96 protein-coding genes, 1 tRNA gene, 1 other RNA gene and 2 pseudogenes are annotated in these 107,100 nt (G+C 45.5%); 74 read left to right on the top strand and 26 right to left on the bottom strand.

Features of this window, described 5'->3' with window-relative positions:
- A pseudogene (locus tag ICN21_RS03425) lies at positions 1-203 on the bottom strand (IS3 family transposase); the annotation flags it as partial.
- A gap of 170 nt (positions 204-373) precedes the next feature.
- Between ICN21_RS03425 and ICN21_RS03420 the strand changes: the two are divergent.
- Positions 374-736 carry a hypothetical protein gene (locus ICN21_RS03420; RefSeq protein ID WP_216176716.1) on the top strand — a complete coding sequence of 121 codons (363 nt, stop codon included), beginning with the start codon at positions 374-376 and terminating at the stop codon, positions 734-736.
- Between the two features lie 46 nt (positions 737-782).
- Positions 783-1,256: a hypothetical protein gene (locus ICN21_RS03415; RefSeq protein WP_216176714.1), complete on the top strand. Its 474-nt coding sequence runs from the start codon at positions 783-785 to the stop codon at positions 1,254-1,256.
- Here the strand turns inward: ICN21_RS03415 and ICN21_RS03410 are convergent.
- Positions 1,234-1,536: a HigA family addiction module antitoxin gene (locus ICN21_RS03410; protein WP_215294997.1), complete on the bottom strand. Its 303-nt coding sequence runs from the start codon at positions 1,534-1,536 to the stop codon at positions 1,234-1,236. The two genes, ICN21_RS03415 and ICN21_RS03410, sit on opposite strands and share 23 nt — an antisense overlap.
- A 4-nt stretch (positions 1,537-1,540) precedes the next feature.
- Complete coding sequence (locus tag ICN21_RS03405; protein WP_215294995.1) at positions 1,541-1,816, bottom strand: type II toxin-antitoxin system RelE/ParE family toxin; 276 nt, start codon at positions 1,814-1,816, stop codon at positions 1,541-1,543.
- A gap of 278 nt (positions 1,817-2,094) precedes the next feature.
- Between ICN21_RS03405 and ICN21_RS03400 the strand changes: the two genes are divergently transcribed.
- The 3 genes from ICN21_RS03400 to ICN21_RS03390 are packed head-to-tail and all read left to right on the top strand — an operon-like array spanning position 2,095 to position 4,593.
- Positions 2,095-3,084, top strand: coding sequence for a sulfurtransferase (locus ICN21_RS03400; RefSeq protein WP_216176712.1), 990 nt, complete (start codon positions 2,095-2,097; stop codon positions 3,082-3,084).
- An 18-nt stretch (positions 3,085-3,102) separates the two neighbouring features.
- Positions 3,103-3,591 (top strand): heme-binding protein, encoded by a 489-nt coding sequence (locus ICN21_RS03395; RefSeq protein ID WP_215294991.1) that lies wholly within the window; start codon positions 3,103-3,105, stop codon positions 3,589-3,591.
- Positions 3,592-3,600: 9 nt separating this feature from the next.
- Complete coding sequence (locus tag ICN21_RS03390) at positions 3,601-4,593, top strand: tripartite tricarboxylate transporter substrate binding protein (protein WP_216176710.1); 993 nt, start codon at positions 3,601-3,603, stop codon at positions 4,591-4,593.
- A gap of 13 nt (positions 4,594-4,606) precedes the next feature.
- Here the strand turns inward: ICN21_RS03390 and ICN21_RS03385 are convergent, their stop codons facing one another.
- Positions 4,607-5,587 carry a tripartite tricarboxylate transporter substrate binding protein gene (locus ICN21_RS03385; RefSeq protein WP_216176708.1) on the bottom strand — a complete coding sequence of 327 codons (981 nt, stop codon included), beginning with the start codon at positions 5,585-5,587 and terminating at the stop codon, positions 4,607-4,609.
- The gene (locus ICN21_RS03380) at positions 5,571-6,878 is read right to left on the bottom strand and encodes a Rieske 2Fe-2S domain-containing protein (protein ID WP_216176706.1); all 1,308 of its coding nucleotides are present in this window, start codon (positions 6,876-6,878) and stop codon (positions 5,571-5,573) included. Before ICN21_RS03380 ends, ICN21_RS03385 begins: the two co-directional genes overlap by 17 nt.
- A gap of 42 nt (positions 6,879-6,920) precedes the next feature.
- Here ICN21_RS03380 and ICN21_RS03375 point away from each other — a divergent pair, with 42 nt between their 5' ends.
- Positions 6,921-7,079: a hypothetical protein gene (locus ICN21_RS03375; protein WP_216176705.1), complete on the top strand. Its 159-nt coding sequence runs from the start codon at positions 6,921-6,923 to the stop codon at positions 7,077-7,079.
- Positions 7,080-7,104: 25 nt separating this feature from the next.
- Here ICN21_RS03375 and ICN21_RS03370 read toward each other — a convergent pair whose 3' ends face one another.
- Complete coding sequence (locus tag ICN21_RS03370) at positions 7,105-8,085, bottom strand: tripartite tricarboxylate transporter substrate binding protein (RefSeq protein WP_216176703.1); 981 nt, start codon at positions 8,083-8,085, stop codon at positions 7,105-7,107.
- A 127-nt stretch (positions 8,086-8,212) separates the two neighbouring features.
- Between ICN21_RS03370 and ICN21_RS03365 the strand changes: the two genes are divergently transcribed.
- Entirely contained in the window at positions 8,213-9,046 is an 834-nt protein-coding gene (locus tag ICN21_RS03365; protein WP_215294979.1) for a TauD/TfdA family dioxygenase, read from the top strand.
- A 38-nt stretch (positions 9,047-9,084) separates the two neighbouring features.
- On the opposite strand, the gene ICN21_RS03360 is transcribed toward ICN21_RS03365, so the two are convergent.
- Positions 9,085-10,053: a YafY family protein gene (locus tag ICN21_RS03360; RefSeq protein ID WP_216176701.1), complete on the bottom strand. Its 969-nt coding sequence runs from the start codon at positions 10,051-10,053 to the stop codon at positions 9,085-9,087.
- Between the two features lie 147 nt (positions 10,054-10,200).
- On the opposite strand from ICN21_RS03360, the gene ICN21_RS03355 reads away from it, so the two are divergent.
- From ICN21_RS03355 to htpG, 3 genes are all read left to right on the top strand, one after another.
- Positions 10,201-10,386, top strand: coding sequence for a hypothetical protein (locus tag ICN21_RS03355; RefSeq protein WP_216176700.1), 186 nt, complete (start codon positions 10,201-10,203; stop codon positions 10,384-10,386).
- Positions 10,383-10,724, top strand: a complete 342-nt coding sequence (locus ICN21_RS03350; RefSeq protein ID WP_216176699.1) for a hypothetical protein — start codon at positions 10,383-10,385, stop codon at positions 10,722-10,724. Before ICN21_RS03355 ends, ICN21_RS03350 begins: the two co-directional genes overlap by 4 nt.
- Positions 10,725-10,900: 176 nt before the next feature.
- Entirely contained in the window at positions 10,901-12,802 is a 1,902-nt protein-coding gene (gene htpG / locus ICN21_RS03345; RefSeq protein WP_216176698.1) for a molecular chaperone HtpG, read from the top strand.
- 51 nt (positions 12,803-12,853) lie between these two features.
- Here the strand turns inward: htpG and ICN21_RS03340 are convergent, their stop codons facing one another.
- From ICN21_RS03340 to ICN21_RS03325, 4 genes are read right to left on the bottom strand one after another with little or no spacing between them, the layout of a single operon-like run.
- The gene (locus ICN21_RS03340; protein ID WP_216176697.1) at positions 12,854-13,291 is read right to left on the bottom strand and encodes an HAD domain-containing protein; all 438 of its coding nucleotides are present in this window, start codon (positions 13,289-13,291) and stop codon (positions 12,854-12,856) included.
- The gene (locus ICN21_RS03335; protein WP_216176696.1) at positions 13,291-13,491 is read right to left on the bottom strand and encodes a hypothetical protein; all 201 of its coding nucleotides are present in this window, start codon (positions 13,489-13,491) and stop codon (positions 13,291-13,293) included. The genes ICN21_RS03340 and ICN21_RS03335 overlap by 1 nt, the downstream gene beginning before the upstream one ends.
- Positions 13,488-13,808, bottom strand: coding sequence for a hypothetical protein (locus ICN21_RS03330; protein WP_216176695.1), 321 nt, complete (start codon positions 13,806-13,808; stop codon positions 13,488-13,490). The genes ICN21_RS03335 and ICN21_RS03330 overlap by 4 nt, the downstream gene beginning before the upstream one ends.
- Positions 13,809-13,848: 40 nt before the next feature.
- Positions 13,849-14,163, bottom strand: coding sequence for a hypothetical protein (locus ICN21_RS03325; RefSeq protein WP_216176693.1), 315 nt, complete (start codon positions 14,161-14,163; stop codon positions 13,849-13,851).
- Between the two features lie 137 nt (positions 14,164-14,300).
- On the opposite strand from ICN21_RS03325, the gene ICN21_RS03320 reads away from it, so the two are divergent.
- The gene (locus tag ICN21_RS03320) at positions 14,301-14,588 is read left to right on the top strand and encodes a hypothetical protein (RefSeq protein ID WP_216176691.1); all 288 of its coding nucleotides are present in this window, start codon (positions 14,301-14,303) and stop codon (positions 14,586-14,588) included.
- 19 nt (positions 14,589-14,607) lie between these two features.
- The gene (locus ICN21_RS03315) at positions 14,608-16,515 is read left to right on the top strand and encodes a DUF3857 domain-containing transglutaminase family protein (protein WP_216176689.1); all 1,908 of its coding nucleotides are present in this window, start codon (positions 14,608-14,610) and stop codon (positions 16,513-16,515) included.
- A 198-nt stretch (positions 16,516-16,713) separates the two neighbouring features.
- Here ICN21_RS03315 and ICN21_RS03310 read toward each other — a convergent pair whose 3' ends face one another.
- Together ICN21_RS03310 and ICN21_RS03305 are read right to left on the bottom strand one after the other, a co-directional pair.
- Complete coding sequence (locus tag ICN21_RS03310) at positions 16,714-17,637, bottom strand: RES family NAD+ phosphorylase (RefSeq protein ID WP_216176687.1); 924 nt, start codon at positions 17,635-17,637, stop codon at positions 16,714-16,716.
- Between the two features lie 47 nt (positions 17,638-17,684).
- Positions 17,685-18,095, bottom strand: a complete 411-nt coding sequence (locus tag ICN21_RS03305) for a hypothetical protein (protein WP_216176685.1) — start codon at positions 18,093-18,095, stop codon at positions 17,685-17,687.
- Between the two features lie 493 nt (positions 18,096-18,588).
- Here ICN21_RS03305 and ICN21_RS03300 point away from each other — a divergent pair, with 493 nt between their 5' ends.
- From ICN21_RS03300 to ICN21_RS03280, 5 genes are read left to right on the top strand one after another with little or no spacing between them, the layout of a single operon-like run.
- Entirely contained in the window at positions 18,589-20,049 is a 1,461-nt protein-coding gene (locus ICN21_RS03300) for an ATP-binding protein (RefSeq protein WP_216176683.1), read from the top strand.
- Positions 20,046-22,781 (top strand): Z1 domain-containing protein, encoded by a 2,736-nt coding sequence (locus ICN21_RS03295; RefSeq protein ID WP_216176681.1) that lies wholly within the window; start codon positions 20,046-20,048, stop codon positions 22,779-22,781. Before ICN21_RS03300 ends, ICN21_RS03295 begins: the two co-directional genes overlap by 4 nt.
- Positions 22,771-23,724 (top strand): PD-(D/E)XK motif protein, encoded by a 954-nt coding sequence (locus ICN21_RS03290; protein WP_216176679.1) that lies wholly within the window; start codon positions 22,771-22,773, stop codon positions 23,722-23,724. The genes ICN21_RS03295 and ICN21_RS03290 overlap by 11 nt, the downstream gene beginning before the upstream one ends.
- A 10-nt stretch (positions 23,725-23,734) precedes the next feature.
- The gene (locus ICN21_RS03285) at positions 23,735-25,843 is read left to right on the top strand and encodes an AIPR family protein (RefSeq protein ID WP_216176677.1); all 2,109 of its coding nucleotides are present in this window, start codon (positions 23,735-23,737) and stop codon (positions 25,841-25,843) included.
- A 4-nt stretch (positions 25,844-25,847) separates the two neighbouring features.
- The gene (locus tag ICN21_RS03280) at positions 25,848-27,173 is read left to right on the top strand and encodes an ATP-binding protein (RefSeq protein ID WP_216176675.1); all 1,326 of its coding nucleotides are present in this window, start codon (positions 25,848-25,850) and stop codon (positions 27,171-27,173) included.
- Between the two features lie 5 nt (positions 27,174-27,178).
- Here the strand turns inward: ICN21_RS03280 and ICN21_RS03275 are convergent, their stop codons facing one another.
- Positions 27,179-28,717, bottom strand: coding sequence for a DNA cytosine methyltransferase (locus ICN21_RS03275; protein ID WP_216176673.1), 1,539 nt, complete (start codon positions 28,715-28,717; stop codon positions 27,179-27,181).
- Positions 28,718-29,280: 563 nt separating this feature from the next.
- Here ICN21_RS03275 and ICN21_RS03270 point away from each other — a divergent pair.
- The 3 genes from ICN21_RS03270 (at position 29,281) to ICN21_RS03260 (ending at position 31,267) form a co-directional block, all read left to right on the top strand.
- Positions 29,281-29,562 carry a BrnT family toxin gene (locus tag ICN21_RS03270; RefSeq protein ID WP_216176671.1) on the top strand — a complete coding sequence of 94 codons (282 nt, stop codon included), beginning with the start codon at positions 29,281-29,283 and terminating at the stop codon, positions 29,560-29,562.
- Positions 29,531-29,842, top strand: a complete 312-nt coding sequence (locus tag ICN21_RS03265; protein WP_216176670.1) for a BrnA antitoxin family protein — start codon at positions 29,531-29,533, stop codon at positions 29,840-29,842. Before ICN21_RS03270 ends, ICN21_RS03265 begins: the two co-directional genes overlap by 32 nt.
- 291 nt (positions 29,843-30,133) lie before the next feature.
- Positions 30,134-31,267: a linear amide C-N hydrolase gene (locus ICN21_RS03260; RefSeq protein ID WP_216176668.1), complete on the top strand. Its 1,134-nt coding sequence runs from the start codon at positions 30,134-30,136 to the stop codon at positions 31,265-31,267.
- Positions 31,268-31,312: 45 nt separating this feature from the next.
- On the opposite strand, the gene ffs is transcribed toward ICN21_RS03260, so the two are convergent.
- Positions 31,313-31,411: signal recognition particle sRNA small type (gene ffs, locus ICN21_RS03255), an RNA gene on the bottom strand.
- A gap of 32 nt (positions 31,412-31,443) precedes the next feature.
- On the opposite strand from ffs, the gene dnaX reads away from it, so the two are divergent.
- The 17 genes and pseudogenes from dnaX to rlmD all read left to right on the top strand — a co-directional run bounded on the left by dnaX (position 31,444) and on the right by rlmD (position 48,851).
- Positions 31,444-33,159 carry a DNA polymerase III subunit gamma/tau gene (gene dnaX / locus ICN21_RS03250; protein ID WP_216176666.1) on the top strand — a complete coding sequence of 572 codons (1,716 nt, stop codon included), beginning with the start codon at positions 31,444-31,446 and terminating at the stop codon, positions 33,157-33,159.
- A gap of 82 nt (positions 33,160-33,241) precedes the next feature.
- Entirely contained in the window at positions 33,242-33,565 is a 324-nt protein-coding gene (locus ICN21_RS03245; protein WP_216176663.1) for a YbaB/EbfC family nucleoid-associated protein, read from the top strand.
- Positions 33,566-33,601: 36 nt separating this feature from the next.
- On the top strand, positions 33,602-34,216 hold the full coding sequence (gene recR, locus ICN21_RS03240) for a recombination mediator RecR (RefSeq protein WP_216176662.1): 615 nt from the start codon (positions 33,602-33,604) through the stop codon (positions 34,214-34,216).
- 90 nt (positions 34,217-34,306) lie between these two features.
- Positions 34,307-34,525, top strand: coding sequence for a ParD-like family protein (locus ICN21_RS03235; protein WP_215294968.1), 219 nt, complete (start codon positions 34,307-34,309; stop codon positions 34,523-34,525).
- A complete protein-coding gene (locus tag ICN21_RS03230) occupies positions 34,522-34,794 on the top strand; it encodes a type II toxin-antitoxin system RelE/ParE family toxin (RefSeq protein ID WP_215294966.1) in 273 nt (90 codons plus the stop codon). The genes ICN21_RS03235 and ICN21_RS03230 overlap by 4 nt, the downstream gene beginning before the upstream one ends.
- Before the next feature lie 161 nt (positions 34,795-34,955).
- Positions 34,956-35,222 carry a type II toxin-antitoxin system RelB/DinJ family antitoxin gene (locus ICN21_RS03225; protein ID WP_216176660.1) on the top strand — a complete coding sequence of 89 codons (267 nt, stop codon included), beginning with the start codon at positions 34,956-34,958 and terminating at the stop codon, positions 35,220-35,222.
- Positions 35,209-35,493 carry a type II toxin-antitoxin system YafQ family toxin gene (locus ICN21_RS03220; RefSeq protein WP_216176658.1) on the top strand — a complete coding sequence of 95 codons (285 nt, stop codon included), beginning with the start codon at positions 35,209-35,211 and terminating at the stop codon, positions 35,491-35,493. The genes ICN21_RS03225 and ICN21_RS03220 overlap by 14 nt, the downstream gene beginning before the upstream one ends.
- Before the next feature lie 117 nt (positions 35,494-35,610).
- Positions 35,611-36,594 carry a DUF6282 family protein gene (locus ICN21_RS03215; protein WP_216176656.1) on the top strand — a complete coding sequence of 328 codons (984 nt, stop codon included), beginning with the start codon at positions 35,611-35,613 and terminating at the stop codon, positions 36,592-36,594.
- 186 nt (positions 36,595-36,780) lie between these two features.
- Entirely contained in the window at positions 36,781-38,196 is a 1,416-nt protein-coding gene (locus tag ICN21_RS03210) for a carbohydrate porin (RefSeq protein ID WP_216176654.1), read from the top strand.
- Positions 38,197-38,382: 186 nt separating this feature from the next.
- Entirely contained in the window at positions 38,383-39,951 is a 1,569-nt protein-coding gene (locus tag ICN21_RS03205; protein WP_216176652.1) for a TolC family protein, read from the top strand.
- Between the two features lie 9 nt (positions 39,952-39,960).
- Complete coding sequence (locus ICN21_RS03200) at positions 39,961-41,232, top strand: efflux RND transporter periplasmic adaptor subunit (RefSeq protein WP_215294960.1); 1,272 nt, start codon at positions 39,961-39,963, stop codon at positions 41,230-41,232.
- Positions 41,233-44,310 carry a CusA/CzcA family heavy metal efflux RND transporter gene (locus ICN21_RS03195; protein WP_216176650.1) on the top strand — a complete coding sequence of 1,026 codons (3,078 nt, stop codon included), beginning with the start codon at positions 41,233-41,235 and terminating at the stop codon, positions 44,308-44,310.
- A gap of 41 nt (positions 44,311-44,351) precedes the next feature.
- Positions 44,352-45,140 (top strand): 5'/3'-nucleotidase SurE, encoded by a 789-nt coding sequence (gene surE, locus ICN21_RS03190; protein WP_216176648.1) that lies wholly within the window; start codon positions 44,352-44,354, stop codon positions 45,138-45,140.
- A gap of 29 nt (positions 45,141-45,169) precedes the next feature.
- Positions 45,170-45,793 (top strand): annotated as a pseudogene (locus ICN21_RS03185) (protein-L-isoaspartate(D-aspartate) O-methyltransferase); the annotation flags it as partial.
- A complete protein-coding gene (locus ICN21_RS03180) occupies positions 45,790-46,575 on the top strand; it encodes a peptidoglycan DD-metalloendopeptidase family protein (protein ID WP_216176644.1) in 786 nt (261 codons plus the stop codon). The pseudogene ICN21_RS03185 and the gene ICN21_RS03180, both read left to right, overlap by 4 nt.
- Before the next feature lie 25 nt (positions 46,576-46,600).
- Positions 46,601-47,422 (top strand): 3'-5' exonuclease, encoded by an 822-nt coding sequence (locus ICN21_RS03175; protein WP_216176642.1) that lies wholly within the window; start codon positions 46,601-46,603, stop codon positions 47,420-47,422.
- Positions 47,415-48,851 (top strand): 23S rRNA (uracil(1939)-C(5))-methyltransferase RlmD, encoded by a 1,437-nt coding sequence (gene rlmD / locus ICN21_RS03170; protein ID WP_216176640.1) that lies wholly within the window; start codon positions 47,415-47,417, stop codon positions 48,849-48,851. Before ICN21_RS03175 ends, rlmD begins: the two co-directional genes overlap by 8 nt.
- Positions 48,852-49,172: 321 nt before the next feature.
- Here the strand turns inward: rlmD and ICN21_RS03165 are convergent, their stop codons facing one another.
- On the bottom strand, positions 49,173-49,874 hold the full coding sequence (locus ICN21_RS03165; protein WP_215294945.1) for a Bax inhibitor-1 family protein: 702 nt from the start codon (positions 49,872-49,874) through the stop codon (positions 49,173-49,175).
- Positions 49,875-50,157: 283 nt separating this feature from the next.
- Here ICN21_RS03165 and ndk point away from each other — a divergent pair, with 283 nt between their 5' ends.
- The 15 genes from ndk to ICN21_RS03090 all read left to right on the top strand — a co-directional run bounded on the left by ndk (position 50,158) and on the right by ICN21_RS03090 (position 67,259).
- The gene (gene ndk / locus ICN21_RS03160; protein ID WP_215294943.1) at positions 50,158-50,583 is read left to right on the top strand and encodes a nucleoside-diphosphate kinase; all 426 of its coding nucleotides are present in this window, start codon (positions 50,158-50,160) and stop codon (positions 50,581-50,583) included.
- 75 nt (positions 50,584-50,658) lie between these two features.
- Positions 50,659-51,834 (top strand): 23S rRNA (adenine(2503)-C(2))-methyltransferase RlmN, encoded by a 1,176-nt coding sequence (gene rlmN, locus ICN21_RS03155; RefSeq protein WP_370624040.1) that lies wholly within the window; start codon positions 50,659-50,661, stop codon positions 51,832-51,834.
- Between the two features lie 13 nt (positions 51,835-51,847).
- On the top strand, positions 51,848-53,125 hold the full coding sequence (gene ispG / locus ICN21_RS03150) for a flavodoxin-dependent (E)-4-hydroxy-3-methylbut-2-enyl-diphosphate synthase (RefSeq protein ID WP_216176637.1): 1,278 nt from the start codon (positions 51,848-51,850) through the stop codon (positions 53,123-53,125).
- Between the two features lie 29 nt (positions 53,126-53,154).
- Complete coding sequence (gene hisS / locus ICN21_RS03145) at positions 53,155-54,495, top strand: histidine--tRNA ligase (RefSeq protein ID WP_216176635.1); 1,341 nt, start codon at positions 53,155-53,157, stop codon at positions 54,493-54,495.
- A 72-nt stretch (positions 54,496-54,567) separates the two neighbouring features.
- The gene (locus tag ICN21_RS03140; RefSeq protein ID WP_216176633.1) at positions 54,568-55,227 is read left to right on the top strand and encodes a tetratricopeptide repeat protein; all 660 of its coding nucleotides are present in this window, start codon (positions 54,568-54,570) and stop codon (positions 55,225-55,227) included.
- Positions 55,227-56,393 carry an outer membrane protein assembly factor BamB gene (gene bamB / locus ICN21_RS03135; RefSeq protein WP_255534181.1) on the top strand — a complete coding sequence of 389 codons (1,167 nt, stop codon included), beginning with the start codon at positions 55,227-55,229 and terminating at the stop codon, positions 56,391-56,393. The genes ICN21_RS03140 and bamB overlap by 1 nt, the downstream gene beginning before the upstream one ends.
- Entirely contained in the window at positions 56,390-57,754 is a 1,365-nt protein-coding gene (der, locus tag ICN21_RS03130) for a ribosome biogenesis GTPase Der (protein ID WP_216176631.1), read from the top strand. The genes bamB and der overlap by 4 nt, the downstream gene beginning before the upstream one ends.
- A gap of 168 nt (positions 57,755-57,922) precedes the next feature.
- Positions 57,923-58,174, top strand: coding sequence for an RNA chaperone Hfq (gene hfq, locus ICN21_RS03125; RefSeq protein ID WP_215294932.1), 252 nt, complete (start codon positions 57,923-57,925; stop codon positions 58,172-58,174).
- Positions 58,167-59,408, top strand: a complete 1,242-nt coding sequence (gene hflX / locus ICN21_RS03120; protein ID WP_255534188.1) for a GTPase HflX — start codon at positions 58,167-58,169, stop codon at positions 59,406-59,408. The genes hfq and hflX overlap by 8 nt, the downstream gene beginning before the upstream one ends.
- Entirely contained in the window at positions 59,398-60,897 is a 1,500-nt protein-coding gene (gene hflK / locus ICN21_RS03115) for an FtsH protease activity modulator HflK (protein ID WP_216176629.1), read from the top strand. The genes hflX and hflK overlap by 11 nt, the downstream gene beginning before the upstream one ends.
- Positions 60,897-61,766: a protease modulator HflC gene (gene hflC, locus ICN21_RS03110; RefSeq protein WP_215294929.1), complete on the top strand. Its 870-nt coding sequence runs from the start codon at positions 60,897-60,899 to the stop codon at positions 61,764-61,766. Before hflK ends, hflC begins: the two co-directional genes overlap by 1 nt.
- Before the next feature lie 20 nt (positions 61,767-61,786).
- Positions 61,787-62,947, top strand: coding sequence for an ATP phosphoribosyltransferase regulatory subunit (locus tag ICN21_RS03105; protein ID WP_216176627.1), 1,161 nt, complete (start codon positions 61,787-61,789; stop codon positions 62,945-62,947).
- A 72-nt stretch (positions 62,948-63,019) separates the two neighbouring features.
- Positions 63,020-64,360 (top strand): adenylosuccinate synthase, encoded by a 1,341-nt coding sequence (locus ICN21_RS03100; RefSeq protein ID WP_215294925.1) that lies wholly within the window; start codon positions 63,020-63,022, stop codon positions 64,358-64,360.
- Positions 64,361-64,461: 101 nt separating this feature from the next.
- Entirely contained in the window at positions 64,462-66,678 is a 2,217-nt protein-coding gene (locus ICN21_RS03095) for a malate synthase G (RefSeq protein WP_216176625.1), read from the top strand.
- A gap of 77 nt (positions 66,679-66,755) precedes the next feature.
- Positions 66,756-67,259, top strand: a complete 504-nt coding sequence (locus ICN21_RS03090) for a hypothetical protein (RefSeq protein WP_216176623.1) — start codon at positions 66,756-66,758, stop codon at positions 67,257-67,259.
- Here the strand turns inward: ICN21_RS03090 and ICN21_RS03085 are convergent.
- Positions 67,246-67,761: a hypothetical protein gene (locus ICN21_RS03085; RefSeq protein ID WP_216176621.1), complete on the bottom strand. Its 516-nt coding sequence runs from the start codon at positions 67,759-67,761 to the stop codon at positions 67,246-67,248. The genes ICN21_RS03090 and ICN21_RS03085 overlap by 14 nt on opposite strands.
- Positions 67,762-67,840: 79 nt before the next feature.
- On the opposite strand from ICN21_RS03085, the gene ICN21_RS03080 reads away from it, so the two are divergent.
- The 3 genes from ICN21_RS03080 to ICN21_RS03070 are packed head-to-tail and all read left to right on the top strand — an operon-like array spanning position 67,841 to position 70,335.
- Positions 67,841-69,079, top strand: a complete 1,239-nt coding sequence (locus ICN21_RS03080; protein WP_216176619.1) for an MFS transporter — start codon at positions 67,841-67,843, stop codon at positions 69,077-69,079.
- A 36-nt stretch (positions 69,080-69,115) separates the two neighbouring features.
- Positions 69,116-69,799 (top strand): dienelactone hydrolase family protein, encoded by a 684-nt coding sequence (locus ICN21_RS03075; RefSeq protein WP_216176617.1) that lies wholly within the window; start codon positions 69,116-69,118, stop codon positions 69,797-69,799.
- Positions 69,800-69,837: 38 nt separating this feature from the next.
- The gene (locus ICN21_RS03070; protein WP_216176615.1) at positions 69,838-70,335 is read left to right on the top strand and encodes a hypothetical protein; all 498 of its coding nucleotides are present in this window, start codon (positions 69,838-69,840) and stop codon (positions 70,333-70,335) included.
- Positions 70,336-70,397: 62 nt separating this feature from the next.
- Here the strand turns inward: ICN21_RS03070 and ICN21_RS03065 are convergent.
- Positions 70,398-70,484, bottom strand: a tRNA-Leu gene (locus ICN21_RS03065).
- 157 nt (positions 70,485-70,641) lie between these two features.
- On the opposite strand from ICN21_RS03065, the gene rnr reads away from it, so the two are divergent.
- From rnr to ICN21_RS03050, 3 genes are read left to right on the top strand one after another with little or no spacing between them, the layout of a single operon-like run.
- The gene (gene rnr / locus ICN21_RS03060) at positions 70,642-73,026 is read left to right on the top strand and encodes a ribonuclease R (RefSeq protein ID WP_216176614.1); all 2,385 of its coding nucleotides are present in this window, start codon (positions 70,642-70,644) and stop codon (positions 73,024-73,026) included.
- A gap of 26 nt (positions 73,027-73,052) precedes the next feature.
- Complete coding sequence (gene rlmB / locus ICN21_RS03055; protein WP_216176613.1) at positions 73,053-73,820, top strand: 23S rRNA (guanosine(2251)-2'-O)-methyltransferase RlmB; 768 nt, start codon at positions 73,053-73,055, stop codon at positions 73,818-73,820.
- A 28-nt stretch (positions 73,821-73,848) separates the two neighbouring features.
- Positions 73,849-74,034 (top strand): DUF2892 domain-containing protein, encoded by a 186-nt coding sequence (locus ICN21_RS03050; protein ID WP_215294914.1) that lies wholly within the window; start codon positions 73,849-73,851, stop codon positions 74,032-74,034.
- A gap of 31 nt (positions 74,035-74,065) precedes the next feature.
- Here ICN21_RS03050 and tal read toward each other — a convergent pair whose 3' ends face one another.
- Positions 74,066-75,043 (bottom strand): transaldolase, encoded by a 978-nt coding sequence (gene tal, locus ICN21_RS03045; RefSeq protein ID WP_216176612.1) that lies wholly within the window; start codon positions 75,041-75,043, stop codon positions 74,066-74,068.
- A 105-nt stretch (positions 75,044-75,148) separates the two neighbouring features.
- Here tal and rpiA point away from each other — a divergent pair, with 105 nt between their 5' ends.
- Positions 75,149-75,859: a ribose-5-phosphate isomerase RpiA gene (gene rpiA / locus ICN21_RS03040; protein WP_216176611.1), complete on the top strand. Its 711-nt coding sequence runs from the start codon at positions 75,149-75,151 to the stop codon at positions 75,857-75,859.
- Between the two features lie 258 nt (positions 75,860-76,117).
- Here rpiA and ICN21_RS03035 read toward each other — a convergent pair whose 3' ends face one another.
- Together ICN21_RS03035 and argA are read right to left on the bottom strand one after the other, a co-directional pair.
- Positions 76,118-76,390, bottom strand: coding sequence for an oxidative damage protection protein (locus ICN21_RS03035; protein ID WP_215318190.1), 273 nt, complete (start codon positions 76,388-76,390; stop codon positions 76,118-76,120).
- Positions 76,391-76,422: 32 nt separating this feature from the next.
- On the bottom strand, positions 76,423-77,787 hold the full coding sequence (gene argA, locus ICN21_RS03030) for an amino-acid N-acetyltransferase (RefSeq protein ID WP_216176610.1): 1,365 nt from the start codon (positions 77,785-77,787) through the stop codon (positions 76,423-76,425).
- Positions 77,788-77,852: 65 nt separating this feature from the next.
- Between argA and hrpA the strand changes: the two genes are divergently transcribed.
- The 12 genes from hrpA (at position 77,853) to ICN21_RS02970 (ending at position 93,603) form a co-directional block, all read left to right on the top strand.
- On the top strand, positions 77,853-81,854 hold the full coding sequence (hrpA, locus tag ICN21_RS03025) for an ATP-dependent RNA helicase HrpA (RefSeq protein WP_216176750.1): 4,002 nt from the start codon (positions 77,853-77,855) through the stop codon (positions 81,852-81,854).
- Between the two features lie 146 nt (positions 81,855-82,000).
- A complete protein-coding gene (locus tag ICN21_RS03020) occupies positions 82,001-82,945 on the top strand; it encodes a cytochrome D1 domain-containing protein (protein WP_255534187.1) in 945 nt (314 codons plus the stop codon).
- Positions 82,946-82,958: 13 nt separating this feature from the next.
- Positions 82,959-83,759: a polysaccharide deacetylase family protein gene (locus tag ICN21_RS03015; RefSeq protein ID WP_216176606.1), complete on the top strand. Its 801-nt coding sequence runs from the start codon at positions 82,959-82,961 to the stop codon at positions 83,757-83,759.
- 3 nt (positions 83,760-83,762) lie between these two features.
- Positions 83,763-84,734 (top strand): sterol desaturase family protein, encoded by a 972-nt coding sequence (locus ICN21_RS03010; protein WP_216176604.1) that lies wholly within the window; start codon positions 83,763-83,765, stop codon positions 84,732-84,734.
- Between the two features lie 29 nt (positions 84,735-84,763).
- Positions 84,764-85,633 carry an EI24 domain-containing protein gene (locus tag ICN21_RS03005; protein WP_216176602.1) on the top strand — a complete coding sequence of 290 codons (870 nt, stop codon included), beginning with the start codon at positions 84,764-84,766 and terminating at the stop codon, positions 85,631-85,633.
- Positions 85,626-86,483, top strand: coding sequence for a molybdopterin-binding protein (locus tag ICN21_RS03000; RefSeq protein WP_216176600.1), 858 nt, complete (start codon positions 85,626-85,628; stop codon positions 86,481-86,483). Before ICN21_RS03005 ends, ICN21_RS03000 begins: the two co-directional genes overlap by 8 nt.
- Positions 86,484-86,688: 205 nt before the next feature.
- Complete coding sequence (gene glnA / locus ICN21_RS02995; RefSeq protein WP_215294896.1) at positions 86,689-88,104, top strand: type I glutamate--ammonia ligase; 1,416 nt, start codon at positions 86,689-86,691, stop codon at positions 88,102-88,104.
- Between the two features lie 26 nt (positions 88,105-88,130).
- Entirely contained in the window at positions 88,131-89,252 is a 1,122-nt protein-coding gene (glnL, locus tag ICN21_RS02990; protein ID WP_370624045.1) for a nitrogen regulation protein NR(II), read from the top strand.
- The gene (gene ntrC / locus ICN21_RS02985; protein ID WP_216176598.1) at positions 89,249-90,700 is read left to right on the top strand and encodes a nitrogen regulation protein NR(I); all 1,452 of its coding nucleotides are present in this window, start codon (positions 89,249-89,251) and stop codon (positions 90,698-90,700) included. Before glnL ends, ntrC begins: the two co-directional genes overlap by 4 nt.
- On the top strand, positions 90,693-91,541 hold the full coding sequence (gene xth, locus ICN21_RS02980; RefSeq protein ID WP_216176597.1) for an exodeoxyribonuclease III: 849 nt from the start codon (positions 90,693-90,695) through the stop codon (positions 91,539-91,541). Before ntrC ends, xth begins: the two co-directional genes overlap by 8 nt.
- Positions 91,542-91,587: 46 nt before the next feature.
- Positions 91,588-92,220, top strand: coding sequence for a glutathione S-transferase (locus ICN21_RS02975; protein ID WP_216176596.1), 633 nt, complete (start codon positions 91,588-91,590; stop codon positions 92,218-92,220).
- A 75-nt stretch (positions 92,221-92,295) separates the two neighbouring features.
- A complete protein-coding gene (locus ICN21_RS02970; RefSeq protein ID WP_216176595.1) occupies positions 92,296-93,603 on the top strand; it encodes an alpha/beta fold hydrolase in 1,308 nt (435 codons plus the stop codon).
- 76 nt (positions 93,604-93,679) lie between these two features.
- On the opposite strand, the gene ICN21_RS02965 is transcribed toward ICN21_RS02970, so the two are convergent.
- From ICN21_RS02965 to ICN21_RS02950, 4 genes are read right to left on the bottom strand one after another with little or no spacing between them, the layout of a single operon-like run.
- Positions 93,680-95,806, bottom strand: coding sequence for a M3 family metallopeptidase (locus ICN21_RS02965; RefSeq protein WP_216176594.1), 2,127 nt, complete (start codon positions 95,804-95,806; stop codon positions 93,680-93,682).
- Positions 95,807-95,824: 18 nt separating this feature from the next.
- Positions 95,825-96,679: a bifunctional methylenetetrahydrofolate dehydrogenase/methenyltetrahydrofolate cyclohydrolase FolD gene (folD, locus tag ICN21_RS02960; protein WP_215294884.1), complete on the bottom strand. Its 855-nt coding sequence runs from the start codon at positions 96,677-96,679 to the stop codon at positions 95,825-95,827.
- Between the two features lie 32 nt (positions 96,680-96,711).
- Complete coding sequence (locus tag ICN21_RS02955) at positions 96,712-97,359, bottom strand: response regulator transcription factor (protein WP_215294883.1); 648 nt, start codon at positions 97,357-97,359, stop codon at positions 96,712-96,714.
- A 36-nt stretch (positions 97,360-97,395) separates the two neighbouring features.
- Positions 97,396-99,912, bottom strand: coding sequence for a PAS domain-containing sensor histidine kinase (locus ICN21_RS02950; protein WP_216176593.1), 2,517 nt, complete (start codon positions 99,910-99,912; stop codon positions 97,396-97,398).
- A gap of 223 nt (positions 99,913-100,135) precedes the next feature.
- On the opposite strand from ICN21_RS02950, the gene aceE reads away from it, so the two are divergent.
- From aceE to lpdA, 3 genes are read left to right on the top strand one after another with little or no spacing between them, the layout of a single operon-like run.
- Positions 100,136-102,832, top strand: coding sequence for a pyruvate dehydrogenase (acetyl-transferring), homodimeric type (gene aceE / locus ICN21_RS02945; protein ID WP_216176592.1), 2,697 nt, complete (start codon positions 100,136-100,138; stop codon positions 102,830-102,832).
- A 14-nt stretch (positions 102,833-102,846) separates the two neighbouring features.
- On the top strand, positions 102,847-104,472 hold the full coding sequence (gene aceF, locus ICN21_RS02940) for a dihydrolipoyllysine-residue acetyltransferase (protein WP_216176591.1): 1,626 nt from the start codon (positions 102,847-102,849) through the stop codon (positions 104,470-104,472).
- Positions 104,473-104,481: 9 nt separating this feature from the next.
- Complete coding sequence (lpdA, locus tag ICN21_RS02935; RefSeq protein ID WP_216176589.1) at positions 104,482-106,266, top strand: dihydrolipoyl dehydrogenase; 1,785 nt, start codon at positions 104,482-104,484, stop codon at positions 106,264-106,266.
- Between the two features lie 79 nt (positions 106,267-106,345).
- Here the strand turns inward: lpdA and ICN21_RS02930 are convergent, their stop codons facing one another.
- Positions 106,346-106,900: a phasin family protein gene (locus ICN21_RS02930; protein WP_215318125.1), complete on the bottom strand. Its 555-nt coding sequence runs from the start codon at positions 106,898-106,900 to the stop codon at positions 106,346-106,348.
- Positions 106,901-107,100 lie beyond the last annotated feature (200 nt).

Genomic DNA, 107,100 nt, shown 5'->3' with positions numbered 1-107,100 from the left:
TGGAGAACTTGGACTTTGAACTCTGGGGAATGGCGTTGGTAGCTGGGATTAAGACCACTATGGCCATGTGCTTGATAGGCTAAAGCCCATTTGCGGACATCTGAGTGACTAATCTCAAATAAGTGACTTACCCGCTTAAGACCACCTGACTTTAGAAACTCTTTAACTACCTTTAGCTTGAACTGCTTGCTGTACTTGCTCATAAAACAAAACCCCCTTGGTTGGACATAGCGTCCAACTTTTGGGGGTCAGTTCAATTTGGTGGGTTTTTTATTGGGCAAATGGATCAAAAAGAGATCACAAGCTCATTATTTGAACCTCCCAATCTTGATAATTGAGTAGTAGAGATTAATCAATTGATATTGGAGGTCTTATGCGTGATTACACATACTTAAATGGTGCCCGTTTTACTATCAATAACTTATTTCGTAGCCTGCGGTTTGATATAGATCGCCTCGATATGAGTTGGGTGGATGGCGAGAAACCAGAGTTCTGTAGGGGCTTGCGGGTAGTTGATAACGATGCCGGCAATACTGTCACAGTTGATGGTGAAGATGCAGACAATCTGATCTTTAGCCTAACCTATATTTTTAGCAAAGAAGATGCTCATGAGGCATTTAGAAATGCTACCGACGCTTATCTTACGGTCGCGCTAGAAACGAAAGAGTTCTTGGTGTCAAACCAAAAGAAGAACCCTGAGGGAAAGCCTGAGGTATCGGAGGCAGTGCTTCATTAAGCGAACCAAGTTTGGCATTGGTCTAATCGCTTAAAGGGAAGAGCTTATGTCTGAATATGATGATGGTAACAATGACTCCGGTGGTAGTGGTGGCTCGATCATTGGCACCATCATTTCGATATTGATATTGGCTGCCATCTGGCCGTATCTCATGGCAATCGTTGGTCTTTATATTGCTTACCTAGCGGCAATAGCCATCTTGGAGTGGATGGCGCAAAACCCACTATCAGTTGTTTTTATTTTATTGGGGATATTTTGCATCTACGCAATCTTTCATTACCGACTCATCCCCAAGACTTGGAGATGGATGATTGCGCTGTTAAAGCCCAAGGCAGTTGAAGTTCATTTATCGCAATATGCAGTCAATTCTGAGTTGCCAGATTTAGCAAGTAGGAAATTTATTCCCTCAACAAATCTATATTGCTACTGGTGCACTAAGAAGCTCGGTATTCAAGCTTGGGAGAAAAATGGCAAATACTACTGTGATGAGTGCAAAGCTAGGCAGCTAACAAATGCTTGAATAAGGTAATTTTGGGCAATACTTTTTTCAACTTAAGCTCTGCCTGCCACAAATCATATTTAGACTGCATCTCAATCCAGAGTTGTGGGCCATTACCTAAGAAAGCGCCAATGCGTAAAGCAAGCTCAGGAGTGATCGAGCTTTTTTCCGCCAAAACAGCATGAAGGGTCTGCCTAGAGATGCCAAGATGCTTTGCAAACTCTGTGACGGATATGCCAAGAGTTGGAAAGACATCCTCTCTTAAGATGGCGCCAGGGTGGGTAGGTAATCTTTTTCGCATGATATTAGTGATAGTTTTCTAGGTTAAGTCGATAAGCATTCTCATCGCGCCATTCAAAGGTGAGACACCAGGGGCCATTTATATGAATGCTATAGCGTTTTGGAACTCCTTCTAAGCCATGAAAATTAAAACCCGGCACCTTGAGATCATCTAGCGATTTAGCGGAGTCAATGGCGTCTAAACGTCGAATGATTCTGTTTGCTAATGCTTTCTGAATCTTGATGCTTTTTCCGTCTTCAAATAACTCTTTTAAACCTTTGTGTATAAACGATTCAATCATCCATCTATTTTAAAGATTTAAAGCAAAGTGTAAAGCAAAGCCTTACACTTGTAAAGGCTTAATAAGTAACTAATATCATCCAATTACGTGAATATGTGAATTACCGCGCCGATAGAGCCGTAAAAATTACCGCTTCGCACTTTCGCCTCGCACTTTTATTGTGCCTAGATTTCATCTGAATGTGAGTGTCCAACACTAGCAACATATAAATAGATGGCACTATTCTAGAAATTGATGTCTTGGTGTATTGTTAACCCCATTAACCCAAAGGAATTCCTGTGAAGACAATCTTAGCAATCGTATTAGCATCTATTTTTTCCCTGGCTTTTGCTCAGCAAAAAATAGCCATCATCCAAACCGATCAGATGCAGCAGGCAGTTGCGCGCGGTGCGATCATTTGGGATGTGCGTGATGAAAAGAGTTATTTAGAGGGCCACATCCCAGGCGCAATCAATATTGGTGAAGTCGGTGGCACACTTCGCGATCCAAATAAGGAAGACTACATTCCTACAGAACAAATCCAGAGGCTCTTTAACAGTGCCGGATTGGATGTGAATAAAGATGTTGTAGTTTATGGTGCGCGGGGCAATCCCTATGCCTATTTTGGTTTGTACACTATTAATTACTTTGGTGGAAAAAATGCGCAGATTTATCACGATGGCATTGATGGTTGGAAGCAAGCGGGTTTACCAATGCAAAAAGAGCGCCAAGCCTTACCACCGGTATCCGTCGCACTAGTAGCTCAGCCTCAGTTATTAGTTAGCAATGAGGAGATGCTCAAGATTGCTCAATCAAAGTCAGTACAAATTATTGATGCTAGAACTCCCGATGAATTTTCGGGCAAAGATGTCAGAGCCATTCGCGGTGGTCATATTCCCAATTCCATCAACATTCCTTTTGAGGATAACTGGCAAGATCCGGCAACCGCGATTAAGTTAGGTAAAAAACAGGTTGCTGATAACTCCGGTATGGCGCTGAAAAATCAAACAGATCTTAAAAAACTCTATGCCAATCTCGATCCTGATAAAGAGACGGTCGTGTATTGCCAAAGCGGGGTGCGCGCCGCTGAAACGGCAGTGGTATTAAAGACTTTGGGCTTTAAGAAGGTTAAGGTATACGACTCAGCTTGGCTAGGTTGGGGTAATAACCTCAAAGCACCTGTAGCGGATGAAACCTTCTTAAATGTGGGCGCTCTCAATGCCAAGATGGCTGCAATGCAAAATAAAATTACCCAGCTAGAAGAAGCTTTGAAAAATAAAAGTAATTAGTGAACCGGAGCAAAAACCATGGCTGAAAAGCTCATAGCAAATCATTCAAGTCTTACTTTAGCTGATGCTGACCGGATCATTGATGAGGCTCTAAGATTGCGTTCACAACATCAACTTTTGCCATTGGCAGTGGTGGTATTAGATTCTGGTGGGCATGTAGTCTCTTTTAAAAGAGAAGATGGTTGTGGCATCTTGCGTCACGATATTGCCATTGGTAAAGCTTGGGCATCTCTTGGGATGGGAATGCCAACTAGAACTATCCGAGATAGATTATCTGATCGGCCTAGCTTTCAAGCGGCTTTATCAGCTGCATCTGATGGCAGATTTATTCCTACCCCAGGCGGTGTGTTGATTGTGAATCAAGACAGAGTAGCAATTGGCGCTGTTGGAATTAGTGGTGATGCATCAGATAAAGATGAATACTGCGCTATTGAGTCCATTAAATCGGCTGGCTTTATTGCGGAGCCGCCGATGCCAGCAGAAAATTGGAATGACGGAAAACTATAAGAGATCGTAATGAAAGTGATGCAATCGCTACTATGGGTGTTGGTATCTTATTTGGCTGTCTCAGCGAGCTTTGCTCAGACCGCAGGCCCATCTGCTGCATACCCCGTTAAACCAATTCGTTTAGTAGTGCCGTTTCCTGCAGGTGGTCCTACCGATCAATTTGCAAGACAGTACGCACAGGCTTTGTCGACTCAATTGGGAAAAACTGTAGTTGTCGATAATAAAAGCGGGGCCAGTGGCGCAATTGGAAGTTTAGAAGTGAAAAACAGCGCCCCAGATGGATATACCTTGTTATTTGGAACTGCTTCCACTCATGTGCTGTACAGCTTAATTAATCCAAAGCCTCAGTATGATTCCATCAAAGACTTTACAGAAATTGCCGTGGTTGGGGATGCGCCTATTGTGTTTGCAGTAAGCCCAACAACCAAAGGGGGCTTGAAAGAGTTCATTGAATATGCACGTATCAACCCAGGCAAGTTGCAATATGGGTCAGCAGGAGAGGGAACGTATTTGCATATTGTCGGAGAGCGCTTGAAGTATGAATTAGGTGGGCTAGATATTCAGCACATTCCTTTTAGAGGAAGCGCGCAAGCAATCCCTGCTTTGATTGGCAATCAAGTCAATATGACGGTTGACACATTGGGTTCATTAATTCAACAACATCGTGCTGAAAAGTTAAGAATTGTTGCAATTGCGGCCTCCAAGCGATCTCCTTTGATTCCTGATGTGCCGACCGTAAATGAGGTAACGGGCTTAAAAGATTTTCAAGCGGCTTTATGGAATATTGTCTCAGCACCTGAGGGTCTGTCGCCTCAAGTGACTAATACCTTGATATTGGCGACAACTAAGGCTCTCAAAAACCCAGAGTTATTAGAAAAATTAAACTCAATATCCATTCAGCCCATTACCAATCTCACGGGCGTTGCCGCTACTGGATTTATTGCCAAAGAACTCGTTAGTTTGCGACCAGTATTGCAGTCGGCTGGACTTAAAAAAGAATAATCCCGCCTGCAGATTATTTTTCTAAAGTAATACCACCCTTTTTAATAATCGCAGTCCACTTCTTAATATCAGATGCCATCAAATTATTGAGATCTTCTGGTGGACCAATCATCGGTTCTGCCCCAAGCTCTGAAAACTTCGCACGCACTGTGGGGTCAGACAAGGCTTGGTTCACATCCTTATTGAGCTTATCCACAATAGATTTTGGGGTGTTTTTGGGTGCAATGAGCGCAAACCAAGCAGCAGATTCATAGCCTTTGAGGCCCGCTTCAGCGGCGGTAGGCACATCGGGAATAGCGGCTAAGCGTTTATTAGAGGCAACCGCTAGTGCTTTGACGTTGCCACTATTAATTTGTCCAACGACATTGGGAAATAACTGAAAACTCGTTGGAACGCGACCAGCTACCAGATCGGTCACCATATTGGCGGTAACACGATAGGGCACATGCAACATTTTGGCGCCAACAAGTTGTTCGTAGTAGGCGCCGGCTAAGTGCTGAGAGCTACCGTTACCAACAGAACCATAACCTACGTCAGGATTTTTTCGTACATAGTCATTTAACTGACCAAGAGTATTGATATTGAGGGTTGAGCTCACCACAATCACATTTGGCAACACTGCAAACACAGCGATGCCTTGAATCTCTTTTTCAGGGTCGTAACCCAGATCTGGATTTAAGATTTTATTAATCGCCAGGGGGCCAGAGGTGCTAATTCCAATCGTATAGCCGTCTGGTTCGGCTCGCACCAGCGCTGCAGTTCCAACATTACCGCCTGCTGCCGGGCGATTATCAAATACAAAACGGGTGCCAGTATTGTTACTCACCTTATCTAGTAATACACGAGTTACCACATCACTAGCACTGCCAGCAGAAAAAGGCACGATTACTGTCACGGGTTTATTGGGATAATTTTGGGCAAAGCTACTTGTGCTGAAGAAGCAGGTAATCAGACTAAAAAAAAGTGCAGTAAAAATATTAGTGCTTGGCATCATGAACCTTTCCCGTGGTGGAGTCAAAGCGCTCTTGCATTACTTCTTCTAAGGACAAACTGGCTTTCGTATGTGCTCCACCGCCGCGTAGACAATATTCATCAGGCAGGTGAGGAGACTTCGGTTTCTTACCATTGGCATAAGCCTTCGCATCTTCTAATAAGATTTTTCTAAAACGAATGATGCCAACATCAGTAGGTGATAGATTTTCTTTGGTGCGGTCAACAATATAGCCCTGACTTTCTTGAGCCATCTGGTCTTGCTCAGCAATTCCTGAAATTCCGGTAAATGTAATTGTTTTTTGCTCTTCACGACTCATCAGATATTGATTGCTGCGGTTGCGCAGAGGGACATAGCCTGGGCCTAGTTTTGCAAATTGCCCATAACCACCTTGGATATATTTTTTGCGTTCTTCATCAGGAATGGGATGTTCTGGATGCCAAGCATAGACATACATCCAACAATGATGATCATCGATGGGCGTCCAAGAGTAACCATAGTAGGTTTCATTAGGCATTGCTGAAGGTGTAATGGAATGGGTTGGCAACATGTATTGAGTAAGGCGCCAATAGTGGTCTCCTGGATCAGCATTTCTAGCGCCACCAATCAGAAAGCCCACGGCATGTTCAATGATCTTAAAACGGGGGGCTGGGTCATTGCGCAACCAGCGGATGCGTTTCTCATCAGCAGCAATATTCGTAGTGTCGTCTTTAAGAAATGCTGGGGCTGGCATATGTAAAAACGAGAAATGCGCAGTATCTAATGCGCCCTCCATCGAATGCACCCAATTGCACTCGATTAAGCGTTTAGTGACATAGCGTTGATTAGGGGGAACAAGGCCAACTTCAAGTTGAGGAACGTCTTTGGGTTGTAGGTCTGAAGGACCCATATAAGCCCAAACCATGTCAGCAAACTCTTGCGTGGGATACGCTTTAATTTTGATCTTCCCATGATAGGCAGCATCTTTAGGGACATTGGGCATATCAATACAGTTACCGTGAATGTCGTATTTCCAGCCATGATAAATACAGCGAATGCCACACTCTTCATTTCTACCAAAGAAAAGGTCTGCGCCACGATGGGCGCAAAACGGTTCGATTAAACCGGTTTTGCCATTGGTATCCCGAAATAGTAATAGGTCTTCACCCATGACCTTGACGCGAATAGGAGGGCAATCTGGCGCTGCTACTTCTTCTGAAAGAGCTACCGGATGCCAATGGCAGCGTAAATAATTACCCATCGGCGTATTGGGTTCACTAGTGACCAGAAATGCGTTATCTTGCGCGGAAAGCATATACCCTCATCTTCGGCTTATGGTTCAAAGCTTATCGTTCGAATGATCTTAATACAAAAAATTAGTTTTGATGCCTTTGTGCTGCAGAGTAAAGCAAAACATACCTTGATTCATGCGATGCCGATTGTTGTATGCTTGGTAATCCAAGAGGGCGGAAATACAAAATCAAATGACTTAGCTAGAAGAAGCTTTGAAAAATAAAAGCAACTCATCTGAACCTAGCTTATTAATCAATCTGCGCCTTTGAGGTTCTGACAACTTCTCCCCATTTCTGAATATCTTTTTTGACGATTAAGGCAAATTCGTTGGGTTGCGTGATGAAAGGATCGGCACCCTGAGAATTAAATTTCTCAATGACTTCAGGATTTCGAAGTACTTCTGCTACATCTTGGTTGATTTTGCGAATGATATTGGGCGGCGTTTTTGCCGGGGCAAATAAGCCAAACCAGGGAGTAACATCAAAATCTTTAAAACCCGATTCTGCAATAGTTGGAATGGTGGGAAAGTTTTTGGATCGCACACCACTAGTCACTGCAACTGCTTGCAGGGTTCCGGACTTAATTGATCCTGCAACTGAGGGCAGGCTAGTAAATACGATATCAATTTGTCCACCCATCAAATCTTGCATGGCAGGAGCAGCGCCTTTATAAGGAATGTGCTCCATCTTAATTCCAGCAGTGGTATTGAACATCACTCCCAGTAAATGATTGACTGATCCATTACCGGCAGAGCCAAAAGTGAAGATCTTTGTTTTGCCCATCTCCGCTAATTCTTTGGCTGATTTAAAAGGTGCGTTGGGTTTGCTGGTGAGGACAAAAGGTAAAACTGCAAGTGTGGCGACGGGGGTGAAGTCCCGTTCCACATTGAACGGTAAATTTTTATAAAGGGCGCCATTAATAGCGTGAGAACCTGCGTAACTCATGAGCAAGGTATAGCCATCTGCAGGTGCGAGGGCCACAAACTCCATTCCTACATTACCGCCAGCGCCTGGGCGATTTTCAACCACTACCGATTGCTGCCACTTTTCACCTAATTTCTGAGCCACAATTCTTGCTAAGGCATCTGAAGCGCCGCCAGGTGTTTGCGGAACCAAAATCTTCACGGGCTTGCTAGGGAACTCATCTGCCCGCAACTCTGAGATAGGTCCACCAATAAAAAGGAAAGGTAGCACAGAGAAAATGACCTTTTTTAGTATTCCTAATCTCATGTAGTATTTCCTTTAGCAGGTGCTTAACTGGTTGATTTGAATCAGTATACTCAAAGTAATTGAGAAATAAAGAATGGGGAAATCATTCCTTTATTCGAATTCTATGCAGTGATGATGGAGTCCCTAAATGGCTAATATAACGATCAAAAAAATTTCTGGTGCTTTAGGTGCAGAGATTAGCGGCATCGATTTGAAGCAGAAACTTTCTTCAGAAGAAATTCATTCGATTAAACAAGCTTTCTTAGATCACCAAGTAATTTTTTTACGTAATCAAGATATTGACGCAAAACATTTTCTCAATTTTGCTCGCTTAATAGGTAAGCCCATTAAGTATCCTTTTGTAAAAGGGCTCAATGAATTCCCCATGATTATTGAAGTGAAAAAATTAAAACATGAGAAAGTCAATTTTGGCGGAATTTGGCACTCGGACACTACCTATCTCAAGGTTCCCCCCAAGGCTTCCATGCTGCTATCTCAAAAAATACCGCCTTACGGAGGCGACACTATGTTTGCCAATCAGTATTTGGCTTATGAGTCCTTATCTAGCACGATGAAACAATTGCTCGATGGTCTGATTGGTATTAGCAGTTCAGCTAAGGCAGATGTTTCTAAAACGCGGGAAGATCGCATCAAGAATGATGGCAGCGCAAAAGCGAATGAAGTGCTACTAGCCGAGCATCCTATTGTCAGAACTCACCCGGAAACTGGTAAGAAATCCCTATTTATTAATATTGCTCATACTATTGGCATCAAAGGGATGAGCCCAGAAGAAAGTCAACCTTTACTGAACTTTCTCTTTGAGCGCCAAATCAAACCTGAATTTACCTGTCGGTTTTCTTGGACTAAAAATGCCATTGCACTTTGGGATAACCGCTGCGTATTGCACAACCCAATTAACGACTATCACGGCTTTGAAAGGTTAATGCTCAGAATTACCTTGCAAGGTGACCAGCCGGCCTAAGTGATCTTGCCCCGGCAATGATTGCTGTGTGTTCACGGTTAGTAATTTTTAAGCGTCTTTTCAAGTTCGGCTTTCACTTTATTTTTAAGACTTACCGGTCCAATGACTTCAACTCCAGAGCCGTGTTTGAGAATATCCATTACAAGCTCAGGATCTTGGTTAAAGTCAAACTCCAGGTTGTAGTAACCCTCTTTATCAAAAGAGCCCACTTGCTGCCCGTGCCAGTTCTCACCAGAGACCCACCTAGCGTGCTCTGGGGTAAAGCGTAGTTTGGCCCTTTGAGTTGCCTTACCAGAGAAGATGCCATAACTCTGTGCAAAATGTTCTTGGCAATCTTTATCAGAAATCTCTTGTGCCTTGGTATTGGTCGGTACTGCGCTACGGATACCATCAACCGCAAAACTGCGTAAGCCCTCGCGCAGATGGCAATAGGCATCGAGATACCAATTCTCGCGATAGAAAATCAGTCGTTGTGGAGAAATCTCACGCTCGGTTTCCTCGTTCTTGCCTTTAGCGTAGTACTTGATGTTCAAACGATTGCGCTTAAGAAGGGCGCCACCAATTTCAGAGAAGTTATCCATGGAGTTCTTGCGAGAGCCCATGCCCAGTACCTTAATACGCTTACGCAATTCTTTAGTAGTCGCTTCACTTTGTCCCAAGATGCCATCAATGATGGCCGAGAGTGGTTCAATGTGCGGACCAATCAGACCACTTTGATCGAGCGAGGAGAGTAGGTGCTGCATGAGTACGAGTGCAGTGGCTTCTTTTTCAGAAAACCACAGACCGGTTAATTCAATCTTGTTAACGTCGGTGCCATCTTTGAACTTATAGCCCCCTAAAAAGCGGTCGTATTCAATATCGGCTTTTGAGCGTGAGCGCAAAAACTCCAAGTCTCGTTTGAAGGTGGCCTTTGAAATCTCAAGCTCACTCATGAAGTCTTCAATGGGCACACATTTACGGTGCTGAAGCATGTATTTAATGCGATGCAACCGCTCCATATTGCTCATAAGACCCCCTTTGGTGGCTAAAAAAGCCAAAAAATGAATATTTATTGTTTTTAGAACTTTAGTGAGTTTAAGGCTCATTTAATGAGCTAGCAAGTATTTAATCTACCCATCAGCAGTCAAACAGCAAGTAACTAGGCGGAGGCCAAAATGATCAAATTTATCGGTGTTTTCTTCATGTTTATCAGCGTTCTTGGGCTACAACACGGTTTTGCAATGAACTTGGTGCTGTGGTTCTTACTCGGTCTATTCTTAGTGTTTAGTCAAGGCATCTTTAGCCACATCATGTTTGCCGAGCGTGAAAAGATCAGGGCACAATATCGGAGAAGAAGATGACAGTAAACATCCCAACACTTAATTGCACCGTGGGTGACCTAGCGATTACCGTGAACTGCAATGTGCCAGAGAACCTAGGCAATATCGTGCGCGTTAAATCTGCCATTGGGATGAAGGAGTGGGGCGCCCATAATGAGTTGCTGTTTAGTTGGGAAGTTGAGGTTGCTACTGACCATGGATGGCTGCTCTATGAATTTAATGGATACCCCGTATCCGCCAAGAATGGACCTGCACCGGATCATTGTCTGCGCAGAATTACGCCGCCCCAAGGCTATCTGATGGAAGAGTTTGCAGATTCAGAGCAGTTGCAACTAAGCTTTCATGAGCTTGATTTGTAGCCATCAAAAGCAAGGCCTAAAAAATGGCATCGATTGCCTAAATTTTGAGCTAGAAAGTATTGCCATCAGCCCAAGAGCGGGGTTTTCCATGGGCACAGACCTTGAATATGGCCCTTGAAATTAGCAAAATCACCCCCAAATAAGTATCAGTTCGTATTTTTTAAGGGATGCTAATAATGACTGTTGCTACTAAAGAAACCTTAGGATTTCAGGCGGAAGTAAAGCAACTTCTGCAGTTGATGATCCACTCCTTATATTCCAATAAGGAAATTTTCCTGCGCGAGCTTATATCGAACGCCTCCGATGCTGCCGATAAATTGCGCTTTGAAGGCATTGCTCACCCTGATTGGTATGGCGATGATCCAGAGCTCAAGATCAAAGTGGAATTTGATAAGACTGCCAGAACCCTCACCATTACCGATAATGGTATTGGCATGAGTCGCGATGAGGTGATTAGTAACCTGGGCACGATTGCCCGCTCTGGTACAAAAGAATTCTTTTCCAAGCTCTCCGGGGATCAGCAAAAAGATGCCGCCTTAATTGGTCAGTTTGGTGTGGGCTTTTATTCGGCCTTTATCGTTGCCGACCGCATCACGGTTGATACCCGTCGTGCAGGATTGCCTGCTGCTGATGGCGTGCGTTGGGAATCGGATGGTTCTGGTGAATTTACGATTGAGCAAATTGATCTGCCACAACGCGGCACCAAAATTACCTTGCATTTGCGCGAAGGCGAAGATGATTTCCTCAATAGTTATCAGCTCAAGTCCATTATTCGCAAGTATTCAGACCATATCTCTTTGCCGATTCAAATGCGCAAAGAAGAGTGGGATGAGGATAAAAAAGAGCAAGTCATCAAAGATGAGCTTGAAAATATTAACCAATCTTCCGCACTTTGGGCTCGTAATAAGTCAGACATTACTGAAGAGCAGTACAACGAGTTTTATAAGCATCTCTCACATGATTATGAGAATCCGCTGTGCTATTCCTTAAATCGCGTAGAAGGTAGAAGTGAATTTACCCAACTGCTTTTTGTACCAGCTCGTGCACCATTTGATTTATGGGATCGCAATAAGCGCGGCGGCATTAAGCTGTATGTCAAACGCATCTTCATTATGGATGACGCTGAAAAGCTCATGCCGATGTATCTGCGTTTTGTCACGGGTGTGATTGATTCGGTTGATTTGCCGCTAAACGTTTCTCGTGAAATCTTGCAAGAGTCTCGTGACATTAAAGTCATTCGTGAAAGTGCTACCAAGCGAGTACTGAGCATGCTCGAAGAATTGGCTAATAGCGACGATGAGGCTAAGAAAGAGAAATATCGCACTTTCTGGACCCAGTTTGGTCAAGTACTCAAAGAAGGGGTCGGCGAAGATCAAGCAAACCAAGAGCGTATTCTCAAGTTACTGCGCTTTGCAAGCACCCAGACGGATTCTGCTGAGCAGACCGTATCCCTAGCGGAGTACATCTCTCGCATGAAAGAAGGCCAAGATAAGATTTACTTTGTCACTGGCGAGACATTTAATGCTGCCAAAAATAGTCCGCACTTAGAGATCTTCCGCAAAAAAGGCGTTGAAGTGCTCGTGTTATCGGACCGTGTCGATGAGTGGATGCTTTCTTTCATCACTGAGTTTGATGGCAAGCAGTTGGCATCTGTTGCCAAGGGCGGCCTCGATTTAGGAAGCCTGAGTGATGAAAAAGAAAAGAAAGAGCATGAGCAGACTGAGAAGCAGTTCAAAGACTTAGTTGAGCGCATGAAAAAAGTCTTGGAGGAAAAGGTTAAGGATGTGCGTGTGACCTTCCGCTTAACAGACTCCCCAGCGTGTTTGATTGCCGATGAAAATGAGCTCTCTGGTAACTTGCTACGCATGCTCAAAGCAGCAGGACAAAATGCCCCGGATATGAAGCCCATATTGGAGATTAATCCAGAGCATCCATTGCTAGCAAAACTCAAAGGTGATGATCAGCATTTTGATGATTGGACCAATCTCTTGTTTGACCAGGCCTTATTGGCTGAAGGCGGCCAACTCAATGATCCGGCCAGTTTTGTCAAGCGCATGAATCAACTGCTCTTGCATTAAATCAGATAATACCCCCTTCAAGTATGAAGGGGGTATTTTTCTAGTGGCTAACTAGTTCAGTAGCCAGCTAGATAACTGCGCTAGTTCTTTAGGACCAATGCCCGTATTGGGATTACAGCGAATGAGCTCTTGGCAATTGCTCGGAAATTCCCAATAGGAGTCATCTAGTGCGCGCCATTGCACTACAACATCATTGGAGTAAGCGTGAGCCGTGATCTCCTGATAGCGTGCATGTTTACCAATGACTGCAGGGCCGGTGACATCTATGACTCTTTGCGCTAGAAAGTGAGGCAACTTGGCTTTAAGACTAGCTAGTGAATGGGTAAAGCGCCAGCTCGAGGAAATCACAATGGAGACTGCTGATGAGGTAGTGGCATTTTCAATTACGCTCTCTAGTAGGTGTGCCCTACAAAATAAAGCATTGTCTATAGGAGTGCTGGGATGCAAGACTCCATCAAAATCGAGATAGACAATTTTGACAACGCTCATTACAGCTCTTCTTCCACTTCTTTTTCTAGAACTAGAAAGTTGCGCTGAATCGCATTCCAATCGCTATCTCTTGCCCACAGCTTTTGAATGCCTACAAAGCGAAAGCCCTCAGCACCTTTTTCATTTAAAACTTCTTGAACCGAGTCGCAATCCGTTTCTACCGGCTCCATTTTGACAAGCTCGTATTCGAAGGTTTTCATTGTCTGACCCCTGCAGGTGAGTAGCCAATGCGATTGCCATTGTTATCAAAAACATTGGTCACGCCAGTAGGTGATTGGGTTTGATAGCCAATGCGATTGCCACTGTTGTCATAAACCCCATTAGTCGAGTTGTAGTTTAGGGGGCTGTTTTGATAATTGAGCGGACTATTGTTGTAGTTGAGCGGTGAGTTGTTGTAGTTCAGCGGGCTGTTGTTGTAGTTCAGAGGCGAGTTATCCCAACTCGTGACTTGGCCAATACAGGCATTGGCAATCAGAAAGCCTGTGCAAAATCCCAATAGTTTTTTAACGTATTTCATCGTTTTCTCCTGTCAGTGATTAATGGATGAGCACTTCATATCACCAGCCCTTCACGCTAGGTGCAACCGGTGCTTGGCGTGGGGTATTGATGGTGGTGTTCGGCGCTGCATAAATCGGGGTAGTCGCCGTGCCTTGATAGGCGCCAGCTGGGCTATAAAAATTAGTCTGCCCGTGATCGACTTGATACGACTGAACATTCTGACCAGTCGCGTTATAGACATTGGTAACACCGCTGGGGGATGTTTGGCTATAACCCAGATAGTTTCCCGTTGGACCATAAATGGCCTGAGCACAGGCGCCGCGCACCAATAAAACGGCCTGAGCAATTAAAAAGAGGGTGATGAGGTATTTCATGGCTATCTCCAAATGTTCTAAAAAAAGAGTTCATGGGACAAGAATAAAAACCCTCAAGCTCACCTAATGAGCTCATGGCGTATCAAAATGAAATCACTCAATCAAAAGCCAAAAACACTAACCCTATAAAGAGCCTCATGCTAAGTACCCTTGTATTGATTACCTTCATGCCGCTCCAGGTGTCACCTAGTAGTCATACCCACGTGCCACTCTCCAAACCATTAGCGGTAGCTGCCTTTGTGGATAGCGCCAAGATTTTAGGCTTGCCTAAATTCAAGCTCAGAGATGCCAAAGGCAATTTGTACTCACCCTACAAAGCCATGCTACAAGAACCCTATGCAATTGTTCATCAGCACGCTGGTGTGCCGATGGTCAGCGAAGTGACGATGCGCAAGGCCTATATCAATTCGTATGTGCGACGTTAAATAGGAAGAAAATAGTGAAATGAAATTTGCACTGCAATCAATTAGTAGCCTTGGCGCAATCCTACTGGGATTTCTATTGCTCGCAAACGTCACTATTACCAGCGCGGGTAAGGGAGAGCTCGAGTCCTTGTCTACAACGGTAAAAGCAGTCATCACAGAAACGATTCAGGCCGATGGTACGGTAGTCGAAATTGATGAGCTCACGACCCTCGTGAAATCCCAACTGATGGTTGATACCGAGTCACAAGCTGACTTGGCTTATAACTCCACGCTTTCTAAGCTAGAGGTGCTCGAGGCCTACACCATCACTCCAAAAGGTGAGAAGATTCCAGTTGCTGCCAATGCCATTAGAACTGTGGAGGATGACAATAGCTCGGGCGCGGCGATGTTCTCCGATCAAAAGCATAAAATCATCATCTTTCCAAAGGTGACCCCGGGATCTCAAACCTATTACAAAACTAAACTGACGACCTTCAAGCCTTTATTGCCCGGGTATTTTTATACAAGGCTGCACTTTTCACCTAATCTAGAGATCCAGTCTCATGAGTACCACCTCCATTACCCAGAAGATCTAAAGCTCTATACCGATACCCAAGGGGTTAAACAAACACGTGATGAAGTCAAAGATGGCATGCGCCATGTGAGTTATGCCTATCAAAATCTGCAGATTAAGAAAAAAGAGCAGTACCAAGTCGCGATCAGTGACTATTCGCCATACATCCACATCTCCACCTTCCCCAGTCAAGAAGCGTTTGCTAAAGCCTATGAGGAGCGCATTAAAGATAAATTTATCGTAACCCCTGAAATTCAAAGGCAGGCTGATGAGATTACCCAAGGACTTGAGAAAAAAGTCGCCAGTGATAAAACACTCGATCTAAAAAAAGAGCAAGCCCGTGCGATTTATAACTGGGTCTCTAGAAACATTCGCTATGTCGCTATTTATCTTGGTGATGGTGGCATCGTGCCACATGATGCCAATAGCATTCTGAGAAACCGCTATGGTGACTGCAAAGACCACAATGCACTACTCATTACTTTGTTAGCAGCTAAAGGAATTGAAGCGAGTAGTGCGCTGATTAATTCAGGCAATGCTTTTGTGGTGCCTAAGTACCCTGTGATTGGCCCTTTTAATCATATGATTACCTATATTCCGGCTTGGAATTTGTATTTAGATTCGACAGCCGAGATGGCGCCATTTGGAGTGCTGCCTGGTGATGAATTGGATAAGCCAGTACTCCTAACCAAGTTAGCCAAATTGGCACGCACGCCAAAACCTAAGAAAGAAGAAAATCGCATGGCTACCGGTATTAGCATGCAAGTAGCAAAAGATGGACGTATTACCGGCAAGACCCATACGACCTATATTGGCACTGCTGAGATTAATGCGCGCTATAAATACGAAGGGGCAGAGACGGCTTACTCAGATAAGTTAGTCAAAAGTCAATTAGCCAAATTTAGACATACTGGGGAAGGCAAAATCACCACCAGCTATGTTTATGATCTCAATCGACCCTTTACCACTCAGACGGAGTTCACACTAGATGCCATTGCCAATGTCCCAGGACCCGGAGCGATGACTGTGCCTGTAGGTTTAGCACCAGGGGAGTTGGCCATGATTGCAAACGATAGGCCGCCTGAGAAATTTACCGTACCCTATGTTTGCACCACCCGCATGGTGGGTGAGGCTTATCAAATCCGTTTTCCAGATAACACTAAGGTGACGCGTATTCCGCCTAACGTGAAGTACAAAAAAGGGGGTATTGAATATGAAGCCATCTATGAAGAAGTAAAGAACAATATCTTTGTAAAGCGTCAGCTAGCTATTCAAAGACCGGGGGCAGTGTGTGAGCCAAGCGAGCTGCAGCGCTGGAAGGATTTTTACCAAGTGTTTATCAAAGATATGCGCGGGCAGATTTTTTATGAGTGATTGAGTAATTCATCTTCAAATATTGAAAGTCTAATAATGCCCATCAAACCCCAAAGGACATTACTTGCCTTTTAAATCAGGTGATCTTAAGATGATTTTTTTGACATCGTCGGTTGAAGTCTTGCAAATAGAAATGTTGAACAAGCGGCTTGAGAGAGTTATTGCAAACTGCTTCAAGTTTCTGTCAGAGCCCCTTCATTAGGGGTTTTCTTTTATCAGCTCATTACCCATGAGATAGGGCGCACTTGAAACATCTAATTTAGGATGTTTGACAATATCTAATTTCTTGCCAGCTATTTCTATATAAGAATGATCGATTAGCAGCTCAGCAAATATGGCCAAGCAATTACCAGTTGCCTTGCTTGAAGGGTAGAGGATGGCCTCAAAGCCGGCGGATTTTACTAACTCTGCAATGATTTGACTTTGAGAAGGGAGTCCAAACTGAATCGGCAGAGTTCTCCAGTTACTTTGAGAAATAGCATTATGGAGCTGCTTAGAGCTTGTGATCATAAATAGATCTCGCGCAGAAATTCTTAATTGTTTCTGTAAAACTTTTGCGCGGTCTGGCATCTTGATCTTTTTCAAGACTTTACTGATGGGCTCTAATGTTTTAGGCATCCTCATGTCAAATACTCGTTGTAATTTTCCTTGTATTGATATCGAAGTTAAGTTCTCACCTGGTTGAAGTGCAAGCTCGCTTGGACTTAATCCTTCAGTTAAGGAGTTACTGGCAATTTGACGTTTTTCTCTAAAGGCCGTTTCATATGTTTCTGCAATATACAGAGCGGGCCATGGGCTCAATGTGCCGCTACCTAGTTCTTGTCCTACATTAAATCTTCCGCCGTAGGATTTAATGCTACCAAGGCAGGATAGAGGTTCGGCACTATACTCATAACTCACAATTCTCGACCAATTTTTTATTTCAAATTCAAGCGGGGTTATGCACTGAAGGCTAGCGATTAGCTCAGGGCGAAGTCTGCGACGCTCAGGCTCAAGATTGAAGTAAAGAACATCTTCTAATTCATTGAGATTTTCAGAGGCATGATTCCACTGAGTGATGCTCGCTTCGGTAAATCGCTCTAACTCAAGAATGCCTCTTGGGACATTTGTTTTATTTCTCAAAGTCGGCGTACTTTTATTACTGGGCAAAATAACTATTAATTTAGTGATCAGTCGATGTTATGAGACATGGCATTAATAATGAACTTTCGTAAACGTTCATATCGGCCAAGACGAATCATATCTCTTGGAGAAACATCACCTAAGAAGGGGTTTCTTACCTTGAACCATGCAGTTGTTTTTTCTATGTCCCCATTGAATATTTTTGCAACCATATTGATAGTATTAGCAATTTCTTCGAGGCGCTCCTTCATCTGATCTGGAATCGCATCATCGTATCGAACAGATTTTATCGATACAGAAGTGATGCGGGAAATATCTTCTCTTTTTAGACTGAGAATCTCCGGAACTTTTTTGGCATTAAAGCTTGAACCAATACCAAAATGAAGGACATCATCTGGGATAGTGTCAAAAAGCCCAATAGGGGGGACAGATTTCCGAGGTGTATGTGCTTCTTTCATTTAGCGCCTTTTTGATTTAACAACCAATTCTAAACCACATTTAGACCAAATATAAACCACTAAATAAAATCCCCCTTTTTTAGATTAAGAAAGTAAAGTATCGTCCCCGTCCACTTGCTCGTACCCTGAAAGAAGCCCCATGGGAATGGGTACAGGCAGAATGCACAAGCTGGTATGGTTTTCTCATGAGAGGGGCAAATCAATAAAGCCCTTTGATCTTTGGGCACTCATACCCTATCCCGATGATCGCTACCGAGCAGTAAAGCAAAATAGAGCGATGAAGGATTGAAAAAACAATCTCCTTGCCTCCGTAAATCAATCGTTCTGAAGCCTGTACTGTCATTATTTTTACCTAATATATATTTAATCTATCTTCTATTAAAGGCTCATATGTTGAGCCTAAAAGAGATTAATTTTATTTAGGCTATCCGTAAATGGCATCCTATAATGAATTGTTAATAATTTTTATTATGTCTTTATTTAATTAAAATATATGAATGGCAAAGATAATCAAGTGGAATTGTTAGAGGTATTACCTGATCCAATTTCACTTATTGAGTCAATGCGGGCAGTTGGATACTCTGTTGAGGCTGCGATCGCAGACTTAATTGATAACAGTCTATCTGCTGAGGCAACAAAAATTAGCGTTGCTTATGATGGGGTATCGCAGCCATTTGTGGCTATTTTAGATAATGGCCTCGGAATGAGTTCCTCTGGTATTACCGAGGCAATGCGACACGGAAAAAATCCAAATGATCCTCGTGAAAAATCTGATTTAGGTCGCTTCGGGCTTGGACTAAAGACAGCATCTCTTTCTCAATGCAGAAAGTTGACCGTTGTATCAAAAAAAGATGGACAGATTAATGCGCGATGCTGGGATCTAGATATCGTAGCGTTAAAAAATAAGTGGGTTGTGACAATTCCCTCCATTCAAGAAATTGAGAAATTTAGCTTTTTTGCAGAGCTTAATAAACAAGAATCTGGAACTCTTGTCGTTTGGGAGGAGCTAGATAAGTTACTCGCAGGCGCTAAAGATGCAGATAAAGAGATGACACTTAAGTTCCATGGTTTATTGGAATATTTGGCCTTAATTTTTCATCGGTTTACTCAAAAGGAGCCTGGGTTTAAAGAGGTTTCAATTGATGTGAACGGGCAGCCGCTGCCATTCCGAGACCCTTTCTTAAAGGCAAATAGCTATAGGCAAAATCTAGAGGGCCAGGTGATACGCCACGAAAAAGGCAATGTCACAATTACCCCTCATATTCTTCCTCCGGTAAATCATTTAACGCCCGAAGAGATTGCCATTACAGGTGGTTTGGACGGCTTAAGAAATTCACAGGGATTTTATATTTATCGGGGTAGAAGACTTGTTATTTGGGGCACTTGGTTTCGATTGGTCCCAAAGGAAGAGTTTTTTAAATTATCAAGAATACAAGTGGATATACCAAATTCATTTGATGAATTATGGTCACTAGATATTAAGAAATCCGCAGCATTTCCCCCGGATGTAATTCGTAATCGCCTAAAGGAATTGATACCTCATTTTGCGAATACAAGTCGCAAGACTGTAACTTATCCCGGACGAAGAAGAGGGGTTGAGCAAATTACTCCACTGTGGGAGCGGCTAGAGCCCGCACATGGCTTATTTAAGTATGAGATCAATGAGGAGCACCCACTTGTAAAGAGAGTATCTGAGCAGTTGGATGGGAAATCGATGGGTAATTTGAGGGATTTAATTTCTGCTATTGAATGCTCGCTTCCGGTTGAGGCAATTTATGCCGATCTTTGTAATGACGCCCGTTCCAAACTTGACACTGATGTGGATGAGTTAATCAGAATAGGCCAAATATTGCTGGAGTCTAGTGTTTTATCTATTGAAGATGTGTTGAAGATGGAGCCATTAAGTCGATATCCAAAATTGCACGATGAAATATTAAAAGGATTAAACGTATGACCGCCATGGATCTTTATGTAATTGCAATTGGACTTTTAGGTAGCCAAACCTTAACTGATGAATTATTAGAGGAAATACTTGGGCAGCTCAAGAGAATTGCTCCTGATGCAAGTGAAGAGCATCTAAAGGTCATCAAGAAAAGACTTGAATCAAATCTTGGTGTGAGATCGACGCCTGGCTATTCTCTGCATGGTGGAGATCAGGATCCTTGGCTGGATGAAGTGAAGCCAACTATTAAATGGGATTATTGGGATGCTTATGTCAATGAGCTAAAAACCAATGGCTTCAATACTGACGTTATTCGCGTCTTGGATGAGGATACGAACAATATTCTTAATGAGTGCGGAAATCCTTCAAGAGATGGCCCATGGCGAATTAAGGGGCTAGTCATGGGTGATGTCCAGTCTGGAAAAACGGCTAATTATTGTGGTTTGGTAAACAGGGCAGCGGATGTCGGATACCGAGTAATCATATTGCTTACGGGCGTAATCGAGGAGTTGAGATCACAAACCCAGGCGCGTCTAGATTCTGGTTTTGTAGGAAAAGATAGCAGGGAAATTTTGCTTGGGATTAATGGTGGCAGTGATATTGGATCAGGAAGGTTTAGATCAAAGACGCCAAATGTCCTAACTTCAGTAGATTCAGATTTTTTAACTTCAAATAAAAAAGCGTTGGGTGGAATACCGTTAAAGAATATTCAAGAGCCAGTTCTTCTTGTGATGAAGAAAAATAAAACTGCGCTTTCTAATTTGAAGAGCTTTCTTGAGACTCAGATGAGCGGCAATAATTATTTAGATGTGCCAATGCTCATGATTGATGATGAAGCGGATAATGCATCCGTTAACGCAAAAAAAGATGAAGATCCAGCCACAATTAATAAATTAATAAGACAGCTCTTAGAATCATTCAGTAAGTCAAGTTATTGTGCTTACACTGCCACCCCATTTGCCAATGTGTTTATTACTCCGGACGGTGAAGATTTATTCCCAGAAAATTTTGTCTACTCATTAAATGCACCGAGCAGCTATATTGGGGTTGCAAAAATTTTTAGAGAGGATGGAGAGCATCATTATCAACTTCAAACAATTGATGATGCAGAAGAATTTATTCCAGAAAATCATAAAAAGGATTTTGTAGTTCTTGATCTACCGCCATCCTTAAAAGAGGCTATACGAGTCTTTTTTATCACCTGCGCGATTCGAGATTTAAGGGAAGAGCCGCTTAAGCATAGGTCTATGCTAATTAACGTGAGTCGCTTTACGGATGTTCAGAATAGGCTATCAGACGTTGTAAAGAATTACGTTTATGAGTTAACCGAAGAAATTAAGCAATACCTAGCAGCAGATGCTTTATGGAGTAGACATGAGCTATTAATTGAGTTGCATGAGACTTGGGAGCAGCATTTTTCAGACGCAGGTAATAGCTGGAATGAGGTTCGCAAGGCTCTATATGGCTCAATTTCTAGCGTTAAAACAGTAACCATTAACCAGAAAACTGAAGAAACGGAAAAGTTAAATTACACACAGCATCCATTAGGTAGAAAGGTAATCGCGATTGGTGGGCTTACTTTATCGAGAGGTCTCACATTAGAGGGCTTATCTACAAGTTATTTTTATAGAAATTCTAAGGCTTACGATACTTTGCTTCAAATGGGAAGATGGTTTGGTTATCGCTCTGGGTATCAGGATTTGTGTAGGGTTTGGGCTGCGGAAGACGCACAGGAATGGTTTGAACATATTGCCGATGTTGTGGATGAATTGCGTCTCGACATTAAGAGAATGCATGTCAATAGAAAGCCACCTAAATTATTTGGTATGAGAGTAAGGTCACATCCTGGGGCTCTTCTTGTAACAGCACGCAATAAGATGCGAAACGCCAAGGAAATAGAGATTGCCGTTTCTTTTAGCGGATATAAGGCTGAAACGCCATTTATTCCAAGCGTGAAAAATGAGATTGCTAAAAATATTTCTGAAACCAAATCATTTCTTGGCGCATTAGGAAAGCCATCCAAAATGAGCGGTACTAGGCGGATATGGGGAGATGTTCCGGCTTCTCAGATTGCTATGTATCTGTCGACCCTATCAATTTCCAATATGAATTTTGCCTTTATGGTAACGACTCCTGATGAAGAGAGGCCGTTAATAAAATTTATTAGAGAAAATACCGTGGAATCTCTCTCCGAGTGGGACGTGTGCTTGCCGCAAGGATCGGGAGAGCTCTTAGGGGAATTCAAAATTCCAAGAGACGACGGATCTATTGAGATTGTGAAATCAAGGGGGCGACAATTTTCAATAGTTCCCCCCAGTTCTAATTTTTACAAATTGAACAAACAAAGGGTTGGAGAGAGTGAAGATGAGAAGGTGGGATTACTGCCGGAAGCAGTAAAAGAAGCCGAGGCAGAGTGGAGGCAAGATCCGAAGAATGATGGAAAGGTAACTGTTCCAGGAAAAGCATTCACGGCTTTTAGACATAGACCTCTTCTGACAATTCATTTAATTACACCAATGGACCCGAAGGAAACTAAGTCGGAAAAAGCTGGAAAGTCTAAGAAGCCAAAATCAATGGCTGCTTCAGATGTGGCGAATGGTCCTTTTGTAGCTCTTGGCTTAAATTTCCCAATTTATGAAGAGAATGGGAACGTTAACTATGTGCCATACAAGCTTAATCGCATTGCGCTAGCGCGGCTCGGTCTAATTGGTGAAACTGATGATAGTGATGAAGATGAAGATTAAAGATCTTTGGTCTGAATGTATAAATGGTTTAGATAAAAATGAACTGGGAAGCGACGAATATCAGCTAAAAAGAATAGAGTCAGTTAATAAATTTGCAGTCTATGTGGGAATTGATTCTTCAAAAAATTTCATCCTTGCCTTTAATGTTATTAGTCGCCCTCCAAGCATCAACTTAAAGTCGGGAGCCATTGATTACTTAACAATTGAACGGCCAGATAAATCATGGTTTATAGTTCTTCGGCTGCTTGACGCAAAGCTTTTCAATGTATTTGAAGTTTTATGTGAGAATTTAATTGACGCTGCTACACAGTGTGATGCCGAATTTGCGCTCATATTGCTTATTGAAAAAAGGCTCAAGTCTTGGGAGAAGCTTTTTCAAGCAGGGGGTAACGGGTTACTAGCTGAATTTCAAATTCAGGGGCTGTTAGGCGAATTAATTTTCCTAGAAGAAGAAATTATAAAAAGTGGGCATGAGATCAATATCCCCCTGAATGCTTGGGTAGGACCTCAAGGCGCAGACCAGGACTTTATATTCTCAGATCACTCTTATGAAATAAAAACGATAAGAGTAAATGGTGAGACTATTTCAATTGCCTCATTAGACCAGTTAAGCTCAAGTCTTCCAATAACACTTGTAGTAATTGAATTAATTAAGGTCGGTCTTGGCGATAGTCAAGCATTCAATCTAAATGAGTATGTGACTAAGATTGAAAATCTAATCTATTCAGACCCAGCAGCCTTAATGATATTTAGATCAACGCTTTTAGAGTCTGGGTATGTTCGCCATGACTATTACGATAAGTTTTACTTCTCGCTAAATGCCGTCACTAGATATCAGGCTGCGGAAGATTTTCCTAAATTAACGGCAGCCAATGTTCCTGATGCAATAGCTAGCTGTCAATACACCCTAAAACTAGAAGATTTACTCAAATTTAAAATATAAATAATTTCGTATGGAAACTTTAGAGTCGTTTCATGAAGAGCTTCGTCATATTGTTGCTAGAAGAGCATCAAATGATCATCTAGTTGACACAATTGCCTTCATACGCGAGGTTAGTGACCGTCTTGAGGATGACCCTATTTATGGGGAATTTAAATTATCCGAGGATGAGGGCAAGCTAGGAAATAAGAACTACAAAATTCATGGCTACACTGACTTTGATGAGTCAGATGGAACACTTGGCTTGGTGATAGGTAAGTGGTATGACTCAGATGCGATTGAGACGCTTACAACCGCAGAAGTGAATCAGCTGTTCACAAATCTTGAAAATTTTATTGTTGGCTCTATAAAAAATAATCTTTTTGAAGAAAAGGTAGAGTCAAGCGGGGTATATGAGATATCAACAACTCTATCTGAGTACAAGAATAAAATCTCTAGAATTAGACTACACCTTTTTTCTAATGCCGTATTAAGCCAAAGATTTAAAGAGAGTCTAAGTGGGGATATTGGCGGAATTTCAATAGAACACCAAGTTTGGGATCTTTTAAGAATTAAGTCTCTCTACGAATCCTCAAGAGAGCGCGAACAAATCGAAATTGTTTTAAGTGATTTTGATTCCGACGGAATCCCTTGTATTGAGGCCTCTAAGACTGAAAATTTAAGTTCTTACTTATGTGTAATCGAGGCACCCTTGCTTGCGGATCTCTTCGAGAGATACGGAAGTAGATTGCTTGAGGGTAACGTTAGATCTTTTTTAGGTATGAAGGGTGGTGTTAATAAGGGAATTAGGTCCACTATTCAGGACGCTCCATCACTATTCTTTGCGTATAACAATGGTATTGCTGCGACAGCTACAAGTGTTGATGTTGGACGAACATCTGACGGTCTAAAAATTACTGAGTTAGCAGACTTTCAAATTGTTAATGGTGGTCAAACTACTGCAAGTATTTTGAGCGCAAGAAAAAAAGACGGTCTTAGTCTCTCTGGGGTAACTGTTCAGATGAAGCTAACTGTTGTTAATGTCAGTGAAGCAAATTTAATGATTCCTAAAATTGCTCAGTATGCAAACACTCAAAATAAAGTTGCGATTGCTGACTTTTTTGCAAATCATCCAATACACAGGAAGCTTGAGGAAATTTCTAGGCGTTTACGTGCCCCAGTTCGGGCAGGTACACGACTTGATTCGAAATGGTTTTATGAGAGATCTCGCGGTCAATACCAAAACGAACGTTTATATTTAAATAAGTCAAAACGAGACCTTTTTGACTTGGAATTCCCAAGCACTCAGGTAATTAATAAAACTGACTTAGCTAAGTACGACAGCGCTTGGAAGGGTAAGCCATTTTGGATTAGCCAAGGCGCTCAGAAGAACTTTCTCAAATTTGCTGCTCAATTCACCCCAAAGGGTGATGCGTCAGAAACTGAGCATTGGGAAACTATTAGCCCAAATTTTGGGGATTCTTATTACCAAGACATGGCTTCGATTGCCGTTCTTTGGAAAAAGATTGAATCCCTAATCTCTTCTGCTCGAGGGGACTGGTATGCCGGAGACTATCGCGCTCAAATTGCTGCATATACGATAGCTGAATTTTTTAATATATTCAGAGTTAAAGGCGGAGAATTTGATTTGAGTAAAGTTTGGGCAGCTCAGGCTGTGCCTGATGTTCTAGGCCCGTACTTAGTTGAGCTTGCCATACGTGTACAGCAACTAATTCTTACCCCTCCTCCCGGCACAACTAACGTTGGTGAGTGGACCAAAAAAGAAGAGTGTTGGAATAGAATACAATCGCTCCCGGTTGAATGGAGTGAAGATTTGAATGCATTTCTATTGGATAAAAAGGAAGCAAATTCAAGAAAAGCAGAAAATAAAAAAATAGGACAAATTGATGATGGCATATCTGCTCAAAATACTTGCTATGAGTTAATGAATTCTGGTTATTTTGCAGGTTTGTGTCAGTGGCCACCATTCTTCCAATTTTTTACCCCTAACGAACAGTCCTTGATTAAGAAGGTGTCTACGCCAAAAAGTTTTCTAACCATTTTTAATGATAAAGACTGGCGAACTATTATTGAATTAAAAAACAAGGCTGAAGACGAAGGTTTTCGTCACACGTTAAATTAAATATATGACAGTAATCTCTATACCAAGTGCAAAAAGACTTATCTCATCCATGCGAGATTTGGGATATGAATTTAGTGATGCAGTTTCAGAAATTGTTGATAACTCCATACAAGCTGGAGCAAATGTAATTCAAGTAAACCTGCATTTTGATGGCTATGATTCATATTTAACTGTTCTTGATAATGGCGTTGGAATGACGCCCGCTGAAATAAGGGAGGCCATGAGATTTGGCTCCATGAGGGATTATGAGCAAGATGATTTGGGTAAATTTGGCCTTGGCTTAAAAACCTCCTCTCTAAGTCAGTGCGATTCATTGACTGTGTCCTCTAGAAACTCACAAAAGAAGGTTCAAGTCCATTCCTATTCCTGGGATATGGATCATGTTAATAAGGTTGATCAGTGGGAGATCTTGCCTGTTGAGATTGATGAGCTGCTAAATCCAGTTGTCGAGCATTTGTACTCAACTACTGGGACTGCGGTAACTTGGGAAAAACTGAATCGATTATTAAACTTTCAGGATCCTACCGGTGGTAGGGCCGAAAATGACATTAAGAAATTAACCCAAGATTTAAAGGTATTGCTTGGCGCTACTTTTCATCGTTATCTAACTGGTGAGCAGAGATCGAAGAAGGTAATGATCTTTGTTAATGGTGATTTAGTTGAATCTTGGGATCCCTTTTGCCGAAGTGAAAAAAATACATTGGAATTGGAGTCATTTTCTATTCCTATCTCGATGGATGGAAAGAAGGGCAACATTAAATTTAGGCCATTTGTCCTTCCAACTCAAAGTCAATTTTCATCGTCATCTGCACATCTTCGTGCTGGCGGCCCTGAAAAATGGAATAAGCAACAAGGCTTTTATATCTATAGAGCTGGCCGATTACTACAAAGTGGTGGCTGGTGTGGGTTAAGAACCTCTGACGAGCACTCTAAGCTAGCAAGAGTTCTTGTAGAAATACCCGCTGGGTTTGATGATCTCTTTAAGGTAAATATCTCGAAGATGAAAATTAACTTCCCAAGGGAAATTCGCGAAGAAGCAATCCTAAAGCTGGCCCCAATCATTAAAAAAGCTAATGATTTATATAGAGCTCATGGAGAGACAACATTCTCCGGTGCTTCGGTATATGAGACTGACGATAAAAATTTTGAACAGCTAGTTAGTAATTCATTATCTAAATTAGATGCCGAATGGAGTCTAACGCCGGGAACTGTAAAAAACGTATTACCCAAGCTGTTCGGTCAAGCCACCCCCAGTGAGAGACGTTACCTCTTGAGGATATTTAAACGTCTTGCAGAGGAAAAGAAGGCGGGCGAGAAACCTTTGGCCTAATTTAGTTAGACTGAGGCAAGATTATTGAAGTAATAATCCTCCTCTGTTAGCTCTTTATTGCTGTAACGAGTGTTTGCCTCTATTGCTATTGGAATAAGAGCTACTGGCCAGCCTGATCTCTTGTAATAAGGCGCTATAACATCGCTGGTGCCTGATGGCGGCATATGAATTTCGCCAGATCTATCAAGCGCTGTTTCTGGATGGAGTGTTGGATGGACAACGTGAACCAAATTCCATATTGATAGAAATTCCTTTGCATTCATCTTGCCAATAACGCCTAGGTATAGAGAATTAGTTAATTCCTCTAGCTTTTTGATGGCCTTATTTCTTTCTGATTCCTTGAATTGTGGCCTTCCTTCTGAAGAAGAATTATTTTTTAGATAGGCCTTTATGGCAATGCCAATTGCTCTTCCGGCTAAAGGAGGTACGGCGTTCCCAACCTGCTCATATACATTTCCTCTTTGGCCGGAAAATTGAAAAGTATCCGGAAAAGATTGAACTCGTGCTGCCTCTCTTGGTGTTAGGGATCTATTTTGTGTTGGATGGATAAACATTAATCCATCTTTCTTTAAGTGAGCAACAATCGTTGAGCAAAGATCAAATCTGCTTTGTCTTTTGTATTTATCAGCAAAAGACTCCATGGAGTAAGGCGTTTCCATAACTTCGCCTCTAGCAATAGCGCCTTTGCTATTTTCCCCCTCTCTAAGGAGTAGAAAATCCCTCAAATCTCTTTCGGAGTGGGGTCGAGATACATGCCAGGTCAATTTTGGAGCCTTATCAGCCCCCATTAAATCTATGATGTATCGATTGCTAAATTGTTTGAGGTGATTTTTTCTTAGATGCAAATCATATTTTGATTCAATGGAGCCATCATTGGTTTTTAATGGAGGTAAGTCGCAGATGGCCTCACCTAATGTAACTATCGACTCCATAGAGTGATCGCTGGGTTCCAGTGAATGAGTTTTTGTTAGGTAGCGCGAAGGCATGAACAGTGGTAACCCAACACGAGTGCCGATAAACAGTTGGCGAATACGCTTTTGGGGAACCCCAAACTCCCAACAATTAATTTGAACTGGTACAACTGAGTATCCTAAGGCTCTACTGGCTTCCTGAATCTTGGTGAAATAAATTCCGCTGCCCATGCTTTTGATACCCAAGACGTTTTCCATGACAAATATCTTGGGTTTAAAAAACTCAACATGTTTTAGAAAGCGCTTATAGAGATCACGCCTCGGATCATCAACAAAATCTTTGCCAAAATTAGCGCCGCCTTGTGTTCTTGCTGTCGAGAAGCCTTGGCAAGGGGGTCCACCAACCACTAGGTCAATTTCGTTTATGCCCATTATTTCAGCGAGCTCTTTAGGCTCAAACTGTGTCAAGTCTCTCTTTAACCCAACTGGATGCTTATGATTTAGATTAAATGTCTCTATAGCAATAGCATTAAAATCTACAGCAGCAAGGCATTCAAGACCTGCCATCTCAAGGCCATAAGAAAGGCCTCCACAGCCACTAAATATGTCAATAAATTTAAGTTTTTTGGACATGTTCTGATTTTAGGCTATACAAATTTGATAGCAGGAATTTTTCATGCTTAGTATACAAAAGCTCTCCAGGTTCACTCTCGTATCCCTACTTTATTGTTCCTATTATGGTTTCTAGATGCTGTAAAAATCCATTTTGCTGCCCCAATCTTTTCAATTGCTTCAGAATTTTTGGTTGTGAGTTCCATCTATTTATCTAGGTGAATCTTAGCTGCCAAAGCATCTGATTTACTTCTGTTGCGTGCGGGGCAAGCTAAGACAAAACTAATTAGCTTTATAGATGCTAGGGGAGTGTAGGAAGCTTAATTCCTTTCCTACACTCAATTCATCTTTCATCCCTATTTATTACCTTGTGATATCTCTACGCTGAAACCTTCTATATAGGAGGTTAGTTTTGCGCGTATCTATTGAGTGTTCTCACAGACAGTTACAACTATTCAAGATCCAGCTTGACGCTCGAACTGTCCTAGTTTTAGCAATCATTTGGATGATTTGGGGAATTCTGCGCACCCTCCACATTCTTTAATTGTTTGTATTTACAAATAATTACTTGATTGCCGAATAATTTGTTACTACAATTAAATCGATCAATAGAGTTTGATCCGCAGAAACGTTTACAAACTCTTATAGCGCGTGGCCTGGATTTTGCTCGTGCAGAAGAGGTCTTTGCCGATGCTGCAGCAAATATTGAGGATGCCCGCTGTCATTATGGTGAGCATCGTTATATAACGTACGGATTTTTAGATGATCGTCTCACTGTGCTTGTCTGGACGAAGCGTGACAAGAAAATGAGAGTGATCTCGATGAGGAAGGCAAATGAACGTGAAAAGAAAAAATACCAGCGTTGAGTGGGTTGATCCTGATGATGCCCCAGAGTTAACAGATGAGGATCTAGCGCGCGCTGTGTGGAGTATAGGTGGCAAGATTGTTTCTGAAAGTGAAGGTCGAGAGGCTTTTGCGAAACGATTGCGTGGCAGACCTGTCGGTAGCGTGAGTAAGTCTCCCAAAAAACTCACAACGATTCGTTTATCGGCTGAAGTCATAGAGCAATTCAAAGCGGCGGGTGCGGGTTGGCAAACAAAAATTGATTTAGCGCTTAAAGATTGGCTTTTGACTCATCGACCATAATTTTCTAGATCATTAAGGGGCTGGTGAAGCCAGTCTTTCAGATCACATGCAGCTTATTTAAGATCGAGCTCGATGCCTGAACTATTCTAGTGTTAATCTAATTCCTATGAAGCAAGCTAAAACTAAATACTTCGCGCTAGCGACCATCGTGATCTTGGTAACTCTATGGGTTTATATCAATAGCCCAGTCCATAGACCGGCGATTCATTGCCAATATCCGCTCAATTCATAAGCGTGCTTTTGCTTTCTGTAAAAATATTAGAACATCTCATTTCAACAAAAGGGGTAGCTGTGCAAAATCAAGTTAAACAAAGTTGGAAGAATCAACTCACTAAAAAAATCGTCGCCACTAGCGTGTGCGCTTCTTTGGCATTGACTCCTCTCATTAGTAATGCCTGTACAAGCTTTTTGCTCAAAGGCAATGACAACGGTTACGTGTATGGCAGAACGATGGAGTTTGGTTTAGCGCTCAAGTCGCAGCTCACCCTCATTCCTAAAAATACGGCTATGCAAGGTGTGGGTGTGGATAGCAAACCCGGTACAGGTCTCAATTGGACGGCTAAATATACCGCCGCTGGTATGAATGGTTTGGGTTTGCCAGTACTCGTTGATGGTATGAATGAAAAAGGTTTGGTCGGTGGCTTACTCAATGCTCCCAATACCGCGGTATTTCAGGCGGTGCCAGCAGCCGATTCCGCGAAGAGTATTGCTTCAGTGCAGATGCTCACTTATGCCTTGACCAACTATGCAACGATTGATGAAGTCAAAGCCGGCTTTCCGAAGATTTTGGTGAATCGCTCCATCATTCCGGCATTTCATAATCAATCGGCACCTGTCCGCATGACCTTGCATGATGCGCTGGGTAGGAGCCTAGTCATTGAGTATCTCAAAGGCGAGTTAGTGATGACCGATAACCCAACTGGGGTGATGACGAATGATCCTGCCTTTCGAGAGCAGCTCAACAATATTGGTAACTACGCAAATCTGACGAATGTAGAGCGCAATGCTTTGGTAATTAATGGCGCTAGTTTTGTTCCACCAAGCTCCGGTAGCGGTTTGCATGGCCTACCGGGAGACTACCTCAGTCCGAGTCGTTTTATTCGTGCGCTATTTTTAACCAAGTCCGTACCGACCACTTACTCAACTGCTCAGCATACCAATACCGCTTGGCATATTTTGGGTAGCTTTGATATTCCTCCTGGTGCGATTAGCTTACCAGCAAGCAATGCTTATGGTGGCGGGGCAGGTGGCATTGAGATTACAGAATGGTCTGTGGTTGCTGATAATAAAAATAGGATGTATTACGTCAAGATGTTTGAAAGCACCAATGTGTTGGCGTTTGACTTTAAGAAGATTGATCCCAATGCCAAAGAGGTGCAGTTTTACGATCTCAATAAACCTCAGACCTATATTCCCATCAATTAGGGATGTTTGATCTCACTTCGTAATGGCAGTAATGGCAGGCTGGGGGTGGATGAGCCAAACCCCCGGCACTGGCAGAAATTGGGTTTGGCTGCTTCGTTCCCGACCTGACCAGGTTATCCAACCCACCATGCGGGGAGGCCCATCCTCTTCCATTTTAGCTTGTTAGAATGTAGGACATGACAGCACTGGCATTAGCCCGTTCGTGGCGCCCTAAAACATTCTCCGAATTGGTGGGGCAAGACCATGTGGTGAAAGCCTTAACCCATGCTTTAGATCAGGGTCGCTTGCATCATGCGTGGCTCTTTACGGGTACTCGTGGCGTCGGTAAGACCACGATTGCGCGGATTATGGCTAAAGCGCTCAATTGCACAGGATCGGATGGATCGGGCAAGATGACATCAGAGCCTTGCGGAAAATGTCCATCGTGCTTAGAAATTAATGAAGGTCGCTTTGTTGACTATATCGAGATGGATGCAGCGAGTAATCGCGGTGTAGATGATATTGCTGCACTTCTGGAGAAAGCAGCCTACGCACCGAGTAATGGTCGCTATAAGGTTTATATGATTGACGAGGTGCATATGCTCACCAATCATGCCTTTAATGCCATGCTCAAAACATTAGAAGAGCCGCCAGAGCACGTCAAATTTATTCTGGCTACTACGGATCCGCAAAAGATCCCTGTGACCATTTTGTCGCGTTGCTTGCAGTTCAATCTCAAGCAAATGCCAGTGCCACTCATCGTTGAGCACTTAGAGAAAGTACTCGCTGCAGAAAAAGTGACCTATGAAGTTAATGCACTACGTGTTTTAGCAAAAGCAGCGCAAGGCTCAATGCGCGATGCTTTATCACTCACAGATCAAGCAATTGCTTATGCTGCTGGTAAGGTCACCGAAGAATCAGTGCGCGGCATGCTCGGCACATTAGACGATGCATACCTCATTCGGATTTTAGATTGCATCATTGCCAAAGATGGCGCAAGCCTTTTGGCAGTTGCTAATGAAATGGGTGAGCGCAGTATGTCATTCTCATTAGCATTGCAAGACTTATCTAGCTTGTTGCAAAAAATTGCAGCAGCCCAAGTCGTGCCAGAGTCTGTCTTAGAGGATTGGCCAGAAGCAGGTGAGATTCGTCGCTTAGCAGGACAACTCACCAAAGAAGAAGCACAACTCTTCTACCAAATTACGATTACAAGCCGTCCTGACCTATCGCTCGCACCCGATGAGCAAACTGGTTTTGCCATGACACTTTTGCGCATGCTGGCGTTTCGTCCGGGAAGCAGCAATAGCAGTGGTGGCGGAGGAGGTTCTGCACCCACACCTTCAGCACCACCGGCAGCACTAGTTAATACTGCGCGTTCATCCTCTGCAGCCTCTGCTCCTGCCGCTAAAGCAGCGCCAGCATCTGCAAGTGCTAAGTCGGTCTCTGCCTCTGGCTCTGCCTCTGCTCCTGCTCCTGTTGCTGCAGCTGCCCCGGTCGCTGTTGCCGCTAGCGCAGTTGGTAACCCTGCTGAGCGTCCCGATTGGCATAGCTTGATGCGTCAGTTACCAGTCAAGGGTTTAGTGCAGCAATTGGCATTTCAGACAGAGTTACAAGATTGGGCAGATTCACCTGCGGCTGTGAAAGCAAGCATTCTGACTCCAATGCCGCAGTTAGCCTCCGAGGCTTCTATCGCCCGCCTAGCTGATGCACTGACTGCGCACTTTGGTAAGACAGTCAAGATCGTGATTGAAAAAGGTGAAGTAGAAGGTAAGACCGTTGCCAAAGTAGATGCACAGATTCATCAAGAAAAAAGAATGAATGCTGAGCAATTGATTGCTGCCGATCCTTTTATTCAGCAATTAGAAAAAGAGTTTGGCGCTAAAGTCGTTGGTGGCTCAGTCAAGCCACTGTAATCTGGCCTCTTTAAATTCATTCATAAGTATCAATCATAGTAAGCAACATAAGCAATCAACATAAGTACTGAGGAATAAAGCGATGATGAAAGGTGGACTTGCTGGTCTCATGAGACAGGCTCAGCAGATGCAAGAGAAGATGAAAGTAGCGCAAGAGCAATTGGCTGCGCTAGAAGTCACTGGTCAAGCGGCTGGTGGCTTAGTCAAGGTGACCGTCTCTGGTAAGTACGAGATCAAACGGGTGCAGATTGATCCAGGCGCAATGGATGACCGTGAGATGTTAGAAGACTTAATCCTTACTGCTTATACAGATGCGTTTAAGCAAGTAGAAGCGGCTAGCGGGCAACTGATGTCAGGCGCTACTGCTGGCATGCCAATGCCTCCGGGCTTTAAGTTGCCGTTCTAATTGACCTTGTTAGTTTTTTCTTCACTACCTAAATAGATGGCGCGCATAGAAGCACCTCAAGATGCACTCGGTCGCTTGATCGAGGCATTGCGGGTATTGCCTGGAGTGGGTCCTAAATCGGCTCAGCGCATGGCCTTTTATTTATTACAGCATGATCGCAATGGCGCAGCAGTGCTTGCTCAATCATTAGGCGAAGCGGTCGAGACCGTTGGTCACTGTGCCCGTTGTAATACTTTTTCAGAAACGCAAATCTGTAGCACTTGCTCTGATGGTCGTCGTGACCCATCACTGCTGTGTATTGTAGAAACGCCTGCTGACCAAGTGATGGTAGAGCAGACTTTGAGTTTTAAGGGTAACTACTTTGTCCTCATGGGCCGCATCTCACCACTCGATGGTATGGGTCCTAATGAAATTCATTTTGATCGCTTACTCACTCGTATAGAAAACCCAGATACTGGTGTGCCGATTCGGGAAGTCGTGCTAGCAACGAACTTTACGAGTGAGGGCGAAGCAACAGCCCATTACATTGGTGAAGTACTCAAAGCTAAAGGTATTAAAGTCACGCGTATTGCACGCGGTATTCCGGTGGGTGGGGAGCTCGAGTATGTGGATGCAGGTACCTTGGCCAGGGCTCTCATGGATCGTCGTTAGTCTTTTATTTCCTAAATTCCTCAAATGCCAAAAGGTTGCAAATTGCAACCTTTTGTGTTAAATTACATCTATATTTATTGAGGGGTAATTATGGCTATAGCTATCAAGTTATCTGATCTTTTAGTAGAGGATGCAAAGCCTTATGCACAGGCAATGCATCGCTCCGTTCCTAAGCAGATTGAGTATTGGGCTCGTTTAGGTAAAGTCGCAGAGGAGAATCCTGACTTACCAGTTCATATGTTGCAGGATATGTTAGTCAGCATCGAAGAGGTGAAGGTTGGCAATCTAAATCCCTATAAATTCGGATGATTGTATTTACGACACCTAGATTTGATAGGGCTATTAAGAAGATATCGCCTGCTGAGAAAAAGACTCTTGATGATACCGTCAAGAGCATAGTTGCTGACCCATCTCAGGGTGAGATGAAAAAAGGCGATTTAACAGGTATCCAGGTATTTAAATTTAGACATCTAACGCAGCAGATGTTGTTAGCTTATTCCGTCAGTCTTGATGGATCTAAGCTTGTGCTGATGGGGTATGGGGTTCACGAAAACTTCTATCGTGATTTGAAGCGATAAGCATTAAAGCAAGCGTTGTTCCGGTACGAATAAGTTCGCAGCTGTATCGTCCTTCTATCACTCTCTGAGCCCCCTTTTTTATGGCTCATTTTGTGTTAAAATGTAGTCACAATGAGACTACATAATGATACTTCGTATATTCCCTTTGCAAGGAGAGACAAATGACTATTGCCGATACTTATGTCCGGGCCAGGATTGATATGGCCACAAAGAACAGGGCTTCCGATGCGCTTGAGGCAATGGGCCTATCTATCTCTGATGCAATTCGAATGCTGATGTTGCGAATAGCAGATGAAAAGCAACTACCCTTTGCTGTAAAGGTTCCCAATGCCAGGACCAGAAAAGCAATAGCCGAGCTCGAGGCGGGAAAAGGTAAACGTTTTAAAACCAGTAAAGCACTGATGGCGGATTTACATGCGGATGATTGAAAGATCTTCTGTATTTAAAAGAGACTTCAAACGAATCTATGCAAACCCAAAACATAAAAATAATATTGAGCAACTTCTATTGGTAACCATAGACCTTTTGAGATTAGACAAAATATTGCCAGTTCATTCGCGGGACCATTATTTGATTGGTGAGTGGCAAGGTCATCGTGAATGTCATATTAAGCCCGATGTCCTACTGATTTATAAGAAGCCCGATCATCAAACATTGAGACTTGCTCGCTTGGGAAGTCACAGTGACTTATTTGGATGAGTTGCTGCTAGACACTGCATGACCGCATCGCCTAGGGGAACTACTTAAATACCCTTTGCGATAGATGCATTAGAGTCAACTGATTACAAAAAAGTAGTTTAATCAGGGAGATGACTCATGCGTAAATTTCAGTCCACCAAGGTCTTAGTAGCCGGCTTAATGAGTGCTGGTTTGATATTGACCTCAAATATGACTCAGGCACAAGTAGGCTTTCCGCCGCCACCACCAAAAGTGAGTCCTGCAGCAGGTGTGATTGATATGCACGTGCATCCTGATCCAGATGTATTTGGTAGATCCTTAACCGATTACGAGTTAGCCACTATTGCTCGTCGCAAAGGTATGCGCGGTATTGTGATTAAAAACCATGTGGTCACTACCAATGATCGCGCTGCTTTAGTGATGCAACAAGTCCCAGGCATTGAAGTGTGGGGCGGTATTGTTCTAAATAAATCCGTTGGCGGTGTAAATCCTTCTGCCGTTGAATGGATGCACCGGATGTCTGGTGGTCGCGGCAAAGTGGTATGGCTACCTACCTTTGACTCTGATAAGCATGTCAAGACCTTAGTTGATAAGAACCAATCTGGCATCGTGGTTGCGCCTAATGGCCAAGTCACACCAGAGCTTGAAGAAGTATTAAAAATCATTGCTCGTGAGGATTTGATTCTGGCGACAGGTCATATCTCTGCAGAAGAAGTAGTGGCAGTAGTCAAGCGCGCAAAAGAATTGGGCGTGAAAAATATTTTAATTACCCATGGCCTAACCAATATCCCAGGTCTATCTTGGGAGCAGGCTAAGCAAGTCACTTCCATGGGCGCCTATATTGAAATTTGCTACCTGCAATTTATGACCGGTCCTACAGCGCAGTACAAATGGATGACGCATTGGGAAAAGGTTGATGCCACCGTGGTTGCTAAAGCGGTCAAAGAAATTGGCGCAGACCATTTAGTACTTTCAACTGACTTAGGTCAGCAAGGCATGATGACTCCACCAGATGGTGTTGAGAATGAAATTGCAGCAGTTAAAGCTGCAGGTGTGTCACAAACAGACATCGATAAGATGATGAAAAAGAACCCAGCAAAACTATTGGGTCTCAAAGACTGAGGCGTATCCTCCGCCAGGCATGACACTTTTGTCATGCCTGAGACATAAAAACTAGGTAAATTACTCCTTTTTGGGGATAATTTGGGCTACGCCACACTGGGGTTTTAATCTTCGGTGTGAAGGTCTAGTTTTCTCTATCGGTATGTAGCCAGTGTATTGATGCACTGGCACCCAAAGACATCGCGAATGATCCGCAAGTTTTATTTCCTTCTCCTGTTGAGCATTTTGTGCACTTTTCTTGGAGCTTCTGCGTTTGCGCAGAGGGCAGGGTCAGGCGCTGACCAAATTGCCAGTTTTGCTAACGACCTTTCTTGGTTACCAACTGAAGGTGAGATTTTTGGTCTGCCCGTCAATATTCACGGTCAAAGCACTTATATCAATCAGCGTTATAACAATTTCACCTCCAGCTATTCAGGTCTTAATAGTATGAGTGCTCTGAAGTCAATGAGCTATACCTGGTCTGGTACTTTATTCTTTGGTGCGCGCTTGGCACCTGATACCGATTTTTATTTCAACCCAGAAGTGGTTTCTGGTGTGCCATTCTCTGGCCTGACGGGTCTTGGTGGTTTTACAAACGGCGAGGCTACCAAAGCAGGCGGTGCTCAAGCCAAGTTTTATTCTGCACGCGCATTCTTGCGTCACACCATCAACCAAGAGGGCGATAAGGTGGTGCTTGAGGATGATGCGAATCAAATTACGCAAACCGTCAGCAGCAATCGAGTAGTGATTACTGCCGGTCAATTTTCTACTTTAGATATTTTTGACGATAGTCGTTATGCAAAAGATCCTCGCATCCAGTTCATGAACTGGGGCAATATGACTTATCTGGCGTATGACTATACTGCTGATGCCCGTGGCTACAGTACAGGTTTGGCGGGCGAGTGGTATTTAAATAATTGGGTCTTGCGCGCCTCACGCATGTTGGCACCAAAAAACCCCAATGGTCGTGACCTCAATTGGCAAATCTTTAACACCTACGGTGACCAGGTGGAAGTAGAGCGTCAGCACCATATTGCTGATCTGCCAGGTAAGGTGAGCGTCTTGGCTTATCGCAACAGAATGATCTTGGCGCGCTTTCAGGATGCAAGCAATTATGTGATTGCCAATAATGCGCAGGGTACGCAAGCGATTAACAACGTACGCAATAACTACCAATACAAAACGGGTGTTGGTATTCATGGGGAACAAGCGCTGACTCATGACTTGGGTATCTATGGCCGCGCATTCACATCCGATGGTCATACAGAAACGATGTCTTTCACTGAAGCCGATAACTCCGTCTCAGTAGGAATGGGTATGAATGGCACTTCTTGGAGTCGTCCAAGCGATAGTATCGGAATCTCGATGATGCAAAACGGCCTATCGAGTTACAGAAGAGGCTATCTACAAGCAGGTGGCGTGTCTTACTTTATTGGTGACTATGCGAGCGCATCGCAGACTATTTCTTATCGCCCAGAGCGTATCGGCGAGGTGTACTACAACGCCCTGCTTGTGAAAAATGTTCTTGGCGGTGTGAACTTTCAGCATATTCAAAATCCTGCCTATAACTCTGCCCGTGGCCCTGTAAATATCGTGTCTTTCAGGATTCATGCCGAGTTTTAAGGGTTTGTACAAGCTAGAGATTGATTATTATCTTTAGAATCAATAGTTTAGAGATTGCCGATTATTCGACATTTCGCTTTTGTCCCATATAATCGTCTAAACCCCCTGAAATGGGCTTAGATGAGATCTAAATCTGCATTAGGGGCTAGAAAAACAGCATTTTTATTGATTTAGAGGCGGCCGCATTTGTTCATCCACGGCACACGTAAAACGAGCGTAGTAAATCTACTCAAAAGCATTGCACCATCTGCAATGACTACTTTTGCTATTAGCCTTGCTTCTTTTTCAACAACTGCTTTTGCGCAAGCGTCTGCCACTACAACTGATAATACGCCTGCAAGCGTGACGGTTCAGTCTGGTGATGCGGCATTAACAACACCCCCAAATGTTGCTGCCATTAGTGCGCAACTCAGTGCGCAAGATAAAAATAGTGCGCCGGGTTCTAAAGCTGCTGAATTATTTGCCCCGGTAACGAAAGCCAATACACCCAAAATTTATACCAAGCCGATTGCAAGTGGTCCTGCTGAAATGGATCTGCGTCAGCTTTGGAATGAACTCAAGATAAATAATCCGCAATTATCTTCTTTGCGTGAATCATATTTGTCTGCCAAGGCAACCGTGCCACAGATTGCAGCACCAGCCAATCCACAGGTTGGTTTAGTCTGGTCTGGTATGCCAGTCAACTCTCCATTTGCTTTGGGGGGCGCTAACGCACCATCACAGCAGTACCCAGGTGGCATTAGTAGTAATAACTCGATTTCGGTAGCGCAACCCTTTCAGTTCCCAGGCAAAAAAAGTTTGGCTGCCGATATTGCCGATACCAATGCAGAAGCGCTCTTAGCTAGCTCTGAATCAACTTACTTACAGTTAGGCGCTCAGCTATCGACTCTGTACTACAACGCTTTGGCATCGCAAAAGCAATTGCAGGTGTTAAAAGAGTCAGTCGTTCGTTTGGAGATGATTAAGAACGTTGCCAAAGCACGTTATGCCAATAACGCAGCTGCCTATGTTGAGTATCTCAATGCACAAGTAGCGCAAAGTGCAGCGCAAGCGGATCAGTTCAATGTCGAGCGTCAATTGCAAGTGGCGCTGAACAATATCAATACCTTGGTCGGTCGTCACTCTCGCGAGAGGTTAGTTCTGCGTGGTGATGTACGCCGTGCACTCACTGGTGTGCCAACCCTCATTGAATTGGAAGACTATGCAGAAAGCAGCCACCCTGCATTAAAGAGTTCAGCCTTACAGCTCGACGCTGCGCGTAAGGGTGTAGACCTGGCTAAGAAAGCCTATTTACCAGACTTTCAGGTGATTGGTTCTTCATACACCCCCCGTGGCCCATTTACTGCAAACAATGGCGCGCTGTTTTATCAGCTTGAATTAGATTTGATTATTCCGCTGTATTTCTTTACCAAAGAGAAGTACGGAGTAGAGCAGGCGCAACGCAACCAAGCGGCAGCAGAAGCGGGCAATATCTCCAATCGTCAGCAAATTGTCTTGGCGGTCAATACGGCTTATGCCGCTTATGAGCAAGCCAAGAACCAGACCCAGTTCTTAAAGGAGCGTCAGGTTCCCCAAGCGGATGCTGCCTATAAGGTCGGCCTGACCCAGTATTCCAATAATGGTCAAGGATTTAATGATTTGTTGACTGCGCAGACCCAATTGCGTAACTTAGAGATTGCGTTAGCGCAGGCAGAGAGTAATTTATTGCAAGCGCAAGCAGTATTGATGGTTTCAGCGGGCAAAGAGCCTTTTTAAGGAGTAGTTTTGATAGACAAAATTCTGTCGTTTCTGAAACGGTTGTCCGAGAAGGCAAAACCGATATTGCATCAAGCTGCCGAGCAGGGTGCACACCATGCAAAAGCGGCGGCTGCCGGCTTGGCTGGTATGTATTGGAATTTGTCTGCAGAAAATCGCCACCGTGTGCGTTTAGCGGCTTATGCTTTTGCGATTCTTTCAGTCGGCATTGTGGTGGGGCGTGTTACTTACGTCAATCGCACTGTCAAAATAGAAACCTCTGATAAGGCGCTCAAAGTAGAGAAGACCGGCGCCCTGGAATTGAAATTGCCAGGCGTCAAACTCAATCCTGAGATTTATCTATTTCAGACGGCAGAGAAAGTGCAAGTACCTGTGAACATCAAGGTGCCCGGACGTTTAGCCTTTAATGCCGAAAAGTCTAAAGTACTTTCCGCTCGTGCTCCTGGTAGGGTAGAGCGCATCTACGCCTTTGATGGCGCTTTGGTTGACATGGGCTCGCCGATTGTTGAGCTCTATAGCCCGGATTTCCTCTCGGCCCAACAAGAATATTTACTATCTTCTCAAACTGCCAAAGTATTAGAGGGCAGCAAAACCATGAGTGATTTGCTCGGTGATGCGCGGATTACTCAACAGGCTGCTGCCAATCGCATGAGAAATCTCGGGGCAGGTGATAGCGATATTAAGAATATTGAAACCAGCGGCAAGACTACAAGTAATTTGATCATGCGCTCACCCTTAAAAGGGGTTGTTGTGAAGCGCAATGTAGAGCCTGGTTCTGCTGTGAGTTCAGGTGATGTGATTACGACCTTGGCTGATCCAAAACACCTCTGGTTTTTGGGTAATGTATTTGAGCAAGATTTTCGTCTGATCAAGCAGGGTCAAAAAATGATCCTGCGGCTTGAGGCCTATCCCGATAAAGAGTTTGTTGCTTATGCCAATTACATTGCGCCAGGCATTGATCCACAGACCCGCGCTTTATTGATTCGTGCTGATGTAGAAAACACAGATGATCTGTTGCGCCCCGATATGTATGCAACCGGCTTGCTGACCACTGGCATGGCTGATGCTGTCGTGGTGCCGCAGTCAGCGATTGTGCGAGTCCGTGAGAACCGCTACGCCATTATTAAAGTAGGTCCTGAAACCTTCCGACGCGTTCCAGTGAAAGGTTATGACTTAAATAGTAAGAGCTTTGCCATCACCGAAGGGGTGGAGCAAGGCTGGCAATTGCTGGCAGAAGGCGCTGTGTTATTGAATGATCGTTTTGCAAAGCAGGAGGACTAAGTGAGCGTTTTCACCTCCTTCATTCGAGGGGTTATCGAGAAGCGCGTATTAGTCATCTTTGCTTCGATCGTGCTATTAGGGCTTGGCATGGTCAGTCTGAGCAAATTGCCGATTCAGCCATACCCAGGCGTTGCGCCCTTAACAATTCAGGCGATTTCTCAATGGCCGGGAAGAAGTACAACTGAAGTAGAGCAGCAAGTTACGATTCCAGTAGAGAATGCTTTGGCAGGTATTCCTGGGCTGCAAGCATTTCGTTCCGTATCACTCTTTGGCTTGTCCGTTGTGACGCTCAAGTTCAATGACACTGCAGATCCATTTAAAGCGCGTCAAGTATTTATCTCCAATTTATCCAACGTCAGCTTTCCACCGGGCGTGACTTCCAGTGTTAGCCCAGACTCTGACGCAACGGGCGAGATCATGCGTTATGAAGTACGTTCTGAATACGCTAGCTCTACCTTGCTCAAGACTTTGCAAAACTATGAGATCTATAAAGAACTGAAACAGACTCCAGGTGTTGCAGACGTGTCTTCCTTTGGCGGCAAGGTTCGTCAATATCAAGTGATTGTGAGTCCCGAAAGCTTGCAAGCGAAGGGCATCTCTATTAATCAGTTGATCTTGGCCTTGACCAATGCCAATAGCAACACGGGTGGGGGCTTATTGCCTGCTGGTGAACAACAGTTTGTGGTCCGCGGTGTAGGTCTACTTAAAGATATTGCTGATATCAAACAAGTCATCATTACCACGAACAATGGCGTACCGATTCGGATTGGAGACGTAGCCAGAGTAGAGATTGGTAATGCACCGCGTTTGGGGATGTTCCAATTTAATGACAACCCAGATTCAGTCGAAGGCATTATTTATTTACGTCGCGGTGAAAATGCTACTGAAGTTTTAGCACGCGTGCGTAATACCGTTGACAACATCAATCGGCATGTCTTGCCGCCAGGTATTGAGGTAAAGCCTTTTTATGACCGCCAAGTCCTGCTCGACATCACTATCGGAACCGTAAAACACACTTTGTTCTTTGGTATCTCGTTAGTGTTAGCGGTGTTGTTCTTCTTCTTAGGCAACATTCGCGCTGCTGCGGTGGTGGCTGCCGTGATTCCTTTGGCATTGTGCGTCTCCTTTATTCAGATGCACTTGTGGAGCGTACCGGCAAACTTGATTTCTTTAGGGGCAATTGACTTTGGTGTGATCGTTGACTCGGCAGTGATTCTGACGGAGAACGTCATGCGTCACTTAGAGGAGGGTGGTAAGCGCCTTAATCAAAGCATCATTATGGCCACTAGTGAAGTACAGCGTGCCATGATTTATTCCACGGGCATCATCATTGTGGCTTACTCCCCATTATTCTTTATGGGTGGTGTTGAAGGCATCATCTTCAAGCCGATGGCATTTACCATGGGCTTTGCCTTGATCGCTGCAATGGTCTTGAGTCTCACGTTCTTACCAGCGATGATTTCCTTGGTGTTTGGTGAGAACCTGCATCACAAACCACCATCATTTATCACCAAGATTTTGGAAGGCTACAAACCTTTGCTCAGAAAATGGATGGATCGTCCATTAACTGTTTTCTCAGTTGCAGTCTTTGTGCTCGGTTTAACGCTCTTGAGTATGACCCGTTTGGGTACGGCATTCTTACCTACCCTAGAAGAGAATAATATTTGGTTGCGTGTGACTTTGCCCAACACGGTAGATTTAGACTACTCCGTCAAGGTCGCCAATCAATTACGCGAAACCTTTATGGCACAACCAGAGATTGATAAGGTTGCCGCACAGATTGGTCGCCCCGATGATGGCACTGACTCTACAGGTGTGTTTAACCAAGAGTACGGTCTTTATCTGAAGAGTCCAGACAAGATGCCTGCTGGATCTAGTAAGAAAGATTTGATTACCCATTTAGAAGCTGAGCTTGATAAGATTCCAGGCGTTACCTACAGCTTCTCGCAGTACATTCAAGACAACGTGAACGAGGCGCTATCAGGCGTTAAGGGGGAGAACTCCGTCAAGATTTACGGCACTGATCTCGAAGTGCTTGATCAAAAGGCTCACGAAGTGATTGATCAGCTCAAAAAAGTCCGGGGTGTTGCAGACGAAGGCATTCTCAAAGAGTTAGGTCAGCCAACGTTGAATATTCAAATTGATCGTGAGCGTGCAGCACGCTATGGTATCAATATGAATGACATTCAGACGGTGGTGGCAAATGCCGTTGGTGGCGCTGCGGTCACTAATTTGCTGGAAGATGAAAAAACCTTTGGTATTGCGATACGCTTAAATGAGGGCAGTCGTAATGATGTTGCCGATATTCGGCAGCTATTGGTAGATTCTCCTGATGGAACAAAAATTCCACTCGCGTTGGTTGCTTCAATTCAGCTGACCGACGGCCCATTCTTTATTTACCGTGAGGCGGGTAAGCGCTATATCGCGATTAAGTTCAGCGTTCGTAATCGTGACTTAGGTAGTGCGGTAGAAGATGCGCAATTCTTGGTTGAGAAAAATATTACCTTGCCACCGAACTACTCGATTAGTTGGGATGGTCAGTTCAATCAGATGAAGCAAGCGCAAAAGAAGTTGATGGTGATCGTGCCCTTGGCACTGATGGGCATCTTCTTACTTTTAGTGAGTGCTTTTGGTAATTTCCGTGATGCCTTCATCGTCATGATTAATGTGCCATTTGCTGCCATTGGGGGTGTGATTGCGTTGCACCTAGCAGGGGAGACTTTGAGTATCTCGGCATTTTTCGGTTTCTTATCGCTCTTTGGTATTGCGATTCAAGACGGCGTGATTTTGATCTCCTTTATTAATAAAACGGCTGCTACCGAACATGGTGAAATGAAAGATGTCATGGTTGAAGGGGCATCACTGCGTGTGCGCCCTGTATTGATGACTGCAGCGTTGTCCGGTTTAGGCCTCTTGCCAGCTGCTTTGTCTCACTCGATTGGTTCAGAAGCACAACGCCCATTAGCCTTGGTGATTGTCGGTGGCATGGTCACGACAACCGTCTTGACACTCTTAGTCTTGCCAGTGATTTATGGCTGGTTTAGGGGTCGTGCTTTAAATCAAGCAAGTAGCGTTTAAAAGTGATTGAGAAAATTGAATAAACGGGGAAGCCATTATTTATGAGTGATCGTCAACCTCATATTCTGGTATCGAATGACGATGGCTATTTGGCTCCTGGTTTATTGGCTTTAGTCAATGCGGTGCGCCCTTTAGGTCGTATTACCGTGATTGCTCCAGAGCAAAACCATAGCGGTGCTTCGAATTCACTCACACTTTCAAGACCACTCTCGATTCATCGTGTGGCTGGCGGTGAACGTGACGGTTTCTTCTTTATTAACGGCACCCCGACTGATTGTGTCCACGTGGCGATGACTGGTTTCTTGGATGAGAAACCTGATCTAGTGATCTCGGGGATTAATCAAGGCGAGAACATGGGTGAAGATGTGCTGTATTCCGGTACGGTAGCTGCGGCAATTGAGGGAGTGATGTTTGGTGTGCCTGGCATTGCCTTCTCCCAAATTGATCGGGGCTGGAATCGTATTGAAGATGCCGCTAAAGCAGCGCATGATGTCGTAGTGCAGATGTTGGCATCCAAACTCTCACACAACGATGGCACTGCAACTTTACTCAATGTCAATATTCCGAATCGTCCTTATACAGATCTCAATCGCTGGCGCGTGACCCGTTTGGGCAATCGTCACCACTCTCAGCCAGTTGTTGTGCAAGACAGCCCGCGCGGTGAGAAGATTTATTGGATTGGTGCGGCAGGCGAAGTGAAAGAAGGTTCCGAAGGGACCGATTTTCATGCGATTACTGATGGTTGCATTTCGATTACCCCTATGCAATTAGATTTAACGCATCACGCGCGTTTAGCGGCGATGCGAGCGAATGGTTGGGATCGCGCTTGAAGGCACACACCGAGCGATTCGCCGCCTATCGGCAAGCACTAGCAGCAAAAGTACATGCTGCCGGTGTAAAGCATGGCAAAACATTAGAGGCGATTGCCACTGTTCCGCGTCATGCATTTATGGACGCGGGTTTGCACGCGCAAGCCTATGAAGATACGGCATTACCCATTGGGCACGAGCAAACAATTTCTAAGCCATCGGTTGTGGCGCGCATGATTGAGTTGCTGCATAAACCCAAACACCCCCTGGGCAAAGTCCTGGAAATTGGTACGGGTTGTGGTTATCAAGCAGCGGTGCTGAGTTTATTGGCCGATGAGGTTTATTCCATTGAGCGCATTCGTTCGCTGCACGATCTGGCTAGGGCAAAACTGCGCCCATTTCGGATTAATAATTTACGCCTGATTTATGGCGACGGTATTTTGGGTTTGCCACAAGCCGCCCCCTTTGACGGGATTATTCTGGCAGCGGCAGGTTTAGGGATTCCTGATGCCTTGCTGGATCAATTAGCTATCGGTGGACGCTTGGTAGCTCCAGTTGCCAAAAATGAAAAAGAGCAACAACTGGTGATGGTGGAGAGAATGAGCTCCCAGCGCTATCAAAGAACTGTGCTGGACGGGGTCTTTTTTGTCCCCTTACAATCAGGGGTAGTATGAAATCGCGACCCGTCAATCCTATCTCTCATTCCATGACTAATGTATCTAGCAGCTTTCTGATCACAATCCTGTTGGCATCCGCAGTACTGATCGCAGGATGCTCTACTCCTCGCACTAAACCTGCGAATGTGACTGATCGCTCTGGGGGGTCTGTTGCGTATGAGCCAGCGCCTCCTGGTTACTATCGCGTCAAAAAGGGTGACACCTTAGCGCGTATTGCTTTAGATCACGGTCAGGCTCCACGGGATGTAGCCCAGTGGAATACTGCTGCCAATCCAGGTTTTAATCCCAATGTGATTGAAGTGGGTGATCTGGTTTTGGTTAAAGCGCCAGCCAGTGCTAAGCCCGCTGCACCTCTTGAGAAAAAATCTGTAGATGCCCCTGCTTCAGCAGAGCCTGCTAAACCCGAAGTGGTGGCAGAGCCTGGCATTCGTTTATCTTCACCCGCCAAAGGTAGAGTGACGAGCGAATTTAACGAAACCAATAAAGGGATCGACATTGCTGGCAAAGTGGGCGAGCCCATATTGGCAGCCTCTGATGGCAAAGTCGTTTATGCCGGTAACAGTTTGCGTGGTTATGGCAACTTAGTCATTGTGAAGCATGACAACACTTACCTCACGGCTTACGCACACAACAGCAAACTCTTGGTAAAAGAAGGCGATAGCGTGCGCAAGGGTCAGAAGATTGCCGAGATGGGGGATACCGATACCAATTCTCCTAAGCTCCATTTTGAATTACGCGTTAACGGCAAGCCAGTCAATCCAACGCCGTACTTGCAGTAAGCCTGCGGCGATAAGGCAATAGGCTATGGCCACCGTTCTTGTTTTTGATATTGAAACCATTCCTGATGTAGCAGGTTTGCGTCGTCTGGAAGATTATTCAGATTCGATGAGTGATGCCGAGGTTGCTGCTAAAGCCATGGCTGAGCGCGCCGCTAAAACTGGTAGTGAGTTTCTGCCCCTGTTTTTACAAAAAATTGTTGCGATCTCTTGTGTGATTCGGAGAACGACCAAAGAGGGTACACCGCAAATTAAAGTGGGTACCTTAGGCACGCCCCAAGATGATGAGAAGGTGTTAGTGCAAGCCTTCTTTGACTTAATTGAGAAGTACACCCCGCAACTAGTCTCTTGGAATGGTAGTGGTTTTGATTTACCCGTCTTGCACTATCGCGCGCTTGCAAATCACATTCAGGCGCCACGCTATTGGGAAATGGGTGAGAGTCAAGAGGCTGATAGCCGTGACTTTAAATGGAATAACTACATCAGTCGTTATCACATGCGTCACCTTGACATGATGGATCTTTTGGCTAAATTTAATGGTAGAGCCAATGCGCCATTAGATGGCTTGGCAAAGCTCTGCGGCTTTCCAGGAAAGATGGGTATGGATGGCAGTCAAGTGTGGCCTGCTTATCAAGAAGGTAAGATCGATGACATTCGGCGCTATTGCGAGACCGATGTTGTAAATACCTATCTTATGTATTGCCGCTTTCAATTACTGCGCGGTGGATTTTCTCTTGAGGAATACCAAGAAGAAATTGATTTCGTAAAAGCTTATCTAGAAAAAGAAGCTCGAGAGCCAAACGGTAGCCAGTGGCAAGAATATCTCCAAGGTTTCGCGCCGGATGCGTAGAGGAGAGAAGTCAGTCAATCTTGAAGTGACTGAGCCAGTAAGAGTTGAAGCACTTGATTTAGACGCCCAAGGGATAGCCCGTTTAGCACCCAATGAAGCAGAAATAGAACAAGGGCAGAGCGGTAAAGTCATCTTCATTCAAGGCGCACTCCCTACTGAGCTTGTCACCTACACCATCACTAGCGATAAAGCCCGCTTTAGTAAAGCTAAAGTACGCGACATTCTCAAGCCTGCAGTCTTTCGAGCAGAACCCAAGTGCGCAGCCTTTGGCGTCTGTGGGGGCTGCACAATGCAGCACTTAGATATTCGTGCGCAAGTCGCCATGAAGCAACGTGTGCTCGAAGATGATTTGCGCCACATCGCTAAAGTACGGCCCGAAGAAATTTTTCGCCCGATGGGTGGCCCCACTTGGGAATATCGCCATCGTGCCCGACTCAGTGCAGTCAATCGCTCAATTAAAAAAGGGACTGTACTCATTGGATTTCATGAGGGGAAAAGTAGCTATGTTGCTGACATGCTCGCTTGTGAGATCTTGCCTCAGCACGTATCTGATCTCTTGCCTGAGCTGCGCAAATTGGTCATGGGCTTATCGATTGTTGATCGCATGCCACAAATTGAAATTGCTGTCGGCGAGCCAGCAGATCCCCATTCTGATGACCCTAAGCAAAACAAGCCCGTTACTGCTTTAGTCTTTCGGAACTTGCAGCCTTTAACAACAGCAGATGAGCAACTCCTACGAGCGTTTGCAGATGAACATCAGGTTTGGATCTGGCTACAACCCAAAGGGATTGAGACGGTTGCGCCGTTTTACCCGGAGACCGGCAAGCTTTGCTATCGTCTACCCGAATTTGAAATCGAGATGCCATTTAAACCTACGGACTTTACGCAGGTTAATCACATGATGAATCGCACTTTAGTGAGTAGAGCGATTCGCTTGTTGGAAGTCAAAGAAACCGATCGTGTGCTCGACTTATTTTGCGGGATTGGTAACTTTACCTTGCCGCTAGCGCGCAAAGCAAAACAGGTTTTGGGGATTGAAGGTCTAGAAACATTAACGACTCGCGCTAAGGCTAATGCCGAACATAATGGCTTAGCAAGCAAGGTCCGATTTATGCAAAGTGATTTGTTTGAACTCACCACCGAAACCATTGCATCCTGGGGCAAAGCAGAGCACTGGTTAATGGATCCGCCGCGTGAAGGTGCGATGGAAATGAGTAAAGCGCTCGCCCAATTGCATCTGCAGAAAAGTGATTTGCTGCCAGAGCGTATTGTGTATGTCTCTTGCAACCCTAAAACTTTAGCCAGAGATGCAGACATCTTGTGTCATCATGCCGGCTACACCCTCAAAGGGGCGGGTATCGTCAATATGTTTCCACACACCTCGCATGTCGAGTCAATCGCTGTCTTTGAGCGCTCAAAGGTTCTCTAAATCCCTGATTTAGAGACTTTTTTAGCTATTCCAGCGCCAATGTAGTGCATTGCGCATAGATGCGGTGCAGTGCAGTGAAAGCGTTGCCTTTCAGGAGCGTAGATTGAAATCGTGCAGTGAAATATTGCTGTTAACGACTGAAGATCCCTGGAGCGCATCATGAAAACCTCAGATAGTTTTGCAATCCTATTGATTTTGATTGCACTCGCTTTTGCGGTGAGTATGTTTGTAGCTAACTAATTTCTACTGACAAATCAGTAGAAAAGCAGTGATTAAAAAAGGCGCCCGCAGGCGCCTTAAGAGGACATCACACTAAAGTTTTTAGTCGCGATCGCCACCAACAATACCCAAGAGGGCTAGCAAGTTGGTAAAGACGTTGTACACATCTAAGTAAATAGCCAAGGTAGCCATGATGTAGTTAGTCTCACCGCCGTTAATTACTCGCTGTACGTCAACGAGGATGAAGGCGGAGAAGATTGCGATAGCCAACACCATCACAGTCAACATCAAAGCAGGCAATTGCAACCAGATGTTAGCGAGTGAAGCCACGATCAAGAGCAATACACCTACCATTAACCATTTACCCATGCCAGCAAAATCACTCTTGCTCACAGTAGCAATAGTTGCCATGGTGGCGAAGATAGCTGCTGTACCGCCAAAGGACAACATGATGAGGGTCGCACCGTTGCTGTAGCTATTGAGGGTGAAACCAATCAGGCGGGACATCATGATGCCCATGAAGAAGGTAAAGCCTAGCAGTAGGAGTACACCCACGCCAGTTTCTTTATTCTTTTCAATGGCCCAGAAGAATCCAAAAGCCACTGCCATGAATACGATAAAACCTAAGAAAGGGCTGTCAGAGAACAGGTTAAGACCCATCGCTACGCCTAGCCATGCACCAATCACAGTTGGAACCATGGACAGGGCCAACAGGGCATAGGTATTGCGCAGCACGCGGTTGCGTATCTGGACGTTGCTAATTGAGCCGGTCTGGCCAAAGCCGTAAGAGTTCAGATCACTCATATTGACTCCTTCATTTTCATAGTTGTAACAAGAGCCCATCAAGGGCTGTTGACTGTAAGTATAGACAAAATGCCCCAATTTCAAGCCCCCCAGGAAAAGACCTACTAATTAAGGGCTTATGTCTTGTAAATTCAAGGGCTTAGCCCTACAGATATAGGGGTAAATACGGTCAGGCAATGTATAATTCGGGGGTCGTTGAGGTAGAGAAGCTTTTTAAGTGGAATTTAAGCCTAAATCAGCCCTATCCAACAAAATACCTTTGAAATTACTACTGGAGTCTTGAATGGCAATTGAACGCACCCTTTCTATTATCAAACCTGATGCTGTCGCTAAAAACGTCATCGGCAAAATCTATGACCGTTTCGAATCCGCTGGTTTGAAGATCGTTGCTTCCAGAATGGCGCATTTGTCACAAACCGAAGCTGAGCAGTTCTACGGCGTTCACAAAGATCGTCCTTTCTTCAAAGATTTGGTGAGCTTCATGATTTCTGGTCCAGTCATGATTCAGGTATTGCAAGGCGAAGGCGCGATTGCAAAGAATCGTGATTTGATGGGTGCCACTGATCCAAAGAAAGCAGACAAAGGCACTATCCGTGCTGACTTTGCTGACAGCATCGATGCCAACGCTGTTCATGGTTCTGACGCTCCTGAAACAGCTGCTGTGGAAGTTGCATTCTTCTTCCCAGGCATGAATGTTTTCAATCGTTAATTAACACCTATTGATTCATAAGTAGGCGCATTGACCTCCCCGCGCGTAAATCTCTTAGATTTTGACGCTGACCAAATGGCAGCGTATGTCGCGGGGTTAAATGAAAAGCCCTTTCGGGCGAAGCAGCTCATGCAGTGGATACACCAACGCGGTATATCCGACATCAATGACATGAGTGATTTAGCAAAAAGCTTTAGAGCGACATTGCTCGATAAAGCCGAAGTCCTCTCGCTTCCCGTGATTAAAGATGAGCACGCGCACGATGGCACCCGTAAGTGGCTGTTAGATGTGGGTGCGGGTAATGCGGTCGAGTCTGTTTTTATTCCTGAAGATGATCGCGGCACGCTGTGCATCTCTTCTCAGGCAGGCTGTGCAGTCAACTGCCGTTTTTGCTCCACTGGGCGTCAAGGCTTTTCTCGCAATCTGACTTCTGGTGAAATCATTGGCCAACTTTGGTTTGCTGAGCATCTTTTGCGCAATGATCCAGAGGCTGTGCGCAGAATTGAAAAATATCCAACCCCGGGCTGGGAACACACGGGTCGTGTGATATCTAATGTAGTGATGATGGGTATGGGCGAGCCATTGCTGAACTATGACAATGTAGTCTCTGCACTGCGTTTAATGCTCGATGACAGAGCATATGGCTTATCGCGTCGTCGCGTTACCGTGTCGACCTCAGGCGTTGTGCCCATGATTGATCGTTTGGCACAAGATTGTCCAGTGGCATTAGCAGTGTCATTGCATGCGCCGAACGATGCCTTACGTGATCAATTGGTGCCACTTAACCAAAAATATCCCTTACGCGAGTTGCTTGATGCTTGTGAGCGTTACTTACCATTTGCGCCCAGGGATTTCCTGACCTTTGAATACTGCATGCTCGATGGTGTAAACGATTCTGACATCCAGGCAAAAGAATTGGTGCGTTTACTCAAAAACATCAAGTGCAAAATTAATCTGATTCCTTTCAATCCATTTCCAGAGTCTGGTCTCAAGCGCTCCTCGGCTCAGCGCGTGAATGCCTTTGCTAGCATTCTGTTAGATGCGGGTATGGTGGCAACAGTCCGCAAGACTCGGGGTGATGACATTGCTGCCGCCTGTGGACAGCTAGCCGGTGATGTAGTCGACCGCACAAGAGTGCGCGAACGGGCTGTACATAAGACTGAGATTGAACTTACTGAAGTAGAGTCTGATGAAGAGCCCGCTGCGTACTCCAATACGCAGCCAATAGAATGGCTTAAAAAGTTAAATTAAAGATTGGATCCTCATGAGTTCTGATAGTTCTTTGTCACCACTACCGAATTTACCTTTAGGTCCAGCGCCTAAAAGGGCAACCCGTCAAGCAAGCGTTGCTTGGAAAACCAGCATCATTACTGTCGGCGGTGATGCGCCAGTGCGCGTGCAATCGATGACCAATACGGATACGGCTGATGCAGTGGGTACAGCGATTCAGGTAAAAGAGTTAGCACGTGCTGGTTCGGAGATGGTGCGTATCACGGTGAACACGCCGGAGGCTGCAGCAGCAGTTCCCTATATTCGAGAGCAGTTGGACAAGATGGATGTCTTGGTGCCATTGATTGGTGACTTTCATTACAACGGCCATACCTTATTAAATGATTACCCAGAGTGCGCTAAAGCGCTTTCGAAGTACCGCATTAATCCAGGCAATGTGGGTAAGGGCGCAAAGCGTGACCCACAGTTTGCGCAAATGATTGAAGCAGCGTGTAAATACGATAAGCCCATTCGGATTGGTGTGAACTGGGGGAGCTTGGATCAAGACCTATTGGCTTCCATCATGGATAGCAATGCGGCCTTAGCCAGCCCGAAGACAGCGCAAGAGGTGATGATTGAAGCCTTGATTCAATCTGCTTTGCAGTCTGCAGAAAAAGCCGTTGAGCTTGGCATGAACCCCAATCAAATTTTGTTGTCATGCAAAGTGAGTAATGTGCAAGACTTGGTGGCGGTATATCGTGATCTTGCGCGTCGCTCTGATTACCCATTGCACTTAGGGTTAACTGAAGCGGGCATGGGCAGTAAAGGCATTGTGTCCTCAACCGCAGCAATGGGTATTTTGTTGCAAGAGGGTATTGGCGATACGATTCGGGTTTCATTAACACCTGATCCTGGTGCTCCTCGTGAAAACGAAGTGATCGTTGCACAAGAGATTTTGCAAACCATGGGCTTGCGTAATTTCACACCCATGGTGATTGCTTGTCCTGGTTGCGGTAGAACCACGAGTACGACTTTCCAAGAGTTGGCCGCCGATATTCAATCCTATTTGCGCCAACAGATGCCAATTTGGAAGAAATCTCACCCTGGCGTGGAGAATATGAATGTGGCAGTGATGGGTTGCATCGTGAATGGCCCAGGAGAGAGCAAACATGCCAATATTGGGATCTCCTTACCGGGAACAGGCGAAACGCCAGCAGCTCCGGTGTTTGTGGATGGCGTTAAAGTCAAGACCTTGCGTGGTGAAAATATTGCCCAAGATTTTCAGGTCATCGTCGACGACTATGTCAAACAAAACTACGCTACCAAGAATTAATAAAGCTAATAAGTAGAAGAATAAGAAGAATGACTGACCAAAGTAAAGACGCAAAAGCCCAAGCAGCGCAAACCAAAGTTCAGAAGATGAATGGCGTGCGTGGCATGAATGATTTGCTGCCAGCTGATGCTGCGCCATGGGCTCATCTTGAGCACGTCTTGCGTGATTTAACGCGCGCCTATGGTTATGAGTTTTTGAGAACGCCGATTGTGGAGGCGACTGCGGTATTTCAGCGAGGTATTGGTGAAGTGACCGACATCGTTGAAAAAGAAATGTATTCCTTTGAGGATCGTCTCAATGGTGAGCAACTCACTTTGCGTCCTGAAGGTACTGCGGCACTTGTGCGCTCAGTGATTGAAAATAATTTGCTCTACGAAGGACCTAAGCGTCTTTGGTATACCGGCCCGATGTTCCGTCATGAGCGTCCACAGCGTGGTCGCTATCGTCAGTTCCACCAGTTTGGGATTGAGGCGCTCGGCTTTGCTGGTCCCGATATCGATGCTGAAATCATTCTCATGGGTCAACGTCTGTGGGATGAGTTAGGCCTGAAAGGTGTTCGCCTAGAGATGAACTCTTTAGGTCAAGCCAATGAGCGTACTGAGCATCGTGCCGCCTTAGTGGCTTACTTTGAGAAAAATCAATCTCAGTTAGATGAAGATTCACAGCGTCGCTTACTCACCAATCCTTTACGTATTTTGGATTCTAAAAATCCAGAGATGCAAGCCTTGATTGAAGGTGCCCCCAAGTTATTGGATTTCTTGGGTGCGGCATCGCTGGCGCATTTCAATGCAGTGCAAGCCTTAATTAAGGCGAACAATATCCCTTGCAAGATTAATCCGCGTCTAGTACGTGGCTTGGATTACTACAACCTCACCGTATTTGAGTGGATTACCGATGAGTTAGGCGCGCAGGGTACGATTGCGGGTGGTGGTCGTTATGATCCTTTGATCGAGCGCATGGGTGGTAAAGCAGCGCCAGCTTGTGGATGGGCTATGGGTATGGAGCGTGTTCTGGAATTGATGAAGGTGTCTGGCTCCTTGCCTGAAGCCCAAGCCCAATGCGATGTCTTTGTTTTACATCAAGGTGGCGAGACTTTAACTACCGCCATGATCATTGCCGAGCGTTTAAGGAGCGCTGGTATTGACACTATCCTTTTCTGTCCTCCAGATGGTCAGTCTGCCAGCTTTAAGTCTCAAATGAAGAAGGCTGACGCCAGTGGTGCTGCCTTTGCTGTCATTATCGGCCCTGATGAATTAGCCAAAAATGAGGCGCAACTCAAAGACTTACGGGGCACAGGTGAACAGCAGTCTATTCCCCTAGAAGGTCTACTGGAAGCAGTAATTGACGCTCTGGTAGGTGCCTCCGAATAGAATGGCTTGGTAGTCATTACATTCATTAAGAAATGAAGAACGAAATTAACCACGAAATCAGCTCGGATTGATATGCCTTTAGATCTAGAAGAACAAGAACAGTTAGACCAACTCAAAGCATTTTGGCAAAAGTATCGCAACCTGATAACGGGTGTGGTGACTGCGGCTTTATTTGCTTATGCCGCCTATAGCGGATATCAGTGGTGGCGTAATAGTCAGGCTCTCGAAGCTTCGAAGTTATACGAGACCATGGTGGGCGCGATTGCTAAGGGTGATAAAGATCAAACCTTGCGTGCTGCGGATGATTTGCAAAAAGACTATGCTGGCACTCCCTATGCACCGATGTCGAGTTTAATTGCGGCGCGCATCGCAGCGAATGCTGGTGACAATGCTAAAGCACTAGATTATTTACGCTGGGCTGCTAAGAATGCTTCTAATGATGGCTATCTCGCTTTAGCTAAGTTGCGTTTGGTATCGCAATTGATTGAGCAAGGTAGTGAAAAGGATTTTGCTGAAGCCGATCAAATACTCAAAGATAAGCCGGTAGCTGGTTTTGAAGCCTTATGGCTTGAGCGACGGGGTGATTGGTATTTGGCGCAGAAGAAAAATGCGGAAGCAAAAGCCTGTTATCAAGATGCTTGGAAAGCATTAGATCAAGCAAAAGAATTTCCTGAAGAGGCGCGTCGCCTCCTGAAGGTGAAGTTAGATGCTGTTGGAGGAGTTGCTCAGTGATGGTCGCAATGAAGGTTTCAGTGAAGCGTGCAGTAAAACTCATTAGCAGCGCCCTGCTGATTGGGGTGGTTGCCACCGCTTTGGTTGCATGCTCAGGTAGTTCTCGTGTGCGCAAGCCTGCAGAACTGGTGTCAGTTACCAACCAATTCGATTTGCAGCCGGTTTGGTCTACGAGCGTTGGCTCATCAGAAACCTTTAACTTTCATCCGGTCGTGGCGGGTGATGCAGTCTATGCAGCCTCACATCGTGGCAACCTAGCCAAAATTGATTTAGCAACCGGCAACAAAGTCTGGGAAGTATCGGTTCCTGAACGTTTGGCAATTGGCCCTGGTTCAGATGGCCGCGTTACCGTTGCTGTGAGCATTAAGGGTAATGTGTATGCCTATGACGATAGCGCTAAGCCTTTATGGAATGTCAATGTCGGTAGCGAAGTATTGAGTGAGCCGGTAGTTGCCGGTGGCGTGGTAGTCATTCGTGCGCTGGACAACCGCTTTATTGGTTTGGATACCCAAACTGGCGTGCGCAAGTGGATCTATCAACGCCAACAATCAGCATTGTCCTTGCGTGTTGGCTATGGCATGTTGCCAATCAATAATGAAGTGATCGTGACTGGTTTTGCTGGTGGACGCTTTGGCATGATTGCAATGGCTAACGGCGGTTTAGTTTGGGAAACCCCAGTGTCCTTTCCAAAAGGCTTCTCTGAGATCGAGCGTTTGAATGATGTGACTGCCAAGCCGAGCATGCAAGGCGATATTATTTGCGCTGTCTCCTACCAAGGCCGCATTGGTTGTGGTCAAGCCCGCACTGGCAATCTCTTGTGGTTTAAGGATTACTCGAGCTACACCGGTACTGCTCAAGGTACTGAATTAGTCTTCTCTGCCAATGAAAAATCGTATGTCACTGCTTTTGTCACTAAGGACGGTACTCAGGCTTGGGAAAACACGCAGCTGACATTCCGTGATGTCGGTGAGCCTTTAGCAGTGGGTAGAGTATTACTCATGGGTGACGCGCAAGGTTATGTGCATGCATTTTCTCAGGCGAATGGCGAGATGGTTGCACGTATTCGTCACGATAGTAGTCCAATCTCAGCCGCCCCTATTGCCGTGGGTGGCCTCATCTTGATTCAATCTCAGGGTGGAAAAATTGCAGCGTACAGTCCAAAATGAATCCAGTCATCACTATTGTCGGTCGCCCCAACGTTGGGAAGTCGACACTTTTTAATCGCTTAACGCGTTCACGTGATGCCTTAGTTGCAGACTTTTCTGGTTTAACGAGAGATCGTCACTATGGCAAAGGCCGTATTGGCGAGCGTGCATTTATTTGCGTGGATACCGGTGGTTTTGAGCCGGTTGCAAAGACCGGCATTGTTGCCGAGATGGCCAAGCAAACGAAACAAGCGGTCGCTGAATCTGACATTGTGATTTTCTTGGTAGATGGTCGCCTTGGTATGGCGCCACAAGACCGCGTGATTGCCGACTTCTTACGTAAGACTGGTAGGCCCATCATTCTGGCGGTCAATAAAACCGAAGGTATGCAAGCAGGGGTTGTCACTGCAGATTTTCATGAGCTTGGTTTGGGTGAGCCGTTCCCGATCTCTTCTGCGCATGGTGATGGTGTTCGTGGCCTGATTGACGATGCACTTGATTCATTAGGTATCGCTGAGCCAGACGAAGCAGAATTAGCGAGCGATCCAAATCGTCCGATGAAGATTGCAGTAGTAGGTCGTCCTAATGTGGGTAAGTCGACCTTGATCAATAAATTGATTGGTGAGGAGCGCGTCATTGCATTCGATATGCCAGGAACCACCCGTGATGCGATTGAAGTTCCGTTTGAGCGGAATGGCAAGCCGTATATCTTGGTGGATACAGCAGGCTTGCGTCGCCGTGGAAAAGTCTTTGAAGCGATTGAGAAGTTCTCTGTGGTTAAAACCTTACAAGCAATTGCTGATTGCAATGTAGTAATTCTGATGCTCGATGCTCAGCAAGATATTTCTGAGCAAGACGCACATATCGCAGGATTTATTGTGGAAGCAGGGCGTGCACTGGTAGTTGCCGTTAACAAGTGGGATGGCATCGATTCATACGTCAAAGAACGTGCCCGTTTAGAGATTGCGCAAAAGTTGCGCTTTCTAGACTTTGCTAACGTCCATCCGATTTCTGCGAAAAAAGGGACTGGCTTAAAAGAGCTCTTTAAAGATGTGGATGCTGCTTATGCAGCGGCCATGGCGAAATTGCCAACCCCACGTTTGACCCGTATTCTGCAAGAGGCAGTGGAACACCAGCAGCCAAAACGGGTTGGTATGGGTCGCCCTAAATTGCGTTATGCACACCAAGGGGGCATGAATCCTCCGATCGTTGTGATCCATGGAACATCATTGAGTGGCGTGACCGATAGCTATAAACGCTATCTAGAAGGTCGCTTTAGGGATGTCTTTAAACTGCGCGGTACGCCTTTACGGATTCAGATGAATACCGCCAAAAACCCCTACGTCGATGCAGATAAAGGTAAAAAGGGCAAAAAGCGCTAGTTTGGGATAAGCTTTTCATTTTGGAAGTAATCAAGCCTTGATTTTTATGTAATTAAGCCCAATATAGATAGTTAGGTAATAACAGTTTTAGAGGTATTCAGTAAAAAAATAATCAGCAAAAAGCAAGACTCCCAAAATAAAGCAAGTCAAAAATAAATAAGGAGCAGTATGAGTAATAACAACCCCAACAAAATCCAATTACTGCAGGATCCGTTTTTAAATGCACTACGTAAAGAGCACATTCCTGTTTCAATTTACCTCGTGAATGGCATTAAATTGCAAGGCAATATCGAGTCATTCGATCAATACGTTGTACTTCTGCGCAATACCGTAACGCAGATGGTTTACAAACATGCAATCTCCACGATCGTTCCTGCTCGTGCGATTGATTTCCGTGTAGAAGAAGCTAGCTCTGTATAAAACTGGTGTAGATGCGGCACGCGCCGTTCTGGTTGGTGTAGATACCGGACGCGAAGATTTTGCAGACAGTATGGCTGAACTCAGCCTCTTGGCTGATAGCGCTGGTTCTATTCCCGCAGCGAGCGTCATTGCGCGAAAGGGTAGAACCGATCCCGCTTTATTCATCGGTTCTGGAAAGGCGAATGAGTTAAAGCGGGTGATGGAAGAGCATGACGCTGAATTAGCTATCTTCAATCATCCTTTATCCCCGACGCAGCAGCGGAACTTAGAGCGTCATATTGGTCGTCATGTGATGGATCGCACAGGTTTGATTTTGGATATCTTTAGTCAACGCGCGCAAAGCCACATCGGTAAGACCCAAGTCGAATTAGCGCAAGTGCGTTATCGCATGTCTCGCCTCGTGCGCGCTTGGAGTCATTTAGAACGTCAGCGGGGTGGTATTGGTGTCCGCGGTGGACCGGGTGAAACCCAGATGGAGTTAGACCGCCGGATGTTGGCGACCAAAGCCAAGCGCCTTGAAAATGAATTAGAAAAACTACAGCGTCAGCAAAGAACCCAAAGAAGGGCGCGCAATCGTCAGGATGTGTTCTCCGTTTCCTTAGTGGGATATACCAATGCTGGTAAATCAACGTTGTTCAATGCGTTGACCAAGGCGGGCACTTATGCTGCTGACCAGCTCTTTGCCACCTTAGATACCACTTCTAGAAGAGTCCATTTAGAGGGGGTAGGCTCGATTGTGGTGTCAGATACCGTCGGATTTATCCGCGATTTGCCACACCAATTGGTCGAGGCCTTTAGGGCTACTTTGGATGAAACGATCCATGCCGACCTGATATTGCATGTAATTGACGCCTGCAGCCCAGTTGCTAGGGAGCAAAAAGCGGAAGTTGAGGCGGTTTTACAAGAAATCGGGGCTGACGACATCCCGCGCATTGAGGTGATGAATAAGATCGATTTAATGCCCCAAACCTTCACCCGCGGGGCGGTTTTAGAGCGGGATAACCAAGGTTTTCCGAGCGAAGTTTTCCTCTCAGCTCAAACAGGCTTAGGCCTTGATTTAATGAGGTCAGCCTTGGCGGAATGCTCCCAAATGACTGATAAAATGAGGAGTGAACACAACCGTGCTAAGACCCAACTGGCCCCGGACGAGTTTTTAGCACCTTTACCTGAACGACCAGAGTCATCCGAATTTAATCCGATTCCTAACCGAAGCTACTTTTCTAATGATGCGTAAATTTTTAGACCTTTTTTCGGTCAATGATCCAGGTTGGGGCAATAGCCACAACAACGGATCCAAAGATTCCAAGGATGCCAAAGATGGGCAGGGCAATGAGCAAGCTCCAAAAGTAGAGCCTGATCAAAATCCACCAACAGGTCAGCCAAATAAGCAGCCAACCAAGCCAGATGGTCCACCAGATTTGGATGAGTTGTGGCGTGATTTCAATGACAAGATTGCCGGTATCTTTGGGGGTAAGAAAAAGCCGGGTACGAATTCAGGCGCTTCTGCTAAAAAACCCAACAGTGGCGATATTCCTCCGCCATCACAGCGTGGTGGTAACGGTGGTGGTTCTGCTGGACCAAACTTTAATTTCACAAATCCCTTTAGCTCCAAGAGTGGTCCGCTAGTAGCGCTGGCGATCTTCCTCTTCTTTTGGGTATGCAGTGGTTTTTTCATTATCCAAGAAGGTCAGGCGGGAGTTGTTCTGAGTTTTGGTAAATACGACTACACCGCTAAGCCTGGTATTAATTGGCATTTCCCATGGCCACTCCAGTCTGCTGAAACTGTCAATCTCTCGGGCGTGCGCTCCGTTGAAGTGGGCCGTCCGGTATTGATTAAAGCGACTAATCAAAAAGACTCTTCGATGTTGACTGAAGATGAAAACATTATTGATGTGCGTTTCGCTGTGCAATACCGCTTAAAAGACCCAACTGATTATTTATTTAACAATCGTGATCCTGATGCTGCAGTCATCCAAGCTGCTGAGACAGCCGTGCGCGAGATTGTCGCTCGTAGCAAGATGGATACTGTTTTGTACGAAGGGCGCGAGAAGATTGGTATTGATCTTGCCAATTCGATTCAAAAGATTTTAGATAGCTATAAGACAGGTATTTATGTCACGAGCGTTACGGTACAAAACGTACAGCCACCAGAACAAGTGCAAGCTGCATTTGACGATGCGGTGAAGGCTGGTCAAGATCAAGAACGCTTAAAGAGTGAGGGCCAGGCTTATGCCAATGACATCATCCCGCGCGCTAAGGGTACTGCAGCTCGCTTAATTCAAGAGGCAGAGGGCTATAAGGCTCGTGTAGTAGCTACTGCAGAGGGTGACGCAACTCGCTTTAAGCAAATCTTGGTGGAATATTCTAAGGCGCCACAAGTGACTCGTGATCGCATGTATATCGATACGATGCGCGAAATGTATAACAACGTGACTAAGATTTTGGTTGATACGACCAAGAGCAATAGTTTGTTGTATTTGCCGCTCGATAAGATTGTTGCGCAGGTCAGCGCAGAGACTGCGCAAGCTACTGGCGCTCCTGTTAATCAAGGCAACACAACTTCTACCAGTACCCCAACCGGTTCTGTCACAGTGGGTGGAGCAACAGGGCTTAATAATCCTGCGCCAATTACTGCAGCGCCCGGAGTAAGCCCAAGCTCTAGTAATGATAGGTCAGCGGATAAGCGCGATGGTTTGCGTAGTCGTGATCGGGAGAGTCGCTAATGAATGCTAATCGTCTGATCGTCGCTGCGGTTGCATTTATTGCGCTCGTCTATGTACTGTCTTCCAGTATCTTTGTTGTGGATCAACGCAAGTTCGCCGTTGTGTTCTCTTTTGGTCAGATCGTGCGCGTGATTGAGAAACCGGGTCTGCAGGTGAAGTATCCAGGTCCATTTGAGAGTGTGCGTTTCTTCGACCGTCGTATTTTGACAATTGATAATCCAGAGGCAGAGCGCTTCATTACTGCTGAGAAGAAAAATCTGCTCGTAGATTCTTATGTGAAGTGGCGCATTGTTGATCCTCGTAAATTCTTCATTAGCTTCAAAGGTGATGAGCGCCTGGCGCAAGATCGCTTAACGCAACTAGTGCGATCCGCATTAAATGAAGAGTTCACCAAGCGCACAGTCCGTGAATTGATTTCTGATCAGCGTGAAGAAGTAATGCAAGGTATTCGCAAGAAGGTCGCGGTTGATGCATCTGATATTGGCGTAGAAATTGTGGATGTCCGCTTAAAACGTGTTGACCTCTTGGCTGAGATTAGTGATTCAGTCTATCGCCGGATGGAGGCTGAGCGTAAGCGTGTAGCCAATGAGTTGCGCTCTACTGGTGCAGCAGAGTCTGACAAAATTCGCGCTAATGCAGAGCGTCAACGCGATACGATTTTGGCTGAAGCCTATCGTGATGCTCAAAAGATCAAAGGGGCGGGAGACGCTAAGGCTACCTCACTCTATGCAGAAGCATTTGGTCGTGATCCACAGTTTGCGCAGTTCTATCAGAGCTTGGAGGCCTACCGTAACTCTTTCAAGGATAAGAAAGATGTGATGGTGGTGGAGCCGAATGGTGAATTCTTCAAGTTTCTGCATAAAAAATAAGAAAGCGCATCATTCAGATCATGAATCGTTGGTTACTTCCTGAAGATATTGCAGACGTTTTGCCAGCTGAGGCTCGCAAGGTAGAGTCTTTGCGTCGTGCCATCTTGGATCTTTATCAATCCTATGGCTATGAACTAGTGGCTCCTCCAATTTTGGAGTTCTTGGATTCGCTCTTAACTGGCACGGGTTCTGATCTCAATTTGCAAACTTTCAAATTGGTTGATCAATTATCAGGTCGCACCTTGGGCTTACGTGCGGATATCACTCCGCAAGTCGCGCGTATCGATGCGCACTTATTAAATCGGGTAGGTGTTACTCGGCTTTGCTATGCAGGCTCGGTTGCGCATGCACGCACCCCCGTAGGTAGCTCATCACGCGAACAATTGCAATTGGGTGCAGAGATCTATGGCTGCGCCAATTGGGAAGCGGACTTTGAAGCCATTACCTTATTACTCAAGACCCTGGGAGTAGCTGGTCTCAAAAAGGTGTATTTAGATTTGTCACACGCTGGCATCTTGACTGGTATTTTGGCCGATCAAAAGCTCGCTAAAGAAACTATTGAAACTTTATACGGCCTTTTGCAGACCAAGGATCGTCCTCGTTTGCAACAATGGGCAACCTGTTTACCTGCCAAGATTGCTGAAGCTTTGCTCGCATTGACGGAATTAAATGGTCCGTGCGCTGAAGTTCTAGCTCAGGCAAAGCAGGTGCTACCGAAGCATGCTGCTATTGATCAGGCATTAGCAGACTTAGAGCGGATAGTTTCTGCAGCAAATGCTAATGTAGGTATAGAGCTCAGCATTGATCTAGCCGATCTGCGTGGCTATCAATATCACAGCGGTGTGATGTTTGCAGCTTATGTAGATGGCTTGCCACAACCGATAGCTAGAGGCGGGCGCTACGACCAGGTGGGTCAGGCCTTTGGTCGCTCCCGGCCTGCTACTGGATTTTCCTTGGATCTACTCACATTGGCTAGCTTGTCACCTTTACAGGTTCGTAAATTCGCTATCCTTGCACCTTGGGTTCAGGATGTGATCTTAGAAAATGCCATTACTGAATTGCGCAATCGTGGTGAAGTAGTGATTCAGGTTCTCGCCGGAGAATCCGTTGAGGCAGCTGAATATGAATGTGATCGAGCATTGGTGAAGCAGGGTAACTCTTGGGAAGTAAAGAAGAACTAAAGTCAGTAGCAATCGATTGATTAATCAAGTAATCACTTAACCTAATTTGTCATTATCTTTTTGGATTTCAATATGTCTTCAAAGCAGCAAGCAAAAGGTCGTAACGTCGTTGTCATTGGCACCCAGTGGGGTGATGAAGGCAAAGGTAAGGTAGTTGATTGGTTAACTGATCACGCTCGAGCAGTTGTGCGCTTTCAGGGTGGTCACAATGCTGGTCATACCTTAATCATTGGTGGTAAGAAAACGATTTTGCGTTTGATTCCTTCTGGAATCATGCATAAAGAGGTGATCTGTTACATCGGCAATGGTGTGGTGCTGTCACCAGAGGCGCTCTTTAAAGAAATCGGCGAGCTTGAAGATGCCGGTTTAGATGTCCAATCCCGTCTAAAAATCTCCGAAGCCACTACTTTGATTCTCCCGTACCACGTAGCAATTGATCATGCCCGTGAGAAAAAGCGTGGGGAAGCCAAGATCGGTACAACCGGGCGTGGCATTGGCCCGGCTTATGAGGATAAAGTAGCACGTCGTGCTTTGCGCGTACAAGATTTGTTCTATCCGGAAAAGTTTGCAGCGCAATTGCGTGAGAACTTGGAGTATCACAACTTTATGCTTATCAACTATTACGGCGCTGAGCCTGTCAACTATGAGAAGACGCTTGCTGAAGCGATGTCTTATGCAGAGCGCATCAAGCCAATGGTAGTCGATGTCTCTAGCGCTTTATATGCTGCTGAGCAAGCGGGTCAAAACCTCTTATTTGAAGGTGCGCAAGGTACCTTGCTCGATATCGATCATGGTACTTATCCATATGTGACTTCTAGTAACTGCGTAGCGGGCAATGCAGCGGCGGGTTCTGGTGTTGGTCCTGATTCACTTCAATATATCTTGGGTATTACGAAAGCCTATTGCACGCGTGTTGGTGCGGGCCCATTCCCAAGCGAGCTCTATGATCATGACAATCCAGCAAGACAAGATCCTATTGGTATTCGTCTTGCTGAAGTTGGCAAGGAATTTGGTTCTGTTACCGGTCGTCCCCGTCGCACTGGCTGGTTAGATGCTGCTGCTTTGAAGCGCTCGATTCAGATCAATGGTTTATCAGGTCTGTGCATTACCAAGCTGGATGTGCTCGATGGCCTCGAAACCATTCGCTTGTGCGTGGGCTACAAGCTCGATGGCAAGAAGTTAGATGTATTGCCGCGGGGCGCAGAGTCAGTAGCTCGATGTGAGCCAATCTATGAAGATTTCCCAGGCTGGAAAGGCACCACTTTTGGGATTCGCGAGTGGGATAAGCTACCTGTAGAGGCGCAAAATTTCCTGCGCCGTATTGAAGAAGTGGCTGGTAAGCCAATCGCAATGGTTTCTACAGGACCAGAGCGTGATGAAACCATTCTTCTCCAACATCCCTTTCAGGATTGATGGAAAATATTTGATTCAGTAAGGAAGTAAAAAACGAAGTAAAAAACGAAGTAAGAAACTGAGTAAACCTAATTTTAACTTTTGCATAAGAAATGAATCACATGACTGCGCGTACTACCTGTAATGGCCTTCAAGTAGCAACCCCCTTGTATCGTTTTATTGAAGACAAAGTGCTTCCTGGAACTGGCATTAGGAGTGCTGATTTTTGGAAGGGTTTTGATGAAATCGTTACAGACTTAACTCCAAAAAATGAAGCTTTACTGGCAAAGCGCGATCGTTTACAGCTTGATCTAGATAAATGGCACAAAGCCAATCCAGGCCCAATTAAAGATATGCCTGCGTATCGCAAATATTTAAAAGAAATTGGTTATATCGAGGATGTTCCTGCCACGATTAAGGCTACCACTCAGAATGTGGATGATGAGCTAGCTCTCCAAGCTGGCCCTCAGCTTGTTGTTCCAGTTCTCAATGCGCGCTATGCCTTGAATGCTGCTAATGCCCGTTGGGGATCTTTGTATGATGCTTTATATGGCACAGACGTGATCTCTGAAGCAGAAGGTGCCACTAAGGATGGTGCTTACAACCCGATTCGAGGTGCAAAGGTAGTTGCCTTTGCCCGTCAGTTTTTAGATGAATCCGCTCCTTTGGCTGGGGCTTTATATCGCGATGTAGTAGCCTATAGCGTTGTAGATAAAAAACTGTCCGTTAAATTAAAAGACGGTAGCACTACTAGCTTGGTTGATGAAAAACAGTTCGTGGGCTATCAGGGCGATGCTTCTGCACCATCATCCATTTTGTTGCGCAATCATGGTATTCATATTGATATCGAAATCGACAGGACTAAAACTATTGGTGCTGCTGATCCAGCCGGAGTCAATGATGTGGTGCTCGAGGCAGCACTCTCAACCATTTTGGACTTAGAAGACTCAGTAGCCGTAGTTGATGGCGATGACAAAGTACTTGCCTATGAGAACTGGTTGGGTATTCTCAAAGGCACCTTGGTTGAAGAAGTCAGTAAGGGTGGTAAAACATTTACCCGTAAACTGAATCCAGATCGTCAATATAAAGCAGGCATAGGCGCAACCAACGCAGAAGATGGCATTGTGTCGCTGCATGGTCGCTCACTCTTATTCCTTCGCAACGTTGGTCACTTGATGACTAACCCAGCCATCATTACTAGCGAAGGTAAGGAAATCTACGAAGGTATCTTAGATGCCGTTGTCACCGTGTTAATTGCTTTGTATGACATCAATCGCCCGACAACCCAGGCCATTGGCAATACACGCAAGGGCTCTGTCTACATTGTGAAGCCAAAAATGCACAGCGCAGAAGAAGTAGCGTTTGCTAGCGAGCTCTTCGGCCGTGTTGAGAAATTACTGGGTTTACCCGAGAACACTGTCAAATTAGGCATCATGGATGAAGAGCGCCGTATGAGCGTCAATATTAAAGCTGCTATTGCTGCAGCTGGTGCTCGCGTTGCGTTTATTAATACTGGGTTCTTAGATCGCACCGGTGATGAAATGCATACCGGTATGTATGGTGGTGCCATGGTTCGCAAAGGCAGAATGAAGATTGCTAAATGGTTCGGAGCGTATGAGCGCCGTAACGTATTAGCAGGATTGGATTGTGGTCTACGTGGCCGTGCACAGATTGGTAAGGGTATGTGGCCTGCGCCAGATCTGATGAAGGAGATGGTAGAACAAAAAGGGGCGCATCCTCTAGCCGGAGCCAATACGGCTTGGGTACCATCGCCTACCGCTGCCACTTTGCATGCCATGCACTATCACCAAGTGAATGTGGCCAAGATTCAAGAAGAGATGGAGAAAGAAGATACTACAGCTGAGTATGAGGCTTTAACTGACGATCTCTTGACTGTGCCAATTGCACTCTATCCTGATTGGACTAAAGAGGAGATTCGCGAAGCTCTCAATAATAATTGCCAAGGTATCTTGGGTTATGTAGTGCGCTGGATTGACCAAGGTGTAGGTTGCTCTAAGGTGCCTGATATTTATAACGTAGGCTTAATGGAAGATCGCGCAACTTTGCGTATTTCTAGTCAGCATATTGCCAATTGGTTGCTACACAAATACGTCACTAAGGCGGAAGTAGAGGAAGCAATGCAGCGCATGGCTAGCATTGTTGATATGCAAAATGCAGGCGACCCTTTGTACAAACCAATGATGCCAAACTACAAAGACTCTTATGCCTTTAAAGCTGCTAGCGATTTGATCTTCAAAGGTCTAGAGCAGCCTAATGGCTACACTGAGCCACTCTTGCATGCATGGCGTTTGAAAGTGAAGCAGGCGCAAGCGAAGTAATTCGCATTTGCCCGTAAAAAGAAATGGATTTGTCGCAAGGCAAGTCCATTTTTTATTTACCAATTGCATAAATAAGTATGTTTAGTTTCTTAAATCCTTTCTCTCTTCTCAAACGCTCAAGCCAAGCCTTTCCATTTCAATATCATGATGGTGGCAGAGGTGAAGCTGGCTTTAAAGGTAGCGCTGGCGACTGCGTTGTAAGATCGATTGCGATTGCAGCAAATCTTCCTTATCTACAAGTCTATCAAGATCTGGGTGAGGCTAATGAGCGATACGCTAACGAGCGAGATAACAAGCTATCAAGACATCTTGTCCGCAGGGGTTCATCGCCGCGGAATGGTAATCATCGCAATGTGTTTCATGATTACATTTTGAGTCATGGCTTTGAATGGGTTCCCACCATGAAAGTAGGAGCTGGTTGCCAGGTTCACCTCAGGCCCGAAGAGCTACCATTAGGCACTTTGATCGTTAAGGTCTCCAAGCACCTCACGACTGTGATTAATGGCGTGATTTTCGATACTCATAACCCATCTAGAGGTGGCAATCGTTGTGTATATGGGTATTACATCAAGAAGATTTAATGCGACTCCGGCTGTACTTTTGTCCCCAGGCTTTTTTGTAGGCATCAGTCATGCCGATCATGACCGAGGTGGTCCAGGCGATTGAAAAGAGACCGGAAAATGCAATAAAGAAAGCCAAACTTTTCCAACCTGCAGACAAGGAATCAGCTGCAAATCCTACGGTGGTATAGCAACTACCTGCAAATATCAAAGCCTCGATTCCATTCGGAATCAAATTGAGCGCAATTAAGTAAACAGACCAAATCACAATTTCACAAATGTGCACGCAGGCAATCAAAATAAATGAGGCATAAAAGTGTCTAAACACTCGGTTATATTGTCCCTGACTTTGATTCTTTTCGGTCCTTCTATCAAAGCGCATGATGATGTGATTAATGCAGCTACCATGAAAGACCAGAATCGCAATCAGGCCCAAGACTCCAAAGAAAACATCCGTGATAAGCGGTATCACGGGGATGCCTAGTACGGCTGTTTGTAGAACTGGTTCGGCAAATGTAGTCATGATCTAGTAGGTAAGGGGTCGGCAGAATTGGGATTCAAGGGGGATAATGGCATATTGACCAGCGCGTGTAAAGCAGACCTTGAACCAGCCATCTAATCTTTTTGAATCCCCTAAGCGAGAGCACTTTTTTCTCTTTGCATTAGCCGGAATTCAGTTCACGCATATCTTGGATTTTATGATCATGATGCCTTTAGGGCCTCAGTTCATTAAAGCGTTTTCAATCAATACTCATCAGTTTGGCTTATTGTTGTCTTCCTATAATTTTGCGGCAGCAATTGCGGGAATATTTGCAACTTACTATGTCGACCGCTTTGAGAGACGGCAGTTACTCCTACGTTTATATATTTGCTTCATCATTGCAACAATAGCCTGTGGTTTTGCACCGAACTACCATTTACTATTTATTGCACGTGCATGTGCAGGGGCCTTCGGTGGGATCTTGGGTTCACTTGTTCAAACTATCGTGGCTGACTCTATTCCGTTTGAACGTCGTGGTAAAGCCTTGGGTACGGTGATGGCAGCATTTTCGGTCTCGACCGTTGCCGGCGTTCCCTTGAGTTTATTTTTAGCCAATCACATCGACTCTTTAGGTTGGCGTGCGCCATTTATGTTTATTGGTTTGATTTCCACTCTCGTTTTGTATATTGGTTATCGTAATATTCCCAAGATTTCTGGGCATCTTCATCATGTTCATGAGGGAAGTCGTTTTAGACAAATCTATGACATCTTGATTGCCCATCACCACTTGCGTGCTTTTGTGTTCATGGGCCTAATCATGTTGACGGGATTCTCAGTGATTCCGTATATCGCGCTATATCTCACTGCCAATGTGGGTGTTGCTGAGTCCTATATTTCTCTGATCTATTTATGCGGTGGGGTGGCAACCTTAATGAGCTCCCGCTTGATTGGCCATATGGCAGATAAGTATGGCAAAGTACGCGTATTCAGAATCCTGGCAATAGTCAGTTTGATACCGCTGATCGTGACGACCAATTTAGTCCCCGTCCCTTTATGGGTGGTGTTAATTAATTCCACATCTTTCTTTATCCTCATCTCTGGTCGCATGATTCCGGCCATGGCAATGGTGAGTCAGTTAGTCGAGCCCAAGATTCGGGGGACTTTTATGAGCCTGGTAGGTTCGGTTCAGATGCTTGCCTCAGGTATTGCCTCAGTACTGGCTGGAGTAGTGGTAACCATCACGGCAGACGGTAAGATGGAGCACTACAACCTGGTTGGATATGGGGCGGTAGTCTGTGGCTTGCTCACGTTCTGGCTGGTAGGATATATTCATTCGGATACCAAAACGAAGAACGCCTAATGAATCCAATAGTCAGAAATAAATTAAGGAGCACACATGATCGAATACAAAAGACCCGATGGGCAATCAGTCAATGGATACTTGGCAGAGCCAACAGATCAATCTCATACTCCAGGGGTGGTCGTTATTCAGGAGTGGTGGGGGCTTGATAGTGAGGTGAAGGCTGTAGCCGATCGCTTGGCTAAGTCAGGGTATCGTGCACTAGTGCCTGATTTATATCGTGGAAAACTCGCTCTAGAAGCTAAAGAAGCAGAGCACCTCATGGGAGATCTGAACTTTGGTGATGCAGCGGGTCAAGATATTCGTGGTGCCGTTCAGTATCTCAAGGCTACTGGTAGCAAAAAAGTGGCAGTCACTGGATTTTGTATGGGCGGTGCATTAACCGTACTATCCGCCTGTCATGTTCCTGAGCTTGATGGCACGGTGGTCTGGTATGGCTACCCTCCGCTGGAATATGTAGATGCCAAAGCGATCACAAAGCCAATGATGGCGCACTGGGCTAGCCATGATGATTTCTTTGTCATCTCGGGCGTTGATCAACTAGATACAAAGTTAACTGAGGCGAAGATCCAGCATGAGTTCTATCGCTACGATGCTAAGCATGCCTTTGCTAATCCAAAGGCGGATAGTCGCGGTATGCCACCATTGCAATATAACGAGGCTGCAGCAAACTTAGCTTGGGAAAGAACCATGGCATTCTTAAAAAAGAACTTGGCTTAATTGAAAAACCTTAATTTAAAAACTTTAATGAATTTGTCATGCACCTCTTTTCAGAAAACCTGGCAGTAGAAGTCTCCACTTATTACCGTAACCTAGTTTTAGGTCATGGCGTTACGCCTAAAGTCTTTACCTTAGTCAATGGCGATGGTGATCAATATCTATTCTTCATCGACGACCTACAAATGGAAAGAGCAGAGGAAGATCAATTCCTGGCATATATTGTTCAGCAACATGATGCAGTGACTTATGCTCGCGGTACCTTAGTCATCGTGGATAAGACCCAGCAATTCATCGAATTTGCCGTAGTGGATAAGGATGATGAAGAGGCGATTGTTTGCTCTGCAGAACTCACCCGCGACATGGAAGATAAGCCTATTGGTTTGACAGAGTTTGAGAAGAGCCTGGTGAAAAGGAAATCCATTGTCTTTGGCCAGCTCTACGATCCTGTAAAACTCTCCGAGGAAAAAACAGACGATTTTGAAAGTCTTTGGGAAGAAATGAAGGGGAAGATTCTCCATAGAAACATGGGAATCTAAGCGCTATTGAATTTAGGCTGATTCGTCCCCATATAGGAGTTATCAGGACTAGTAGGAGTGTTTGGTGCCCAGGAAGGGACTCGAACCCCCACAACCTTACGATCGCCAGCACCTGAAGCTGGTGCGTCTACCAATTTCGCCACCTGGGCATGCCTCTATTATAGAGGGATGGGTGTTTTTGGGCTATTTCAACCCCATTTTGGCTTTTTCCCTTCAGACTTGATGGTTTGATACAGTAGCCTTATTCATAACAAAAATAGATATCAGTAGATATATAGATAGGGCATGTATTGCCGAAGGAATTAAATGCGTAAAGCAAAAGACTTGGTGCCCCGCGAGGCTGATCGTTTAGGGACAGTTCAAGGGCATCGAGATGGATTTGGATTTGTTATTCCCGATGATGGTGGTGAAGATATTTTCCTCTCCGAAAGAGAGATGTCCCGTGTCATGCACGGCGATAGAGTCAATGTCAGAGTATTGGGAACGGATCGTCGTGGTCGCCCTGAAGGACAGATTGTTGAAGTCGTTCTGCATGCCAATAAGGTCGTAATCGGCCGTCTCTTAAATGAAAATGGAGTTTTGATTGTTGCGCCTGAAGATAAGCGTATCGGTCATGACATTCTGATTCCACCCAAGGGTCAAGGACAGGCCAAGTTAGGCCAAGTCGTTAGTGTTGAAATTATTGATTATCCAGATAGCTATCGTCAGGCAGTAGGGCGGGTTGTTGAGGTTCTAGGTGAGATTGATGATCCTGGTATGGAAATCGAAATTGCGGTGCGTAAGTACGGTGTACCCCACGAGTTCTCCGCCGCTGCCATGAAAGAAGCCGCTGCATTACCTGATGCAGTTCAGCAAGAAGATTTAGAAGGTCGCGTCGACTTACGTGATGTGCCATTAGTCACCATTGATGGTGCTGATGCCAGAGACTTTGACGATGCTGTCTATTGTGAGCCAGTCATGTATGGAAAGACTAAAGCTTGGCGTCTCATCGTCGCGATTGCTGACGTTTCGCATTACGTTAAACCGGGACATCCTTTGGATGACGAAGGCTTGCTGCGGGCAACCTCTGTGTACTTTCCAAGACGGGTCATTCCGATGTTGCCAGAGAAGATCTCAAATGGTCTTTGCTCACTCAACCCCAATGTTGATCGTCTCTGTATGGTGTGCGACTCGGTAGTGGATAACAATGGCATTGTATTGGCCTACCAGTTTTACCCAGCAGTCATGCATTCTGCGCAACGTTTTACCTATGACATTGTTTGGGAAATTCTGTCTAATAGCAAAGGTCCGGAAGCAGCACGCTTTACCCAGTTCCGTCCGCTCTTAAGCAATCTCTACTCTTTATTTAAGATTCTGTTATCAGCCCGTGAGAAGCGTGGCGCAATCGAATTTGAAACTACGGAAACGCAAATCATTAGCAATGAGCTTGGTAAGATTTTGCGAATCGAGCCGCGTCTGCGTAATGATGCTCATCGATTAATCGAAGAGTGTATGTTGACTGCCAACGTGTGTGCCGCAGACTTCATTGATAAAAATAAACATCTCAGCTTATACCGTGTTCACGGCGAGCCTTCTGAAGAGAAGTTGATGACCTTGCGTCAGGTACTAAGAACCTCAGGGCTATCTTTGGATGGTGGTGAAAAACCAAAACCTCGTGATTACGCAAAGTTGATGCGGGAGATTAAAGATCGACCTGATGCCAATATGCTGCAGTCAGTTGTATTGCGATCAATGCAACAAGCAATGTATCAACCAGATAACGAAGGCCACTTTGGTTTGGCATATCCAGCCTACTCGCACTTCACCAGCCCGATTCGTCGCTACCCAGACTTATTGACCCATCGAGTTATTAAGTCAATTTTGCAGAAGAAGCCATACACGCCTGTATTGCCTCCAAAAGTACCACTCAATTTGACCTTACCGCGTAAGGGTAAGGGAAGAGAGAATGCAGTCAATGCCAAAAAATCCCAAAGCGATGCGAAAGAAATTGCAGCGAGAGGCGCTAGAGCGCCAAAAGGGGCTAACGCAGCATTACCAATTTGGGGTCAGCTAGGGGTTCACTGCTCCTCTAATGAGCGCCGCGCTGATGAAGCCTCGCGTGACGTCGAGGCATGGCTCAAGTGTTATTACATGCGGGATCATCTTGGTCAAGAGTATGCAGGTACCGTAACGGGGGTTGCTAACTTTGGATTATTTATTCAGCTGGAGAATCTTTTCGTTGAAGGTATGGTTCACGTTACTGAACTGGGTGGCGATTACTTCCAATACGATGAAGCCCGTCAAGAATTGCGTGGTGAACGGACTGGCATTCGTTATCGCTTAGGTGATCGTTTACATGTATTGGTGAGCCGTGTTGACTTAGATGCTCGCAAGATTGAATTCAGTCTCGTTAAGAGCTCCGGTGCTGAAAGTGGTGGATCTTCTAATCGCCGTCAATTATTATTGGCTGCTGATACTGGTCGGCCTAATAAAAAGGCGGCACCTAATAAGAGTAGACCTGCTCATAAAGCGCCTCAAAAGCCCAGTGGGATCAACGTTAATGCTGCAAAATCCGCTGGTACCTTGGGCGCAACGCAGTCCAAAAGTAAAGCGAGTCGTAAAAACGGTAAGGCAAGTAAACCCGGTAGATCAGTCGGCAAGCCTGCAGGCACAAAACCGCCAGTACGTAATACCAAGGCCAGACGTAAATAATCAGCATATAAAGAACAAGCACAGAGATGAAACAAATATTAGTGGGATTTCATGCGGTGCAAGCGCGTTTGCGTGTTGACCCCGATAGCCTAAAGTCGGTGTACTTCGATCCTAGTCGTCGCGACCGACGCATGGGAGATTTTCTGAAGCAAGCTGAGGAGATCTTGGGCGAACGATTGCATGCAGCAGATGCTGAGCGTCTTCAAAAGTTGACTGGCCACGACCGTCATCAGGGTGTGGTTGCTTTAGCTGAAAAAATGACCATAGCGCGTACCATTACCGAAGTGATTGAAGATGTCGAGGGCGCTCAAGCTAAACCATTGTTTTTAGTGCTCGATGGCGTGACAGATCCCCATAACTTTGGCGCCTGTTTACGTGTTACTGATGGTGCAGGGGTAGATGCGGTAGTCATTCCGAAAGATCGTTCGGCTTCGATAAATGCTACCGTGAGCAAGGTATCAAGCGGTGCCTCTGAAGTCATGCCAGTGATTACTGTCACTAACCTGGTTCGCAGCATGAAAGAGATGCAGGAAGCGGGCGTTTGGTTGATTGGTACGGATGATGAAGCTCAAAAGTCGATCTATGACATCGACCTTACTGGCTCTATTGCTATCGTGATGGGTGCTGAAGGTGAGGGCATGCGCCGTCTTACAAAAGAAACCTGCGATGAGCTCGTCCGTATCCCAATGCAGGGTGTGGTCTCCAGTTTGAATGTTTCGGTAGCAAGTGGCGTATGCTTGTATGAGGCATTAAGACAGCGCCTTGCCAAATTAAATAACAAAGCTGCCAAATAGTTGTTTATTCAATAACAAAGGGGCTTATATGAAATGCAATATTGGTCACACTGACCGTGTTTTGCGTATGACTGTTGGCGTCACCCTCATGGGTTTAGCAGGTTTTGGTATCACTGGCCCGTGGGCTTGGATTGGAATCATCCCCTTGCTAACAGGGATCTTTGGTTATTGCGGGGCTTATACCTTGGTCGGTATCAATACGGCTAAGAAGTAAATTAAACATAAGCAAAGCTACTGCTAGCGAATTACTTTGCTAGCAGTGCTTCCAGCTTTTCGGTATCGATACAGAAATTGCGTATACCTTCTGCAAGTTTTTCTGTTGCCATCGCATCATTATTCAATTGCAGCCTAAAGCTAGATTCATCTAGTTTAAGTGGCGTTATATTCTCAGCACTTAATGCAGCGTGAGCATTGGCACCATCCAATTTCTTACTCACTATTGTGGTGCCTGCACTCAACTCAGCCAATAACTCAGGGCTAATCGTTAAAAGATCGCAGCCGGCAAGCTCTAGGATTTGACTGGTATTGCGAAAGCTAGCACCCATAATCTCGGTTGGGATACCAAAGTGCTTGTAATAATGAAAAATCCGCTTTACTGAAGTCACACCGGGATCATTGGCACCACCATTGTGGGTATCACTCCAATTGCTTCCGAGTTTCGCCTTATGCCAATCCGTAATTCGACCAACAAACGGTGAAATCAGTTTTGCATTGGCTGCGCCACAGGCCGCCGCCTGAATCAGCGAGAAGAGTAGAGTCATATTGCAATGAATACCATCTGCCTCTAATTGTTTAGCAGCAGCAATACCCTCCCAAGTTCCAGCGAGCTTGATCAGAATGCGCTTGCGATCAATGCCTTGAGATTCATATAGGGCAATTAAGTGTTTTGCTTTAGCAACTGTGGCCTTGGTATCAAACGATAAACGCGCATCCACTTCGGTTGAGACACGACCAGGCACAATTTTTAAAATCTCCAAGCCAAAGGCAACCAAGATGTTATCCACCAAATCAGTAACGCTTAAGCTTGGGTGAGCTGCCTTCACCGCACTCACCAAAGACTGGTAATTACTTTGCTGGGCTGCCTTCAGAATGAGGGAGGGGTTAGTAGTGGCATCTTGAGGTTGAAACACTTGCATACGCTCAAAATCGCCCGTATCGGCCACGACAGTAGTGAATTTTTTGAGTTGCTCGAGTTGGCTGGGAGCGGAAGAGGCGCTATTCATGGCTGGATGGCTCTATTTAAGGGGTCTGCTTTGGTTCGTTTCTTGTGAATATCATATGATAGATGGATTAATCACTCAGTTCTAGTAAAGGTGTTTGGTGGATATATGAATCAGGATCAACTCAAGCAAATGGTGGGCGAAGCTGCTCGAGACGAGGTACTAAAGCTACCCGCTGGACAAATCTTGGGTGTAGGAACAGGTTCGACCGCTAATTGCTTTATTGATGCCTTAGCTCCACATAAGGATCATTTTTCCGGAACTGTTTCTAGCTCCAATGCTACGACTGAGCGATTGCTAAAGCATGGTTTTAAGGTACTCGACCCTAATGATGTACTCAGTCTGCCAGCCTATGTCGATGGTGCCGATGAAATTGATCCTGCTGGCCATATGATTAAAGGTGGGGGTGGTGCGCTGACTCGCGAAAAAATTATTGCCTCCATGGCAAAGCAATTTATTTGCATTTGCGACTCTTCTAAACAGGTTCCGGTACTTGGTAATTTTGCTCTCCCAGTCGAAATCATTCCGCTAGCCAAAGGTATTGTCAGTAGAGAGCTGGAAAAGCTTGGCGGCAAGGTGACTTTGCGCTTAGCTAAACATACTCGCTCTGACCTCAATCAAACTCCAAGCGAGCCCTTTGTGACCGATAACAGCGCTTGGATTTTGGATGTCGCTGGTTTGCACATTGCTGATCCCATCACTATGGAGTCTCAGATCAATCAAATGGCTGGCGTGATTACGGTCGGCTTATTTGCTAAAGAGAAAGCCAACGTCTTGCTGGTCAGCAACGCGTCTGGTGTTAGCCGCATCGCACTCTAATCCGTAAAGAGGAAATAAAAAAACCCGACGGGGCATCCCCATCGGGTTGTTTGCCATGGTTTGCATGGCGCAGGCACTCGGAAGGTATTTAGTTCCTTAGCCTATGAGCGCATAGATGCGCTCATTTTGAAGTGGCTTTCGCCAATGCAGCAAGACACTACATCTGTCTCACTACGATTACATCCTATGCCTGTACTTTTACTGTGTCAACAACAGAAACTGCATTTATAGAAATTTATTTTTGCTGTATTGCAATACTTATTCGGCAGGCGGTACATAGCCTTGTGCCATATCTGCACCACCTTCAAAGAAGTATTTTTCTACTTGCTTTAAGAGGTACTGGCGTGCACGTGGATCTGCCATATTGAGGCGATTTTCATTAATGAGCATAGTTTGATGCTTTAACCAAGCAGCCCAAGCTTCTTTAGAAACTTGATTCCAAATCTTTTTGCCTAAGTCACCAGGAAGTGGAGCGAAATCCAAGCCTTCTGCCTCTTTATTGAGTTTGATGCATTCAACCATCCGTACCATCTGTAGTGCCTTTCTTATGTATCTCTTTGTTCTTATAGATCTTTAGTTAAAACCATGGACTTACGGTCCCAGTTATAAATTTGCTTTCTTTCTTCTGGCAGGTCATCCACCGTGGCCCTTTTAAAGCCCCGCTTCAGAAACCAATGCTCTGTTCTCGTCGTCAGAACAAATAATTTTTTAATGCCTTCTTGTTTAGCACGCATCTCAACCCGTTTTAGCAAACGCTCGCCATCACCGGAGCCTTGCACATCAGGATCTACTACAAGACAGGCTAATTCACCAACACCATTGGGGAATGGGAACAGGGCAGCACAGCCGAAGAGTACGCGGTCATGCTCAATCACTGAGAAGCGCTGAATGTCACGCTCAATCACGTCTTGACCGCGGGCAGCCAAGATCCCTTCTTCTTCTAGCGGCATAGTGAGTTGCAAGATACCACCGACATCATCTTGATTGGCTTCGCGTAAATTCTCAATATCAGAAGAGGCCAGCATCATGCCAATACCGTCGTGGGTAAAGAGCTCCTCCAATAGGGCGCCATCCTGGTTGCAGGGCAAGAAGTGAACCCGACTCACCCCGGAACGAATCGCTCTACCAGAGATATTGAGCAAACTCTTCATGCCAACGTCGAGATTTTTGTTCTCTACCATATAGTCTTGCAACTGAGGCAAGGAGAGTTCTGTAATCAGATCACCTTCAGCATCGTGTAGACCTTCATATGGACTTAAGAAAATCAACTTATCCGCTTTGAGCGCTGCAGCAGTAGAAGCTGCTACATCTTCGTAAGCTAAGTTAAAGGCTTGACCTGTAGGTGAGAAGCCTAACGGAGAGAGCAACACAATCTTGTTGCTATCGAGTGATAACTTAATTGAAGTGGAATCCACTTTACGCACTAAGCCGGTATGGATGTAATCAACCCCTTCGACAACGCCCACTGGCATCGCTGTAATAAAGTTACCAGAGATAACAGAGATACGAGAGCCTGCCATCGGAGTGTTTGGTAAACCACGGCTAAATGCCGCTTCAATATCGAGACGCAATTCTCCGGCAGCTTCTTTCACGCACTCTAGAGCAGCAGCATCGGTAATTCGGTAGCTATTCATGGCGCTCTTGCCAAACTTACTCTTAATTTTGCGCAGCATGAGCTGCTCTTCAATCTGTGGACGAATGCCGTGAACCAAAACGATTCGCATACCCATGGCATGCAACATCGCAATATCTTCGATGAGATTCTCAAGACCAATTTCTTGAACAAGCTCGCCAGCGAAGGCGATCACAAAGGTCTTTTCGCGGAAGCTATGAATGTAGGGTGCAACATCGCGCAACCACCCTACGAAGGGGAAGTTGGAGGTAGATTCTTCGGCGGTTGAGGCCTGGTTTGGTGCATTTGTCGGCATAGTGAGAAAATTATAGGGTGCAAGAGCCTATAAACCAACAAAAACCCAAACCCAGCTCCAAGCCTGTGCCTGCTTCCAACACCGGACGCAAGCTTGAAATCCGCTTTCCGGAAGAATTGCCGGTCTCTGGTCAACGTCAGATCATCAAGGATGCCTTGCAAAGCCATCAGGTGGTCATTGTGTGCGGCGAGACAGGCTCAGGCAAGACCACCCAGCTACCAAAGATCTGCTTAGACCTAGGGCGTGGCACGATCAATGGTGGCAAACTCATTGGCCATACCCAGCCACGACGGATTGCTGCCACCGCTACTGCCAAGCGGATCGCCCAAGAGCTTGCTTCGCCCATTGGTCAAGATGTGGGTTACCAAGTGCGCTTTGCTGATAAGACCAGCAACACCGCTTCCATTAAGCTGATGACAGATGGCATCTTGTTGGCCGAGACGCAGCGCGACCCACAACTCAAAGCTTATGACACGCTCATCATCGATGAGGCACATGAACGTAGCTTAAATATTGATTTCTTATTAGGCTATTTAAGGCAGTTATTGCCCAAGCGGCCCGATCTCAAACTCATCATTACCTCAGCCACAATTGATGCCCAGCGATTTTCTGAGCACTTTGCCACCAATGGCAAAGTAGCACCGGTGATTGAGGTGAGCGGCAGGTTGTTTCCGGTAGAGCAAAGATATTCACCGCTCGAACCAGATTCAAAACCTGATGGCAAGAAAGAATCTAAGACAGCAAAAGAAATTCCAGATGCAGTCGCCGAAGAAATTACCAAGGTCTGGCGAGAGGGTGCTGCAGGCGCAGGAGACGTTTTAGTTTTTTTGCCAGGCGAGCGTGAGATACGAGATTGTGCTGAAACACTGCGTAAAGACCATGTCTTGCAGCAACGCTTTCATCCAGAAGTGCTGAGCTTGTTTGCACGTCAATCTGTGGCCGAGCAAGAGAGAGTCTTTAGCCCTGGAAACGGTCGTCGCATTATTTTGACAACCAACGTTGCTGAGACTTCTTTGACTGTTCCTAATATTCGTTACGTGATTGATAGTGGTTTAGCAAGAGTGAAGCGCTATTCCTATCGTAATAAAGTAGAGCAGTTGCAGATTGAGCCTATTTCACAAGCGGCGGCTAATCAGAGAGCGGGGCGTTGTGGCCGTGTATCGGATGGTATCTGTGTGCGCCTCTATAGCGAGCAGGATTATCAAAGTCGTCCAAAATTTACTGATCCTGAAATTTTACGCAGTTCACTAGCTGCAGTATTGCTGCGGATGAGCTCACTACGCTTATCCAAAATTCAACACTTTCCATTCATTGATAAGCCATTGGGTAGAGCGATTGCTGATGGCGTACAACTTCTAGATGAGCTTGGCGCAATAGAGTTTGATGATGCTCAAGTTGGCGATGGTAAGGATATCAATCATAGTTTTAAGCTAACGCAGATTGGTAAACAGTTAGCTGATTTGCCGCTAGATCCTCGTATTGGCAGAATGCTCTTGGCTGCTAAAGAGCAGAATGCGTTGAGAGAAGTCACCATCATTGCCTCCGCCTTGGCTACACAAGATCCACGTGAACGTCCCATGGACCAAGGGGCTGCAGCGGATCAGGCGCACTTGCAGTTTGCGGATGAACGCTCTGAGTTTTTGAGTTTTGTGAAACTCTGGGATTGGTATCAGGACGCCTTACAGCATAAACATAGTAATCGACAGTTAGAAAATCTGTGTCGCAGTAAATTTCTATCGCCTCGTCGCTTGCGTGAATGGCGTGATGTTCATGGTCAGTTGCATATCATGCTCGGCGAAAAGGGCTGGAAAGACAATAGCCTCGCTGCAACCTATGAACAAGTTCATCTCTCTTTACTTACTGGCTTATTAGGCTATGTGGCTAAAAAAGAGGAGGATGAAAAATCACAAGACCGTAATAGCAAGACAGGTGGTTATGTTGGGGCTAGAGGTATTCGTCCCTTTATTTGGCCTGGTTCGACCATTGGTAAAAAAGCCGGTGCTTGGATCTTGGCTGGTGAGTTGCAGGAGACCACTCGCATGTATGCTCGCACGATTGCCAAGATAGAGCCGCAATGGGTAGAAAAAGTAGCGGCTCATCGACTCATTAAATCCTTGAGCGACCCCTTTTGGGATAACCGCCAGGGTGAGGTACTAGCATTTGAGCGTGGCACCTTGTATGGCTTGCCGATCTATCACGGACGCCGGGTACGCTATGAGCCACATAATTTTGCAGAAGCCCGTGAATTATTTATTCTCCAAGCGCTTGTCCAAGAAGAAATGTTTGGGCGCATGGATACATCAGCACTGCAACGCGAGACCGAAGCAGACGCTAAGAAAAAATATCCTGGTACGTTTGGGTTTTTTTGGCATAACCGGCGCCTGATTAAAGAAATCGAAGCGCTTGAGCACCGCTCACGTCGCCCCGATGTTTTGGTAGATGACGATTTGCTCTTTGCTTTTTATGAATCCCGTATTCCTAAAGGTATTTGCAATCGAGAAGATCTCAGGGCCTGTCTCAAAAAGATTCCTGACCTCGATACACAGCTTCGTTTAGAAAAAGCTGACCTCATGCGCCATGAAGCGGCAGGGATTACCGTAGATCGCTATCCCAAAGTAATGAAGGTCGGTGGAGCAGAGCTCAATTTAACTTATCACTTTGAGCCCGGTAGCCCCAAAGATGGAGTGACCTTAGTAGTTCCCTTGGCACAACTCAACCAAGTGGATGGTCGTCGTTGTGAATGGTTAGTGCCCGGTATGTGTGAGGATAAAATTCTGCTCTTACTAAAAACCTTGCCACAAAAAATTCGGCGTCATTGTGTGCCATTACCAGACTATGCAAAATCGTATTTAGAGCGAAAGCTTGAGGCACAGCAATTTGGAGTGGGTGATTTTCTCGATCAACTCATCAATGACATTCGCAAAGAGCGTGGTCTAGAAATCAAAAGAACTGATTTCAGACCCGAGGCCTTGCCGCTTCATTCATCGATGAACTTTCGTTTAATTGATGAGCATGGACGTCAGTTAGAAGTAGAGCGTAACTTAGCGCGCTTACGATCAGAATATGGACAGACTGCCCGCGATGCCTTTCAGGCAGTTGCTCAGGAAGTAGCTCAAGCAGAACTGGGGATTGAGCCGTTGTCCCAAGCCAGCGCTAAGTCTAAAGCAAGCATTCAACCAGATGGAGCTAGGAAGGTCGAGCAGAGTGGCTATCGAAGCTGGGAGTTTGGAGAGTTGCCTGAAACCTTAGAGATTCAAAAAGGCAATAAAACTTTATTTGGATATCCGGCGCTGATTGATCGTGGCGAATACTGCGATCTCGAGGTATTCGATGATTTGCTGGAGGCTCGAAAGCAACATATACAAGGATTACGTCGTCTATTTGCCCTGGGCAATAAAGATACGCTGAAAGCATTGCAAAAACAGTTGCCCGGTATTCGCGAGCTCGGATTGCTGTTTATCAATGTTGGATCAGTTGAAGGCTTGATCGATCAGATACTTAATCTGGCGATTGAGCGCGCGTTCATGACTGAGCCTCTGCCAAATAATGCTGAACAGTTTGCCGACCGAATGCAAGCAGGTAAACCCAGACTGGCACTAATTGCCCAAGAGATTTCTCGTCATGCTTTGGCTGCTTTGCAAGCTTATGCAGATTTGCAAAAGAAGATGGCCCAAGCCAAAGCAGCATCATCCAGTGCTTATGCTGATATTCAGTTGCAAGTACAGGCTCTCATCTTTCCCAAATTTGTAGCTGACATTCCCTATGCGCAATTAGTCCATTTGCCACGATATTTAAAAGCGATTGCAATGCGCATTGATAAGATGCGTGCCAATCCCTCTAGGGATGCTCAATGTCAAAAAGACTGGGAATCAGTGGCAAGACCATGGCAAAAACTCCTTCAGGGGAGTAAAGGTACAGCTGCATATGCTATGAGTGAAGATCAGGCTTTAGCTGATTTTCGTTGGCAATTAGAGGAGCTCAGGGTGGCCTTATATGCCCAGGAGCTCAAAACACCGACCCCAATGTCCCTAAAGCGCTTGGAAAAAGTTTTGGCGAGCTTGCGCTAGATCAATTCCACCGCTTATTAGGGGTCTTTTGACTCTCTCCATTGCTTACAATGTGGTTTATGCACAAATTTATCAAGATTAGAGCTTTTCGCACTATTGCCGTTTCAGTTGCCTTTGCTTCAATACCCTATCCAGCATTCGCTGAAATGTCCGCAACTGGAGTGGTGCCAGTATTACCGGCACAACCTAAACTAGCAGTGGTTCTTAATTCAGGTGAAGCTACGGTGAGTTTGATAGATATGCCAAGTCGCCGTGTTATTAAAACCACCTATATTGGCAAAGAGCCGCATCACTTGATGATGACGCCTGATCAAAAAACTTTATTGGTTGCCAATGCCGCAGGTAACGATGTCGTGTTGATGAATCCTGTGAGCGGTGAAATCACTGGGCGTATGCCCAATATTATTGACCCATACCAAATTGGCTACTCTCCAAACCACAAATGGTTTGTAGCCAATGGCAATCGATTAGATCGCGTTGATATATATGCAGCGAATGGCGCTGATCTGAAATTATCCAAGACCGTAAAGTTGGGAAAGACTCCAAGTCATATTGCATTTACTGCGGATAGCAAAATTGCCTTCATCACATTGCAAGACTCTAATGAACTGGCAGCGATTGATCTTGAAACTCAAAATATATTGTGGGTGATGCCAACTGGCAAAGTGCCCGCAGGTTTGTGGATGACACCTGGCGACCAATATCTTTTGGTTGGTATTACCGGCGAAGATTTCGTACAAGTGATTGACTGGAAAGCTCGCAAGGAAGTTAAGCGAATTTATACCGGCAAGGGTGCACATAACTTCCGTCCTTTAGGGGATAAAAAGTATGTCTTTGTAAGCAACCGCATTGCTTCTACGATCAGCTTGATCAATATGCAAACTCTCGAGAAGGAGAGTGATATTACTGGTCTTCCGTCTGGTCCAGATGATATGGAAATTACTCCTGATGGCAAAAGTCTGTGGGTAACTTTTCGTTTTGCAAAAAAAGCGGGGGTAATTGATATACCCACGATGAAGTTGGTGAGCGTCATCCCAGTGGGAAGATCTCCTCACGGTGTATTTTTCTACCCTAGGGCTTCATGGGAGTAAGGGGAGTTCTGTGATGAAACGTAATCACATCGTTTACCGCATCGTTTATCTAACAGCCGCGCTCTTGCTCGGCTGTTTTTCATTCGGCTCTAGCGCACAGACATCCAGTTGCAACAAGACAGTTTATTTAACATTTGATACTGGCAATATGTCAGTTGCGCATCAGGTTGATGAGATTTTGAAGCGTCAAAATATCAAAGCCACTTTTTTTCTGGCGAATGAAAAAACCTATCGTGGTGATTTTGCATTAGACGATGCCTGGAAACCCTTCTGGCAAGAACTGGCCAAAGAAGGTCATCACTTTGGTAGTCACACATACGACCATCTATATTTTGTCAAAGACGGCCCCAAAGGTGAGGTTTTTGAAAAGTCACAATTTGGACCTAAAGCTGGCGTGACGGTGCTTTATAACGAAGCCGCGATGTGCAAGGAAATTCGCAGAGTAGATCAACGCTTCCAAGAGATGACGAATCAACCATTGCAAAAAATCTGGCGTGCTCCTGGAGGTAAAACCTCACCAACTTTGATCCGGATGGGGGAGATGTGTGGCTATCAACACATTGGCTGGGCCCCCGCTGGTTTCTTGGGAGATGAGCTTCCTTCTGATAAGTACCCTAATGCTGGACTCTTGCAGAAGGCGAGTCATGATATTCAGGATGGCGACATCACGATGGCGCACCTTGGTATTTGGTCCAGAAAAGATCCCTGGGCACCCGCAGTGCTAGAGCAATTGATCATTAATCTGAAGCAACGCGGCTTTTGTTTTGGTCTATTGCCCGCGGCGCACAAAAAATCTGCAGATCAGTCAAAATAAAGCATGGATTTAAACTTTATCACCTCTGCAATCTCAAACGCCTATGGCAGTCTACAAGAGTGGATTTTTTCGACCCTGGTAGGGCCATTGTTGTATCAATTTGATCTGATGTCGTGGGCCGAGGATGTATTTGATGGCATGGATTGGTTTCTGTTTGGCTGTATTCAAATCTTTCTTATCATGGTTGTGCTCCGCACTTGGGAACGCTTTCATCCTGCAGAAGCGCAAGATCGCTTTGCTATTGCAAGCAAGGCGGATGTTTTCTACACCTTGTTTCATCGGCTGGGGATTTTTCATGGCTTGATCTTCATTGTCTTATCTGGATTTTTCTTTGAGGTCGATTCGATCTTGCACGATTTTCGGTTTGATCGTTTCAATGTAGAGTCTTGGTGGCCTGGAGTTACCTCGATACCAGTGGTGAGCTTTCTGCTTTATCTGATCTTGCTTGACTTTGTCGATTATCTTTACCATCGTGCAGCCCACTCGTTTAACTGGTGGTGGCAGTTGCATGCTTTGCATCACAGTCAAACAGTAATGACGGCTTGGTCTGATAATCGTAATCATCTGTTAGACGACATCATGCGTGCAGTATTTATGGCATTTTTTGCACTCTTGTTTGGAGTATCTCCTGGTCAATTTATTGCACTCGTGGCACTGAGCCAATTTATTCAAAGTTGGCAGCATGCCAATATCAAGATTCACTTAGGACCTGCGCGCTATCTCTTGATTTCACCGATGTATCACCGCATGCATCATGCCGTGGGTTATGGTCATGAAGCCATTGGTAAGCCTGGAGTGCTGGGCGGCTGTAACTTTGGCATTCTTTTTCCCTGGTGGGATATGTTATTTAGGACGGCGATTTTTCCTAAGACGGTTTATCCCACAGGCGTGCGAAACTTAACAGTTTCTCAAAATGTCATTACTCAGCAGTGGCAGTGTTTGGTACACGCATTCAGAGAGTTATTACCAAAGTAAACATACCCAAGGTATGTCATAGGAGTTTTATGGTTGGATTGCAGCAAGTATTTAAATCGTTTGGACTTGCACTGGTGGGAACGATGCATCCACGCATGCTGTGGCTCAGTCTGCGACCATTTCTGATTGTTTCTGTTGTATGGGGTAGTCTCATTTGGCTTGCTTGGACCCCGGCGCTGGAAGCCTTGAGCATTTTCCTCACGACTTCCATGTTCACGAGCTGGATCCAGGAAGGTCTGATTTGGGCTGGCTTTGAAAATGCCAGAGCTTGGATCGCGCCACTATTTTTTGTCATGTTGATCATTCCTCTGATCACGATCAGCCTCTTAGTGTTTATCGCCTTCTCAACCGTGCCAGCAATTGTTAGGATCGTAGCTCGACAATCTGCATATCATGGTTTGGAAGCAAAGCGTGGCGGTGGACTCTTTGGTAGCTTGATGTATACCTTATGGTCTGCGCTGATCTGTTTAGTGTTAGTGATGCTGACCTTGCCAGTGTGGTGGGTTCCTCCGCTCGTAGCTGTGTTACCACCGCTCTTATGGGGTTGGTTGACAATGCGCCTCATGTCATATGATGTCTTAGCTAAGCATGCCAGCACCGAAGAGCGCGATCTTCTAATAGAAAAATATCGATGGTCATTACTCACTATGGGTGTGATCTCGGGCATGCTCGGCGCTGTACCCACATTCTTCTGGGCTACTTCTGCGTTAGCCTTGGTATTGTTTCCAGTAGTGAGTTTTGTAGCCCTTTGGGTGTACTCTCTCATTTTTGTGTTTGCTGCTTTATGGTTTAGCCATTTTCTATTAGATGCGCTGCAAACGCTGAGACAAGAAGAATTAGAAAAATCATTAACAGTAGAAACCCGCTTAGTAGATTCGGAACTTCCATACCATGGATGATGTCATCAAAACAGTAGCAGTGGATGCCTCGACAGAGGGGGTCACAAGACGATTTGGCTTAATCGTGATCGGCGACGAGATCTTGTCAGGTCGTCGTCAAGATAAGCACATGAGTAAGCTCATTGAACTCCTCAATGAACGGGGCTTGAGTCTTTCGTGGGCAAAGTATGTTGCCGATGATTCAGAGCAAATTACAGCAACCCTCAAGCAAAGTTTTGCCAGCGGCGATGTGGTGTTTAGTACGGGCGGTATTGGTGCGACTCCAGACGATCATACGCGCCAATGTGCTGCGTTAGCACTAGGTACAAAAACCGCATTGCATCCGAAGGCGCAAGAGCTCATTGCTGGTCGCATTCAGTCTATGGCAGAGGGTGATCCAATCAAAGCCGATTTGAATACTCCAGAAAATCAACACCGCTTCAAGATGGGTGAGTTTCCACTGGGCAGTGACATCATCCCAAATCCCTATAACCAGATCCCTGGCTTTCGGATTCGGGAACATCATTTTGTTCCGGGCTTTCCGGTGATGGCCGCTCCCATGATGGCTTGGTGTCTGGATACCCATTACCAAGATCTCTTTCATCAAGAAAACTGGGCAGAACAAAGTTTCATTGTGCCCAAGGGTATTGAGTCCACCTTAACCCCGCTGATGGAACGCATAGAAGCTAACTTCCCAGGCGTGAAGGTCTTTAGCCTGCCGTCTGTGGGTGATGCTACTAAGGGCGGTGTATATGCCCAGCGGCATATTGAATTGGGTATCAAGGGCAATGCCAATTTATTAGAAAATGCGTGGATTGCCCTAAGAGCGGGCACCCAAGAGCTTGGCTATGAGATTCATGAAATTTCTTAAGTCAATTTTGCACTAAAGTAGTGCACATATCCTTTTTAGAGTCGATCAAAGAGCTAATCAAGCACTTAATTAGTGCAATAATGAAGATTCCCTGTTGTTTGCTTCAGTAAATTAGATACATCCAATAGGCATGTAGATGCCTGGAATGAACAAGGGTGTATGCCTTAGGTTTGAATTCCGAGTTTTGTTTATAGAGGAGATTTGCATGACGAAGACCGTCGCTGATGTGATGAAGTTAGTTAAAGAGAAAGAATGTACTTTCGTTGATTTCCGCTTTGTAGATACAAAGGGTAAAGAGCAACATACGAGTGTTCCTATCTCTGCTTTTAACGAAGATAAATTTGAGAGTGGTCATGCCTTTGACGGCTCCTCTATCGCTGGTTGGAAGGGTATTGAAGCTTCTGATATGTTGTTGATGCCAGATCCAACTGCTTGCTATATCGACCCATTCTATGAAGAGCCTACCTTGGTAATCACATGTGATGTGATCGAGCCATCAGATGGCAAAGGCTATGACCGTGATCCACGTTCTATTGCAAAGCGTGCTGAAGCGTATTTGAAGAGTTCTGGTTTAGGTGATGCAGCTTACTTTGGTCCAGAGCCAGAGTTCTTTATTTTTGATGGCGTGCGTTGGGGTGCTGACATGCAGGGCTGCTTCGTGAAGATTGATTCCGAAGAAGCGCCATGGTCATCAGGCCTTGAAGTTGAAGGTGGTAACACTGGTCACCGTCCAGGTAAAAAAGGCGGCTACTTCCCAGTTGCTCCAGTAGATACATTCCAAGATATGCGTTCTGAAATGTGTTTGATTCTCGAATCATTGGGCATACCGGTTGAAGTTCACCACCATGAAGTTGCTGGTCAAGGTCAAAACGAATTGGGTACTAAGTTCAGCACATTGACTCAACGTGCTGACTGGACTATCTGGCAAAAGTATGTAGTACAAAATGTTGCTCATGCTTATGGCAAGACTGCAACCTTCATGCCTAAGCCAGTAGTGGGTGATAACGGTTCTGGTATGCACGTGCACCAATCTGTTTGGAAGAATGGCGAAAACTTGTTTGCTGGTAATGGTTACGCAGGTTTGTCAGAGTTTGCGCTCTACTACATCGGCGGCATCATTAAGCACGCTAAAGCATTGAACGCTATTACTAACCCAGGTACAAACTCATATAAGCGTTTGGTTCCAGGCTTTGAAGCTCCAGTAAAGTTGGCATACTCAGCACGCAACCGTTCTGCTTCTATTCGTATTCCACACGTTCCAAGTCCTAAGGGTCGTCGTATCGAAACCCGTTTCCCAGATCCATTAGCAAACCCATACTTGGCATTCTCGGCCTTGTTGATGGCTGGTTTGGACGGCGTCCAGAATAAGATTCACCCAGGTGAAGCTGCTGACAAAAACTTGTATGACTTGCCACCAGAAGAAGATGCAAAGATCCCAACCGTTTGCGCAAGCTTGGAAGAAGCTTTGGCAGCACTCGAAAAAGATCATGAGTTCTTGACCCGCGGTGGTGTATTTACAGAGTCTATGATTGATGCCTATATCAATTTGAAGATGGAAGATGTCACACGTTTCCGTATGACTACCCATCCAATCGAATTTGATATGTATTACTCCCTGTAAGCGAAGGAAAGAACTTGAGCGCAGGTTTGTTGCGCAATTCGTTCAAGGGAGCAGCTTCGGCTGCTCCTTTTTTTCCGACATTGCTCGATCAGATGCCCAATGCCATCGTGGTTTTTGAGGCGGAGAACCAACAATTGGTTTATGTGAATCCGGCTGCCGAGTCAGCTTTGGATCTCTCGCGTAAATCACTTGAGGGTCAATCTGTGTTCGACTTATTTGGCGATAACACTGCTCTGAATAGCATGATTACCGAAGTGAAGCTCGGCCATGTATCGGCTCAACGCCAAGAGATGGTCTTGCATTCCTTGCCAGGAAGTATTCACCAAGATTCTATTCCAGCTCACGTGGTAATCGCGGCCTTAGAAGATCCCGTTTTAATCATGATGGAATGGTTCCCCATTGATCAGCAGCTGCGTAGTGAACGCGATGAGCGTGTGACGCAGCAAGTCGAAGCTAATAAACAGCTCATGCGCAATTTGGCACATGAGATTAAAAACCCATTAGGTGGTATTCGTGGGGCAGCTCAGCTCTTGGAGTTTGAGTTGTCTGAAAAAGGTTTGCATGAATACACGCAGGTCATTATCAAAGAGTCTGATCGTCTACAAACTTTAGTAGATCGTCTTTTAGCACCTCACCGCAAGGCCCATGTCATGGAAGCCTTCAATGTGCATGAAGCACTGGAGCGAGTGCGGAGTTTGGTGTTGGCAGAGTTCCCTAAGGGTTTAAGGATTATTCGTAACTATGACACTAGCTTGCCTGATGTTATGGGGGATCGTGAGCAATTGATACAAGCAGTACTCAATATTGTGCATAACGCAGCCCAAGCCCTTTCTGAAGAAATCACCCAGGGTGTTGCACAAATCGAATTAAAAACCCGGGTCGCTCGTTCCGTCACGATTGCGAAGCAACGCTATAAGTTAGCGATGGATCTGCACGTGATTGATAACGGCCCTGGTATTCCAGAAGAAATTATTGAACGCATCTTCTTCCCATTAGTTTCTGGGCGAGAAGGGGGTAGTGGTTTAGGTTTAACTTTAGCGCAAACCTTTGTTCAGCAACACCGGGGCTTTATCGCTTGCGAAAGTCGCCCTGGACGTACCGATTTTCATATTCAAATTCCATACCGTAGGCAGGAGAAAACATCATGAAACCAATTTGGATCGTCGACGATGACCAATCAATTCGTTGGGTTTTAGAAAAAGCCTTAGCGCGAGAAAACATTCCGCATAAGAGCTTCTCTAACCCAAATGATGTGCTAAATGCTTTGGAAAAAGAGACCCCGCAGGTATTGATTTCTGACATTCGCATGCCGCGCGGTAATGGCTTGGATTTATTGCAACATGTCAAAGCGAGCCATCCAAACTTGCCCGTCATCATCATGACGGCTTATTCGGACTTAGATTCTGCGGTATCTTCATTCCAAGGCGGTGCATTTGAATATCTCACCAAACCGTTTGATATCGAGAAAGCAGTCGAGCTGATTCATCGTGCAGTAGAGCAGGGTATTCGCAGTGAGTCAGGCAATAAGGAACTTGGCGCTTGGAGACAAGAATCCACCGAGATTATTGGTCAAGCACCTGCAATGCAAGAGATCTTCCGTGCGATTGGTCGTTTGGCGCAATCCCATGCAACGGTCTTAATCACCGGTGAGTCTGGTGCAGGCAAAGAGCTGGTAGCCCACGCTTTGCATAAGCACAGCCCTAGAGCAAAAGGTCCCTTTATATCCTTAAGTACTTCTGCCGTTCCTAAAGACCTGCTTGAATCAGAGTTATTTGGTCATGAGCGTGGCGCTTTCCCAGGGGCGCAGACCTTGCGTCGGGGCCGCTTCGAGCAAGCAGACGGTGGCACATTGTTCTTAGGCGAGATTGGAGATCTACCATTCGACTTACAAACCAGACTCTTGCGTGTTTTGACCGATGGTCATTTCTATCGCCTCGGTGGCCAAGATCCGATTAAAGCGAATGTTCGCATCATTGCATCTACCCATCAGAATCTTGAGCAGCGAGTTGCAGCAGGATTCTTTCGCGAAGATTTGATGCATCGTCTTAATGTCATTCGTTTGCGTATGCCATCCTTACGTGAGCGTAGTGAAGATATTCCGATTTTGGCAAGACACTTCATGCTCACTTGTGCAAAGTCTTTAGGAGTAGAGTCTAAAAAACTGTCAGATGAAGTTCTGAAAGAAATGAGTGCGATGCCTTTTCCAGGTAATGTGCGTCAGCTTGAGAATCTCTGTCACTGGTTAACTGTGATGACCCCAGCCAGCGTCATTGGTGCAGGTGATCTTCCTGCAGATATTGTTGCCCAGGCTAGCGAGCAGCCTCTGGTCTTGCATGGTGAATCGTCGCCAAGCAGTCCTGCAACAGCTAAATCTAGTTCTGGTGATTGGGAGAGTGCTCTTGGTCGCTTGGCGGTCAAAATGCTACAGGATGGTGATAAAGAGGTTTACGATGCACTATGCTCACGTTTTGAGAAAGCGGTGTTGATAGCTGCCTTGGAGGTCACGCGGGGTCGTCGGGTTGAAGCCGCGCAGCGTTTGGGCATTGGACGTAATACCATTACCAGAAAATTGCAGGAACTGGGGATAGATGACTGATTCAATCCGAATTGCGGCGTGGAATGTGAATTCCTTAAAAGTTCGCCTGCCACACGTACTTCGTTGGTTACAAGATCAGGAACAAAAGAAACAGCCGATAGATGGCTTGTGTTTGCAAGAGCTCAAACTCACGGATGATAAGTATCCCCATCAAGAGCTAGAGGCAGCGGGATATCTGAGTCTCGCTGCCGGTCAAAAGACTTACAACGGTGTTGCCATTATTGTGCGCAAGGCTGCTTTGGCCTCGATTGCTTCTGATGCAGCCACTACATTTTTAAAGCCCACCAGAAATATTCCTGATTATGAAGATGAGCAACAGCGCATCTTAGCTGCAACCATTCCATTTGCTGGAATGCAACCCATCAGACTGATCTCAGCTTACTTTCCAAACGGACAGTCGCCAGATAGCGATAAGTTTGCCTACAAATTGAATTGGCTACATTCATTACAGACCTGGCTTACTCAGGAGCTGCAACAGAATACGCGTTTGGCTCTCTTAGGTGACTTTAATATCGCTCCAGCAGATGAAGATGTTCATGACCCTAAAGCATGGGAAGGGCAGAATCTGGTGTCCCCTCCAGAGCGTTATGCTTTTCAGGAGCTCTTGAAGCTTGGCATGAGCGACTCCTTCAGAATGTTTGAACAAGCACCTAAAACATTCAGTTGGTGGGACTATCGCATGATGGGCTTTAGAAGAAATGCTGGCATGCGTATCGATCATATTTTGCTAAGCGATGCTCTCAAAGAAAAGTGTAGTGCCAGCGTCGTTGATAAAGAGCCTAGAACCTGGGAGCAGCCTTCAGACCATGCCCCAGTGATTGCTGAGATCAAAAAAGCGTAAGAGCTGAATTCATCGTATCCAAAGCAAGTTGAATGGTGATGAACCCATGATGCCTATTTTGTATTCTTATCGACGATGTCCTTATGCTATGAGGGCACGTATGGCCTTGAAATATGCCGGCATTCCATATGAGCACAGAGAGATTGTTTTAAGAGATAAGCCCAAATCAATGCGGCTGTTATCGCCTAAAGCTACCGTACCCGTTTTTTGTGTGGATGACTTAGTGATTGATCAAAGTTTGGATATCATGCGATGGGCTTTGGATCAATCGGATCCAGATGGCTGGAAGACTGTGGATGAGCAGGCTGCGCAATCTTGGATTGAGAAAAATGATGGCCCCTTTAAAAAACGATTAGACCAATATAAATATCCGAATCGATATCCTGAGCTTGATCAAGGAGAAGTTCTTAGTGAAGCAATAGACCTAATGTTAAAACCTATGGAAGATGCACTACAGTCAGATCAATACTTGTTAGGCAACCGAATGGCTTGGGTGGATGTAGCTATTTTTCCGTTTATCAGACAGTTTTCTATGGTCAACCCAAAAAGCTTTGAGGAAATGCCATTTCCCAATACCAAAAAATGGTTACACGATCACATTCAATCAGACTTATTTAATGCTGTGATGGAGAAGCATTCAGCTTGGATTGATTCAGATTCAGAGATCAAGAAGACTTAGCTTAATCAAGCGAAGGTTTTAGTATAGTTACAGGCATTCATCCTATTAATAGAAAAATGTAGTGATAAGGCATTTATGAAAACATCAATTACCTCTTTAGTCCTTGCTACCTTGTTGGGATTACTTTCTTTAACCGTATGCGCCGATCCTCCAGTTCCCCCGTTTTATGAGGAAGTGATCAAAATGAGTCCTCAGGGTAAGCTGGGACAAATCCTGAAGAAGGAAAGGATCAAAACATCGGTGAAGGGTGCGCAGGCTTGGAGGATTGCCTATATTTCCTCTGATATTGCAGAACGTAAGACGATCGCAACGGGTTTGATAGTAGCCCCTATTGGTCAAGCTCCCAAAGAGGGAAGGCCGATCTTGGCGTGGGCTCACGGCACAACAGGGTCAGCTCAAAATTGTGGCCCATCACAAATTATCAATCCCACCTCTCCTTTGAATGAGTATTTCTTAATGGATGGGAACTCATGGACTGATTATGGTATTCCAAACGTAGAGGAATTTATTAAAGAAGGCTACGTCATAGTTGCTACCGACTATCAAGGTCAAGGTGGCGGCGGTAAACACCAGTATGCTGTTGCTGGAACTAATGGTAGAGATGCCATAAACTCTGCAAGAGCGGCTAGCTCTATGAAAGAAGTTGGCGCTGGTAAGAAGACGATTATTTATGGCTGGTCACAAGGCGGTGGAGCAACAATTGCGGCTGCAAGTCTGCCGGACTATCAAGCTCTGAAGGGTACTGCTGCAGATAATTTGCAATACCTTGGGTTTGTTGCATTGGCGCCAGATGATATAGCAGCAATGCTTCCAAAATTGCCGGCTGATGAGTCGAGTGCTAATAAGCTGATGAATGAATTTACTCAGGCCAATATTCCGAATGTGTTTTTATTTGCGCACTATGTAATGGGCTTGTGGGGTGCCCAAGCCGCCAATCCTAATCTGAAATTAACAGATATTTTGACTGATGAAGGTGCAAAAGTAGTTAATCGGTTGGCCAGCAATAAATGTGTTCATGTGATGGCTGATACCTTCAACTTTGCTTATGGAGATCAATACAAGTCCCTCTTGAAGCCTACGGCTAGTAACTCCTTGGCATGGATAAAAGCATTTATTGATGGAAGTGTGAAGCCCGTGAAGCCGGTAGCACCAGTGGTGATTTATTGGGGAACAAAAGATACCGCTGTTCCACCTATCATGCATGAGCTCTATCAAAAGCAGATGTGCGCCATGGGTGCGAATGTAGGAAGAAACCAGTTACTTGGCGAGCAATCTCACTTTACAACTCCCGGTGTTTCAGCGCCAATGTATCTTGCTTGGGTGAAGGACCGCATTGCAGGTAAGCCATTAGAAAATGCATGCCCGCAACTAAGTCCAAAGTAATAATTTCAGCTCCTATAAGCTTACCTATTAAAACCACCCTTAGGTGTTTTTCATTCACCTAGTGCTTGCCTTGTCATTAAGCTAAACCACCATGACGCAATAAGGCATCGATACTTGGCTCACGTCCGCGAAAGGCTTTGAAGGATTCAGCTGCAGGACGGCTACCGCCGACTTCTAAAATTTCTTCGCGATAACGTGACCCTGTCTTAGGATCAAGTACGGAACCCGTGAGTTTGGCCGCCTCTTCAAAAGCAGAGTAGGCATCAGCAGATAGAACCTCAGCCCATTTATAGCTGTAGTAGCCAGCTGCATAGCCACCAGCAAAGATATGGCTGAAAGTATTAATCCACCGAGAGATCTCAGGCTGTGGGATCACATTAAAGTCAGCGGCAATCTTGCGAGAGAGTTCAAGAACAGCCTGTCCCTGCGCACTCTTTGCATCAAAGTGAGAATGTAAGCGCCAATCGATTAATGACATCACAATTTGACGTAAGGTCATTAAGCCATTTTGAAAATTCTTGGCAGCTAAAATCTTTTCAAATAATTCACGGGGCAATGGTTTGCCTGTTTCAACATGCGCAGTCATTTTCTCCAGGACTTCCCATTCCCAGCAGAAGTTCTCCATAAATTGACTAGGCAATTCCACAGCATCCCATTCAACGCCATTGATTCCTGAGACGCCTAGAGCGCTCACTTGAGTTAACAGATGGTGTAGACCATGACCACTCTCGTGGAATAGGGTAATCACATCATCATGGGTAATCGTGGGTTGACGCAATATGCCATCGACCTTCACTGGCGGTGCAAAGTTGCACACTAAATACGCAACCGGTATTTGAATTTCACCATTGGGTAGTTCTCTGCGGCCGCGGGCATCATCCATCCAGGCGCCACCACGTTTACCAGAGCGTGCATAAGGATCAAGATAGAAATAAGCCACGATATTGCCTTTGGCATTCTTCACGGAGAATGACTGGACATCTGCATGCCAGGTTGGTAAGTCAGCCGCCTCAATCTTGACACCGAAGAGCGTTTGAATCACGCCAAATAAGCCATCCAATACTTTAGGCAGTGGGAAGTATTGTTTAAGCTCATTTTCAGAAAATGAATAGCGCTCTTGTTTCAAGCGTTCAGCTGCAAAGGCCGTATCCCAAGGCTGAACACCATCAATGAGACCCAGTTCAGTTTTCGCAAATGCACAAAGCTCATCCCAATCCCGTTGGGCATACGGTTTTGATTTATTGGCAAAGTTTGTTAAGAAGAGATCTACTTCATCCACGGTATTAGCCATTTTGGGCGCTAAGCTCAGCGCGGCGAAATTAGCAAAGCCGAGCATGCGCGCTTCTTCATCACGCAAGCGCAATTGATCAAGCATATTCTGAGTATTGTCCCAAGCAATATTGCCCTGGGCGTATTGCGGACCAAGCTCAGAAGAGCGGGTGACATAAGCTTCATACATTAAGCGGCGTAGCTCACGATTTTCGGAGTACTGCATGATTGGGTAATAGGATGGGAAGTGCAGGGTAAAAGCCCAACCCTTTAAGCCCTTTTGTTGGGCTGTATCGGCTGCTGCTGCTTTAACATCTTCTGGTAAACCGATGAGATCAGATTCATTGCTGACAAGATGAACGAAACCATCGGTTGCATCTAAGACGTGATCTGAAAACGCTTTGCCTAAAATAGCCTGCTCGTCTTGGATTTGAGCAAAGCGGGGTTTATCGGCATCATTGAGTTCGGCGCCACCAAGCCGAAAGTCTCTTAAAGAGTTCTCAATCACTTTCTTTTGCGCGCGATTGAGTTTAGTAAACTCAGGACCTTTGCTGAGCTCTTTAAATTTTTGATACAGCGCTAAGTTCTGTCCGAGGCTAGAAAAAAATGCAGTCACGTCTGGAAGCATTGCTCCGTAGGTAGATCTTAACTCAGGAGTATCAGCCACACTATTGAGGTGAGAGATCACGCTCCAAGATCTTCCCAAAGATTCTGTTGCATCCTCTAATGGCTCAGCAAGATCATCCCAGGTTGCAGGTGTATTGGGATTAGTGGCAAGATCCACTGCATCTTGAGCATGTTTGAGTAGAAACTCTATCGCTGGCGTGATGTGTTCAGGCTTAATTTCAGAGTAAGTGGCAATACCCCGACCAAAAGTCAGGAGTGGATTATTTTGTAATGCAGGGGGTAGAGATGCAGAGAGGGATGTATTCATCCCTCTAGCTTAATGGATCTAGGGCTTGGCTGCTTTTTCAGCTGCCTCTAAAGTGTTCATTAAGAGCATGGTGATTGTCATAGGGCCAACGCCACCAGGAACGGGGGTAATCCAGCCGGCGATATATTTGGCCGCATCGAAATCCACGTCGCCGCAAAGCTTCCCGTCGGGTAGGCGATTGATGCCAACGTCAATCACTACGGCACCGGTTTTGACCATATCTCCAGAAACCATTTTGGGTTTTCCGGTAGCTACTACCAGGATGTCGGCATCTTTAGTGTGATGAGCCAAATCCCGTGTTTTGCTATTACAAATAGTCACGGTTGCACCGGCTTGTAATAACAACATCGCCATGGGTTTGCCGACGATATTGGAGGCGCCAACGATCACTGCCCGTGCCCCCCGAATAGGGTAATCAATACTCTCCAGAATCTTCATGCAACCATAAGGAGTACAGGGTTTGAATGCAGGTTGGCCAACCATTAAAGCACCAGCATTGGCTACATGGAAGCCGTCCACATCTTTTTCTGGAGCAATAGCTTCTAGTACACGCTCAGAGGCAATGTGTTCCGGTAGTGGTAGTTGCACCAAGATGCCATGAATCGCAGGGTCAGCATTTAAGGTAGCAATACGAGCCAGTAATTCTTCTTCGCCTAATTCGGCGGAGTAGCGCTCTAATACAGAATGAAAACCTACATCTTCACAGGCCTTCACTTTATTACGGACATAGACTTGGCTAGCTGGATTGTCACCTACGACGATCACGGCTAAACCAGGGCGAACACCTTTGGCAGTAACGATCGCACCACGGGCAGCAATTTCTGCGCGCAGTTTCTTAGAGAGAGCGTTTCCGTCGAGTAATTGAGCAGGCATTACAGGTGAATATTAAAGTAAGGATGAATACATTAATTCGGTTGTGGGTCGGACAAGGCAAGGCGTAATAGGTCGGCAACTGTATTGACGTTGAGCTTTTCCATAATGTTGGCGCGGTGTGCCTCAACAGTCTTAATGGAGATACCGAGGTCATCTGCAATCTGCTTATTCAGGCGTCCAGCAACAATACGCTCTAACACTTGACGCTCACGCCCAGTCAGCTTGCTAAGTAAACTTTGGGTAATCTTGCGCTGACTTGCTTGTGAGTAATCCACGCGTGCCTTAGCGAGCATGCGATCGACTAAGCTGCAGAGATCATTTTCTTTAAATGGCTTTTCAATAAAATCTACTGCACCACGTTTCATAGTCGAGACCGCCATAGAGACATCGCCATGACCTGTGATGAAGGCAACTGGCATCGGTAAATTTTCACTAATGAGACGCTCTTGTAATTCAAGGCCAGACATACCGGGCATGCGCACATCCAAAATAGCGCAGGAGATAGTGGACTTATCAGTACTCTGTAACGATTGCAAGAAACGTTCAGCACTGGCGTGACAACGCACTATATAACCATTGCTTTCCAGAAGCCAGGTCAGAGAATCACGCACTGCTTCATCATCGTCGACAACGTAGACAACTTCTGCCTGGGTTGGTTTGGTGCTGGTACTAAGGTTCATATCGGGTCTCGCAAGGTGATTCAATTAGTGCAATGATTAAACATTACCCGAAGTTTCAGGAGATTCCAGGGGTAGAAGTATTGTAAAGGTGCAGCCAGCCAGCTTGGTATGTTCCGCATCCATGATATTGACCGCCCAAAGCCTGCCATGATGGGATTCAATAATAGAGCGGCAAATATTGAGACCCATGCCCATGCCATCGGATTTAGTGCTAAAAAAGGGCTCAAACATGCGTTGGGAGACTGATTCGGGGATTCCAGCCCCGCCATCACTCACCTGAATACGCAGCATGGCTGGAAAAATACTGGTATCCAGATCAGCGCTGATTTTGACGGGAGCAGCGGACCAACGAGAAGAAAAGGGATAAGCCTCCCTCGTGCTATCAAGGCCATTTTTCAGTAGGTTGACTAAAACCTGCAGGATTAAGACGGGATCAACATCTACCGCAGGAAGGTTTTCACTGATTTGAGAAATAATGGTTAGGCGATGGCGATGCGCCTCAATTTCGACTAGCCCAACAGCATCGTTAATAATTTCACTAATGGCAGTCAATTTACTTTGCGGCTCGCTGCGTTTTACAAATCCTCGAATACGCTGAATGATGGTGCCTGCGCGATGAGCCTGTTCTGATGCTTTCTCAAGCGCTGGCAGGATATCTTTGGTGAGTGCGGGATCTAGATTACCTTCTAAACGTTTAGCGACCCCCATGCAATAGTTGGAGATCGCTGAGAGTGGTTGGTTTAACTCATGCGCGAGAGAGGATGCCATCTCACCCATCGTAGTTAAGCGGCTCGTAAACTGCATACGCTCTTCTTGCTGGCGTGCTAAATCATCTGCCTCTTTACGCATCGTAATATCGGTAGCAATCAAGAGTTGCGCAAGGCGCCCATCAACCCAGGGAATAAAGCGCCTTCTGACTTCGTACCATTTATTACTGCCGTCACTTAATTGAATTTCTTCCGACTCAGACTCTTGATATAAAAATGAGGTCGGAATGCCTGGAGGGGAGTCTTGTAAATCTTCCGCGACATCGTGCAAGGTCTCCAGGTTATTCGCATTACCTGCTAACTGAAAGTGACCCTTTGAGTCATCCCCAAAATTTTCTCGGTAGAAGCGATTGGCAAATAAGAGATGATCGTTTTCAAGGTCAAGCACAGAAACGGCAGCATCCAAACCCTCAAGCACAGTAACAAAGCGTTCCTGTGATGCAGCCAACTCTTCTCGGATCTTCTTCGGTTCGGAAATATCAATTAAGGAAGTAACCCAACCCGTTTGCGTTCCTTTTTCATTAATGAGGGGAGCAATAAAAGTGCGAGTCTCAATCAGAGAGCCATCACGGTGCAAAACGACTCCCTCAATACCAGTTTTCATCCCCGATTCCATTTTCAGGGCGCGATTCATTTTTTCTACGAGCTCATCGCGTCTAGAGTCGGGCCAGAAGGGGAAGGGCGGCATCAGGCCAATCAGTTCTTTTGATGACCAGCCAGTCATCTCACAAAAGGCTCGGTTCACATAGGTAATGCGCTTTTCCATATCGTGCGCACGGATGCCGACTGGTGTGGAATTTTCCATGGCATTACGAAAGCTGGTTTCAGTCCGTAAATTAGCCTCAGCTTCTTGACGCACTTGCATCTGCTTAAGGACAGACCACAAACTCCAAATAACGAAAGCAGAAAGACCTAAGACCACACCAATTAACATTCGGAAAGTCAGATTGGTCGGTGGAGGATAGGTGTCAATTCGTAAGACTAGGTTTGGACTTAATACGCCGATGTCTAAACTCGTTTGATTGCTAAAAGCTCTTTTGGGTGTATCTCGATCGGAGGAGATGGATAAGACCCTGTCGTTATCTGTCAGCAAGGTGAAGCGATAGTGTGCTTTGAGCTCATTGGGGATGACATCTAAAATGCCCTGGGTGGTATACAGTGCGGCTAAGAAACCGATGGCTTGACCACCAACAATATTAGGAGCCACTTGCCAGAAGACGGTTCTTCTATCCTTGGCGAGAGATTCCTCGCTCTGTAAGTTAAGTGAAATGAACTGACTAAAAGCAGTCCTGCTCGTCACTCGGCTAAGCTCTATTGCATTTGTGAGGCCCTCATTTACTGCCCGCTCATTTTGTGTTTTGCTAATCCAGTCTGTTTTAGGGTTATTTGCTGGGGCGGTCCATTGATAAGAGTTATCAGCATTAAGCCAAATGATTTTGACAATCTCATGATTATTGAGCACTAAATCATCGGATTGCTCGCGCACTAGTTGTTTTAACTTTGCATCTTCGCTACTCGCAGCAATTTCACGATTAATCGTATTTAAAGAGTCAGCATTGTTTACAAAGCGTAATTGAATACGTTGTTTGGCAAAAGAGAGCTCTCTAAATAGGGCAGATTCTTGTTGTCCTTTTTCCTGCAAATGGAGCGTACCCAAAATAATGCCCATGACTGCGGTAAAAAGCACGATTGCTAGCAGGGGGGTGTAAACGAGCCTAAATCCCCGGATTTTGCGTAACCAGTTAACAGGGGCGAGGAGCAATCTTAGAAAAGCAGGATATTTCATAGGAATTAACCCATTTTGCCCTATGAGGATGCCTAAACAGGAATTTAGCCGATCCTATGTGATTCTATTTGCGATGCAATAAAATCTCATATTATGAGAAATATTATCATTATGTGGAAAATTGCTTGTTTACACCCATATACCTTCCTAAAATGTTGTCTATAAAGTAAATAACTATTGTTGATTTGAATGAATTAAACGAAATAACTATTGGAGATAAGTTATGGCTGCAGTTCCTGAGCAAGTGTTAGGCAAACAAAATCTTCAGGATGCTGATCCTGGCGAGACACAAGAGTGGTTGCAGGCCTTAGATGGTGTCATCCATAACGAAGGTCCGCAGCGTGCTGCTTATCTCATCGATCAACAAATTTCTCATGCACGAGTCAATGGTGTAGATCAACCCTTCCATGCAGAGACGCCTTACATCAATACGATTCCCGTTGAGAATCAAGCCCGCTTGCCTGGTGATCAAAATGTTGAACACCGGATTCGTTCCTATACCCGTTGGAATGCGATGGCCATGGTGCTGCGCGCAAATAAAGACACCAATGTCGGTGGACATATTTCTTCCTTTCAGTCTGCCGCTACTTTGTATGACGTTGGATACAACCATTTCTGGCATGCCCCATCACCAGAGCATGGTGGCGATCTGATCTTTGTCCAGGGACACTCCGCCCCTGGCGTTTATGCCCGCGCTTATATGTTGGGTCGTTTATCAGATAACCAGCTTGATAACTTCCGTCAAGAGGTTGGCGGTAAAGGGATCTCTAGTTACCCGCACCCATGGTTGATGCCAGATTTTTGGCAGTTCCCAACGGTGTCGATGGGTCTTGGTCCAATCATGGCGATATATCAAGCACGCTTCATGAAATATTTAAGAGACCGTGGCTTTATTCAAGAGCAAGGTCGTAAGGTTTGGGCTTTCTTAGGTGATGGTGAAACGGATGAACCAGAATCTTTAGGTGCCATCGGCATGGCTGGTCGTGAGAAGTTAGATAACTTGATTTTTGTAGTGAACTGTAACTTGCAGCGTTTAGATGGACCAGTGCGTGGTAATGGAAAAATTATTCAAGAACTCGAGAGTGAATTCCGGGGCTCTGGCTGGAATGTCATTAAAGTCGTGTGGGGTGGTCAGTGGGATGCTTTGTTTGCCCGCGATAAGAAGGGTATTTTGATGCAACGTCTCGGCGAGATCGTTGACGGCCAATATCAGACGATGAAGGCTAAGAATGGTGCTTATGTCCGTGAGATCGTATTTAATACCCCAGAACTCAAAGCGCTAGTCAGCGACTGGAGTGATGATGAGATTTGGCAACTGAATCGTGGCGGCCATGATCCCCATAAAGTGTATGCAGCATTTCATGCAGCGGTAAATCATAAAGATCAGCCAACGGTCATTTTGGCTCACACTATTAAAGGCTACGGTATGGGCGGCTCCGGTGAGGCGATGAACATTGCACACCAAGCCAAGAAAATGAACGATGACGATGTGCGTCGCTTCCGTGATCGCTTTGAGATCCCGGTGAAGGATGAGCAACTCGACGAGATGCCCTTGGTCAAGTTTACTGAAGGTAGCCCTGAGCTTGAGTATATGAAAGCCCGTCGCCAAGAGTTGGGTGGTTATTTGCCGCAACGTCGTGCGAAAGCCGAAAGCTTGCCGGCACCTAAATTGGATGCATTTACACCCTTACTAGAAGCAACCGCTGAAGGCCGTGAGATTTCTACCACGATGGCTTTTGTTCGGATGCTCAATACGGTGGTGCGGGATAAGACGATTGGCAAGCGCGTTGTGCCTATCGTTCCCGATGAGTCACGGACTTTTGGTATGGAAGGTATGTTCCGTCAATTGGGCATTTGGAATCAACTGGGTCAGCTTTATACGCCAGAAGATCATGATCAATTGATGTTCTATAAAGAGGATAAGACTGGCCAGATCTTGCAAGAGGGTATTAATGAAGCAGGCGGTATGTGCGATTGGATTGCCGCCGCAACTTCTTACTCTACCCATGGCGTTCCCATGTTGCCGTTTTATATTTTCTATTCCATGTTTGGTTTCCAGCGGATTGGCGACTTAGCATGGGCTGCAGGTGATATGCGCAGCCGTGGCTTCTTGCTCGGTGGCACTGCAGGGAGAACCACCTTGAATGGCGAAGGCTTGCAACACGAAGATGGTCATAGTCATCTGTGGAGTGCTGCAGTTCCAAACTGCATTAGCTATGACCCAACTTTTGCGTTTGAGTTAGCAGTAGTGATTCAAGATGGTATGCGTCGTATGCTCGAAGTGCAGGAGGACGTCTATTACTACGTCACCTTGATGAATGAGAACTACACTCATCCAGCAATGCCAAAAGGTGCAGAAAAAGACATTATTAAGGGCATGTATAAGCTCAAGTCGGTTGGTGACGCTAAGGCAAAATTACGTGTGCAACTGCTCGGTTCAGGAACCATCTTCCGTGAAGTGATTGAAGCAGCTGAAATCTTGCACAAAGATTGGGGAGTGTCATCTGACTTGTGGGGTTGCCCAAGCTTTACGGAATTAGGTCGCGATTGGAATACGGTTCACCGTGCCAATCTCTTGAACCCGACCGCGGCACCAGCACTCTCACACGTTGAGAAGTGTCTAAAAGATACCACGGGGCCCGTCATTGCTGCTACAGACTATGTGCGTATGTTTGCTGAGCAAATTCGTCCGGCCATTCAGCATATGGATCGCCGTTATGAAGTATTGGGTACGGACGGTTTTGGTCGCTCCGATACCCGTGAAAAACTCCGTGACTTCTTTGAGGTCGATCGTCGCTGGGTGGTCATCACTGCTTTACGTTCTTTGGTTGATGCTGGTCAGCTTGATCGTCAAAAATTAGCTGAGGCCATCAAAAAATACGGCATTGACACTGCTAAACCAAACCCAATGACGGTTTAATACGAGATTAATTCATGAGTCAAATTATTGAAATCAAAGTGCCGGACATTGGTGATTACAAGGATGTGCCGGTCATCGAGGTCCTGGTTAAAGCAGGTGACAAGGTTGAGAAAGAACAATCTATTGTTGTGCTTGAGTCTGATAAAGCCACGATGGATGTGCCATCGTCTCACTCTGGTGTAGTGAAAGAGGTGAAGGTCAAAGTGGGTGATAGCCTCTCTGAGGGCGCAATCGTCATGACCTTGGAAGAGGGTGCAGCGGTCTCGGTACCCGCTTCTACTCCTGCTCCTGCAGCAGCTAGTAAAACTGCGTCTGCACCAGTAAGCGCAAGTAGCAGTGGAAGTAGTGCTCCAATTGAAATCAAAGTGCCTGACATTGGTGACTATAAAGACGTGCCTGTCATCGAAGTGTTAGTGAAGGCAGGCGATCGGATTGAGAAGGAACAATCTATTGTTGTGCTCGAGTCTGATAAAGCGACGATGGATGTGCCATCATCACAAGCCGGCATTGTTAAAGAAGTGAAGATCAAGATAGGCGATAACCTCTCTGAAGGCTCAGTGGTGCTTATTCTGGAAGGTGGATCAGGAGCTGTTACGGCACCTGTAGCTGCAGTATCTGCACCAGCAGCACCAGCTATAAAAGCGGTTGAACCACCGATTGCAAGAGCGCCAGCGCCTCCTCCGAAGAGCAATCCGCCGCCTCCTGTGGATGGAGTCATGAGTCACGCTAGCCCTTCAGTGCGTAAGTTTGCACGTGAGCTTGGCGTAACGATTACCCAGGTAAAAGGTTCCGGCCCCAAAGGACGCATCACTCAAGAAGATGTTCAAGCTTTTGTCAAAGCGGCAATGAGCGGTGGTGCTGGAAGTTCTAGTGCAGCTGCAGCCTCAAGTGGTGGAAGCTTGGGTGGTCTGAATTTGATTCCATGGCCGAAAGTGGATTTCACAAAATTTGGTGAGATTGAACGTCAACCACTCAATCGTATTAAGAAACTCACTGCAGCTAATTTGGCACGTAACTGGGTCATGATTCCTGCTGTGACTTATCACGAGGACGCAGATATCACTGATCTAGAAGCCTTCCGTGTCATGACCAATAAAGACAATGAGAAGAAGGGCGTCAAGATTACCATGCTGGCTTTCTTAATGAAGGCTGCGGTCGCTGCGTTGAAAAAACATCCTGAGTTCAACAGCTCACTCGATGGCGATGATTTGATCCTCAAAAAGTATTTCAATATTGGTTTTGCTGCAGATACTCCAACGGGTTTGGTGGTGCCAGTCATCAAAGACGCTGATAAGAAAGGGATCTTTGAGCTTGCCAAAGAAACTTCTGAATTAGCAGCACTTGCCCGTGAAGGGAAGTTGAAGCCAGATCAAATGCAAGGGGCGAGTTTTACGATTTCATCGTTAGGCGGCATCGGCGGAACTTCTTTCTCACCTATTGTGAATGCTCCTGAAGTGGCGATTTTGGGTGTGAGCAAAGCAGCAATGAAACCAGTATGGGATGGCAAGCAGTTTGTGCCACGTCTTATTTGCCCATTGTCACTGTCTGCAGATCATCGCGTGATCGATGGAGCATTGGCAACGCGCTTTACTGTCTATATTGCTCAACTACTAGCCGACTTCCGTCGCGCTACGCTGTAAGGAGGATCTATGGCTAAGCAAATGATCCTCGTTCCGGATATTGGTGATTACTCAGATGTGCCGGTGATCGAAGTATTGGTAAAAGTGGGTGATGTGATTGAGAAAGAGCAGCCATTACTTGTACTTGAATCTGATAAAGCAACTATGGAAGTGCCTGCAGACGCTGCTGGAACGGTGACTAGTATCTCAGTGAAGCTGGGCGATAAAGTGAGCAAAGGCACTGTAATTGCTGAGATTGAAGCAAGTGCTGCAACAGCAGTGCCTGCAGCAAAAACAGCTCCTTCAGCATCAGCACCAGCTGCGGCAACAGTAGCCATTGCTCCTGCCCCAAAAGCGGGTCAATACAACGGCAAGGTTGATCACGAATGCGAGGTACTAGTGCTCGGTGCCGGGCCTGGTGGTTACAGTGCGGCATTTCGAAGTGCGGACCTGGGCATGAACACTCTATTGATTGAGCGTTACGCTACTTTAGGTGGTGTGTGCTTAAACGTAGGCTGTATTCCATCTAAAGCATTACTCCATACAACCTCCGTGATGGATGAAGTAAAAACCATGGCAAAGCATGGCATCACATTTGGTGCGCCTAAGATTGAGATTGATCAATTGCGTGGTTATAAAGAATCTGTCATCGCGAAGTTGACTGGTGGATTAGCTGGTATGGCTAAGGCCCGCAAAGTAAAAGTAGTGCGTGGTTTAGGCCGTTTCTTGGATGCAAACCATGTTGAAGTGGAGTTAACAAATGGTGCTGGCCAAGATCTCACTGGTCAAAAGGAAGTCGTGCGTTTTCAGAAGGCGATCATCGCTGCAGGTAGTCAGCCAGTGAAGTTGCCTTTCTTGCCAGAGGATCCACGCATTGTCGATAGTACGGGTGCGCTGTTACTGACTAGCATTCCAAAAAGAATGTTGGTAATTGGTGGCGGCATTATCGGTTTAGAGATGGCGACTGTTTATAGCACTCTGGGCTCACGCATCGATATTGCAGAAATGATGGATGGCCTGATGGCTGGAGCTGACCGTGATTTGGAGAAGGTCTGGGAGAAGTTCAATACCGGACGTTTTGAAAAGATCATGCTCAAGACGCGCGCTGCTAAAGCTGAAGTGAAGCCCGATGGAATTCAAGTGAGCTTCGAGGGTGAGAATGCACCTGCGCAGCCACAGACTTATGACTTAGTGCTCGTTGCCGTGGGACGTACGCCAAACGGTAAGAAGATTGCTGCAGATAAGGCAGGCGTTCAAGTGGATGAGCGAGGCTTTATTCCGGTCGATAAACAAATGCGCACCAATGTTGCCAATATTTTTGCGATTGGTGACTTAGTGGGTCAGCCGATGTTGGCTCACAAGGCAGTGCATGAAGGTCACGTTGCCGCAGAAGCTGCAGCAGGTGAGAAGTCTTACTTTGATGCTAAACAAATTCCATCGGTTGCTTACACCGATCCTGAAGTAGCTTGGGCTGGTTTGACTGAAGAACAATGCAAGGCACAGGGCATCGCCTATGAGAAAGGTTTATTCCCATGGGCAGCTAGTGGCCGTGCGATTGCTAATGGTCGTGATGAAGGTTTTACGAAGCTCATCTTTGACGCTAATACGCATCGCATTATTGGTGGCGGTATTGTTGGTACTCATGCCGGTGATTTGATTGGTGAAGTTTGTCTTGCCATTGAGATGGGTGCTGATGCTGTAGATATTGGTAAAACCATTCATCCACACCCAACCCTGGGCGAGTCAGTCGGCTTGGCTGCTGAGGCGGCGCATGGTCATTGCACGGACCTACCCCCAGTGAAGAAGAAGGCTTAAAAATAGTAGCTACTCTGAAGCAGTATCCAAAAAGCCCCGAGAGATTGGGGCTTTTTTATTACAAGAGTGCAAACAGTAATTATTTTTTCTTCGATGTCTTACCAGCAGAGCTTACAGTTTTTGTTACGGTATCGGCAGCGGTATTGAGATTGGCTTGTGCAACATCAACAGCATGCTTTACCGCTTTATGACTAGTTTCAAAAACCTGATTTGCAGAAGCAATGGCTTGTTTGATTGTTTGAACGGCAGCATCAGAACCTGCGGGTGTATTTTTAGCCCACTCTTCAACTAAGGCATCCATTCTCTTTTGGCCAGCAGAAAATTCTTTTTCCGCAGACTTGGTGAAGTTATCTTGAGTTTCATGAGCTAACTTATACAAATGGTGACTATAAGAAATAATTTTTTCTGCGATCGGCTGAACGGTTTCAGCTTGATGGGCAAGCAGTTGCTGAATATCTTTTACTTCTAATGCTTTCTTGGCATTGTTCACGCTATCACTCAAGCTTTGTTTAGCAATGGCTAAATTGAGCTCAACTAATTTCTCGATACTTTGGAGGGCTTGATTTGTGAGGCCAGTCAAGGTTTCTAAATTGGCTTTTTGTGCCGCTGCGATTTGTTCTGGCGTTAAGTTCATCTTTGCCTCTTTCTTTGGGTGCACTCTTGCTACTATGATCTTGCTGACCTGAAGGGTCAATAGCTGATTTTTGCTTAATTAAATGGCTTAAATAGTGAAAAGAATCATAACCCAAGGTTTTGGCATCCTTGAGAACCGCTGATGGCTTTTAGAAAAAGCCTAAAATCTTGGATTAGACAAAAATCTCAATATTTTCAGTA

The sequence above is a fragment of the Polynucleobacter sp. AP-Feld-500C-C5 genome (assembly GCF_018882265.1).
Lineage (GTDB): Bacteria > Pseudomonadota > Gammaproteobacteria > Burkholderiales > Burkholderiaceae > Polynucleobacter.
The sequence above is the reverse complement of the archived record's forward strand: the minus strand, read 5'-3'. Positions and strand labels throughout refer to the sequence as shown.

What these genes read in the sequence shown, in the direction of transcription:
- ICN21_RS03410 (WP_215294997.1), bottom strand. Translation starts at nt 1,536, where the DNA reads ATGCGAAAAAGATTACCTACCCACCCTGGCGCCATCTTAAGAGAGGAT.
- rlmN (WP_370624040.1), top strand. Translation starts at nt 50,659, where the DNA reads ATGGCAGCGTATGTCGCGGGGTTAAATGAAAAGCCCTTTCGGGCGAAG.
- ICN21_RS03320 (WP_216176691.1), top strand. Translation starts at nt 14,301, where the DNA reads ATGCTAAGTACCCTTGTATTGATTACCTTCATGCCGCTCCAGGTGTCA.
- ICN21_RS03105 (WP_216176627.1), top strand. Translation starts at nt 61,787, where the DNA reads ATGAATCGTTGGTTACTTCCTGAAGATATTGCAGACGTTTTGCCAGCT.
- ICN21_RS02930 (WP_215318125.1), bottom strand. Translation starts at nt 106,900, where the DNA reads ATGAACTTAACGCCAGAACAAATCGCAGCGGCACAAAAAGCCAATTTA.
- ntrC (WP_216176598.1), top strand. Translation starts at nt 89,249, where the DNA reads ATGAAACCAATTTGGATCGTCGACGATGACCAATCAATTCGTTGGGTT.
- ICN21_RS03290 (WP_216176679.1), top strand. Translation starts at nt 22,771, where the DNA reads ATGAAGATTAAAGATCTTTGGTCTGAATGTATAAATGGTTTAGATAAA.
- ICN21_RS03050 (WP_215294914.1), top strand. Translation starts at nt 73,849, where the DNA reads ATGAAATGCAATATTGGTCACACTGACCGTGTTTTGCGTATGACTGTT.
- ICN21_RS03340 (WP_216176697.1), bottom strand. Translation starts at nt 13,291, where the DNA reads ATGAGCGTTGTCAAAATTGTCTATCTCGATTTTGATGGAGTCTTGCAT.
- surE (WP_216176648.1), top strand. Translation starts at nt 44,352, where the DNA reads ATGAGTGATCGTCAACCTCATATTCTGGTATCGAATGACGATGGCTAT.
- ICN21_RS03405 (WP_215294995.1), bottom strand. Translation starts at nt 1,816, where the DNA reads ATGATTGAATCGTTTATACACAAAGGTTTAAAAGAGTTATTTGAAGAC.
- ICN21_RS03100 (WP_215294925.1), top strand. Translation starts at nt 63,020, where the DNA reads ATGTCTTCAAAGCAGCAAGCAAAAGGTCGTAACGTCGTTGTCATTGGC.
- rlmB (WP_216176613.1), top strand. Translation starts at nt 73,053, where the DNA reads ATGAAACAAATATTAGTGGGATTTCATGCGGTGCAAGCGCGTTTGCGT.
- ICN21_RS03370 (WP_216176703.1), bottom strand. Translation starts at nt 8,085, where the DNA reads ATGAGATTAGGAATACTAAAAAAGGTCATTTTCTCTGTGCTACCTTTC.
- argA (WP_216176610.1), bottom strand. Translation starts at nt 77,787, where the DNA reads ATGCCGACAAATGCACCAAACCAGGCCTCAACCGCCGAAGAATCTACC.
- ICN21_RS03280 (WP_216176675.1), top strand. Translation starts at nt 25,848, where the DNA reads ATGACAGTAATCTCTATACCAAGTGCAAAAAGACTTATCTCATCCATG.
- ICN21_RS03085 (WP_216176621.1), bottom strand. Translation starts at nt 67,761, where the DNA reads ATGACTACATTTGCCGAACCAGTTCTACAAACAGCCGTACTAGGCATC.
- ICN21_RS03175 (WP_216176642.1), top strand. Translation starts at nt 46,601, where the DNA reads ATGGCCACCGTTCTTGTTTTTGATATTGAAACCATTCCTGATGTAGCA.
- ICN21_RS03075 (WP_216176617.1), top strand. Translation starts at nt 69,116, where the DNA reads ATGATCGAATACAAAAGACCCGATGGGCAATCAGTCAATGGATACTTG.
- hfq (WP_215294932.1), top strand. Translation starts at nt 57,923, where the DNA reads ATGAGTAATAACAACCCCAACAAAATCCAATTACTGCAGGATCCGTTT.
- htpG (WP_216176698.1), top strand. Translation starts at nt 10,901, where the DNA reads ATGACTGTTGCTACTAAAGAAACCTTAGGATTTCAGGCGGAAGTAAAG.
- aceF (WP_216176591.1), top strand. Translation starts at nt 102,847, where the DNA reads ATGAGTCAAATTATTGAAATCAAAGTGCCGGACATTGGTGATTACAAG.
- ICN21_RS03330 (WP_216176695.1), bottom strand. Translation starts at nt 13,808, where the DNA reads ATGAAATACGTTAAAAAACTATTGGGATTTTGCACAGGCTTTCTGATT.
- ICN21_RS03165 (WP_215294945.1), bottom strand. Translation starts at nt 49,874, where the DNA reads ATGAGTGATCTGAACTCTTACGGCTTTGGCCAGACCGGCTCAATTAGC.
- ICN21_RS03010 (WP_216176604.1), top strand. Translation starts at nt 83,763, where the DNA reads ATGGATTTAAACTTTATCACCTCTGCAATCTCAAACGCCTATGGCAGT.
- ICN21_RS03300 (WP_216176683.1), top strand. Translation starts at nt 18,589, where the DNA reads ATGAATGGCAAAGATAATCAAGTGGAATTGTTAGAGGTATTACCTGAT.
- dnaX (WP_216176666.1), top strand. Translation starts at nt 31,444, where the DNA reads ATGACAGCACTGGCATTAGCCCGTTCGTGGCGCCCTAAAACATTCTCC.
- ICN21_RS03305 (WP_216176685.1), bottom strand. Translation starts at nt 18,095, where the DNA reads ATGAAAGAAGCACATACACCTCGGAAATCTGTCCCCCCTATTGGGCTT.
- aceE (WP_216176592.1), top strand. Translation starts at nt 100,136, where the DNA reads ATGGCTGCAGTTCCTGAGCAAGTGTTAGGCAAACAAAATCTTCAGGAT.
- ICN21_RS03375 (WP_216176705.1), top strand. Translation starts at nt 6,921, where the DNA reads ATGATCTTAATACAAAAAATTAGTTTTGATGCCTTTGTGCTGCAGAGT.
- ICN21_RS03285 (WP_216176677.1), top strand. Translation starts at nt 23,735, where the DNA reads ATGGAAACTTTAGAGTCGTTTCATGAAGAGCTTCGTCATATTGTTGCT.
- ispG (WP_216176637.1), top strand. Translation starts at nt 51,848, where the DNA reads ATGAGTTCTGATAGTTCTTTGTCACCACTACCGAATTTACCTTTAGGT.
- ICN21_RS03275 (WP_216176673.1), bottom strand. Translation starts at nt 28,717, where the DNA reads ATGTCCAAAAAACTTAAATTTATTGACATATTTAGTGGCTGTGGAGGC.
- ICN21_RS03335 (WP_216176696.1), bottom strand. Translation starts at nt 13,491, where the DNA reads ATGAAAACCTTCGAATACGAGCTTGTCAAAATGGAGCCGGTAGAAACG.
- ICN21_RS03020 (WP_255534187.1), top strand. Translation starts at nt 82,001, where the DNA reads ATGTCCGCAACTGGAGTGGTGCCAGTATTACCGGCACAACCTAAACTA.
- ndk (WP_215294943.1), top strand. Translation starts at nt 50,158, where the DNA reads ATGGCAATTGAACGCACCCTTTCTATTATCAAACCTGATGCTGTCGCT.
- xth (WP_216176597.1), top strand. Translation starts at nt 90,693, where the DNA reads ATGACTGATTCAATCCGAATTGCGGCGTGGAATGTGAATTCCTTAAAA.
- ICN21_RS03225 (WP_216176660.1), top strand. Translation starts at nt 34,956, where the DNA reads ATGACTATTGCCGATACTTATGTCCGGGCCAGGATTGATATGGCCACA.
- ICN21_RS03180 (WP_216176644.1), top strand. Translation starts at nt 45,790, where the DNA reads ATGAAATCGCGACCCGTCAATCCTATCTCTCATTCCATGACTAATGTA.
- ICN21_RS02965 (WP_216176594.1), bottom strand. Translation starts at nt 95,806, where the DNA reads ATGAATACATCCCTCTCTGCATCTCTACCCCCTGCATTACAAAATAAT.
- ICN21_RS03245 (WP_216176663.1), top strand. Translation starts at nt 33,242, where the DNA reads ATGATGAAAGGTGGACTTGCTGGTCTCATGAGACAGGCTCAGCAGATG.
- ICN21_RS03395 (WP_215294991.1), top strand. Translation starts at nt 3,103, where the DNA reads ATGGCTGAAAAGCTCATAGCAAATCATTCAAGTCTTACTTTAGCTGAT.
- ICN21_RS03070 (WP_216176615.1), top strand. Translation starts at nt 69,838, where the DNA reads ATGCACCTCTTTTCAGAAAACCTGGCAGTAGAAGTCTCCACTTATTAC.
- ICN21_RS03220 (WP_216176658.1), top strand. Translation starts at nt 35,209, where the DNA reads ATGCGGATGATTGAAAGATCTTCTGTATTTAAAAGAGACTTCAAACGA.
- ICN21_RS03325 (WP_216176693.1), bottom strand. Translation starts at nt 14,163, where the DNA reads ATGAAATACCTCATCACCCTCTTTTTAATTGCTCAGGCCGTTTTATTG.
- ICN21_RS03090 (WP_216176623.1), top strand. Translation starts at nt 66,756, where the DNA reads ATGTTTAGTTTCTTAAATCCTTTCTCTCTTCTCAAACGCTCAAGCCAA.
- ICN21_RS03035 (WP_215318190.1), bottom strand. Translation starts at nt 76,390, where the DNA reads ATGGTACGGATGGTTGAATGCATCAAACTCAATAAAGAGGCAGAAGGC.
- hisS (WP_216176635.1), top strand. Translation starts at nt 53,155, where the DNA reads ATGACTGACCAAAGTAAAGACGCAAAAGCCCAAGCAGCGCAAACCAAA.
- ICN21_RS03215 (WP_216176656.1), top strand. Translation starts at nt 35,611, where the DNA reads ATGCGTAAATTTCAGTCCACCAAGGTCTTAGTAGCCGGCTTAATGAGT.
- ICN21_RS03005 (WP_216176602.1), top strand. Translation starts at nt 84,764, where the DNA reads ATGGTTGGATTGCAGCAAGTATTTAAATCGTTTGGACTTGCACTGGTG.
- ICN21_RS03000 (WP_216176600.1), top strand. Translation starts at nt 85,626, where the DNA reads ATGGATGATGTCATCAAAACAGTAGCAGTGGATGCCTCGACAGAGGGG.
- ICN21_RS02970 (WP_216176595.1), top strand. Translation starts at nt 92,296, where the DNA reads ATGAAAACATCAATTACCTCTTTAGTCCTTGCTACCTTGTTGGGATTA.
- ICN21_RS03380 (WP_216176706.1), bottom strand. Translation starts at nt 6,878, where the DNA reads ATGCTTTCCGCGCAAGATAACGCATTTCTGGTCACTAGTGAACCCAAT.
- ICN21_RS03230 (WP_215294966.1), top strand. Translation starts at nt 34,522, where the DNA reads ATGATTGTATTTACGACACCTAGATTTGATAGGGCTATTAAGAAGATA.
- ICN21_RS03355 (WP_216176700.1), top strand. Translation starts at nt 10,201, where the DNA reads ATGATCAAATTTATCGGTGTTTTCTTCATGTTTATCAGCGTTCTTGGG.
- ICN21_RS03095 (WP_216176625.1), top strand. Translation starts at nt 64,462, where the DNA reads ATGACTGCGCGTACTACCTGTAATGGCCTTCAAGTAGCAACCCCCTTG.
- ICN21_RS03420 (WP_216176716.1), top strand. Translation starts at nt 374, where the DNA reads ATGCGTGATTACACATACTTAAATGGTGCCCGTTTTACTATCAATAAC.
- bamB (WP_255534181.1), top strand. Translation starts at nt 55,227, where the DNA reads ATGGTCGCAATGAAGGTTTCAGTGAAGCGTGCAGTAAAACTCATTAGC.
- hflC (WP_215294929.1), top strand. Translation starts at nt 60,897, where the DNA reads ATGAATGCTAATCGTCTGATCGTCGCTGCGGTTGCATTTATTGCGCTC.
- ICN21_RS03415 (WP_216176714.1), top strand. Translation starts at nt 783, where the DNA reads ATGTCTGAATATGATGATGGTAACAATGACTCCGGTGGTAGTGGTGGC.
- ICN21_RS03385 (WP_216176708.1), bottom strand. Translation starts at nt 5,587, where the DNA reads ATGATGCCAAGCACTAATATTTTTACTGCACTTTTTTTTAGTCTGATT.
- ICN21_RS02955 (WP_215294883.1), bottom strand. Translation starts at nt 97,359, where the DNA reads ATGAACCTTAGTACCAGCACCAAACCAACCCAGGCAGAAGTTGTCTAC.
- hflK (WP_216176629.1), top strand. Translation starts at nt 59,398, where the DNA reads ATGATGCGTAAATTTTTAGACCTTTTTTCGGTCAATGATCCAGGTTGG.
- ICN21_RS03350 (WP_216176699.1), top strand. Translation starts at nt 10,383, where the DNA reads ATGACAGTAAACATCCCAACACTTAATTGCACCGTGGGTGACCTAGCG.
- rpiA (WP_216176611.1), top strand. Translation starts at nt 75,149, where the DNA reads ATGAATCAGGATCAACTCAAGCAAATGGTGGGCGAAGCTGCTCGAGAC.
- ICN21_RS02950 (WP_216176593.1), bottom strand. Translation starts at nt 99,912, where the DNA reads ATGAAATATCCTGCTTTTCTAAGATTGCTCCTCGCCCCTGTTAACTGG.
- ICN21_RS03140 (WP_216176633.1), top strand. Translation starts at nt 54,568, where the DNA reads ATGCCTTTAGATCTAGAAGAACAAGAACAGTTAGACCAACTCAAAGCA.
- tal (WP_216176612.1), bottom strand. Translation starts at nt 75,043, where the DNA reads ATGAATAGCGCCTCTTCCGCTCCCAGCCAACTCGAGCAACTCAAAAAA.
- ICN21_RS03390 (WP_216176710.1), top strand. Translation starts at nt 3,601, where the DNA reads ATGAAAGTGATGCAATCGCTACTATGGGTGTTGGTATCTTATTTGGCT.
- ICN21_RS03235 (WP_215294968.1), top strand. Translation starts at nt 34,307, where the DNA reads ATGGCTATAGCTATCAAGTTATCTGATCTTTTAGTAGAGGATGCAAAG.
- ICN21_RS03360 (WP_216176701.1), bottom strand. Translation starts at nt 10,053, where the DNA reads ATGAGCAATATGGAGCGGTTGCATCGCATTAAATACATGCTTCAGCAC.
- lpdA (WP_216176589.1), top strand. Translation starts at nt 104,482, where the DNA reads ATGGCTAAGCAAATGATCCTCGTTCCGGATATTGGTGATTACTCAGAT.
- der (WP_216176631.1), top strand. Translation starts at nt 56,390, where the DNA reads ATGAATCCAGTCATCACTATTGTCGGTCGCCCCAACGTTGGGAAGTCG.
- ICN21_RS02975 (WP_216176596.1), top strand. Translation starts at nt 91,588, where the DNA reads ATGATGCCTATTTTGTATTCTTATCGACGATGTCCTTATGCTATGAGG.
- ICN21_RS03365 (WP_215294979.1), top strand. Translation starts at nt 8,213, where the DNA reads ATGGCTAATATAACGATCAAAAAAATTTCTGGTGCTTTAGGTGCAGAG.
- ICN21_RS03295 (WP_216176681.1), top strand. Translation starts at nt 20,046, where the DNA reads ATGACCGCCATGGATCTTTATGTAATTGCAATTGGACTTTTAGGTAGC.
- rlmD (WP_216176640.1), top strand. Translation starts at nt 47,415, where the DNA reads ATGCGTAGAGGAGAGAAGTCAGTCAATCTTGAAGTGACTGAGCCAGTA.
- ICN21_RS03210 (WP_216176654.1), top strand. Translation starts at nt 36,781, where the DNA reads ATGATCCGCAAGTTTTATTTCCTTCTCCTGTTGAGCATTTTGTGCACT.
- glnA (WP_215294896.1), top strand. Translation starts at nt 86,689, where the DNA reads ATGACGAAGACCGTCGCTGATGTGATGAAGTTAGTTAAAGAGAAAGAA.
- rnr (WP_216176614.1), top strand. Translation starts at nt 70,642, where the DNA reads ATGCGTAAAGCAAAAGACTTGGTGCCCCGCGAGGCTGATCGTTTAGGG.
- recR (WP_216176662.1), top strand. Translation starts at nt 33,602, where the DNA reads ATGGCGCGCATAGAAGCACCTCAAGATGCACTCGGTCGCTTGATCGAG.
- folD (WP_215294884.1), bottom strand. Translation starts at nt 96,679, where the DNA reads ATGCCTGCTCAATTACTCGACGGAAACGCTCTCTCTAAGAAACTGCGC.
- ICN21_RS03265 (WP_216176670.1), top strand. Translation starts at nt 29,531, where the DNA reads ATGAACGTGAAAAGAAAAAATACCAGCGTTGAGTGGGTTGATCCTGAT.
- ICN21_RS03015 (WP_216176606.1), top strand. Translation starts at nt 82,959, where the DNA reads ATGAAACGTAATCACATCGTTTACCGCATCGTTTATCTAACAGCCGCG.
- ICN21_RS03315 (WP_216176689.1), top strand. Translation starts at nt 14,608, where the DNA reads ATGAAATTTGCACTGCAATCAATTAGTAGCCTTGGCGCAATCCTACTG.